114 protein-coding genes and 1 tRNA gene (1 of these 115 cut by a window edge) are annotated in these 110,875 nt (G+C 67.3%); 60 read left to right on the top strand and 55 right to left on the bottom strand.

What is annotated here, in order from left to right; translation table 11 throughout:
• Nucleotides 1–496, top strand: the 3' portion of a protein-coding gene (locus AC3A35_RS21055) for a carboxymuconolactone decarboxylase family protein (RefSeq protein ID WP_487438299.1). The gene continues 197 nt to the left of window position 1, outside the view; the window shows 496 of its 693 coding nt (coding positions 198–693); the start codon falls outside the window, past its left edge; its stop codon occupies nt 494–496.
• Here AC3A35_RS21055 and AC3A35_RS21050 read toward each other — a convergent pair whose 3' ends face one another.
• From AC3A35_RS21050 to AC3A35_RS21010, 9 genes are all read right to left on the bottom strand, one after another.
• A complete protein-coding gene (locus tag AC3A35_RS21050; RefSeq protein WP_487438298.1) occupies nt 497–1,135 on the bottom strand; it encodes a TetR/AcrR family transcriptional regulator in 639 nt (212 codons plus the stop codon). It lies immediately after the preceding gene.
• A 96-nt stretch (nt 1,136–1,231) separates the two neighbouring features.
• Entirely contained in the window at nt 1,232–2,683 is a 1,452-nt protein-coding gene (locus AC3A35_RS21045; protein ID WP_487438297.1) for a class I adenylate-forming enzyme family protein, read from the bottom strand.
• 73 nt (nt 2,684–2,756) lie between these two features.
• Nucleotides 2,757–3,554 (bottom strand): SDR family NAD(P)-dependent oxidoreductase, encoded by a 798-nt coding sequence (locus tag AC3A35_RS21040; RefSeq protein WP_487438296.1) that lies wholly within the window; start codon nt 3,552–3,554, stop codon nt 2,757–2,759.
• Nucleotides 3,555–3,592: 38 nt separating this feature from the next.
• Nucleotides 3,593–3,922, bottom strand: a complete 330-nt coding sequence (locus tag AC3A35_RS21035; protein WP_487438295.1) for an EthD family reductase — start codon at nt 3,920–3,922, stop codon at nt 3,593–3,595.
• A 21-nt stretch (nt 3,923–3,943) separates the two neighbouring features.
• Nucleotides 3,944–4,741 carry an enoyl-CoA hydratase/isomerase family protein gene (locus AC3A35_RS21030; protein WP_487438294.1) on the bottom strand — a complete coding sequence of 266 codons (798 nt, stop codon included), beginning with the start codon at nt 4,739–4,741 and terminating at the stop codon, nt 3,944–3,946.
• 130 nt (nt 4,742–4,871) lie between these two features.
• Nucleotides 4,872–6,074 (bottom strand): acetyl-CoA C-acyltransferase, encoded by a 1,203-nt coding sequence (locus AC3A35_RS21025; protein ID WP_487438293.1) that lies wholly within the window; start codon nt 6,072–6,074, stop codon nt 4,872–4,874.
• A gap of 1 nt (nt 6,075) precedes the next feature.
• Nucleotides 6,076–8,205 (bottom strand): 3-hydroxyacyl-CoA dehydrogenase NAD-binding domain-containing protein, encoded by a 2,130-nt coding sequence (locus AC3A35_RS21020; protein WP_487438292.1) that lies wholly within the window; start codon nt 8,203–8,205, stop codon nt 6,076–6,078.
• Nucleotides 8,202–9,254, bottom strand: coding sequence for an NADP-dependent oxidoreductase (locus AC3A35_RS21015; protein WP_487438291.1), 1,053 nt, complete (start codon nt 9,252–9,254; stop codon nt 8,202–8,204). The genes AC3A35_RS21020 and AC3A35_RS21015 overlap by 4 nt, the downstream gene beginning before the upstream one ends.
• Entirely contained in the window at nt 9,251–9,940 is a 690-nt protein-coding gene (locus AC3A35_RS21010; RefSeq protein WP_487438290.1) for a carboxymuconolactone decarboxylase family protein, read from the bottom strand. Before AC3A35_RS21010 ends, AC3A35_RS21015 begins: the two co-directional genes overlap by 4 nt.
• Before the next feature lie 463 nt (nt 9,941–10,403).
• On the opposite strand from AC3A35_RS21010, the gene AC3A35_RS21005 reads away from it, so the two are divergent.
• The 6 genes from AC3A35_RS21005 to AC3A35_RS20980 are packed head-to-tail and all read left to right on the top strand — an operon-like array spanning nt 10,404 to nt 16,744.
• A complete protein-coding gene (locus AC3A35_RS21005) occupies nt 10,404–11,504 on the top strand; it encodes a phosphotransferase family protein (RefSeq protein WP_487438289.1) in 1,101 nt (366 codons plus the stop codon).
• Nucleotides 11,505–11,559: 55 nt separating this feature from the next.
• The gene (locus AC3A35_RS21000; protein ID WP_487438288.1) at nt 11,560–12,759 is read left to right on the top strand and encodes an acyl-CoA dehydrogenase family protein; all 1,200 of its coding nucleotides are present in this window, start codon (nt 11,560–11,562) and stop codon (nt 12,757–12,759) included.
• Nucleotides 12,756–13,868 carry an acyl-CoA dehydrogenase family protein gene (locus AC3A35_RS20995; protein ID WP_487438286.1) on the top strand — a complete coding sequence of 371 codons (1,113 nt, stop codon included), beginning with the start codon at nt 12,756–12,758 and terminating at the stop codon, nt 13,866–13,868. The genes AC3A35_RS21000 and AC3A35_RS20995 overlap by 4 nt, the downstream gene beginning before the upstream one ends.
• On the top strand, nt 13,865–14,656 hold the full coding sequence (locus AC3A35_RS20990; RefSeq protein WP_487438284.1) for an SDR family NAD(P)-dependent oxidoreductase: 792 nt from the start codon (nt 13,865–13,867) through the stop codon (nt 14,654–14,656). Before AC3A35_RS20995 ends, AC3A35_RS20990 begins: the two co-directional genes overlap by 4 nt.
• A 29-nt stretch (nt 14,657–14,685) precedes the next feature.
• Nucleotides 14,686–15,483: an enoyl-CoA hydratase/isomerase family protein gene (locus AC3A35_RS20985; RefSeq protein WP_487438282.1), complete on the top strand. Its 798-nt coding sequence runs from the start codon at nt 14,686–14,688 to the stop codon at nt 15,481–15,483.
• Nucleotides 15,473–16,744, top strand: a complete 1,272-nt coding sequence (locus AC3A35_RS20980) for a multidrug effflux MFS transporter (RefSeq protein ID WP_487438281.1) — start codon at nt 15,473–15,475, stop codon at nt 16,742–16,744. The genes AC3A35_RS20985 and AC3A35_RS20980 overlap by 11 nt, the downstream gene beginning before the upstream one ends.
• Here AC3A35_RS20980 and AC3A35_RS20975 read toward each other — a convergent pair.
• From AC3A35_RS20975 to AC3A35_RS20965, 3 genes are read right to left on the bottom strand one after another with little or no spacing between them, the layout of a single operon-like run.
• On the bottom strand, nt 16,699–17,481 hold the full coding sequence (locus AC3A35_RS20975) for a DUF2889 domain-containing protein (RefSeq protein WP_487438279.1): 783 nt from the start codon (nt 17,479–17,481) through the stop codon (nt 16,699–16,701). The genes AC3A35_RS20980 and AC3A35_RS20975 overlap by 46 nt on opposite strands.
• Nucleotides 17,482–17,490: 9 nt before the next feature.
• A complete protein-coding gene (locus tag AC3A35_RS20970; RefSeq protein WP_487438278.1) occupies nt 17,491–18,639 on the bottom strand; it encodes a thiolase family protein in 1,149 nt (382 codons plus the stop codon).
• Entirely contained in the window at nt 18,632–19,084 is a 453-nt protein-coding gene (locus AC3A35_RS20965) for a Zn-ribbon domain-containing OB-fold protein (RefSeq protein ID WP_487438277.1), read from the bottom strand. The genes AC3A35_RS20970 and AC3A35_RS20965 overlap by 8 nt, the downstream gene beginning before the upstream one ends.
• A gap of 362 nt (nt 19,085–19,446) precedes the next feature.
• Here AC3A35_RS20965 and AC3A35_RS20960 point away from each other — a divergent pair, with 362 nt between their 5' ends.
• Genes AC3A35_RS20960 through AC3A35_RS20940 form a run of 5 tightly spaced genes read left to right on the top strand, consistent with a single transcriptional unit; the run spans nt 19,447 to nt 24,151 of the window.
• Nucleotides 19,447–20,640, top strand: coding sequence for an acetyl-CoA C-acyltransferase family protein (locus AC3A35_RS20960; RefSeq protein ID WP_487438275.1), 1,194 nt, complete (start codon nt 19,447–19,449; stop codon nt 20,638–20,640).
• A gap of 29 nt (nt 20,641–20,669) precedes the next feature.
• A complete protein-coding gene (locus AC3A35_RS20955) occupies nt 20,670–21,521 on the top strand; it encodes a 3-hydroxybutyryl-CoA dehydrogenase (RefSeq protein ID WP_487438361.1) in 852 nt (283 codons plus the stop codon).
• Between the two features lie 34 nt (nt 21,522–21,555).
• The gene (locus AC3A35_RS20950; RefSeq protein WP_487438273.1) at nt 21,556–22,737 is read left to right on the top strand and encodes an acyl-CoA dehydrogenase family protein; all 1,182 of its coding nucleotides are present in this window, start codon (nt 21,556–21,558) and stop codon (nt 22,735–22,737) included.
• Entirely contained in the window at nt 22,734–23,744 is a 1,011-nt protein-coding gene (locus AC3A35_RS20945) for a phosphotransferase family protein (RefSeq protein WP_487438272.1), read from the top strand. The genes AC3A35_RS20950 and AC3A35_RS20945 overlap by 4 nt, the downstream gene beginning before the upstream one ends.
• Nucleotides 23,744–24,151, top strand: a complete 408-nt coding sequence (locus tag AC3A35_RS20940; protein WP_487438271.1) for a DUF6285 domain-containing protein — start codon at nt 23,744–23,746, stop codon at nt 24,149–24,151. The genes AC3A35_RS20945 and AC3A35_RS20940 overlap by 1 nt, the downstream gene beginning before the upstream one ends.
• Nucleotides 24,152–24,904: 753 nt before the next feature.
• Here the strand turns inward: AC3A35_RS20940 and cls are convergent.
• Nucleotides 24,905–26,185 (bottom strand): cardiolipin synthase, encoded by a 1,281-nt coding sequence (cls, locus tag AC3A35_RS20935; protein ID WP_487438270.1) that lies wholly within the window; start codon nt 26,183–26,185, stop codon nt 24,905–24,907.
• A gap of 473 nt (nt 26,186–26,658) precedes the next feature.
• Between cls and AC3A35_RS20930 the strand changes: the two genes are divergently transcribed.
• Entirely contained in the window at nt 26,659–26,859 is a 201-nt protein-coding gene (locus tag AC3A35_RS20930) for a hypothetical protein (RefSeq protein WP_487438269.1), read from the top strand.
• Nucleotides 26,860–26,900: 41 nt separating this feature from the next.
• The gene (locus tag AC3A35_RS20925; protein ID WP_487438267.1) at nt 26,901–27,263 is read left to right on the top strand and encodes a hypothetical protein; all 363 of its coding nucleotides are present in this window, start codon (nt 26,901–26,903) and stop codon (nt 27,261–27,263) included.
• Here the strand turns inward: AC3A35_RS20925 and AC3A35_RS20920 are convergent.
• Together AC3A35_RS20920 and AC3A35_RS20915 are read right to left on the bottom strand one after the other, a co-directional pair.
• Nucleotides 27,260–27,499, bottom strand: coding sequence for a DUF2789 family protein (locus AC3A35_RS20920; RefSeq protein WP_487438265.1), 240 nt, complete (start codon nt 27,497–27,499; stop codon nt 27,260–27,262). The two genes, AC3A35_RS20925 and AC3A35_RS20920, sit on opposite strands and share 4 nt — an antisense overlap.
• A gap of 135 nt (nt 27,500–27,634) precedes the next feature.
• Entirely contained in the window at nt 27,635–28,948 is a 1,314-nt protein-coding gene (locus tag AC3A35_RS20915; RefSeq protein WP_487438264.1) for a cation:proton antiporter, read from the bottom strand.
• Nucleotides 28,949–29,252: 304 nt separating this feature from the next.
• On the opposite strand from AC3A35_RS20915, the gene AC3A35_RS20910 reads away from it, so the two are divergent.
• Nucleotides 29,253–29,837: an N-acetyltransferase family protein gene (locus AC3A35_RS20910; RefSeq protein WP_487438263.1), complete on the top strand. Its 585-nt coding sequence runs from the start codon at nt 29,253–29,255 to the stop codon at nt 29,835–29,837.
• A 29-nt stretch (nt 29,838–29,866) separates the two neighbouring features.
• Here AC3A35_RS20910 and AC3A35_RS20905 read toward each other — a convergent pair.
• The 6 genes from AC3A35_RS20905 to AC3A35_RS20880 all read right to left on the bottom strand — a co-directional run bounded on the left by AC3A35_RS20905 (nt 29,867) and on the right by AC3A35_RS20880 (nt 34,495).
• A tRNA-Arg gene (locus AC3A35_RS20905) sits at nt 29,867–29,943 on the bottom strand.
• A gap of 89 nt (nt 29,944–30,032) precedes the next feature.
• Nucleotides 30,033–31,262: a radical SAM family heme chaperone HemW gene (hemW, locus tag AC3A35_RS20900; RefSeq protein WP_487438262.1), complete on the bottom strand. Its 1,230-nt coding sequence runs from the start codon at nt 31,260–31,262 to the stop codon at nt 30,033–30,035.
• Nucleotides 31,259–31,870: an RdgB/HAM1 family non-canonical purine NTP pyrophosphatase gene (gene rdgB / locus AC3A35_RS20895; RefSeq protein ID WP_487438261.1), complete on the bottom strand. Its 612-nt coding sequence runs from the start codon at nt 31,868–31,870 to the stop codon at nt 31,259–31,261. The genes hemW and rdgB overlap by 4 nt, the downstream gene beginning before the upstream one ends.
• Before the next feature lie 2 nt (nt 31,871–31,872).
• Nucleotides 31,873–32,601 (bottom strand): ribonuclease PH, encoded by a 729-nt coding sequence (gene rph / locus AC3A35_RS20890; protein WP_487438260.1) that lies wholly within the window; start codon nt 32,599–32,601, stop codon nt 31,873–31,875.
• Nucleotides 32,602–32,618: 17 nt separating this feature from the next.
• The gene (locus AC3A35_RS20885; protein WP_487438258.1) at nt 32,619–33,536 is read right to left on the bottom strand and encodes a PP2C family protein-serine/threonine phosphatase; all 918 of its coding nucleotides are present in this window, start codon (nt 33,534–33,536) and stop codon (nt 32,619–32,621) included.
• Between the two features lie 11 nt (nt 33,537–33,547).
• Nucleotides 33,548–34,495, bottom strand: a complete 948-nt coding sequence (locus tag AC3A35_RS20880; RefSeq protein ID WP_487438256.1) for a serine/threonine protein kinase — start codon at nt 34,493–34,495, stop codon at nt 33,548–33,550.
• A 91-nt stretch (nt 34,496–34,586) separates the two neighbouring features.
• Here AC3A35_RS20880 and AC3A35_RS20875 point away from each other — a divergent pair, with 91 nt between their 5' ends.
• The 7 genes from AC3A35_RS20875 (at nt 34,587) to AC3A35_RS20845 (ending at nt 41,236) form a co-directional block, all read left to right on the top strand.
• Entirely contained in the window at nt 34,587–35,453 is an 867-nt protein-coding gene (locus AC3A35_RS20875; protein WP_487438255.1) for a YicC/YloC family endoribonuclease, read from the top strand.
• Between the two features lie 174 nt (nt 35,454–35,627).
• On the top strand, nt 35,628–36,242 hold the full coding sequence (gmk, locus tag AC3A35_RS20870; protein WP_487438253.1) for a guanylate kinase: 615 nt from the start codon (nt 35,628–35,630) through the stop codon (nt 36,240–36,242).
• A gap of 4 nt (nt 36,243–36,246) precedes the next feature.
• Nucleotides 36,247–36,462, top strand: coding sequence for a DNA-directed RNA polymerase subunit omega (gene rpoZ / locus AC3A35_RS20865; protein WP_487438252.1), 216 nt, complete (start codon nt 36,247–36,249; stop codon nt 36,460–36,462).
• Between the two features lie 25 nt (nt 36,463–36,487).
• On the top strand, nt 36,488–38,692 hold the full coding sequence (locus AC3A35_RS20860) for a RelA/SpoT family protein (RefSeq protein WP_487438250.1): 2,205 nt from the start codon (nt 36,488–36,490) through the stop codon (nt 38,690–38,692).
• An 80-nt stretch (nt 38,693–38,772) separates the two neighbouring features.
• Entirely contained in the window at nt 38,773–38,961 is a 189-nt protein-coding gene (locus tag AC3A35_RS20855) for a DUF3460 family protein (RefSeq protein ID WP_487438249.1), read from the top strand.
• A gap of 9 nt (nt 38,962–38,970) precedes the next feature.
• Complete coding sequence (locus tag AC3A35_RS20850; protein ID WP_487438248.1) at nt 38,971–39,738, top strand: class I SAM-dependent methyltransferase; 768 nt, start codon at nt 38,971–38,973, stop codon at nt 39,736–39,738.
• 4 nt (nt 39,739–39,742) lie between these two features.
• Entirely contained in the window at nt 39,743–41,236 is a 1,494-nt protein-coding gene (locus tag AC3A35_RS20845) for an exonuclease domain-containing protein (RefSeq protein ID WP_487438247.1), read from the top strand.
• A gap of 98 nt (nt 41,237–41,334) precedes the next feature.
• Here the strand turns inward: AC3A35_RS20845 and AC3A35_RS20840 are convergent, their stop codons facing one another.
• The gene (locus tag AC3A35_RS20840; RefSeq protein ID WP_487438246.1) at nt 41,335–42,027 is read right to left on the bottom strand and encodes a Crp/Fnr family transcriptional regulator; all 693 of its coding nucleotides are present in this window, start codon (nt 42,025–42,027) and stop codon (nt 41,335–41,337) included.
• Nucleotides 42,028–42,280: 253 nt separating this feature from the next.
• Here AC3A35_RS20840 and AC3A35_RS20835 point away from each other — a divergent pair, with 253 nt between their 5' ends.
• The 18 genes from AC3A35_RS20835 (at nt 42,281) to ccmI (ending at nt 58,763) form a co-directional block, all read left to right on the top strand.
• A complete protein-coding gene (locus tag AC3A35_RS20835; protein WP_487438245.1) occupies nt 42,281–44,197 on the top strand; it encodes a HAMP domain-containing protein in 1,917 nt (638 codons plus the stop codon).
• The gene (gene narL / locus AC3A35_RS20830; protein WP_487438244.1) at nt 44,194–44,838 is read left to right on the top strand and encodes a two-component system response regulator NarL; all 645 of its coding nucleotides are present in this window, start codon (nt 44,194–44,196) and stop codon (nt 44,836–44,838) included. Before AC3A35_RS20835 ends, narL begins: the two co-directional genes overlap by 4 nt.
• A gap of 288 nt (nt 44,839–45,126) precedes the next feature.
• The gene (gene napF, locus AC3A35_RS20825; protein ID WP_487438243.1) at nt 45,127–45,651 is read left to right on the top strand and encodes a ferredoxin-type protein NapF; all 525 of its coding nucleotides are present in this window, start codon (nt 45,127–45,129) and stop codon (nt 45,649–45,651) included.
• On the top strand, nt 45,648–45,902 hold the full coding sequence (locus AC3A35_RS20820) for a chaperone NapD (RefSeq protein WP_487438242.1): 255 nt from the start codon (nt 45,648–45,650) through the stop codon (nt 45,900–45,902). The genes napF and AC3A35_RS20820 overlap by 4 nt, the downstream gene beginning before the upstream one ends.
• A 2-nt stretch (nt 45,903–45,904) precedes the next feature.
• Nucleotides 45,905–48,451, top strand: a complete 2,547-nt coding sequence (gene napA / locus AC3A35_RS20815) for a nitrate reductase catalytic subunit NapA (protein WP_487438241.1) — start codon at nt 45,905–45,907, stop codon at nt 48,449–48,451.
• A gap of 74 nt (nt 48,452–48,525) precedes the next feature.
• On the top strand, nt 48,526–49,413 hold the full coding sequence (gene napG, locus AC3A35_RS20810) for a ferredoxin-type protein NapG (protein ID WP_487438240.1): 888 nt from the start codon (nt 48,526–48,528) through the stop codon (nt 49,411–49,413).
• Nucleotides 49,410–50,327: a quinol dehydrogenase ferredoxin subunit NapH gene (gene napH, locus AC3A35_RS20805; RefSeq protein ID WP_487438239.1), complete on the top strand. Its 918-nt coding sequence runs from the start codon at nt 49,410–49,412 to the stop codon at nt 50,325–50,327. Before napG ends, napH begins: the two co-directional genes overlap by 4 nt.
• Nucleotides 50,324–50,782: a nitrate reductase cytochrome c-type subunit gene (locus AC3A35_RS20800; protein WP_487438238.1), complete on the top strand. Its 459-nt coding sequence runs from the start codon at nt 50,324–50,326 to the stop codon at nt 50,780–50,782. The genes napH and AC3A35_RS20800 overlap by 4 nt, the downstream gene beginning before the upstream one ends.
• A 12-nt stretch (nt 50,783–50,794) precedes the next feature.
• On the top strand, nt 50,795–51,418 hold the full coding sequence (locus AC3A35_RS20795) for a NapC/NirT family cytochrome c (RefSeq protein ID WP_487438237.1): 624 nt from the start codon (nt 50,795–50,797) through the stop codon (nt 51,416–51,418).
• A 227-nt stretch (nt 51,419–51,645) separates the two neighbouring features.
• Nucleotides 51,646–52,275: a cytochrome c biogenesis heme-transporting ATPase CcmA gene (gene ccmA, locus AC3A35_RS20790; protein ID WP_487438360.1), complete on the top strand. Its 630-nt coding sequence runs from the start codon at nt 51,646–51,648 to the stop codon at nt 52,273–52,275.
• Entirely contained in the window at nt 52,269–52,937 is a 669-nt protein-coding gene (gene ccmB, locus AC3A35_RS20785; RefSeq protein ID WP_487438236.1) for a heme exporter protein CcmB, read from the top strand. The genes ccmA and ccmB overlap by 7 nt, the downstream gene beginning before the upstream one ends.
• 39 nt (nt 52,938–52,976) lie before the next feature.
• Nucleotides 52,977–53,741 (top strand): heme ABC transporter permease CcmC, encoded by a 765-nt coding sequence (gene ccmC / locus AC3A35_RS20780; protein ID WP_487438235.1) that lies wholly within the window; start codon nt 52,977–52,979, stop codon nt 53,739–53,741.
• The gene (ccmD, locus tag AC3A35_RS20775; RefSeq protein WP_487438234.1) at nt 53,741–53,956 is read left to right on the top strand and encodes a heme exporter protein CcmD; all 216 of its coding nucleotides are present in this window, start codon (nt 53,741–53,743) and stop codon (nt 53,954–53,956) included. Before ccmC ends, ccmD begins: the two co-directional genes overlap by 1 nt.
• Complete coding sequence (gene ccmE / locus AC3A35_RS20770; RefSeq protein ID WP_487438233.1) at nt 53,953–54,399, top strand: cytochrome c maturation protein CcmE; 447 nt, start codon at nt 53,953–53,955, stop codon at nt 54,397–54,399. Before ccmD ends, ccmE begins: the two co-directional genes overlap by 4 nt.
• Complete coding sequence (locus AC3A35_RS20765) at nt 54,396–56,369, top strand: heme lyase CcmF/NrfE family subunit (RefSeq protein ID WP_487438232.1); 1,974 nt, start codon at nt 54,396–54,398, stop codon at nt 56,367–56,369. Before ccmE ends, AC3A35_RS20765 begins: the two co-directional genes overlap by 4 nt.
• 9 nt (nt 56,370–56,378) lie before the next feature.
• Nucleotides 56,379–56,972, top strand: coding sequence for a DsbE family thiol:disulfide interchange protein (locus AC3A35_RS20760; protein WP_487438230.1), 594 nt, complete (start codon nt 56,379–56,381; stop codon nt 56,970–56,972).
• Nucleotides 56,962–57,513, top strand: coding sequence for a cytochrome c-type biogenesis protein (locus AC3A35_RS20755; RefSeq protein WP_487438229.1), 552 nt, complete (start codon nt 56,962–56,964; stop codon nt 57,511–57,513). Before AC3A35_RS20760 ends, AC3A35_RS20755 begins: the two co-directional genes overlap by 11 nt.
• A complete protein-coding gene (ccmI, locus tag AC3A35_RS20750; RefSeq protein ID WP_487438228.1) occupies nt 57,510–58,763 on the top strand; it encodes a c-type cytochrome biogenesis protein CcmI in 1,254 nt (417 codons plus the stop codon). Before AC3A35_RS20755 ends, ccmI begins: the two co-directional genes overlap by 4 nt.
• A gap of 62 nt (nt 58,764–58,825) precedes the next feature.
• Here ccmI and alr read toward each other — a convergent pair whose 3' ends face one another.
• On the bottom strand, nt 58,826–59,887 hold the full coding sequence (alr, locus tag AC3A35_RS20745) for an alanine racemase (RefSeq protein ID WP_487438227.1): 1,062 nt from the start codon (nt 59,885–59,887) through the stop codon (nt 58,826–58,828).
• Nucleotides 59,888–60,171: 284 nt separating this feature from the next.
• On the opposite strand from alr, the gene AC3A35_RS20740 reads away from it, so the two are divergent.
• The 5 genes from AC3A35_RS20740 to AC3A35_RS20720 are packed head-to-tail and all read left to right on the top strand — an operon-like array spanning nt 60,172 to nt 64,966.
• On the top strand, nt 60,172–61,506 hold the full coding sequence (locus AC3A35_RS20740; RefSeq protein WP_487438226.1) for an NAD(P)/FAD-dependent oxidoreductase: 1,335 nt from the start codon (nt 60,172–60,174) through the stop codon (nt 61,504–61,506).
• Nucleotides 61,503–62,537, top strand: a complete 1,035-nt coding sequence (locus AC3A35_RS20735) for a chorismate transformation FkbO/Hyg5 family protein (RefSeq protein ID WP_487438224.1) — start codon at nt 61,503–61,505, stop codon at nt 62,535–62,537. The genes AC3A35_RS20740 and AC3A35_RS20735 overlap by 4 nt, the downstream gene beginning before the upstream one ends.
• Nucleotides 62,534–63,376: a MipA/OmpV family protein gene (locus AC3A35_RS20730; protein WP_487438223.1), complete on the top strand. Its 843-nt coding sequence runs from the start codon at nt 62,534–62,536 to the stop codon at nt 63,374–63,376. The genes AC3A35_RS20735 and AC3A35_RS20730 overlap by 4 nt, the downstream gene beginning before the upstream one ends.
• A gap of 1 nt (nt 63,377) precedes the next feature.
• Nucleotides 63,378–64,202 carry a lysophospholipid acyltransferase family protein gene (locus tag AC3A35_RS20725; protein ID WP_487438222.1) on the top strand — a complete coding sequence of 275 codons (825 nt, stop codon included), beginning with the start codon at nt 63,378–63,380 and terminating at the stop codon, nt 64,200–64,202.
• Nucleotides 64,199–64,966 (top strand): glycosyltransferase family 2 protein, encoded by a 768-nt coding sequence (locus AC3A35_RS20720; protein WP_487438221.1) that lies wholly within the window; start codon nt 64,199–64,201, stop codon nt 64,964–64,966. The genes AC3A35_RS20725 and AC3A35_RS20720 overlap by 4 nt, the downstream gene beginning before the upstream one ends.
• A 24-nt stretch (nt 64,967–64,990) precedes the next feature.
• Here AC3A35_RS20720 and AC3A35_RS20715 read toward each other — a convergent pair whose 3' ends face one another.
• From AC3A35_RS20715 to AC3A35_RS20580, 28 genes are all read right to left on the bottom strand, one after another.
• Nucleotides 64,991–66,790, bottom strand: a complete 1,800-nt coding sequence (locus AC3A35_RS20715; RefSeq protein WP_487438220.1) for a GGDEF domain-containing protein — start codon at nt 66,788–66,790, stop codon at nt 64,991–64,993.
• A gap of 27 nt (nt 66,791–66,817) precedes the next feature.
• Nucleotides 66,818–68,122 carry a cation:proton antiporter gene (locus tag AC3A35_RS20710; protein WP_487438219.1) on the bottom strand — a complete coding sequence of 435 codons (1,305 nt, stop codon included), beginning with the start codon at nt 68,120–68,122 and terminating at the stop codon, nt 66,818–66,820.
• A 7-nt stretch (nt 68,123–68,129) separates the two neighbouring features.
• Complete coding sequence (gene fabG / locus AC3A35_RS20705; RefSeq protein WP_487438218.1) at nt 68,130–68,852, bottom strand: 3-oxoacyl-ACP reductase FabG; 723 nt, start codon at nt 68,850–68,852, stop codon at nt 68,130–68,132.
• 16 nt (nt 68,853–68,868) lie between these two features.
• Nucleotides 68,869–69,321, bottom strand: a complete 453-nt coding sequence (locus AC3A35_RS20700) for a hotdog family protein (protein WP_487438217.1) — start codon at nt 69,319–69,321, stop codon at nt 68,869–68,871.
• Entirely contained in the window at nt 69,318–70,121 is an 804-nt protein-coding gene (locus AC3A35_RS20695; protein WP_487438215.1) for a beta-ketoacyl synthase chain length factor, read from the bottom strand. Before AC3A35_RS20695 ends, AC3A35_RS20700 begins: the two co-directional genes overlap by 4 nt.
• Nucleotides 70,118–71,326, bottom strand: a complete 1,209-nt coding sequence (locus AC3A35_RS20690; protein ID WP_487438214.1) for a beta-ketoacyl-[acyl-carrier-protein] synthase family protein — start codon at nt 71,324–71,326, stop codon at nt 70,118–70,120. Before AC3A35_RS20690 ends, AC3A35_RS20695 begins: the two co-directional genes overlap by 4 nt.
• 49 nt (nt 71,327–71,375) lie before the next feature.
• Complete coding sequence (locus tag AC3A35_RS20685; protein WP_487438212.1) at nt 71,376–72,089, bottom strand: class I SAM-dependent methyltransferase; 714 nt, start codon at nt 72,087–72,089, stop codon at nt 71,376–71,378.
• Nucleotides 72,086–72,901, bottom strand: coding sequence for a polysaccharide deacetylase family protein (locus AC3A35_RS20680; RefSeq protein WP_487438211.1), 816 nt, complete (start codon nt 72,899–72,901; stop codon nt 72,086–72,088). Before AC3A35_RS20680 ends, AC3A35_RS20685 begins: the two co-directional genes overlap by 4 nt.
• A gap of 28 nt (nt 72,902–72,929) precedes the next feature.
• Complete coding sequence (locus AC3A35_RS20675; RefSeq protein WP_487438210.1) at nt 72,930–73,583, bottom strand: alpha/beta hydrolase; 654 nt, start codon at nt 73,581–73,583, stop codon at nt 72,930–72,932.
• 26 nt (nt 73,584–73,609) lie between these two features.
• On the bottom strand, nt 73,610–76,000 hold the full coding sequence (locus AC3A35_RS20670) for an MMPL family transporter (protein WP_487438209.1): 2,391 nt from the start codon (nt 75,998–76,000) through the stop codon (nt 73,610–73,612).
• Entirely contained in the window at nt 75,997–76,563 is a 567-nt protein-coding gene (locus tag AC3A35_RS20665) for a LolA-related protein (RefSeq protein ID WP_487438208.1), read from the bottom strand. Before AC3A35_RS20665 ends, AC3A35_RS20670 begins: the two co-directional genes overlap by 4 nt.
• The gene (locus AC3A35_RS20660) at nt 76,560–77,522 is read right to left on the bottom strand and encodes a lysophospholipid acyltransferase family protein (RefSeq protein WP_487438206.1); all 963 of its coding nucleotides are present in this window, start codon (nt 77,520–77,522) and stop codon (nt 76,560–76,562) included. The genes AC3A35_RS20665 and AC3A35_RS20660 overlap by 4 nt, the downstream gene beginning before the upstream one ends.
• Nucleotides 77,519–77,845 (bottom strand): ApeI family dehydratase, encoded by a 327-nt coding sequence (locus tag AC3A35_RS20655; protein WP_487438205.1) that lies wholly within the window; start codon nt 77,843–77,845, stop codon nt 77,519–77,521. The genes AC3A35_RS20660 and AC3A35_RS20655 overlap by 4 nt, the downstream gene beginning before the upstream one ends.
• Entirely contained in the window at nt 77,842–79,215 is a 1,374-nt protein-coding gene (locus AC3A35_RS20650; protein WP_487438204.1) for an AMP-binding protein, read from the bottom strand. The genes AC3A35_RS20655 and AC3A35_RS20650 overlap by 4 nt, the downstream gene beginning before the upstream one ends.
• 22 nt (nt 79,216–79,237) lie before the next feature.
• The gene (locus tag AC3A35_RS20645) at nt 79,238–79,897 is read right to left on the bottom strand and encodes a COG4648 family protein (RefSeq protein ID WP_487438202.1); all 660 of its coding nucleotides are present in this window, start codon (nt 79,895–79,897) and stop codon (nt 79,238–79,240) included.
• Nucleotides 79,897–80,181 (bottom strand): phosphopantetheine-binding protein, encoded by a 285-nt coding sequence (locus AC3A35_RS20640; RefSeq protein ID WP_487438200.1) that lies wholly within the window; start codon nt 80,179–80,181, stop codon nt 79,897–79,899. Before AC3A35_RS20640 ends, AC3A35_RS20645 begins: the two co-directional genes overlap by 1 nt.
• Before the next feature lie 199 nt (nt 80,182–80,380).
• Complete coding sequence (locus AC3A35_RS20635; RefSeq protein ID WP_487438199.1) at nt 80,381–82,015, bottom strand: B12-binding domain-containing radical SAM protein; 1,635 nt, start codon at nt 82,013–82,015, stop codon at nt 80,381–80,383.
• A gap of 364 nt (nt 82,016–82,379) precedes the next feature.
• Complete coding sequence (locus AC3A35_RS20630) at nt 82,380–83,939, bottom strand: beta-ketoacyl synthase N-terminal-like domain-containing protein (protein ID WP_487438197.1); 1,560 nt, start codon at nt 83,937–83,939, stop codon at nt 82,380–82,382.
• The gene (locus tag AC3A35_RS20625; RefSeq protein WP_487438196.1) at nt 83,936–84,202 is read right to left on the bottom strand and encodes an acyl carrier protein; all 267 of its coding nucleotides are present in this window, start codon (nt 84,200–84,202) and stop codon (nt 83,936–83,938) included. Before AC3A35_RS20625 ends, AC3A35_RS20630 begins: the two co-directional genes overlap by 4 nt.
• Before the next feature lie 9 nt (nt 84,203–84,211).
• Nucleotides 84,212–85,468 (bottom strand): ABC transporter permease, encoded by a 1,257-nt coding sequence (locus tag AC3A35_RS20620; RefSeq protein WP_487438195.1) that lies wholly within the window; start codon nt 85,466–85,468, stop codon nt 84,212–84,214.
• Nucleotides 85,469–85,519: 51 nt separating this feature from the next.
• The gene (locus AC3A35_RS20615; protein WP_487438194.1) at nt 85,520–86,011 is read right to left on the bottom strand and encodes an acyl-CoA thioesterase; all 492 of its coding nucleotides are present in this window, start codon (nt 86,009–86,011) and stop codon (nt 85,520–85,522) included.
• A 161-nt stretch (nt 86,012–86,172) separates the two neighbouring features.
• Nucleotides 86,173–86,325: a DUF3096 domain-containing protein gene (locus tag AC3A35_RS20610; RefSeq protein WP_487438193.1), complete on the bottom strand. Its 153-nt coding sequence runs from the start codon at nt 86,323–86,325 to the stop codon at nt 86,173–86,175.
• 179 nt (nt 86,326–86,504) lie between these two features.
• Nucleotides 86,505–87,428, bottom strand: a complete 924-nt coding sequence (locus AC3A35_RS20605; RefSeq protein ID WP_487438192.1) for an ABC transporter ATP-binding protein — start codon at nt 87,426–87,428, stop codon at nt 86,505–86,507.
• A 7-nt stretch (nt 87,429–87,435) separates the two neighbouring features.
• Nucleotides 87,436–88,446: a BtrH-related acyltransferase DarH gene (gene darH / locus AC3A35_RS20600; RefSeq protein WP_487438191.1), complete on the bottom strand. Its 1,011-nt coding sequence runs from the start codon at nt 88,444–88,446 to the stop codon at nt 87,436–87,438.
• A complete protein-coding gene (locus tag AC3A35_RS20595; protein ID WP_487438190.1) occupies nt 88,447–88,842 on the bottom strand; it encodes a DarG family dialkylresorcinol biosynthesis protein in 396 nt (131 codons plus the stop codon).
• A gap of 2 nt (nt 88,843–88,844) precedes the next feature.
• Nucleotides 88,845–89,999, bottom strand: coding sequence for a beta-ketoacyl-ACP synthase III (locus AC3A35_RS20590; RefSeq protein WP_487438189.1), 1,155 nt, complete (start codon nt 89,997–89,999; stop codon nt 88,845–88,847).
• Complete coding sequence (locus AC3A35_RS20585; RefSeq protein WP_487438188.1) at nt 89,983–90,933, bottom strand: dialkylresorcinol condensing enzyme; 951 nt, start codon at nt 90,931–90,933, stop codon at nt 89,983–89,985. The genes AC3A35_RS20590 and AC3A35_RS20585 overlap by 17 nt, the downstream gene beginning before the upstream one ends.
• Before the next feature lie 12 nt (nt 90,934–90,945).
• A complete protein-coding gene (locus AC3A35_RS20580) occupies nt 90,946–92,745 on the bottom strand; it encodes a serine hydrolase domain-containing protein (RefSeq protein ID WP_487438187.1) in 1,800 nt (599 codons plus the stop codon).
• Between the two features lie 234 nt (nt 92,746–92,979).
• Between AC3A35_RS20580 and AC3A35_RS20575 the strand changes: the two genes are divergently transcribed.
• Nucleotides 92,980–93,381: a TerB family tellurite resistance protein gene (locus AC3A35_RS20575; RefSeq protein ID WP_487438186.1), complete on the top strand. Its 402-nt coding sequence runs from the start codon at nt 92,980–92,982 to the stop codon at nt 93,379–93,381.
• A 51-nt stretch (nt 93,382–93,432) separates the two neighbouring features.
• On the opposite strand, the gene AC3A35_RS20570 is transcribed toward AC3A35_RS20575, so the two are convergent.
• The 4 genes from AC3A35_RS20570 to paaN all read right to left on the bottom strand — a co-directional run bounded on the left by AC3A35_RS20570 (nt 93,433) and on the right by paaN (nt 97,783).
• A complete protein-coding gene (locus AC3A35_RS20570; protein WP_487438185.1) occupies nt 93,433–94,407 on the bottom strand; it encodes an MBL fold metallo-hydrolase in 975 nt (324 codons plus the stop codon).
• Nucleotides 94,408–94,455: 48 nt separating this feature from the next.
• Entirely contained in the window at nt 94,456–94,836 is a 381-nt protein-coding gene (locus AC3A35_RS20565) for a cupin domain-containing protein (RefSeq protein ID WP_487438184.1), read from the bottom strand.
• Nucleotides 94,837–94,965: 129 nt separating this feature from the next.
• The gene (paaY, locus tag AC3A35_RS20560) at nt 94,966–95,571 is read right to left on the bottom strand and encodes a phenylacetic acid degradation protein PaaY (protein ID WP_487438183.1); all 606 of its coding nucleotides are present in this window, start codon (nt 95,569–95,571) and stop codon (nt 94,966–94,968) included.
• A 547-nt stretch (nt 95,572–96,118) separates the two neighbouring features.
• Entirely contained in the window at nt 96,119–97,783 is a 1,665-nt protein-coding gene (paaN, locus tag AC3A35_RS20555) for a phenylacetic acid degradation protein PaaN (RefSeq protein WP_487438182.1), read from the bottom strand.
• 224 nt (nt 97,784–98,007) lie between these two features.
• Here paaN and paaG point away from each other — a divergent pair, with 224 nt between their 5' ends.
• From paaG to AC3A35_RS20485, 14 genes are all read left to right on the top strand, one after another.
• The gene (gene paaG, locus AC3A35_RS20550; RefSeq protein WP_487438181.1) at nt 98,008–98,823 is read left to right on the top strand and encodes a 2-(1,2-epoxy-1,2-dihydrophenyl)acetyl-CoA isomerase PaaG; all 816 of its coding nucleotides are present in this window, start codon (nt 98,008–98,010) and stop codon (nt 98,821–98,823) included.
• A gap of 3 nt (nt 98,824–98,826) precedes the next feature.
• On the top strand, nt 98,827–100,353 hold the full coding sequence (gene paaH, locus AC3A35_RS20545) for a 3-hydroxyacyl-CoA dehydrogenase PaaH (protein ID WP_487438179.1): 1,527 nt from the start codon (nt 98,827–98,829) through the stop codon (nt 100,351–100,353).
• Entirely contained in the window at nt 100,346–100,810 is a 465-nt protein-coding gene (gene paaI, locus AC3A35_RS20540) for a hydroxyphenylacetyl-CoA thioesterase PaaI (RefSeq protein WP_487438178.1), read from the top strand. The genes paaH and paaI overlap by 8 nt, the downstream gene beginning before the upstream one ends.
• Nucleotides 100,811–100,855: 45 nt before the next feature.
• The gene (paaK, locus tag AC3A35_RS20535; protein ID WP_487438177.1) at nt 100,856–102,178 is read left to right on the top strand and encodes a phenylacetate--CoA ligase PaaK; all 1,323 of its coding nucleotides are present in this window, start codon (nt 100,856–100,858) and stop codon (nt 102,176–102,178) included.
• Between the two features lie 62 nt (nt 102,179–102,240).
• The gene (gene paaA, locus AC3A35_RS20530) at nt 102,241–103,236 is read left to right on the top strand and encodes a 1,2-phenylacetyl-CoA epoxidase subunit PaaA (protein WP_487438176.1); all 996 of its coding nucleotides are present in this window, start codon (nt 102,241–102,243) and stop codon (nt 103,234–103,236) included.
• Between the two features lie 175 nt (nt 103,237–103,411).
• Nucleotides 103,412–103,699 carry a 1,2-phenylacetyl-CoA epoxidase subunit PaaB gene (gene paaB / locus AC3A35_RS20525; RefSeq protein WP_487438175.1) on the top strand — a complete coding sequence of 96 codons (288 nt, stop codon included), beginning with the start codon at nt 103,412–103,414 and terminating at the stop codon, nt 103,697–103,699.
• Nucleotides 103,700–103,710: 11 nt separating this feature from the next.
• Entirely contained in the window at nt 103,711–104,481 is a 771-nt protein-coding gene (gene paaC / locus AC3A35_RS20520; RefSeq protein ID WP_487438174.1) for a 1,2-phenylacetyl-CoA epoxidase subunit PaaC, read from the top strand.
• A gap of 7 nt (nt 104,482–104,488) precedes the next feature.
• Entirely contained in the window at nt 104,489–104,980 is a 492-nt protein-coding gene (gene paaD, locus AC3A35_RS20515; RefSeq protein WP_487438172.1) for a 1,2-phenylacetyl-CoA epoxidase subunit PaaD, read from the top strand.
• A gap of 32 nt (nt 104,981–105,012) precedes the next feature.
• The gene (gene paaE, locus AC3A35_RS20510; protein WP_487438171.1) at nt 105,013–106,080 is read left to right on the top strand and encodes a 1,2-phenylacetyl-CoA epoxidase subunit PaaE; all 1,068 of its coding nucleotides are present in this window, start codon (nt 105,013–105,015) and stop codon (nt 106,078–106,080) included.
• 62 nt (nt 106,081–106,142) lie between these two features.
• Nucleotides 106,143–106,790, top strand: coding sequence for a TetR/AcrR family transcriptional regulator (locus tag AC3A35_RS20505; RefSeq protein ID WP_487438170.1), 648 nt, complete (start codon nt 106,143–106,145; stop codon nt 106,788–106,790).
• A 46-nt stretch (nt 106,791–106,836) separates the two neighbouring features.
• Complete coding sequence (gene pcaF / locus AC3A35_RS20500) at nt 106,837–108,042, top strand: 3-oxoadipyl-CoA thiolase (protein WP_487438169.1); 1,206 nt, start codon at nt 106,837–106,839, stop codon at nt 108,040–108,042.
• Between the two features lie 119 nt (nt 108,043–108,161).
• Nucleotides 108,162–109,310 (top strand): ABC transporter substrate-binding protein, encoded by a 1,149-nt coding sequence (locus tag AC3A35_RS20495; RefSeq protein ID WP_487438168.1) that lies wholly within the window; start codon nt 108,162–108,164, stop codon nt 109,308–109,310.
• Nucleotides 109,311–109,419: 109 nt separating this feature from the next.
• The gene (locus AC3A35_RS20490; protein ID WP_487438167.1) at nt 109,420–110,457 is read left to right on the top strand and encodes a branched-chain amino acid ABC transporter permease; all 1,038 of its coding nucleotides are present in this window, start codon (nt 109,420–109,422) and stop codon (nt 110,455–110,457) included.
• Nucleotides 110,454–110,875: ABC transporter permease subunit (locus tag AC3A35_RS20485; RefSeq protein WP_487438166.1), on the top strand; the 422-nt coding region annotated here is incomplete at its 3' end. The genes AC3A35_RS20490 and AC3A35_RS20485, both read left to right, overlap by 4 nt.

The raw sequence follows: 110,875 nt of genomic DNA, 5'->3' as shown, positions 1-110,875 counted from the left end.
GCGGGACCTGGGGCTCACCTTCGAGGAGGCGTCCGCGGCCGCGATCGTGCTCTGCAGCGTGCGCGGAGAGGGGGCGGCCCTGTCCTACCTCGCGGCGCTGGAAGCCGTGTTCCCGGGGCGTACCCAGGGCGATGAGGGGCTGGCGGCGATCGACGTGGCGCCGGGTGAGGCGGAGCGGAACTTCCTGGCGTACTTCGGCACCCTGCCGCCGTCGCTGGGGAAACTCGTCGAGCTGTTGCCGCTCGGTGCGGACGCCTATTACCTGATGCGCGAGGGGACCATCAACGGTACGCCGCTCGGACCGAAGTATTCCGAACTGCTGCTGGTGACCGTGCTGGTTGCCGATTACAGCCCGTGGGCGTCGGTGCACATCAAGGGTGCGCGAACCGCCGGGGCGAGCGAACCGGAGATCGCCGAGGCGATCGTGTGCGCGGTGACGACGAGCGGTCTGTCGGCGTGGGTATCGGGCGCAACCGCAATGGATGCGCCGGCCTGATCAGCTCTTGAGCAATCCGCCGAGGAAGATCTGGCACAGCGACTTGGCCATTTTTTCCGGCGGGGTCTCGGTCGCCATCGGCGGATACCACTTGTAGGCCCAGTTGCACATGCCCACGAAGGCGAGGGTGGTGAGCTTCGGATCGAATTCGCGGAACTGGCCCTTGGTGATACCGGTCTGGATGATCGCGGTGATCCGGGCGAAGTATTCGCGACGACGCTCCCGCATGTCTGCCCGCTGCTCGTCGGCCAGTTCGGCGTAGTGATCCATGAACGCACGCACGTAGCCGGGGTGATGGGCGATCTCGCGCAGCGTATAGACACAGGCCCGCTCGAGCAGCTCGGCGGGTTCGACGCCCACCTCCTGTGCGTCGGCCTCGAGACCGCCGATCAGAGCGTCGATATGCAGCTGGTGCATCTCGTACAGGATGTCGCCCTTGCTGGCGAAATAGTGATACAGCGTCGGCTTGCCCAGACCGACCTCGTCGGCCAGCATCTGCATGGACGTGCCGTGGTAGCCGACATGGTCGAAAAGCGTTGCGCAATGCTCGATGATCTCGAGGCGCTTCTCGTCATGTGCTGCCGTCGCTGTGCGGGCGCGCTTCCGTCTCACCGGTGTGGCCTTGGCTGGACTCGTCATAGTGTTTCCTAGCTTCCAAGTGAACTGCAAAAACGGGCCGACCACAGGTCAGCCCGCCCCGAACCGAAGCCCGCCTGCCGGCGTCTCTGACCTCGCCTAGCCCCGCTGCAGCTTCGATGCGACCAGTTGTGCCATGCGCTTTTTATCGACCTTGCCGGTCGTCGTAAACAGGAACTCTTCGACGACGACGAGATGCTCCGGCCATTTCTTTTTCGACAGCCCGATGCTTGCCACGTGTTCCTTGAGGTCATCCAGCGTTGGCTTCGGATGTCCGTCGCGAATCGAGCACACCGCGCACGCCTGCTCCCCAAGCCGTGCCTCGGGAACCGCGACCACCGATGCCATCGCGATCGCCGGGTGTCGCAGCAATGCCGCTTCGACCTCGGCGGGATCGATATTATATCCACCACGGATGATTTGGTCCTTGATTCGGCCTACAACCTTCAGGTATCCCTCCGTGTCGCACACGATCTCGTCCCCGGTCAGGAAGTAACCGTCCTCAGTGAGCTGGTGCTCTTGATCGCCGAGGCCGCGGCAATAGCCTATAAAGAGTGACGGTCCGCGTACCCCGGCCTGGCCACGTTCGCCCCGGGGTAGCATGCGCCGCGCGCTGTCGAAGGCCTCGTCACGGGTGCCGGGGAATGGTTTGCCGTCCGAATGGCATATACGTTCGGGCGGATCGTTGGGCCGAGTGGACGCATGCCCCATGCATTCGGACATGCCGAACATGCGCAACGCTGGAATGCCCAGGAGGTCTTTTGCTGCGCTGATCAGCTCGGGCGTCATCGAGCCGCCGCCGACCCCCAGCGCCTTGAGGGGGCTTGGGCGGGTCCACTTTCCGCTGCGCGCAAGTTCGACGAAGGAGACAAGGCCGGTCGGCACGGAGATGCCCCAACGGCATTCGTATCGATCGATGACCTTCAGCGCCTCCAGCGGATCCCAAGGATCGACAATGATCAGTGGATGGCCAAACGCGAGTGAAAAGTGGACGGTAAATGTGAAGCCCGGTGCGCTGCCCAATGGCATGAGGCCAAGTATCGGATCGCCGGGCACGAGACCGGCGACCTCTGCGCAGGCGCGTACCGCGTAGTTCATCGCGGTCGGCGAATGCATCACGCCCTTTGGCACGCCGGTGGTCCCCGAGGTAAAGCCGATCAGTGCGGTCCCTGCGTTGCGTTCGTCGGGTGCGCCGACGAGTGCGCGGTCGCGGACTGCAAGATGCAGGCCGGGCAGTCCGGGTACCGGCTCGCCGGTGCCGTCGTCGAAGAGCGCTACGTGCCCGAGGCGTTCGTCGAGCACCTGGCGCTCGGCTGTACCGAGATCGGGGGTGTAGGGGCACATCACTGCGCCGACCGCCGAGATGCCGAGGGCTGCGGCGAGAACGGGGGCGTTCTTGCGACCCTGCAGCATGACCCGATCGTGCGGGCGGACGCCACCCGCGAGCAGTGCGCGCATCGCCGCTTCGGCCATCGTGCGCATTTGCGCGCGGGTCCACTGGCGGCCGTCGGCGCCGACGATCGCCAGTGCCTGCGGGTCGGCGTCGGCCAACGCGGCGAACTGGTCCCACAGTGAAGCGTCGGTCCAGGTCAGGCCATCGGCCGAGAAGGTGTTGGGGGTCTGTTCAGGCAATGGACTGGCCTCCATCGACGATTAAGGTCTGGCCGGTGATGAAGCTGCCTGCACCGGAGGCAAGCAGCGCGACCGTGGCGACGATCTCGGCGGGCCTGGCGAAGCGGTGAAGGAGAATCCCGTCCAGGAGTTTCTGCTGCACGCTTTCGGTGAGCGTCTCGGTCATGCCGGTTTCCACCGAGCCCGGCGCCACTGCATTGACCCGTATGCCATGGTGGGCCCATTGGGCGGCCAGGTCGCTGGTGAGGTGCACGATCGCCGCTTTGCTGGTGGTGTAGGGAACCACCTGGCCGGCCTCGGGGGTGTAGGAGAGAAACGCACCGACCGAGGCGATATTGACCATGGCGCCGCCGCCGTGCGCGATCATGTGTTTCGCGGCGTGGCGGCAGGCGAGGAAGGTCCCGGTCAGATTCACGTCGATGACCTTCTGCCAGCCCGACAGCGGAATCTCCTCGGGCAGGCCCCACCAGGAGGCACCGGCGTTGTTGATCAGGATGTCGAGGCGGCCGAATTCCTGCACCGTGGCCGCCACCGCCGCCTCGACCTCTTCCTCCTTGGCGATGTCGCAGCGCAGGCCGATCGCCTTGCGCTCGAAGCGCCTGGCGATGTCCGCCGCGATCCCGGCGCACTCCTGCTCGTGGCGGGAGGCGAGTGCCACATCGCAGCCGAGGTCGGCCAGCGCCGCGGCCATGGCCTCGGCCAGTGCGCCCCGTCCGCCGGTGATCAACGCAACCTTGCCGTCGAGGCGGAATTGTCGGGCGATGAAGCCCGGAGAAAATGTCTCGCTCACTGTGTTGTCCTGCCCATTCTGGAGGGGTGAAGGAAACCCTAACTGCCAGGGAGGAGGTCGACCTCCTCCGTGATCAGCGCGATCCGCTTGCCTTTCATTCTGCCGACGTGGGCGACGGCTGCCTTCCACTCCGGCGAATCGAGGGCCGCATCGAGCGCCTCGCGGGTGGCGAAAGTCAGCACCGCATGGCCATCCCAGGCGGGTGCCCCGGGATGGTCGTAGTCGAACACCACCTCGCCATGCCGATAGGCCTGAAGGCCGGGCAGCTGCCTGCCGTAGCCGGCGTGCTCGCTGCGCCACCAGGTAGTGAATTGCTCCCGCGTCCATTCGGGCGGGCGTGTCGCCAGGATGACCAAGCTTGCTGACATGTGTTTATCCGCCTTTGCCGATTAACGACCGGTCCACTTCGGGGTGCGCTTTTCGAGGAAGGCGCGAACCCCTTCCTTGGCGTCCTCGGAGTGGTGTACGACGTTGCAGGTCATGGTCTCGAGCGTGATCAGGGTGTCGGTGTCGGCATCCAGGCCGCGGTTCACCGCCATCTTGGTCATCCACATGCAGAACGGGCTCTTGTCGATCAAGGGCGCGCAGAAATCCTGGATCAGCTGATCGAACTCCGCCTGCGGAGCCGCAGCGTTGATCAGGCCCCACTCGGCGCACTGGTCGCCGGTGAGCAGCTTGCCGGTGAGCATCAGCTCCTTCGAGCGGCGCATGCCGATCATGCGCGGCAGGCGGTAGATCGGGCCGGCACCACCGAACAGGGCGCGGCGGATGTGGAAGTCGCCGATCTTGGCCTCGGATGCAGCCAGCGCGAAGTCGCACGAGATCATCAGTTCAAAGCCACCGGCAACCGCGTAGCCTTCGACTGCGGCGATGGTGGGCTTCTTCATGTTGAAGATCTTGTCGTAGGTGCGGGCCGAATCGATCGCCAGCTGCAGCGACGAGGTGGTCTCCTGCAACACCGGACCGACCAGCTGATCCAGATCGGCACCCGAGCAGAAGGTGTTGGCGCGGCCGCGGAACACCACCGCGAGGGCCTCCTTGTCCTCGGCGGCGCGATCGACCGCCTTCTCGAGTTCCTTCAGCAGCTGCGGGCTGACGCAGTTGCGCTTGTGGGGGCGGTTGAGCCAAATGGTCGCAATGCCGTTGCCCGCAACCTCGTATTGAATGACGTCCTTTTCCATTTCCATGGTTGTCTCCGCTCCTGAGAAAATTTGCTGCCGAATCCGGACTTTGATTCCGTACTTCGATTAGCACCCGACCGGTCGGTCGGTTAGATGAAACATTATCACGCCACCGATATTTGTCAATGCCGCAATTTCAGAAAATTTCGAACAATCCGGCTGCGCCGATGCCGCCGCCGACGCACATCGTGACGACGCCATACTTCGCCTTGCGCCGGCGTCCCTCGAGCAGGATATGGCCGGTCATGCGCGCGCCCGACATGCCGTAGGGATGGCCGACAGCGATGGCCCCGCCCGAAACATTGAGCCGCTCGTCGGGAATCTCCAGCTGGTCGCGGCAGTAGAGCACCTGGGAGGCAAAAGCCTCGTTCAGTTCCCACAGATCGATGTCGTGGACTTTCAGCCCGGCCCTGGCCAGCAGCTTCGGTACGGCGAGCACCGGTCCGATCCCCATCTCCTCCGGTCCGCAGCCCGCCACCGCCATGCCGCAGTAGCGACCCAGCGGTGTGAGTCCGCGCCGGGCGGCCTCGGCGGCCTCCATCAGTACCAGCGCCGCCGCGCCATCGGACAACTGCGAGGCATTGCCGGCAGTGACGAAGCGGCCCTCCTTGAGCCTTTGCCCTTCCTTGAACACGGGCTGGAGGCTGGCGAGATCGTCGAGCGTGGTCTGGGGGCGGTTGCCCTCGTCCTGGGCGATCGTGACCGGGACGAAGTTGGTGCGGTTCGTCGCCTTGTCGAAGCGCGCCATGATGGTCTCGATCGGGATGATCTCGTCATCGAAGCGACCTTCGGCCTGGGCCTGGGCCGTCCGCTGTTGCGAGCGAAGGGCGTACTCGTCCTGCCGGTCCCGCGATACGCCATAGCGCTCCGAGACGATCTCGGCGGTTTCCAGCATCGACATGTACAGCGCGGGAACGCGCTGCTCCAGGGCGGGATCGATGATGCGGAACTGGTTGAACTTCTCGTTCTGCACCAGCGACACCGATTCGACGCCACCGGCCACGGTGACCTCCATGCCATCGACGATGATCTGCTTGGCTGCAGTTGCGATCGCCATCAGGCCGGAACCGCATTGACGGTCTACCGTCATTCCGGCCACGCTCACCGGCAGGCCGGCGCACAGGGCGGCCTGCCGGGCCACGTTGAATCCGGTGCTGCCCTGCTGCAGGGCGCAGCCGAGCACCACGTCGTCGACTGCGTCCGATTCGACGTGCGCTCGCTGCAGCGCGGCCTTGACCGCGTGTCCGGCCAGGGTCTGGCCCTGGGTGTTGTTGAAGGCGCCACGGTAGGCCTTGCCGACGGCCGTACGCGCGACGGAAACGATGACTGCATCACGCATGCTATGCGCTCCCTTGGGTTGAGGTTGGGGGGGTGTTGCAACTCGAGGTGGCGCTGCCGGCACCATCCCAGCCGCGGCCGGCAGCGGCCGCGGTTCGGAGCAGCTCGGCAGGCGCCCAGTTCTCGCCGTGGCGGCGGTAATGGCCGACCACGGATTCGTAAATGGAGGGGAGGCCGGTTTCCTCGGCCCAGCACATGGGCCCGCCACGCCAGGCCGGGAAGCCGTAGCCGTTCACGTAGACGACGTCGATGTCGCCGGCGCGCTGCGCCACGCCTTCCTCGAGGAGGCGCGCGCCTTCGTTGACCATGGCGCACAGCAGGCGGTCGAGGATCTCCTGATCGGTGAAGTCGCGGCGCTCGATGCCGAGCTCGGCCGCAACGTCCCGGATCAGCGCGTCGACTTCGGGGTCGGGGCTCGCCGCGCGGCCCTCGTAGCGGTAGTAGCCGCGTCCCGTCTTCTGGCCGAAACGGCCCTGCTCGCAGATGCGATCGGCGATCGGCGAGTAGCGCAGGTGCGGCGGCCGGCTCGTGTTCTCCTGCTGGCGGATGCGCCAGATCACGTCGAGGCCAGCCATGTCGCGCATGGCGAAGAGCCCCATGGGAAAGCCGAACTCGACCAGCACGCGGTCGATCTGCCACGGTGTGGCGCCTTCCTCGAGCATGAAGTCCGCTTCCCGCCCATAGGCGGCGAGGATGCGGTTGCCGATGAAGCCGTAGGCGTTGCCCGCCACCACCGCGATCTTGCGCAGGCTGCGGGCGACGCCCAGCGCGGTGGCGAGCGTGTCCGGCGCGGTCGCGCGGCCGCGCACGATTTCCAGCAGGCGCATGACGTTGGCCGGGCTGAAGAAGTGCAGGCCGACCACCTTGCCGGGGCGGGAGGTGGCTTCGGCGATGGCGTCGATGTCGAGCGTCGAGGTGTTGGTGGCGAGGATGGCCCCGGGCTTCGCCACCACATCGAGCTGGCGGAAGACGTCCTGTTTGACCGCCATGTCCTCGAACACCGCCTCCACGATCAGGTCGGCGTCGCGCAGATCGGCGTAGTTCGTCGAGCTCCGGATGCGCGCCAGCGCCGCGTCCGCCTTCGCCTGCGCCAGGCTGCCGCGGTTCACCGAAGCGGCGTAGTTGCGCGCGATCATGTCCATGCCGCGCGCCAGCGCCTGGTCCGAGGCGTCGACGAGCATCACCGCCAATCCGGCGTTGGCGAAGCTCATCGCGATCCCACCGCCCATGGTGCCGGCACCGACCACGCCGACTGCGCGGATGGGTGCGGGCGTGGCCGAGACATCCTTGAGCTTGGTGGCGGCGCGCTCGGCAAAGAAGAGGTGGATCAGCGCCCGGCTCTGCGGGCTGCGCTCGCATTTCTTGAAAGCCTCGCGCTCGCGCGCGAAGCCTTCGGCGAAGGAGAGGCGGCAGTCGGCCTCGATGCAATCGACGATCTGCCATGGGGCCACCTGGCCCTTCCAGCGGCGACGATGCTTGTCGCGGTAGTCGGAGAAGAGTTTCGGATCCGTGTTGCGGATCTTGTCCGTCGCCTCGGTCAGTCGCCGCGGCGGCAGGGTGCCGCTCACGACCTCGCGGGCGAGACCGAGCGCGCCTTGCAGCAGGTCGTCGTCGGCGAGGCGGTCGATGATGCCCCACGCGTGCGCCTGGCGGGCGGAGACCGGGTTGCCGGTGGTGCACACCTCGAGCGCCGCCTGCGGCCCGGCCAGGCGCGTCCACCACTGCGTGCCGCCGCCGCCGGGCATCAGGCCGAGCTTGACCTCGGGCTGGCCGACCTGGGCGTCGGCGGTGGCGATCCGCCACTGGCACGCAAGCGCAAGTTCGAGACCGCCGCCGAACGCGGTGCCGTGGATGGCGGCGATGATCGGCTTGGCGCTCGCCATCAGCGCGTCGATGATGGTGTATAGCGTCGGTTCGCCGTAGGGCTTGCCGAAGTCGTTGATGTCCGCGCCGGCGACGAAGGTGGCCCCGCCGCCGATGATGACCAGCGCCGCCACCTCGGGATCCGCCGCGCTGCGTTCGATGGCCGCCATCAGGCCGCTGCGCACGGCGTGGCTCAGGGCGTTGACCGGAGGATAGTTGACGGTGGCGACGGCGATGTCGCCCATGCGGGTATAGCTCACATCGTTCATGTCGAGGCGCCCTGGTTCGGATCGTCGATCTGCACCACCAGGCGCCCGTTGTGGGCGCCGGTGAACAGGCAATTGAAGGTGTCGGGAACGTGCTCGAAGCCGGTGCGCAAGTCGATGTCGTAGCGCAGGCGGTCTTCGCGGATCCAGCCGTCCAGCGCGCGCAGGGCGGCATCGACGCGCGCCGGCTGGCCGAGGATGTCGCTCACCAGAAAGCCCTGCAGCCGGGCGCTGTTGACCACGAGATTCCACAGGTTGGCGGGGCCGGGTGTCCGCTCGGTGGCGCCGTAGCGGGCGATCATCCCGCACAGCGCGACTCGGGCGTTCTTCCTGAGATGGTCCAGGGCGGCCGCGAGGAGCGGCCCGCCGACGTTCTCGAACACGACGTCGATGCCGTCCGGGAACGCCGCGGCGATGGCCTCGCGCACCGGCGCCGGACCCTTGTAGTCGATGCACTGGTCGTAGCCGTAGCGCAAGGTGGCCCGCGCGCATTTTTCGGCGCCGCCGGCGATGCCGACGACCCGCGACGCGCCCGCGATGTGCGCGATCTGGCCGGCTAGCGAGCCGACCGCGCCCGCGGCCCCGCTCACCAGGACACGGTCCCCGGGGCGCACGCCAGCCACCTCGAGCAAGCCGTAGTGTGCGGTGAGGCCGATGGTGCCGAGCACATGGGTGTACACCGGAAGGGGATGGCCGAAGCCGACCGGCAGCGGATGGAACCGGGCGGCCGGACCCGACACGTAGTCGCTCCAGGAGCCGAAGCCCCACACCAGCTCGCCCTCGCAGCGCGAAGCGTCGCGGGACGCCACCACTTCGCCGACGACCATCCCCCGGATCGGACCGCCCACCGCGATCGGCACCCCGTAGCCGGGGGCCGCGTCCATGAAATTGCGGATGGTCGGGTCCATGCAGAGCAGCTTCACGCGCACCACGAGCTCGCCTACGCCCGCGGTCGGTGCCGGCGTCACCGCCAATTCCAGATCGGACGGCGCCACGCGGCCATGGGGCCGCCGGCGCAGCAGCCACTGGCGGTTTTCGGCGGACCTGCTCATTGCTCGTTCAGGAGCACGCCGGCCGCCATCCAGGCGGCGATGCCGGCCGAGGGTACGGCGCACAGGATGGCCTCGGCCATCTCCTCGTCACTGGCGCCGACCGCACGCGCGGCACGGATGTGGGTGGCGGCCATCGGGCTGTAGTCCGAGGCGAGCACCGCGATCAGCATGAGCTCGGCCGACTTGCGGTCGAGCTGGTTGCAGTCGATCGTTCCGCGACGCATCAGGAAGTAGCCGTCCGCGCCCAGCGGCGCCAGACGCAGGAGGGTGACGAGCGCCGGCGGCACGGTGCCGAAATAGGCCTTGAAGTTGGCTTCGGCCTCGCCCGGCTCGGCGCGCACCAGGTCGGGTTCGGTCGCGGCCTCGGCGGGCACCGGATAGACCACGCGCAGCACGGCGTCGAAGGCGAGGGCAGCGCCTTCGCCGCGCAGGCTGCTGAGCAGGATGAGGCCGCTCGAGGCCTCGTTGAGCGTGATGCCCAGAGCGGCGGCGCGCGCGAGCTCGGTGTGTGCCAGATCCCGATAGCCGCGGTTGCACGCCGCAACCGCGGCGAGGAGGCATTTGAGCTTCGCGCTCAGGGCGCCGTCGGACTCGATGACCTCGCGGAACAGCGCGTACCCGGAGCGCGTGAAGGGTGCCAGCTGCTTGAGCAGCACCGACTGCAGCAGTGCATTCGACTCTGTCACCTTGAATCTCCCTTTGAGTTGGCGGGGCGTTTTGCGGAGCGCCCGGGTCGGACTCGCCGCAGGGCGAGCCGACCGCGAGCAGATGAAAATCGGTAACTGCAGCCTACCGACCGGGCGGTCGAGTGTCAAGATCCTGTCGCGCATCTTCGCTCCCATGGCCTTGCGTACTTGCGGGGCGGATGCTTTCGGCACGCGCACACTTGACAGCCGACCGGTCGGTCGATTACCTTTTATCGCAAGGTCGTTCGCGTTGTTGCATCTGGCATCGCGGCCGGCTGTTCGACCGAACGTTCGGACGTGGGGTGGCCCGTAGCCGCCGGTTTCCGACGTGCCGAAAGCAAACGCGGGTTTCCCTGGCTGGATGCGGGAAGCCTCGAGTCACCGAAATGGCCCCTCGGGGTGCGACAAATGGAAACATCTCATGGCTGAAACGACAGGCGACACTGGACAAGCGGAACGGAGCGTGGACGCTCCCGTTTACGGCGGTTCCCCGCAGGCCTACCTCGGCGAGGTCGGCGACATTCACCACTTCGCGCAGATCGACGAAGGGCGGCTTCACGACTACCTGCGTGAGCACTTGCCCGGGTTCCAGGGGCCACTCAAGGTGCAGCAGTTCCAGGGCGGCCAGTCGAACCTGACCTATCTGCTCGAGACGCCGAAGGCCAAGTACGTCCTGCGCCGCCAGCCGCCCGGGATCCTGCTGAAATCCGCCCATGCCGTGGACCGGGAGTTCCGCGTGCTCAGCGCGCTGGCGCGCGTGCCCGGTTTCCCGGTGCCCGAGCCGTTCGTGATGTGCGAGGACCGCGAGATCCTGGGCGGCATGTTCTATGTGATGCGGCACGTGCCGGGGCGGATCTTCTGGGATTGCCGGATGCCGGACCTGAGCCGGGAGGAGCGGGCGGCCGTGTTCGACTCCGCCAACGAGACCCTGGCGCGGCTTCATACGGTGGATTACGTGTCGCTGGGGCTCGCCGACTTCGGCCGGCCGGGCAGCTACTTCGAACGCCAGATCTCGCGCTGGTCGCGTCAATACGACCAGTCGCGGACCCAGGACATCCCCGAGATGGACATGCTCATGGGGTGGCTGCCGGCGTTCGTGCCGCCCGACGACGGGCGCTCGTCCATCATCCATGGGGACTACTCCTTCCACAACCTGCTGTTCCATCCGGTCGAACCGAGGGTCGTGGCGGTGGTGGACTGGGAGCTGTCGACCCTCGGCCATCCCCTCGGTGACCTGATGTACCACACCATGGAATGGTACCGCCCTGCGGGCGTCGACGCCCGCGGCACCTTGAGCGATGCGGATCTCGCCGCGCTCGGGATTCCCACCCTGGAGCGCTATATCGCGCGCTACTGCGAGCGCACCGGGCTGGTGGTCGACGACAAGCTCACCTTCTACCGCGCCTACAACCTGTTCCGCACCGCCGCGATCCTGCAGGGCATCGCGCACCGCCTGCAGGGGGGCAACGCGGCCTCGGCGAATGCGGCCGAGATCGCCGCGCATGTGCGCCCGCTGGCGCAGGCGGCGTGGCGCTTTGCCAAGGAGGGAGGCGCGGTGGGCTAGGTCGGACCAGCTCCGTCGACGCCTCCCCATTCCCGATCCGCCAACAGGAGAACGCATGAACGAACAGACAAGCGCAGCCCGCGCGCGCGCACAGACGCTGAGGTCGGCGATCCGGCGCTTCCATGACGAGCGGCTCCCGGCCGACCTCAAGCTCAAGTCAAAGCACCACCAGGTGCTGGACAAGGACGACTATGTGCACTGGATGCGGCTGCTGAACGACCAGGGCTGGGCCATCGGCCACTGGCCGAAGGAATACGGCGGCCAGGCGTGGTCGCTGCTGGAGCGCTTCGCCTTCGAGGACCAGTTCGCCCGCCTGGGCTGTCCGTGGATCATCCCCTTCGGCGTCAAGTATGTGGGCCCGGTAATTTACACCTTCGGCTCGCCGGCGCAGAAGGCGCGCTTCCTGCCGCGCATCGCCACCACCGAGGACTTCTGGGCGCAGGGCTATTCGGAGCCCGGTGCCGGTTCCGATCTCGCCGCGCTGCGCACCGAGGCGATCCGGGTAAGCAGCAGCGAGGGCGACCACTACGTCGTCAATGGCCAGAAGGTGTGGACCACCTACGCCCAGTGGGCCGACTGGATGTTCTGTCTGGTCAAGACCACCCGCGATGCGCAGGCGCAGAAGGCGATCTCCTTCCTGCTCGTCGATATGAAGAGCCCCGGCGTGACGGTGAAGCCGATCCCGACCATGGACGGCTACCGGCACGTAAACGAGGTGTGGCTGGACAACGTCCGCGTGCCGGTCGACAACTTGGTCGGGGCCGAAGGCGAAGGCTGGACCTACGCCAAGTTCCTGCTCAAGAACGAGCGCACCGCGGGGGCGATCGTCGGCATGGCGTGGCACGCGCTGGAGCGGCTGAAGGAGCTGGCGCGCGAGCAGGCTGCGGTTTCACCGGGGCGCTTGCAGGCTCGCATCGGCGAGCTCGAGCTGCGCTTTTTCGCGCTCGAGGAAGCCGCATACCAGGCCGTCGAGGCGATGATGCGCGGCACCGATCACGGCGCCGAGGCGTCGCTCATCAAGCTGCGCGGCGCCGAGCTCTACCAGCATATCGCCGAGGCCGCGATCGACACCCTGGGCTGCGCCGGGATCGCCTACGACCCGGCCGACGTGCATGCCGGGGACCGTCCGCCGCTGGGCCCCGACGACGCCGAAGGCATCGTCAAGGACCATCTCTACAACCGCGCGGCAACGATCTTCGGCGGCGCCTCGGAGATCCAGCGCAACATCGTCGCCAAGGGAGTGCTCGGCTTATGAACCTGGATTTCGATACCGCGGCCATGCTCGGCGACAGCGCCCGGCGCTATGCGGCCGACCACTACAGCCTCGCCCAGCGGCACGCGGTGCTGGCCGATCCGACCGGCTACAGCGGCCGCGCCTGGCAGGCCTACGCCGAGCTCGGCTGGCTCGCGCTGCGTCTGCCCGAGGCGCACGGCGGCATGGACGCCGATCCGCTCGTGGTCGGCGCGCTGATGGAGGTGGTCGGCAGCCGCCTGCTGATGGAGCCCGTCCTCGCCAGCGCGATCGTCGGCACCGAGTTGCTGCTGCAGCAGGCGAGCGCCGCGCAGCAGGACGCCTACCTGCCGGGCCTGGCCGACGGCTCGCTCAAGCTCGCCTTCGCCGACGCGGAACCCGGCGACGGCGCCGACCGGTGCGCGGTGCGCGGGGGGCGCCTCGTCGGCGCCAAGATCGCGGTCCTGCACGGCGACCTCGCCGACCGCCTGATCGTGTCGGCCATCGACGCCGATCGTGGCGGCAAGATGCGGCTCTATCTGGTCGACCCCGCTTCGTCCGGGGTGGAAGCGACGCGTTTCCGCCTCGTGGATGGCCGCGGCGCGGCGAACTTCCGCTTCGCGGGAACCGCCGTGGAGGCGCTCGACCCGGCGCGCGAGGGCTCGGCCGCGCAGGCGATCGCGGACGTGCACGAGCGCGCGACCGTGGCGAGCTGCGCCGAGGCGCTGGGCATCGTGCGCATGCTCGTCGCCGCGACCTGCGACTACCTGAAGATCCGCACCCAGTTCGGGCGGCCGATCGGCACCAACCAGGCGCTGCAGCATCGTGCGGTGGAGATGTTCCTGCTCCAGGAGGAGATCGCCGCACTGACCCTTGCCGCGCAGCGCGCCACGGCCCTGCCCGCGGCCGAGCGCGCGCGGGTGATCAGCGGCGCCAAGGCCTACATCTGCGGCGCGGCGCGCACGGTGGCGAACGAGGCGGTGCAGATGCACGGCGGAGTCGGGGTCACTGACGAACTCGATGTCAGCCACTACTTCCGCCGCCTGATGGTCAACGCGGCGCTGTTCGGTAACCGCGACCAACATTTCGCGCGCTTCCTCGGCGAGGCGACGCAGCGGGGGGAAACGGCATGAACGCGAAATCGACCGCGCGCCACGCGGCGCTGTTCGACGTCGCGGGCAAGACCGTGCTGGTCACCGGCGCGTTCAGCGGCCTGGGACGCGATTTCGCCCGCGCGCTCGGCGAGGCGGGTGCCACGCTCGCCCTGGCCGGGCGCCGGATCGAGCAGGGGCGGGCGCTCGCCCGCGAGTTCGAGGAGAACGGCATCCGCGCCCACGCGCTGGAGATGGACGTGACCCGCGCGGAGAGCGTGGAGGCGGCGCTGGCGGAGCTGGTCGCGACGCTGGGCGCGCCCGACGTCCTGATCAACAACGCCGGGGTGACGCTCACCAAGCCCCTGCTGGAGGTGGAAGAGCGCGAATGGACCGGCATCGTCGACGTCAATCTCAACGGCGCGTGGCGCGTCGCCCAGCGCACCTCACGCGCCATGCGCGACGCCGGCAAGGGCGGCAGCATCGTGAACATCGCCTCCATCCTGGGCTTGCGCGTGGCCCAGCAACTGCCGGCCTACGCCGCCTCGAAGGCGGCGCTGATCCAGCTCACGCGCGCGATGGCGCTCGAGCTCGCGCGCTACCGCATCCGCGTCAACGCGCTCGCGCCGGGCTATGTGGAGACGCCGCTCAACCGGGATTTCTTCGCGAGCGAACCCGGCATGGCGCTCATCAAGCGCATCCCGCAGCGGCGCCTGGGGCACAGCGACGAGCTGGTCGGCCCGCTGCTGCTGCTCGCCTCCGACGCCTCCAGCTACATGACCGGCGCGGTGATCGTGGTCGATGGCGGCCATACGGTAAACACCCTTTGAGCGGCCGTGGCCGACCCCTGGAGCTCCATGTGACGAAGAGTGCGATACTTGAGCGCGACGGCCCCATCGGCCGCATCGTGCTCAACCAGCCCGACGCGCTGAACGCGATCGGTCCCGCCATGGCGGCCGAGCTCGTCGCAATCACTGCCGAGCTCGAACGCGACGCCACCATCCGCTGCGTGATCGTGACCGGCAGCGGCGCGCATTTCATGGCCGGCGGCGACATCCGCCATTTCGCCGATCTGCTCGAACTGCCCGGCGCCGAACGCGATGCCGGCTTCAGCAAGCTGATCTCGGACGTCGGCGTGGCGGTGACCCGTTTGCGCACCATGCCGAAGCCGGTCATCGCCGCGGTGCGCGGTGCGGTAGCTGGCTTTGGCTGGTCGCTGATGTGCGCCTGCGATCTGGTGGTCGCGAGCGAGACGACGAGCTGCAAGCTCGCCTATGGCCAACTCGGCGCCTCGCCCGACGGCGGGGGCAGCTACACGCTGCCGCGCCTCATCGGCGCGCGGCGCGCGATGGAAGTGGCGCTCCTCGACGAGCGCATCGACGCAGCACGCGCCTTGCAACTCGGCCTGGTGAGCCGGGTCGTGCCCAATGACGCGCTGGAGGAGGCGGCGCTGACGCTGGCGCGGCGTCTGGCCCCCATGGCCACGGCGGCGCTCGGGCGCACCAAGCGCCTGCTCAATGCGTCCTACGAAAGCGATCTCGCGGGGCAGCTGGAGGCCGAGCGGCTCGCCTTCCTCGCCGGTGTCGAATCGGATGATTTCGCGGAGGGCGTGGCCGCGTTCCTCTCCAAGCGCAAGCCCGCATTCAATGGCCGATAGCGGCGGCATCGCCGCGGCGGAACCCGCAGCGGCGCGCATGGGGCGCGTCGAGTTCGTCGCCTTCGTGGCGGTCGGCTTCGCGCTCGGGGCGCTCGGCATCGACTCGATGCTGCCCGCCCTGCAGGCGATTCAAGACGACTTCGGGCTGGCGAGCGCCAACCTCAGCCAGGCGGTGATCGCCGCCTTCGTACTCGGTGTCGGGCTTCCGCAACTCGTCTTCGGGCTCCTCAGCGATCGCTACGGCAGGCGACCGGTGTTCTTCGGCGGCGTGCTGGCCTTCGTGGCCGGGAGCGTCCTGAGCGCGGCGGCGCCGAGCTTCGCCCTGCTGCTGGTTGCGCGTGTGGTGCAGGGCTTCGGCGCGGGCGCGATGCGGGTGGTGACCTTCTCCATCGTCCGCGACCGCTACAGCGGCGTGCACATGGCACGGGTCATGTCGGTGGCGATGTCCATCCTGTTGCTCGAGCCGATCGTGGCGCCGATGATCGGCCAGGCTTTGCTGATCTTCGGCTCGTGGCGCTGGATCGTCGCTGCCATGGCGCTGCTGGGCAGCGTGGCGCTGGTGTGGTCCTTCCTGCGTCTGGACGAATCCCTGCCGCTTGCGCGCCGGCGGTCGATGGCCCCGCGCGCGGTGCTCGCTGCCTACCGGATGGTGTTCGCCACGCCGGCGGCGTTCGGCGGCATGGTCGCGTTCGGCCTGGTGATGGGCGCCCACATGGGATTCCTCGCCTCGGCGCAGGGCATTTTCCAGGTGACCTTCGACGCCGGGCTGCGCTTCACCCCGTTCCTCGCCCTGGTGTCGCTGGCGACGGCCGTGGCCGCCTTTCTCAATGCCTTCCTGGTGCGTCGTTTCGCGAGCGCCGCCCTCGTTCGTGCCGCGCTCCTCGCCTGCCTCGCCGTCAATGTCGTCGTCCTGGCGGTGGCGACGGCGGGCGCGCTGACCCTGCCGCTGTTCGTCGTGATCCAGTCGTGCAACATGTTCGCGTTCGGCTTGCTGCTGCCCAACCTGACCGCGATGATCATCAGCCCGCTCGGCAGCATCGCCGGCACCGCCTCGTCGCTGTTCGGGTTCGTGTCCACGCTGATCGCGGCGGTGGTCGGGTTCGCGGTCGGGCAGCTTTTCGACGGCACGGTCCGGCCGGTCGCCGGCGCCTACATCGTGGTCAGTGCCTGTGCACTGGTGATCCTCACGCGCTACGGGGGGAAGGGCGACGAGGATCAGGGCCTGGTCGTCGCCAGCCCCAGCATGTCCGCCTCGCCGTGATCGTAACGGCGCCGAGCCCGCGGGGTCGGCAGCGCCACTTCGCTGCGGCCCGGCTGGAAGGTGTGGCATACCGGGCCCTGGTGGAGCTCGGCGGCATTGGCGAGGTGTTCGATGGTGATGCGCCGTCCGTTCGACGCGAACGCGATCCGGCGCAGCACGAGTGCGTGTTCCGCCTCCTCGATCGAGCGCTGCTCCGTCCACGCCCGGAATCCGTAGTGGATCGTGCGCCCGGCGTACGGGGCGGGCGCAGTGATGCGCTCGTCCTCGAGGTTCCACCACAGGACCTCTTCACCGTTGCGGTAGAGGGTGGCCCGCTGCGCGTCCGCGGGCGCACCCGCCTCGAGCGCATCGAGTCGCCGCACCGTCCCGTGGTAGCGCATATCCTCGCGCCCGCCATGGGCGTGCGCCACCAGCAGGCTCGCCAGATCGAACAGGTGGGTGCACTGCATGCGGACGTCGACGAACGCGGCGACCTCCGACGAGCGCGCCACCAGCGGCCTGCCGATGAGCTGGCGCAGCGGTTCGACGGCGCCGGCGCAGGTCGTCCACGGCGGGCGCGGGGCCGCGATGCGCAGGTCGCGCACGGACACCCCGTCGTGCACCAGGGTGACGCCGAAATGATGGAATTCGTCCTCGAGCCAGCCGACGACCGTTTGCCCGTCCCAGATCCGCAGATCGATCTGGCGGCGAAAAATCCCCTCGAACGGGATGTCGGCCATCTGGCCGCGCCATGGCATGCGGATCTCCTAGCGCTGCAGGATGGTGACCCCGCTGACGCCGGGGGCCCCATACACGTGGGTATAGCCGAACCGCGGATCGCCCGGCACCTGGCGGCGTCCGGCCTCCTGGCGCAACTGGGTGCAGATCTCGATCACCTGGCGCAGCCCCGAGGCGCCAATCGGCTCGCCGTTGGCGAGGCAGCCGCCGTCGGTGTTGATCGGCAGGCGGCCGCCGATCTCGGTGTCGCCGTTGCGCAGCAGGTGCTCCTGCTCGCCGTGCGCGCAGAAGCCGTTCTCCGCCATGTGGATGATCTCGCTGCCCGAGTCGGTGTCCTGGATCTGCAGCACGTCGATGTCGCGGGGGCCGACCCCGGCCTGCTCGAAGGCGGCACGCGCGGCGGTCACGGTCGGCGAGGGCGCCTGCTCGGCCGCCAGGGCGGGGCTGAACACCTCGAACGAGCCGTGATGGCGGGTGCGTACCGTCGCCGCCTTGACGATGACCGGTTTGGGCTGGAAGCGCTTCGCGATCGCCGCCGGACACAGCACCAGGGCCGCGCCGCCCTCGGCCGGGTTGCAGAACATGTACTGGCGCAGCGGCAGGTTCACCGGGGCCGAGTTTGCGATCTCGTCGAAGGACATCTCGCGCTGGCGCCAGGCCTTGGGGTTCAGCGCGCCGTTGCGGAACGCGCGCTGGGCGACGCGGACCAGCGCATCCTCGCTGATGCCGTGCTCGTGCAGGTAGCGCCGGGTCTTCAGGGCGAAGAACTGGGTGGTGAGCATCAGGCCGGTCTCGCCGTACCAGTCGGGCAGCCCCCAATCGCGCGGATGCGGGTTGAAGGCGCCGCGCGGGTGCTTGTCGAAGCCGACCGCGACCGCGATCTCGGCCATCCCGGAGCGGATCGCCGCGACCGCGCTCGCCAGCGCGCTACCGCCGGTAGCGCAGCCGTTGGCGACATTGATGAAGGGCAGGCCGGTGAGGCCGAGATCGTTGCACAAGGCATCCGCGTTGCCGGCGTCGTGGCTGCCGCCGTAGGCGACGCCGACCGCGTCCCAGGCGACGCCAGCGTCCTGCAGCGCGGCGCGCAGCGCGTGGGCGCCTTGCGCACGGCCGGACACTCCGTCGTGACGGCCGAAGGGGTGCAGGCCGATACCAATGATCGCAACATCGTCAGCCATGTTCGGCTCCTTGTTCGGCCGGGCGTGCCGGCTGGAAGGCAAAGGTGAAGGTCTGCGCGCCGTCCGCGCCCATGCGGTAGGGGATCAGGGTGAGCTCCAGCGCCATGCCGATGCGCAGGGCCTCGGGATCGGCGACGGTGAGGCGCGATTCGATCTTGATGCCGCAGTCCATCTCGACATAGCCGACGCCGTAGGGCTTGAAGGTCTCGGCGGTTTCGCCGCTGTCGTAGGGCGCCTTGGGCAGGAAGGCCTGGATCGTCCACGACCACAGTGTGCCGTGCCGCCCCAGTTCGCGCGCTTTCATGTGCGGCGACAGGCAGCGCGTGCAGCCGGCAGCGGCGGGGAAATACGCTTCGCCGCAATCGCTGCATTCGCTGCCGAGCAGTTGCGGTACGTCGTCCTCGAAGCGAAGCAACTCGGGACAGGCCAGAACAGGGTGGGACATGGTGGGCTCCCTGGGGTGGTTGCATTGGGGTGGGGGAGGGCAGGATCTTCCCGACGACCGGGCACCCGGCGACTGCCGCATGGCAGCAAGACGCGCCTAGGTTGGCCAAATATATCGACCGCCCGGTCGGGTTGTCAACGGAAATCCGATGCTGTTGCGACCACCGAGCGACGAAGCCGGTACGCGGGGCGTCGTAGCGAGTTCGTCCCGGACGCTTGTCGGCGGCAGAAATCTATCCTATGATTACTGAAACTCGACCGACCGGTCGGGCTAGATGTGATGCAGTCGAGGTTTCATCCCAGGGCGGATCGCGTGCATGGACGCAGCGCTTCGTTCGAACTGACAGGTGAGGTAATCCAAAGATGCTGGAACGTGAAGTCGTGGTTGTAGGTGCCGCCCGCACGCCCATCGGGACCTTCGGCGGCAGTCTGAAGGACGTGCCGCTCGCGCAGCTCGCAACCGTAGCGGTCAAGGCTGCGGTGGAACGGTCGAGGGTGCCGCCCGAAGCGGTCGGGCATCTGGTGATGGGCAACGTCATTCCGACCGAGCCGCGCGATGCCTACCTCGGACGGGTGGCGGCCATCGATGCGGGGCTGCCGAAAGAGGTGCCCGCGTTCAACGTCAACCGCCTGTGCGGCTCGGGCCTGCAGGCCATCGTGTCGGCGGCGCAGGCGATCAGGCTGGGCGACTGCGATGTTGCGGTCGGCGCCGGCGCGGAGGCGATGAGCCGCGGACCCTACACCGTGCCGAACCTGCGCTGGGGCGCGCGCATGCTCGATGCACGGCTGGTGGACTACATGAACGGCATCCTCCACGACCCGTGGGAGCAGGTCCACATGGGGATTACCGCCGAGAATGTCGCCGAGCGCTACGGCATCACGCGCCGCATGCAGGACGAGCTGGCGGTGGAGAGCCAGCGCCGCGCGGCGCACGCGATTGCAAGCGGGTACTTCCGCGACCAGATCGTGCAGGTGGAGCTCAGGACCAGGAGCGGCACGGTGTCTTTCGACACCGACGAACACGTGCGCCCCGGAGCCACCGTCGAGGCGCTGTCGGCGATGAAGCCGGCGTTCAGGAAGGAGGGCGGCACGGTCACCGCGGGCAATGCCTCCGGCCTGAATGACGGCGCCGCCGCGGTGGTGCTGGCCGATGCACGGCGCGCGGCCGCTCTCGGCCTGAAACCGCTTGCACGACTGGTCGGCTATGCGCACGCAGGGGTCGACCCGCTGTACATGGGCATCGGTCCGGTGCCCGCCACCCGGCTGGTGCTCGAACGGACCGGGCTGAAGGTCGACGACCTCGACGTCATCGAGGCCAACGAGGCGTTCGCCGCCCAGGCCTGCGCGGTCGCGCAGGAACTGGGACTGGACCCGGCCCGGGTGAACCCGAACGGCTCGGGCATTTCACTGGGCCATCCGGTCGGCGCCACCGGCGTGATCATCACCGTCAAGGCGATTCACGAACTCCACCGCGTCGGCGGCCGCTACGCCCTGGTCACCATGTGCATCGGTGGGGGGCAGGGGATCGCCGCCGTGTTCGAACGGATCGAGGCATGAACCCGATGACTGCAAGCGACACAGGCACCATGACGATCGGCACGGTGGGGGTGGTGGGTGCGGGCACCATGGGCAGCGGCATTGCCCAGGTGTGTGCCGCGGCAGGGATGCAGGTCGTCCTAGTGGACGTTTCCCGGGGCGCGCTGGACAAGGGCGTAGACAGCATCGCCCTCAGTCTCGACCGGGTGATCCGCAAGGGCCAGCTTGCGGCTGAGGAGAAGCAGGCCATCCTGTCGCGGATCCGCACGACCACGGACCCCGCCGACCTCGCGCCTGCCGAGCTCGTCATCGAGGCCGCAACCGAGAACGACGCGCTCAAGCTGCGCATCCTCGGTGACATCGACAAGGTCGTCGGGCCGCACGCGATCATCGCCACCAACACCTCGTCGCTTTCGATCACGCGGCTGGCCGCGGCGACCGGGCGTCCGGACCGCTTCATCGGCACGCACTTCTTCAATCCGGTGCCGGTGATGGCGCTGGTGGAGCTGATCCGCGGTCTGCAGACCTCGGACGCCACCCTCGAGACCGTGCGCGCCTTTGTCGACCGCATCGGCAAGACCTCGATCGTGGCCCGCAACAGCCCCGGCTTCGCGGTGAACCGCATCCTGTGCCCGATGATCAACGAGGCCGTCTTCGCCGTGCAGGAAGGGCTCGCCAGCGCGGAGGACATCGACGAGGGCATGAAGCTCGGCTGCAACCACCCGATCGGCCCGCTCGCGCTCGTCGACATGATCGGGCTCGACACGATGCTGGCGGTAATGGAGATGTTCTATGCCGGCTTCAACGATCCGAAGTATCGGCCCGCGCCACTGCTGAAGGAAATGGTGGATGCGGGCCTCCTCGGCCGCAAGAGCGGGCGCGGTTTCTACCGCTATGAGTGAACACGGGACAGCGATTCGACGGAGCCAACTGAACATGAATTTCGACATCCCCGCCGAACTGGCGGAACTGCAGGAGCGGGTGCGCCGCTTCGTGGCCGAGGAGATCATTCCGCTCGAGAAGGATCCGCGCCAGACGCCGCACGGACCGAGCGAGGATTTCCGCAACGAACTGGTCGGCAAGGCCAGGGCCGCAGGCCTGCTGTCGGCCCACGTATCGAAGGAGTACGGTGGGCTGGGCCTCGATCATCGCGCCAAGGCGGTGTTCTTCGAGGAGGCCGGGTATTCGCTGCTCGGACCGGTCGCGCTCAACATCGCCGCGCCGGACGAAGGCAACATGCACCTGCTCGAGGCGGTCGCGCGCCCCGAGCACAAGGAACGCTGGCTGCGACCGCTCGCTGCCGGCGAGGTGCGCTCCTGTTTCTGCATGACCGAGCCGCATCCGGGTGCCGGGTCCGATCCGTCCATGCTCCAGACCACCGCGGTGCGGGACGGCGACCATTACGTCATCAACGGCCGCAAGTGGTTCACCACCGGTGCGGACGGCGCGGCCTTCGCCATCATCATGGCGAAGCTCGAGGACGGCCGGGCGACGATGTTTCTCGCCGACACCGACCGCCCCGGGTTCACGGTCGAGAGCAGCATGGACACGCTGGACACCTGTTTTCCCGGGGGCCACGGGGTCGTCCGCCTGGAGAACCTGCGCGTACCGGCCGACGACATCTTGGGCGAGCTCGGCGAGGGCTTCAAGTACGCCCAGGTGCGCCTGTCCCCGGCGCGCCTCACCCACTGCATGCGCTGGCTCGGCGCGGCGCGCCGGGCCCACGACATCGCCACCGATTATGCGCGCTGGCGCCACGCCTTCGGCAAGGCGCTCGGCAGCCACGAGGGGGTCGGCTTCATGCTCGCCGACAACGAGATGGACATCCACTCGGCACGGCTCGCGATCTGGCACACCGCCTGGGTGCTGGACCAGGGGCATCTCGCCATCCATGACTCGAGCATGTCGAAGGTGCTGGTCTCGGAAGCCTGCTGGCGGGTGGTCGACCGCTGTGTGCAGATCCTCGGCGGGCGGGGGGTGACGCGGGAGGCGGTGGTCGCGCGCATCTTCGCCGACATGCGCGCCTTCCGCATCTACGACGGTCCGTCGGAAGTGCACCGCTGGAGCATCGCAAAGCGCGTGATCAAGGGCATCCGGCCGGAGGGCCGTGCATCATGAACGATTCCATGCGTACCGCGCTGGAGGGTTTCCTGCAGCGCATGACCGGCGCCGGGCGCGTCACGATCGGCGAAGCGAAGCTGCTTTCCGGGGGGTCGATCCAGGAGAACTGGGCGATACACGCCGATCTCACAAACGCGGGGGGCGCGCCGCAGCTCGACCTTGTGGTGCGCACCGACGCGCCCTCGGGGGTGAATTCGAGCCACAGCCGCAGCGCGGAATTCGCGCTCCTCAAGGCCGCGTTCGCTGCCGGCGTCACCGTCCCCGAGCCGCTGTGGCTGTGCGAGGACGCGAGCCTCATCGGCCGCCAGTTCTTCGTCATGCGCCGCGCAAACGGGGTCGCTGCCTCCCACCTGGTGGTGAAGGACAGCCGTTTCGGTGGCGACCGCGCGCGGCTCCTCGAGCGGCTGGGCAGCGAGCTCGCGCGCATCCACAGCATCCGGCCGCCGCGCACCGACCTCGCGTTTTTGCCCGCGCTCGCAGGCTCGCCCGCGCTGGACCAGATCCGGCGTCTGCGCGACTTCCTCGACGCCCACGACTCGCCGCACCCCGCGCTGGAGTGGGGGCTGCGCTGGCTCGAGCGCCATGCCCCGGCGACCGAGGTTGTCGTGCTCTGTCATCGGGATTTTCGCACCGGCAACTACATGGTCGACGAGAACGGGCTCACTGCGGTCCTCGACTGGGAGTTTGCCGGCTGGGGCGATCCGCTCGAGGACATCGGATGGTTCTGCGCCAAGTGCTGGCGCTTCGGCCAGGCCGGCGAGGCGGGCGGCATCGGTGCCCGCGAGGATTTCTATCGAGGCTACGAGCACGAGTCGGGCACGCACCTCGACCGTTCGCTGGTGCGCTACTGGGAGGTGATGGCCCATCTCAACTGGGCCGCCATCGCGATCCAGCAGGCACAGCGCCACGTCTCGGGCGAGGAGACCTCACTGATGCTCGCCCTGACCGGCCACATCGTGCCGGAACTGGAATATGAAATCCTTGCAATGACGGAGAGAGACTGATGCGCGACTTTCCTACCGGGAATCAACTGCTGGAAACGGCCCGCACGCTGCTGCGGGAAAGCCTGCTGCCCGCATTGCCGGCGGAGAAACGCCATGAGGCGCTGATGGTCGCCAACGCCATGGCGATCGCGATGCGCCAGCTGGAAAACGGCGACGAGCCCGATCGCCAGGAGTTGAAGGCGTTGACCGGGCTCGTGCTGGAGGGCGCGGCGCCCGAGGTCGCTGCCGACCGTGGCGTCCGCGCGCAACTCAGGGCACTGAACCGCTGGCTGTGCAGATCGATCCGGGGCGGCGATGCGGACACCGGCGCGTTTCGCGACGCGGTCAGAGCCCATCTGCTGGAGATCGCCCGGCGACGGGTCCAGGAGAGCAATCCCAAGTACATGGGCAAGGGCACACCCCGGTGAGGCGGCGCGCTTGGGCGCGGTTCGACGTCGCGCCTGAAGATGGCGCAGCGCCGACCTGACCCGTCATGCGCGTCGCCTGATCCTTCCCTGCCGTGACATGCCTTGTCTCCCCCGGTGGCAAATTCTGCCTTCCTGCGCTGTCGCCGGGCTTTGTCCGGTTCATCGACCTGAGGTTGATGAACCGGGTTTTTCTGCGTGTTTGTGTGATCGAGACCGTGCTCGATGGGCAAACTGAAGAGCGCTTGAATATTGCGCTGCAGACGCAATCCCGGAGTCCTGCTCAGGGTTCGGCAAGCTCGTAGCTCGTGCTGCGGCCCCCGGGTGTCGACTTTACAGTGCCCCCGCGACAGCAACTCGCCGATGTCGCGCAGGGCCGTATCCGAAGAGCACTTGGCGACCGCCGCCCACTTGCCGGTCGTGAGCTTGCCCTCGAAGCGGTCGAGCAAGCGGTAGAGCACCCTGATCTGGCGCGCGTTCATCGGCAAACCGGCGAAGCGTTGCCAGAAGCGCGCCCTGGCGAGGACGGCATCGAGGGTGACCTGGCTGGGCCCGATCGATCGCCAGGTGCAGGGTGGCGAGGAACCACGCGAGCCGGTCGGTGACATCCAGAGTCCATTTCTGGGTTCGTTCGAGAATCTCGCGATAGCTCTTGCGGTCGCGCTGAATCTGCGCCGACAGGCTCGAGTGCGGCCAGGAACCGCCGTCTGTGCATTCGACAATCCTGCCATTCGAACGACTGCTCCAATCCGATAGCTACAACTGTGCGCCGATGAGCGACGCTGCATGCTCCAGAAACTTCTCGGAAAGCGGCCGCTGCTGCCACTCGTGCAGGCTGATCTGGCGCGAGCGCGACAGATCGGCATTGAACACTTCGACTTGCTGGCGAGCGAAATCGGCCGCGTAAATGTTCAGATTGGCTTCGTCGTTGAGGCGAAAGGAGCGGTTGTCGAAATTGGTCGACCCGACCGACACCATCAGGCTGTCGATTATCAACACCTTGCAGTGATACATCGTCGGCTGGTACTCGTGAATCTCGGCGCCGGCGGCAAGCAGGTCTCCCCATCGGGCGCGCGAGGCGCTCTGGACGATTTCCGCGTCGCTGTGCTCGCCGGGCACGATGATCTGCACTTTGACCCCACGCTTTAGCGCGTCTACGAGCGCCTGAGTGCTCAGCTTGTCGGGGACGAAATAGGCACTCGACAAGTGGATCGAATGTTGCGCCGACGTAATCGCCAGCAGGTACATCAGATGCATGCTCTCGCTGCCGCCGGAGGGCGAACTGCTGAACATCTGGGCGGCGTCGCTCCCTGCTGCTGGCAGCTCCGGGAAGTAGTTGTCGCCATGCAGGACGGCGCCGGTGGCCTTGATCCAGTTGTCGAGAAATACTGCCTGCATTTGTGCCACGACCGGACCCTCGGCCCTGAAGTGGGTGTCGCGCCAGTGCTGCGGATCCTGGGCGTCGCCCGTCCACACCCCGGCGATGCCGACCCCGCCGGTGAAGCCCACCTTACCGTCGACAACGAGCACCTTGCGATGGGTACGGTTGTTCATGCGCGCCAGGGAGTACCAGGCCGGCTTGTGAAACTTGCGCACTTCGACCCCGGCCGCCTCCATGGCAGCGAGATGCGTCGGGTCCATCTTGTTGCTGCCGACCCAGTCGAGCAGCACGTGCACCTTTACGCCGGCGCGGGCCCGCTCGGCCAGCGCGTCGGCGAACTCTTTCCCGATTGCGTCCGACCAGTAAATGTAGCTCTCGAATGTGACGGTCCTTTTCGCGTCGCGAATGGACGCGAGCATGGCGGGAAAAATTCGGTCGCCATTCAACAAGACTTCGAAACGGTTGCCCTGCAGGATGGCCGGTCCGAGCAGTACACCCATCGCGCGCGCAAAGGCCGGATCGGCGGCCGCATAAAGGCGCTCGACGCTTTGCTCAATTTTCTTCTCGCCAGTGGCGAAGTTCAGCGCCAGGATGCCCATAAACAGCGTCAGGACAATGGCGATGACAAGCCCCGGCACGGAGAATATTGCCTTCATCCAACGATTGCCGATTGCATGAGTGTGGCTCCGTGGCACTTTGCCTCTATCAGAGGTCTCGATCTTCGACATGGGCCCGGCAAGTGTCTGTGCGCTGTCGCGCATTCCGGCGGGACTTCTGCAAGGATGCATGGGCCGGCCCACGTGCTTCCACCTGCTCCACCATTTGCAAGTCGAAGCGCAACTTTGCGCTCACGTCTGGAGCGCCACGAGGTGGCAGCGCGATGGTTCTTGCGAACGTCCACTGTCCGGCTTGCTTCCGACGTCGATTTCGCCGATCTCGACGAGCATTCCTCAACAAGCGTTGCCCGGCCTGTTCGGGGTTGTCCTGGATAGCGACAGTGTCGCAAGCCAGGGGCCTTCGTTGGTCATCGCACAGACTCGATATGCCTGAGGGCATACGGTGCAACGCGTGGCCTCGTCACGAGGCATGACACTTCCCAGACTGACAACTACCACCAAGGAAACCCGACATGTCAAATCCATGGCTGAAGAAGAACCCGTTCATGAGCATGTGGCTGAGCATGGCAAACCGGATGGCCGGCCAGGCGACCGCGCAGGCCAAGCGCCAGGTCAGTGCTGCGGTAACCAAGGCCACCAACGACAACCTGAAGGCCCTGATCGGCGGGATAGCGCCGGCATCGCCCAAGGCCAAACCAAAAAGACGTCGTTGATTTCCCCAATGCCTTGGCCCCGTTGCACCACGACCCGGTCAGTGATTCCGGCGGCGAGCATTCGGTTCGGACTCTGGGGCTACGTGGCGATGGATGCCCCGGTCAAGGTCTCGGTCCTGAAGCTGCACAACGAACCGGGCCGACCGCGAAAGCTTTCCGCGACCGGCTACGTCGAGTGGGTCCTGGGTGATCGGCCGAAATTGGCCATGGATGTCGTGACCGACACCGCTCCCGGCAGCGGTGCGCTTACGGCACGAAACGCGTTCAATGCCGAATTTGCGGAGCATCTCGCAATTCTTGACGTCGATGACCCCACACGACTCCTCTCCGCTGACAGGCCGAAATTTCTCGGGCGCAACGGTACGCCGAGCAAGCCGGCGGCCACGCTGGTTTCTTCCGTCTAGTGAGGGCGGTGCAGCCTCATGTTCAGTTCGTCGGCGGCGTCGGCCCAGTCGGCATCGTTGAGCAGAGATTCGCACAGAAAGCTTGCCTGCGATGGCGTCCAGAACGGTGCCTCGTGAAATCGCTGGCCATCGGGCAGTGGTCCATGGGTTTCGATGAAACGGGCAATGGAGGCCTCGTCATTCGGCTCGCCGAGTTGGGCGAAGAGGTTGCTCAGGTCGTGCACGGGTCGTTCCATGGTGTCTTGCTCCTTATGTGGACGGCAACCGATGTCGCTGTCGCCGATTGTTGGACTGTCCATTGGATTCATCGTGCGCCGGCTCTCGGGCCTGGAGCCAACTTGGGCGAAGGCGCGTTGGTCCTCCGCAGCACGTCACAGCTGGCTCCGTTTGCGGTGCCTCACCCGATGGGCATAGAGGCGCATCAGCGGGGTCACCGACATGCCGTGCACGACGATCGACACCGTGACCGCGGTCAGGGTGAGTGCGGTGAGCTCACGCGCGAGGGCTGCCGGCAAGCCGTGGTTGATCGCGAACAGGAGGTAATACACCGAACCGATTCCGCGGATTCCAAACCACGAGATCAGGATGTGCTGGTCACGCGATACCCGTGTGCCGAGCAGACCGACCCACACCGACAGGGGGCGTACCGCGACCAGAAGCAGAATCACCAGCATGGCTGCGTCGAGGCTGAAGTCGGTGTGTGATAGCAGCGCCCCCACCAGCATCACCACCGCGACCTCCGCGACGCGCTCGAGTTGGGTGTTGAAACCCTCCAGCGCCAGCACGAACTCGTCACGCGGATTATCGGTGGCGGCCGAGTCGTGGGCGCCGATGTTGCCTGTCGCATCCGCTGGGGTTGCAACCGGCGCAATGGGGGGCAGCGCCTGCACCCGCTGCAAGGCCAGGCCGGCGGCGAACACAGCGAGAAAGCCATATGCATGACTCAGTATGGCTACTCCATAGGCGAGTGCGATCAGGCCGAGCACCAGAAACTCGTCAAACCCGATCGCGGCCTTGTGACGACTGCGCAGATAGACCACCAGCCGCCCGACCAACGCGCCGAGGGCGCCACCGATTACCAGGCCGCCAACGATCGCCCACAGCAGGTCCACCATGATCCAGCGCCAGCCGTAAGTGCCGAGATCATGCAGGCCGAGCAGCCCGAGGCCCAGCATCACGAACGGAAAGGCCGCACCATCGTTGAGCCCGCCCTCGCCCGTGAGGCTGAAACGCAAGCGGTCGCGATCGCTCGACTCGAGCACCTGCACGTCGGAGGAAAGCACCGGGTCGGTGGGCGCGAGAATCGCACCGAGCAGGATCGCGGCACCGAGCGAAAGCCCCAGGCCGAACACCCCGATTGCGGCTACCAGCGCAACGGTGATCGTCATCGACACCAACGCAAGCCTCAACGGCAGACGCCACCCCCGGTGCGACAAGGGCAGGCCAAGTTTGAGGCCGACGCCGAACAGCGATATCACCACCGCAGCTTCGGCGATCCGTTCCAGCACAACCGGGTGGGCGAGCAGATCCGGCCGCACCAGACCCAGCCCGTCACCGCCCAGAGCGTAACCCGCGGCGAGATACAGCATGGCGGTGGTGAGCGGCAGCGGTTTCAGCGATGTACCCGCCAGGGTAGTCGTGATCAGCAGCGCCCCGATGATGATCAACCAGATTGCGAAGGACATTGGGTAGCGCCTCTGGCCGATGGTCATCCGTGATGGATACGGCCGTGATCCCGAAATGCGCCGACCGAAGGGCACGTGATGCAAGTATAGGTTGTCGTGCCGCCGGCAACCGTGCGCCAGCAAGCATAGGGCAGGGCCTTCGCCTGTGCGCCGGTCTGGACCCACTCGCACTTGGCACCCGACACATGGCGGCAACAGCGGGAGGGCATGATGGCGTTTTCTTCTCACGCCACGACGCATGCTTCCCTGGTCCCCGCCTCCTTCAGCCGGTTGTCTGACCAGATCATGGACCACGGCTGAGGGAATGGTGCTGAAGCTCCGTCCGGTCTGTCCTGGGGACTCCGCTCTAGCCGTGCAGTTTGTGGAGTCGCTCTCCTACGGTGCGCGGTACTTCCGCTTCGGCTGTGGGGACTTCCACTTGGACGAGCCCCAGGCGCGTTGTCTGTGTTCGCCCAATTGGGCCGAATGTGCGGACTTCGTCGTTGTTGTAGTCACTGACGGCCTCGAGCAGGAGATTGCGTCGGCGCGTTACTGCATCGACGGCGACGGGCAGGGATGTGAATTCGCGCTTGCCGTGGCGGATGCCTGGCAAGGTCGCGGATTGGGCTTGACGTTGATGCATGCCCTGACTGACTGTGCTTTCCGAAACGGACTGACGCACATGTATGGGCGTGTTCTGGCGAGCAATGCGAGGATGATTGCGTTCGCGCGCAGATTGGGATTCTGCGTCGGATCGATGGACGCGACGCATGCCGTCTGCCGTGTCGAGTTGGCGCTCGACTCAAGCTCGATGGCCGCGTTGCGTGAGGCTATCGATTCGGCTGAAAATCATGGACTAAACGTGAGCCAAGTTTGCGCCATGGGCGGGCCAAAAAGAAAAATGGGTTAGGTCGATGTGACCTAACCCATTGAAAAACATGGCGCGCCCGAGACGATTCGAACGTCCGACCCCTGCCTTCGGAGGGCAGTACTCTATCCAGCTGAGCTACGGGCGCAGTGCAGATCGGCCAGATCGGCCGGAATGCGAAGGCCGCAAGGATATACCGCTTCGACGGTGAAGTCCATGCGTTGAATGGGCATGGGTTCAGTCGCGCAGGAAGCCCTGCAGCAGGTCATTGAGGAAGCGTCGCCCGTGTTCAGTGGGCTTCAGGATGCCGTTAGCGGTGTCGAGCAGGCCACGGTCGCGGGCGTGGATGAGTTCGGGCTCGATGGTGGCGAGCGGCAGGCCGGTGCGTTCGGCGAACAGGGTGTGGGGGACGCCGTCGGTGAGGCGCAGCGCGTTCATCATGAACTCGAAGGGCAGTTCGTCACTGCCGACTTCGCGCCGTTCCTGGATGAAGTCTCCTCTGGCGGCGCCTTCGAGGTAGCGGCCGGGGTGTTTGTGGCGCATCTCGCGCACGATGCCTTGGTGGCTGGAGAGCTTGCCGTGCGCACCGGGGCCGAGGCCGAGGTAGTCGCCGAAGGTCCAGTAGTTGAGGTTGTGGCGGCACTCCTGGCCGGGTTGGGCGAAAGCGGAGGTTTCGTAGTGGCGGAACCCGGCCGCGGCCAGGCGGGCCTCGATCGCGTCCTGCATGTCGGCCGAGAGGTCGTCGTCGGGAAGCGCTGGCGGGCTGTGGGCGAAGGGGGTGTTGGGTTCGAGGGTGAGGTGGTAGCAGGACAGGTGGCTGACGCCGGTGGCGAGTGCGGTGTCGAGGTCGGCGAGGGCGCCCGGTAGCGTCTGTTCGGGCAGCGCGTACATCAGGTCGAGGTTGATGCGTTCGAAGTGTTGGTGGGCGATGTCGATTGCGCGGCGCGCCTCCCGGCTGTCGTGGATGCGGCCGAGGCGGGCGAGCATGGCGTCGTCGAAGCTCTGCACGCCGATCGACAGGCGATTGACGCCGGCGGCGCGGAAATCGCGGAAGCGTCCGGCTTCCACGGTGCCGGGGTTGGCTTCGAGGGTGATTTCGGCCATCGGGTCGAGTGGCAGGCGCATGCGCAGCGCGGTAAGCAGGTCGTCGAGAATGGCGGCCGTCATCAGGCTGGGGGTGCCGCCGCCGATGAAGATGCTGTGCACGCGGCGGCCCCACACCTGCGGCAGCGCGGCTTCGAGGTCGGCAATGACCGCATCCAGCCAGGCCTGCTGGGGCAGGCTGCCGTCGGCACTGCGTGCGGTGTGCGAGTTGAAGTCGCAATAGGGGCACTTCTTCACGCACCACGGGAAATGGACGTACAGCGCCAACGGCGGCGGGGCTGCGAGCTGCGCCCTGGCGATGGGCAGGTCTGCCGCGCGGCGGGCGGGCGCCGGCTGGAGCGGGATGATGCGGCGTTCGCTCACTGCGGATCGGAGGCGAGCGGGTAGATGCTGAGGCGGTCGAGCAGATGACGCATCGCGGCGCCACGGTGGCTGAGGGTATTCTTGAGTGCGGCGTCGAGTTCGGCGGCGCTCTGCTCGAGGTCGGGCAGCCAGAACAGTGGGTCGTAGCCGAAGCCGCCTTCGCCGCGCGGCGCCTCGAGGATGGTGCCGTGCCATTCGCCGTCGGCGATCAACGGACGCGGGTCGTCGGCGTGACGCACCAGCACCACGACCGAGTAGAAATAGGCACTGCGATCGCTGGCGCCGGCGAGCCGGTCGAGCAGCAGCAGGTTGTTGCGCGCGTCGGACTTCGGCTCACCGGCAAAACGGGCCGAGTTGACGCCCGGTGCCCCGCCCAGCGCGGTGACGCACAGGCCGGAGTCGTCGGCGACCGCCGGCAGGCCGGTTGCCGCCGACGCATGGCGGGCCTTGGCCAGCGCGTTCTCGATGAAGGTGGGATGGGGCTCGTCGGCCTCGGATACGCCGAGCGCCGATTGGGGGACGACTTCGATACCGAGCGGTGCGAGCAGGCCCTGCATTTCGGCGGCCTTCTTGGCGTTGTTGCTGGCGAGAACGAGACGTTGGCTCATGTTCAACTCCCGAATGAACCCTTGAGTGCGGCCTGCTGCAGCTCGACCAGACGGCGGATGCCGACGTCGGCGAGATCGAGCAGGGCGTTGAGTTCGGTGCGGGTGAAGGTTTTGCCTTCGGCCGTGCCCTGGACTTCGATCAGGCCGCCGGAGCCGGTCATGACCACGTTCATGTCGGTGTCGCAGTCCGAATCTTCATCGTAGTCGAGATCGAGCACGGCCACGCCGTTGTGGATGCCGACCGACACGGCGGCCACGAAGTCGGTCATCGGGTTGGCGGCGAGCTTGCCCGCGGCCACGAGCTTGTCGAGCGCATCGCGCACCGCGACGCAGGCGCCGGTGATAGCGGCGGTGCGGGTGCCGCCGTCGGCCTGCAGCACGTCGCAGTCGATGATGATCTGGCGCTCGCCCAGTGCGCCGAGATCGACCACCGCGCGCAGGCTGCGCCCGATCAGGCGCTGGATCTCCTGGGTGCGCCCGCTCTGCTTGCCTCTGGCCGCCTCGCGCCCGCTGCGGGTGTGGGTGGCGCGCGGCAGCATGCCGTACTCGGCGGTCAGCCAGCCCTGGCCCTTGCCGCGCAGGAAGCCCGGCACCGTTTCCTCGACGCTCGCGGTGCACAGCACCCGGGTGTCGCCGAACTCGACCAGCACCGATCCTTCGGCGTGGCGGGTGTAGCCGCGGGTCAGGCGGACGGGGCGGAGTTGATCGGGTTGGCGCTGGCTGGGTCGCATCGGGGGTCCTGTAGGGGTTACTTGCTGAATTTCTTGATCGCCGAGTTGATCTCGGCGATGGCACGTTCGATTTCGTCGTCGGTGAGGTCGACGATACTGGCCGGCGGGCGGACGCGCTGGAAGGCATCCATCTGGGTGGTGAAGTCGTTGAGTGCCATGGTCTGGGTCGAGATCGCGTCGACGACGGCCGCACCCAGGTCGTCGTGCCAGCACATGGCGATCATCGACAGGTTGTCGCAGGTGGCACCGGCGAGCTCTTCGGCGCGATCCATGACCTTCGGCACGGCTTCCATCAGGTTGGTTCCGCTCACGTCCTGCACGATGCCCTGGTTGCCGACCGGGCCCCATACGCCATCCGAGCACAGGGTGAGGATGTCGCCGTCCTGCAGCAGCATGCGGCGCGAAAACTCGATCTGCGGTGCATGGGTGCCACCCAGGCAGGAGTAGATGCGGTTGCGCCCCGGATGGGTGGCGGCGCTCTTGGCGTCGAGCAGGCCCTGATCCATCATCAGCTGTACGCGCGAATGATCGCGGGTCTGGGTGTGGATCCGGCCATGGCGCAACAGGTAGAGGCGTGAATCGCCGGCGTGCGCCCAGTGCGCATAGCCGTCCTGCACCACGCAGGCCACGATGGTGGTGCGCGGCGCGTCGGACAGATTCTTGTCGAGCGCGTAGTCGAGGATGGCGTGATGCGCACTCGACAGCGCGCGCGACAGGAACAGCGCCGGATCGGGCAGCAGGGGCTGGGCCTCGCGCTGGAAGAACTGGGTGATGTATTGCACCGCGATGTGGGCGGCGATCTCGCCGTGCAGGTGGCCGCCCATGCCGTCGGCGAGCACCATCAGCAGGGCGTCGCGCGAATACGAGTAGGCGATGCGGTCCTGGTTGGTCTTGCGCTTGCCGATCCGGCTTTCCTGGAAGATGGTGAATCTCACGACGTGCTCCCTCAGCTCTTGCCGATGAAGGATTTGAGCCGGGAACCCAGGTCGGTGAACCAGGTTGCCGGCATGGCTTCGCCTGCTTGCTTCTGCATCAACGCCTTCTGCAGCGTATAGACGCTCTGCGGACGCCCCAGCGGGTCGAGCTGAAGACACCACTCGACCAGCTCCAACAACTGAACAGAATACTTTCCGGCATGTGTTTTTGATATGGGCTGCAGGGCATCGCGCTTGACCCGCTCGTCCGAGCGCAGCGGCGCGGTGCCGACGATACAGGCGTACATGCTGGCGCCGACGCTGTAGATGTCGCTCCACGGGCCCAGCGCTTCGCGGTTTCCGAACTGCTCCGGCGAGGCGAAGCCGGGGGTGTACATCGGCTTGAGCATGGGCTGCTCCAGCGCCAGCGTCTGCCGGGCGGCGCCGAAGTCGAGCAGCACCGGCGTGCTGTCGGCGCGCAGATAGATGTTCGACGGCTTGATGTCCAGGTGCAGCAACTTGTGCGCGTGCACTTCGCGCAAGCCGTTGAGCATGCGGGTGAACACACCGCGGATGAAGCGCTCGCGCACCTCGCCCCGATGCTTCTGGATGTAGTCGTGCAGGGTACGGCCACGCTCGAACTGCATGACCATGTAGACCGTATTGTTGGCGCGGAAGAAGTTGAGCACCCGCACCACGTTCGGATGCATCAGCTTGGCCAGCGAGCGCCCTTCCTCGAAGAAGCACTTCATGCCATAGCGAAAGGCCGGCTGGTTTTCGTCCGGCACCAGGGGCTCGATCTGGCCTTCCTTGCGCAGGGCGAGCGAGTTCGGCAGGTACTCCTTGATTGCGACCGGTGTACCGTCGGCATCGTAGGCGAGGTACACGATCGAGAAGCCACCGAGCGAAAGCTGGCGCTCGATCTTGTAATGATCGAGCTGAAAGCCGGCAGGGAGTGCGCAGTTTGCTTGAGGCGGCATCTTTGGGGGCGCTAAGATTCGGCTTTCCACAGCCTTATCCTGACAGGGCCCTGCAGTGTAATCGATCACGACAGGTTCCCGGAGACCCCCCATGATTCACAGCATGACCGGTTTTGCGGCCCAGACCCGCGATCTTGGCCCCGTAAGTCTTCATCTCGAGCTGCGCAGCGTCAACTCCCGCTATCTCGACCTCGGTTTCCGCATCGTCGAAGACCTGCGTCAGGCCGAGCCGATGATCCGCGAACAGCTGTCCGCCCGCCTGACCCGCGGCAAGGTCGAGTGCCGGCTGAACCTGCAGACCAACACCGCGGCACCGCGCAATCTGGCGCTCAACAATGGGCTGCTGGTCCAGCTGGCGACCGCACAGGTCGCCGTGCAGCGCCAGTTTCCGGATGCCAAGGCGCTGTCGGTGGGTGAACTGCTGCGCTGGCCCGGCATGCTCGCCGACGACGGCGTGACCTTCGAGCAGATGCAGCCGGTGATTGCCGAACTCGCACGCAGCGCGCTCGACGAACTCATCGCCACCCGCCGCCGCGAAGGCGAGAAGCTTGCGGAGATGATTCGCGAACGCATCGTGCGCATGCGCGAACTGGTCGCCCTCGCCACCCCGCGCATGCCCGCCATCGTGCTCGAGTACCAGGACAAGCTCACCCAGCGTCTGCGCGACGCGGTGGCCAGCCTCGACGAAGACCGCGTCCGCCAGGAAGTGGCGCTGTACGCCCAGCGCATCGATGTCGCCGAGGAGCTGACCCGGCTCACCACCCACCTCGACGAGCTCGATCGCATCCTCAAGGCCGGGGGTTCCGCCGGAAAGCGGCTCGACTTCCTGATGCAGGAGCTCAACCGCGAAGCCAACACCCTGGCGTCGAAATCGCCCGCGACCGATATCACCGCGGTGGCGATGGAGATGAAGGTGTTGATCGAGCAGATCAGGGAGCAGGTGCAAAACCTCGAATAGTCGCTCGTGCGGTCCGCGTGATGTCCATCCAGGCCGCGCCCTCCAGCCTGACTGCGAGCGCGTGCGTGATCGGCGGGGCGAGATTCGACGGGCGCGTGCGGCCGGCCGGCGCGTTACAATCGGAAACCATGCTGCCGCTGCGTCCGCGGCTGGCCGAGTTTGCGAGAGTACGACATGCCTGGAAATCTGTTCATCGTTACCGCCCCCTCCGGCGCCGGCAAGACCACGCTGGTGCGCGGTCTGCTCGCGCGCGACCCGCAGGTGCAGCTGTCCATTTCCTTCACCACCCGGGCGCCGCGTCCGGGCGAGGAGGAGGGGCGTGAGTACCATTTTGTGGACGTGCCCACTTTTCGCGCCCTGCGCGACCGTGGCGAGTTTCTCGAATGGGCCGAGGTCCATGGAAACTATTACGCCACCTCGAAGGTCTGGCTGAAAGAGCAGATCTCCGCGGGGCGGGATACGCTGCTGGAGATCGACTGGCAGGGCGCGCAGCAGGTGCGCAAGGTGTTTCCCAATGCGGTGGGGGTATTCATCCTGCCGCCCTCGCTCGACGAGCTCGAAAGCCGCCTGCGCGGACGCGGTACCGATAGTGACGATGTCATCAATCGTCGGCTGCTTGGCGCGCGCGGCGAGATGCGCCACGTGGCCGAGTTTGACTACGTTATAATTAACAACGAGTTGCAAGTCGCGCTCGAAGATCTGGTTGGCGTCGTGCGCGCTGCGCGCCTGCGTTATGCCAACCAGCACCAGCGACATCCACAGTATTTTGAGTTCCTCGAACAGGATTGAATCCATGGCCCGCATCACCGTTGAAGATTGCATCAAGAGAATCCCGAACCGCTTCCAGCTCACCCTGGTGGCGACCTACCGTGCGCGCCAGCTGACCGTAGGCGGCACGCCGCAGATCGAAATCGATCCGCACGACCGTGACAAGGCGACTGTGATCGCGTTGCGCGAGATCGCTGCGGGCAAGGTCGGTCTGGAAATGCTCAACCGCGGTCAGGCCTGATTCGCGCGCGGGGCGAGTTCGCACCATGGAAACCGACCTCGCGCCTGCCGCCCCGCCGCAACCTTTCCGTCCGCCTTCGTCGAGCGTGCTCGCGCTCGACTTCGAGCAGCTCAAGGGCAAACTCGCCACCTATCTGAAGCCCGAAGATGTGGGCAGGGTGGAGGCGGCCTATCATTTTTCGGCGGATGCCCACGAGGGCCAGTTCCGCATCAGCGGCGACCCCTACATCTCGCACCCGGTGGCGGTCGCCTCGATCGTCGCCGACTGGCATCTCGACCCCCAGGCCCTGATTGCGGCCCTCCTCCACGATGTGATGGAGGACACCCATATCTCCAAGGCGGAGATCGCCGAGCGCTTCGGCAAGACCGCCGCCGAGCTGGTCGATGGACTGTCGAAGCTCGACCGGATCGAGTTCCGCTCGCAGGAAGAGGCGCAGGCCGAGAACTTCCGCAAGATGCTGCTGGCGATGGCGAGCGATCTGCGGGTGATCCTGATCAAGCTCGCCGACCGTCTGCACAACATGCGCACGCTCGATTCGATGCGCCCGGCCAAGCGCCGCCGCATCGCCAGCGAAACGCTCGAGATTTACGCCCCAATCGCCAACCGGCTGGGGCTGAACACGATCTATCGGGAGTTGCAGGAGCTGTCCTTCGAGCACAAGTACCCGATGCGCTTCCGGGTCCTGGCCAAGGCCATCCGTGCGGCGCGCGGCAACCGCCGAGAGGTGGTGGGCAAGGTGTTGGCCAACATCGAGGAACGCCTGCCGCAGTGGGGCATCACCGCCGACGTGTACGGGCGCGAGAAGCACCTGTACAGCATCTACCGCAAGATGATGGAAAAGCGCCTGTCGTTCTCGCAGGTGCTCGACATCTACGGTTTTCGCGTCATCGTGCGCGACGTGCCCTCGTGCTACCTGGCGCTGGGGGCGCTGCACTCGATGTACAAGCCGGTACCGGGCAAGTTCAAGGACTACCTCGCGATTCCGCGTGCCAATGGCTACCAGAGCCTGCACACCACGTTGATCGGCCCCTTCGGGACGCCGGTCGAGGTGCAGATCCGCACCCGCGAGATGCACCACATCGCCGAATCCGGCGTGGCCTCGCACTGGCTGTACAAGGAAGACGAGAAGACCCTCACCGAGCTGCAGCAGAAGACGCATTCCTGGCTGCAGTCGCTGCTCGAGCTGCAATCGACCTCGGGCGGCGCGACCGAATTCCTCGAGCACGTCAAGATCGACCTGTTCCCCGGCGAAGTGTATGTGTTTTCGCCCAAGGGCAAGATCTTTAACCTGCCGCGCGGCTCGACCCCGGTGGACTTCGCCTACGCGGTGCATACCGACGTCGGCAACCGCTGCGTGGCCTGTCGCATCAACGCCGACCTGATGCCGCTGCGCTCCGAGCTGCGCAACGGCGACCAGGTCGAGATCATCACCGCCGCCCATGCCAGCCCCAACCCGGCCTGGCTGGCCTATGTGCGCACCGGCAAGGCGCGGGCGCAGATCCGTCATTTCCTCAAGAACGCGCAGCAGGATGAGTCGGTGTCGCTCGGCGAGCGTCTGCTCAACCAGGCCTTGCGCCCGCACGGACTCACCCTCGGGCAGATTTCCACTTTCGCCTGGGACCGCTTCCTGCGCGACCGCGGGGTGCGCAGCAAGAAGGAGATTTTTGCCGACATCGGCCTGGGCAAGCGCCTGCCGGTGATCGTGGCGCGTCGTCTGTCGCAGGCGCAGGACCAGGAGTCCGGGCGCCCCGACGTGATCAAGCCCAAGCCCGCCGGCGCGATCCAGATCCGCGGCAGCGAGGGCATCGCGGTACAGCTGGCGCGCTGCTGCCAGCCGATTCCGGGCGATCCGATCATCGGCACCATCCGCAAGGGCCAGGGGCTGGAGGTCCATCTGCACGACTGCCCGGTGGTGGGCAAGCTGCGCGGCGACCGCGGGCGCTGGGTGGATGTGGAATGGGAGCCGGGCGAGGAGCGTCTGTTCGACGTCACCATCCGGGTCCTGACCAAGAACGCACGCGGCGTGCTGGCACGGGTGGCGAGCGCGATCGCCGAGGAAGACTGCAACATCCAGAGCGTCAACATGGATAGCGAACAGGGCGCCTACACCGCGCTCAACCTGACCGTACAGGTGCACGACCGCATGCATCTTGCCCGCGTCATGCGCGGCGTGCGGCGGGTGCCCGAGGTCGTGCGCATCGGCCGGGTCAAGGCCGACGGCCGGGCCTGAGGCCGTCGGCCATGCGCCGCAGGCGACCGGGCGGGTCCGACCTGCTAGAATCCGCTCCCACTACGAGGGAGAAACCGGCCATGGCCATCTACGAGTCCGAACACACCAAATTCATGCGCGAGTGGATGAAGCAGCATCCCGAGGAGGTCGCCGAGCAGAAGAAGGGCCGCGCCCTGTGGTGGGACAAGCCGCAGGCACTCGACACGCTCAAGCGTGACGAGCAGTCGAAAGTGCCGGTCAAACCCTACTACTACGACATCAATCACTGAACCGAGCGGATGACCGAGCCTGCCCGAAGCGCCAGTCCGCTCCAGACCGATCCCCAGCTGCGTCGCTATTTCACCACCGAGGAAGAACGTCGGGTCACGACCCGCCGCCTGTTCGACAGCGCCGCATCGGGCTATGACCGGGCGGAGAACATCACCGCCCTCGGTACCGGTCCCAGGTACCGGCGCCGGGCGCTGCAGCGCAGTGGCCTGGCCGCCGGCATGACGGTGCTCGATGTGGCTGCCGGCACCGGTCTGGTCGCGCGCGAGGCGCATCGCATCATCGGCGGCGGTGGCCGGTTGATGGCGCTCGATCCGTCGCCCGGCATGCTCGACGAGTTGCGCAAGAAGCTCGCCGTGGAAACCATCGAGGCCTATGCCGAATCGATTCCGCTGCCGGCCGATCACGTCGATTTCGTGTCCATGGGCTACGCCCTGCGGCACGTCGCCGATCTCGAGCAGGCTTTCGGCGAGTACCTGCGGGTGCTGCGTCCCGGCGGCCACGCCTGCATCATGGAAATCACCCGCCCGCGCAGTGCTTTCGGACGCCTCGCCATGCGCGGCTACATCCGCGGGGTCGTGCCGCTGCTGTCGCGCGTCGCGCGCTGCAGTCCGGATGTGTCGATGCTGTGGGAGTACTACTGGGACACCATCCAGGCCGCGGTCGAGCCGGAGCGGGTGCTCGAGGCGATGCGCCGTGCCGGCTTCGAGGACGTGCGCTGCATGCTCACGCTCGGCGTGTTCCGCGAGTATGTCGGACGCAAGCCCGGCGCCGCCTGATCGCATGAGCCTGCCGGCGCGGCTTGCCTTTGTCGACCTGGAGACGACCGGCGCCCAGCCGCTGCGCGACGGCATCACCGAGATCGCCATCATCCGTGTGGAGCATGGCCGGGTGGTGGAACGCTGGGACAGCCTGGTCAATCCCGGACGGACGATCCCGCCCACCATCCAGCACTTTATCGGCATCACCGACGAGATGGTGGCCGATGCCCCGGCTTTTGGCGAGCTGGCCGACAGGGTGGAGGCGCTGCTCGATGGTTGCGTATTCGTCGCCCACAATGCCCGCTTCGACTACGGTTTCATCAAGAACGCCTTTGCCGGGCTCGGACGCAGCCTCGACGCGCCGGTGCTGTGCACCATCAAGCTGTCGCGCGCGCTCTATCCCGAGCACCACCGTCACGGGCTCGACGCGCTGATCGAGCGCCACGCGCTGGTGTGCGCGGCCCGTCACCGCGCGATGGGCGATGCCGACGCGCTGTGGCAGTTCACGCGCTTGCTCGAGCAGGCCTTTGCTCCCGACGTGCTGGCCCAGGCGGTGGTCCGCGCGATGAAGGCGCCGTCGCGCCCGCCCGGCCTCCCGGAGGGGGCGATCGAGGGGGTGCCGGACGCGCCCGGGGTCTATCTGTTCTTTGCCAGCGAAGCTGCGCCGGACGGCGGAGGGCCCGATCTGCCGATCCATATCGGCAAGAGCGGCAGCCTGCGGACCCGGGTGATGGAGCACCTTTCCGCCGCCGGCCGCGGCGGCAAGGAAGCCGCACTCGTCCGCCAGGTGAAGCGGGTCGACTGGATCGAAACCGCCGGAGAGCTCGGTGCGCACTTGCTCGAGGCGGAACTGCTCAAAACCCGTCAGCCGCTGCACAACCGCCTGCTGCAGGCGAGCGAGGAGACCTTTGCGCTGCGTCTGGTGCCGGGCCGCCGGCGCCCGCCGGTGCTCGAACGGGTGCGGATCGCCGCGACCGACCCGCGTCTATGGGAAGGCCTGTATGGCGCCTTTCGCAGTCGCAAGGAGGCCGACAGCCTGTTGCGCGAACTGGCCCAGCTGTACCAGCTCTGCCCGCGCCGGCTCGGTATCGAGCCCGCCAGCGTCGGCCCCTGCACGGCCTACCGGAGCAAGCGTTGTGCGGGCGTGTGTGCCGGCCGCGAATCGCCGGCAGCCCATGACGCCCGGCTGGCCGGCGCGCTCGGCTCGGCGCAGCTCAAGCCGTGGCCGTGGGCGGGCGCGGTGGTGGTGGCGGAGCAGCACGCGGCAAGCGGCCGCGAGGCCTTGCACGTGCTCGACCACTGGTGCCATCTGGGAACGGTGGAGCGCAGGGACGAGGTGGCCGCGGTGCTGGCGGGGACGCATTGCCGGTTCGAACTGGATACCTATCGCATCCTCAGCCGTTGGTTCGCGAGCCCGGGCAAGCTCAGCCAGGTCGAGCCGCTCCAGAAGGCTGTCGGACTCGAGCGATCGTCACGAGCCGAGTGGGAAAGCGAGGACAGATTCGGCCGTTCTTGAGGCGCATGGTCATTCCATGCAACGAAAAAACGGGCGGATATGGACCGCTTCTCCCACTGGCGCAGTAGATCAGCCTCAAGGCCGACCGCCTCCTATTCTCACCCCGCCGCGCAACTGCGCAGCATCGACAGCTTGTCGAGCATCAGGCCGCGCCGGCCCTGGGGGCGGATCATGCCGTCGCGGGTGAAGCGCGACAGCACCCGTGACAGCGTCTCCGGGGTCAGGTTGAGCTGGGCGGCGATGTTCTGCTTGTTGGTTTCGAGCTGCACTTCGCAGCGCTCGGCGCTGGGCGGGGCGAGGCGGCTCAGATAGTGGGCCACGCGCTGGGTGCTGGTGCCCTGCAGGCAGAGTTGCAGGTTTTCGATCAGTTCGTACATGGCCGAGGACAGGCGCAGCGTCATCGCATTGGCAAAGGCAGAGGATTCGGTCATCGCCGTGCGCAGCGCGTGGCTGCGAATCAGCAGCAGGGTGCTGTCGCGGGTGACCTGGGCGGTAAATAGCTGCGGGCGGCCGAGCAGGGCAGCCTCTTCGCCGAACATTGCGCCGGCGCTGGCGATCTGTATGATCTTTTCGGTGCCGGTTGCCGAGATCAGCGAGCATTTGACCTCGCCTTCAAGCACCACCCACATGTGCTCGGCCCGCTCACGGCAGTGGGTGACGATTTCGCCACGGCTGAAGTTGAGGACGCGACCATCGTCGATCAGCCCGTGCAGCCCGTGGTGACCAAGGAGGTCGAAGGGCGTGGTCTGGATCAAGGTCGCAAAAATCGGGGTGACGGGTTCGACAGTCATTGTGCAGGCTCCTGGCGGCGGACCTTCTGGTTGCCACTCCTTGCGTAGTGTAGGCCGATCGGCGGCCGACCCTGAGCGCTGCGGATCGGGCCGGACGCCGCTTCCATACCTCCAAGGAGGTATGGGTCTGAAGCGCCAGGTCATTGTTAACTAAGGACATGATGTTCAGTTGGCGAGTGGCGGGGGTACGCCTCCACTCCTTGGGGGTATCCCCAGATTCATGCCTGTTGGGTCGGATTTGACGAGTGAAAACATGAAAAACCGCGTGATTGACGCAATGGCGCGTCGCTCCATCCTGCTGCTGGTCGGTCTGGCCATGGTGACCTTGACGCTGATCGGCCTCGCCGGCATGAGTGCTTCGGTGGTGGTGGCCGAGACCGTGCAGGGCAGTGCGAGCGCGATCAACGTGGCCGGCAGCCTGCGCCGGCTGACCCATCGCATCGCCAGCCTGGTGGCTGCCGATGTGCTGGACGGGAAAGCGTCCACCCAGCGGGTTGCCGAGGCGGTCCGCATGTTCGAAGAGCAACTCGTCAACCCGGCGCTCCTGCGGGTGCTCGAGCGCACCCCCGACGGTCTGTTCGCGGCAACCTACCGCGGTGCCGAAGCGAGCTGGCTGCTGAGCCTGAAACCGCTGGTCGAGGCGGTCAGCAGCGATGGACCACCACCCTCGCGTGAAGGCATCGCCGCGCTGCTGGTCCAGGTCGATGCCTACGTCGAGCAACTCAATACCCTGGTTGCGGTCCTCGAGCACGATACCGAGGCCCGCATTCAGGACCTGCGCCAGATCCTGGCGATCGCCATCGGCCTGACCCTGGTCGTCGTGGTACTGGCGCTGGTCGCGCTGCATCGCTCGCTGCATCGTCCGCTCAACGATCTGCTGCGCAGTGCCAACCGTATTGCCGCAGGCGATTTCGAGGCCCAGGTGGCATACACCGGGCGTAACGAACTCGGCCAGGTGGGGGCGGCCTTCAATCTGATGGCAACCGAGCTGTCGAAGCTGTATCGCGACCTGGAGAACCGGGTCGCCGCCAAGACGGCCGAATTGCAGCGCAGCAACCGGGCGCTGGAGTTGCTCTACCATGCCATTGCCCGCCTCTACCAGACGCCGGCGGCGGCCGAGGCCTACGAGGCCACCCTGCGCGACATCGAACAGGTGGCCGGGCTCAAGGGCAGCCTGGCGTGCATCGAGCCCCGCCACGATGGCCCCGCCACGGTGATTGCGAGCACTTTCGGCCCATGTTCGGAGCGGGCGAGTGCCCGCCAGGCGGCGGATCTGGCCTGCGCCCAGTGCCGTGGCGACGCGGAGCCCTGGGTGTATCAGCCCGAAGGCGAACATGACCTGCTGCGCGTTCCACTGCGCGATACCGAGCGCCATTACGGCATGCTGCGTCTGCTGCTCGATCGCGGCCAGCGCCTCGAAGACTGGCAGCGCCAGCTGGTCGATGCCCTGTCGCGCCACATCGGCATGGCGCTCGGGGCCGCCCGGCGCAGCGAACAGGAGCGCTTGCTCGCGCTGCAGGAAGAGCGTTCGGTGATCGCCCGCGAGCTGCACGATTCGCTGGCCCAGGCCTTGTCCTACATGAAGATCCAGGTCAGCCTGCTGCAGCCGCTGATCGGCGATCCGGCGCGCAGCGCGGAGGCACTGGCTACCTTGGCCGACCTGCGCGAAGGCGTCAATGCGGCTTATCGCCAGCTGCGCGAACTGCTGGTTTCATTCCGCCTCAAGATGACCGGCAACTTCCCCGACCTGCTACAGACCGCAGTCGAGGAGTATGCGAGCAAGGGCAAGCTCGAGCTCGCGCTCGAGACCCGCCTGGCTGACTGCCCGCTCAGCCCCAACCAGGAGGTGCATGTGCTGCATATCATCCGCGAGGCCTTGTCGAACATGGTGCGCCATGCACAGGCCACGCATGCCTGGTTGCGGCTCCATTGCGATCCGGGCGGCGAATTGACCGTGATCGTCGACGATGATGGCCTCGGCCTGGGCGATCTGCCCGCCGATGCACGCAATCACCATGGGCTCGCGATCATGCGCGAACGGGCACGCAGCCTGGGCGGGGTGATTGAATTTGGTCCGCGTCCCGGTGGGGGCACGCGAGTGGCGCTGCGCTTTCCGGCGGGCGCACGCATCGTGAGCGCCGAGCCGATTGCGTTCGGGGGGGTGGCATGAACGATCGTCAGAGCGTGATCATCGTCGACGACCATCCGCTGTTCCGCAAAGGCCTGGCCCAGTTGCTGCAGACCATCCCCGCCTTCCATCTGGTCGGCGAGGCCGCGGGCGGGGTCGAGGGCCTGGCGCTGGTGTGCCGCCTGCAGCCCGACCTGCTGCTGCTCGATCTGAACATGAAGGACATGGATGGCATCGAGGTGCTGCGCGGGATTCGGGGTGCGCGGCTCGATACCCGGGTGGTGATGGTGACCGTGTCCGACAACGGCGAGGATCTGGTGGCCGCGCTGCGCGCCGGGGCCGATGGCTACCTGCTCAAGGACATGGAGCCGGAGGCGATGGTCGAGGCCCTGCGCGAGGTGGCGACCGGGCGCATCGCCATCTCCGAGGAGCTCACCCACCTGATGGCGTCCGCGCTGCGCGGCTCGGCCCAGCCCCAGTCGCCGTCTGCAGCCGGGCTCACCGAGCAGGAAGTGCGCATCCTCGAACGTATCGCCGGCGGCCTGTCGAACAAGCTGATCGGACGCGAGCTCGACATCGCCGAGGGCACGGTCAAGGTCCACGTGAAGCACATCCTGCGCAAGCTCGGGCTGCGCTCGCGGGTCGAGGCTGCGGTGTGGGCGGTGGGGCATCTGCGCGCCTGAGCGCAGCGCAATCCTCCCGGCCCGTGACGTTTTCGCAGGGCCGCTCGGTCGGCCGCAGGCGCCCGCATCACCTCCTGCGGCGGGTTGAAACCCGCCCTGCCGCGGCTGTGCCCGGGACGGGTGACTCGGATAACAGTAGGGTGCCTTCGTTCTGCGCCCCGGTGACAACAGGGCCCTTTCGCCCCTTCAATCCGTTCAGCTGAGAGCCATTCGCGTCTTGATGTCCATCAATGACGTGGTTCCCGGCGGGGTTTCCAATGACCACATTCGCTTAAAGGAAAAGGTCTCGTGGAAGCCGTCACATTGTCGCGCCGCAGTTTCCTGCGTGGCCGGATCCGCACCGTAGCACCCGCGCAACGTCCGCCCTGGGCGCTGGCCGAAGCCGCTTTCGTCGACCGCTGCACGCGTTGCAATGCCTGCATCGAAGCGTGTCCGACGGCCATCCTGGTACCGGGGGAGGGAGGCTATCCGGTCGTGGATTTCAGCCATGGTGAATGCACTTTCTGCGCCGACTGCGTGACCCGCTGCGAACCGGCTGCACTGGGGCGCGCGTCCGCCGCCGATGAGGCGTGGCCGATTCGCGCATGGGTTGGTGAATCCTGTCTGGCGGCGAACGGGGTCGAGTGCCGCGTGTGCGGCGAGAGCTGCCCGACCGGCGCGATCCTCTTCCGGCCGCGCGCGGGCGGGGCGGCCCTGCCGGAATTGAGGCTGGAGAGCTGCAATGGTTGTGGTGCCTGTTTCGCCCCCTGCCCGGTACGGGCGATCGCGGTGAAGGCAGGGGAGATGGATATGGCGTCGAAGGAGAGGACATGAACATCGCAAGCCTGGTGGTACGGGCCAAGCCCGAAGATTTCACCGAGGTACAGGCTTTTCTGGCGCAGGTGCCCGGCGTCGAAGTGCAGGGCGCGTCGCTCGAGACCGGCCGCATCGTCCTCACCGTCGAGGATGGCGAGGGCTGGTCGGTCACGGAATCGATACTGAAGGTGAATCTCGGCCCCAGGGTTCAGGGGGTGACGCTCGCCTACGAATATACGGACGAAGGTCTCAAAAACCTGGAGGCATGAAAATGAACATGGACAGACGCGCATTCATCAAGGCCAACGCGGTTGCAGCCGCTGCGGCGACGGCCGGGATCAGCATTCCGGTAGTGGCTCAGGCGCAGCCGGCAAATGGCGATGGCACCAAGGTACGCTGGGACAAGGCGGCGTGCCGCTTCTGTGGCACCGGCTGCTCGGTGCTGGTCGGGGTGCAGAACGGCCGCGTGGTGGCGACCCAGGGCGACCCGGATTCGCCGGTCAATCGGGGGCTGAACTGCATCAAGGGCTACTTCCTGTCCAAGATCATGTACGGCGAGGATCGCCTGACCAAGCCGTTGCTGCGGATGAAGAACGGCAAGTACGACAAGAACGGCGAGTTTGCGCCGATCACGTGGGACCAGGCCTTCGACATCATGGCCGAGAAGTGGAAGGCGTCGATGAAGACCCACGGCGCGGACTCGATCGCGATGTTCGGCTCCGGCCAGTGGACCGTATGGGAAGGCTATGCCGCGGCCAAGCTGTACAAGGCCGGCTTCCGCACCAACAACCTCGACCCCAATGCGCGCCACTGCATGGCCTCGGCCGTGGCCGGCTTCATGCGCACCTTCGGCATCGACGAGCCGATGGGCTGCTATGACGACATCGAGAACGCGGACACCTTCGTGCTGTGGGGCTCGAACATGGCCGAGATGCATCCCATCCTGTGGAGCCGCATCACCGACCGCCGCCTGACCCACCAGGGGAGCGAAGTTCACGTGTTGTCGACGTTCGAGCACCGCTCCTACGAGCTCGCCGACAACGCGATGATCTTCGTGCCCAACACCGACCTGGCGATCCTCAACTACATCTGCAACTACATCATCCAGACCAAGCGGGTGAACACCGAGTTCGTCACCCGCAACGTCAAGTTCAAGCTCGGCGAGACCGATATCGGCTTCGGCCTGCGCCCCAACCACGTGCTCGAAGCCAAGGCCACCAACAACGGCTATCCGGGGGCGGACGGCAAGCCCAAGGGCAATACCGCTGCGGCCACGGACATCAGCTTCGACGACTTCGCCAAGTATGTGTCCGAGTACACCGCGGAGAAGGTGTCCAAGCTGTCGGGCGTGCCGGTCGACAACCTCAAGCGCATGGCCGAGGCCTATGCCGACCCTCAGCGCAAGGTGGTGTCGTTCTGGACCATGGGCTTTAACCAGCACACCCGCGGCACCTGGGTGAACAACATGATCTACAACGTCCACCTGCTGGTGGGCAAGATCAGCGAGCCGGGCAACAGTCCGTTCTCGCTCACCGGGCAGCCCTCGGCCTGCGGCACCGCGCGCGAAGTGGGCACTTTTGCCCACCGCCTGCCGGCCGACATGGTGGTGATGAACCCGGTGCACCGCGCGATCGCCGAAGACGTCTGGAAGCTGCCCGAAGGCACGATACCGGCCAAGGTCGGGCTCCACGCGGTGGCCCAGAGCCGCGCGCTGAAGGACGGCAAGGTCAAGTGCTACTGGACCTCGACCACCAACAACATGCAGGCCGGGCCCAACATCAACGACGAGATCTACCCGGGCTGGCGCAATCCGGAGACCTTCGTGGTGGTGTCGGATGTGTACCCGACCGTGTCGGCGCTGTCGGCCGACCTGATCCTGCCCTCGGCGATGTGGACCGAGAAGGAGGGCGCCTATGGCAATGCCGAGCGCCGCACCCAGTTCTGGCGTCAGCAGGTGGCCCCGCCGGGCGAGGCGAAGTCCGATCTGTGGCAGTACATCGAGTTCTCGAAGCGCTTCAAGGTCGAGGACGTGTGGCCGGCCGAGCTGATCGCGAAGAAACCGGAGTACAAGGGCAAGACCCTGTACGACGTGCTCTACGCCAACGGCCAGGTCAACAAGTTTCCGCTCGCCGACATCGACAAGGCCAATGGGCACGCGATCAAGGGCTACACCAACGACGAGTCGAAGGAGCTCGGCTACTACCTGCAGAAAGGTCTGTTCGAGGAATATGCCATCTTCGGCCGTGGTCATGGCCACGATCTCGCCGACTTCGACGCCTATCACAAGGCCCGCGGCCTGCGCTGGCCGGTGGTCGACGGCAAGGAGACGCTGTGGCGCTTCCGCGAGGGCTACGACGCCTATGTCAAGGTCGGCGAGGGGGTCAAGTTCTACGGTCACAAGGACAACAAGGCGGTGATCTTTGCGCTGCCGTATCAGGATCCTCCGGAAATGCCGGACAAGGATTACGACATGTGGTTGTGCACCGGCCGTGTGCTCGAGCACTGGCACACCGGCTCGATGACCCGGCGCGTGCCCGAACTGCATCGCGCGGTGCCGGAGGCGCAGGTCTTCATGCATCCGGACGATGCGCAGAAGCGCGGTCTGCAGCGCGGCATGGCGGTGAAGGTCGCATCGCGCCGGGGTGAGATGGTCGCCCGGCTCGAGACCCGCGGGCGCAACAAGCCGCCGGTCGGCCTGATCTTCGTGCCCTTCTTCGATGAAGGCCGCCTGGTCAACAAGCTCACGCTCGATGCCACCTGCCCGATCTCGAAGGAAACCGACTTCAAGAAGTGCGCGGTGAAGGTGATCAAGGCCTGAGACCACGAGGCGTGTGGCGTTGCGCCTTGTTCCGGCGACGTGCCGGGGCGGGGCGCAGCGAGCCCGCGACAATCATGAGCGACCTCCAGGATACGACCGATCGTCCGTCTGCCGGTGCGGGCCCTGCCGTGCAGGGGCCGGCCAGCTCACGCCGCCGCTTCCTCAAGGATGCGGCCGGGTTGGCGGGCGGGGCCGGCCTGCTCGCGCTCGGTGCCGGGCTGTATGCGCGGCAGGCGTCGGCCTTGCCGGCGACCGCGCTGCGTCCGCCCGGCGCGCTGGCCGAGGCGGACTTCCTCGCGGCCTGCGTGCGCTGCGGGCTGTGTGTGCGCGACTGTCCGTACGACACGCTGAAACTGGCCCGCCTCGGCGACGGGGTGGCCACGGGCACGCCGTACTTCGAGGCGCGCAGCATTCCGTGCGAGATGTGCGAGGACATTCCGTGTGTGGTGGCCTGTCCGACCGGGGCGCTCGATCGCGGGCTCACCGACATCGGTGCCGCACGCATGGGCCTGGCGGTGCTGATCGATCAGGAAACCTGTCTGAACTTCCTCGGCCTGCGTTGCGACGTCTGTTACCGGGTGTGCCCGGTCATCGACCAGGCGATCACGCTCGAGCGTGTCCACAATCCACGTTCCGACCGCCATGCGATGCTGTTGCCGACGGTGCACTCGGAGCACTGCACGGGTTGCGGCAAGTGCGAGAAGTCGTGCGTGCTCCCGGGCGCGGCGGCGATCAAGGTGCTGCCGGCGAAGCTCGCGCAGGGCTCGAAGGCCGAGCATTACCGGCGTGGCTGGGAGGAGAAGGATGCAGCCGGCGGGTCGCTGATCGGCGATCAGGTCGAACTCCCGGTGCGCGGCCTCGAGGACAAGGCCTTCGGCGATACCCGGGTGGGGCCGGGCGAAGGCCCGACCCCGGTGCCGGCGCAGGCGCCGGCCGGCATCGATTCGGGGTGGAAGCCGTGAGCGCGCAGACCACCGGTGGCGTTCCGCCGGGCAGCATCCGCGGCGCCGCACGGCGCGGGGTGGTGGCGCGCCCCGGGCTGGAAGCGATCGAGAGCAAGGGCTGGTGGCGGGCGCACAAGTGGCTGCTACTGCGGCGCGCGTCGCAACTGGGCATTCTGGCCCTGTTCCTGCTCGGGCCGTGGTTCGGCTGGTGGGTGGTCAAGGGCAATCTCGCCTCCAGCCTGACCCTGGGCGTGCTGCCGCTCACCGACCCCTTCCTGATCGCGCAACAGCTTGCCGCCGGGCACTGGCCGTATCGCGAGACCCTGGTCGGTGGCGGCATCGTGCTGGCGTTCTACCTGCTGTTCGGTGGCCGCCTGTTCTGTTCCTGGGTGTGCCCGGTCAATCTGGTCACCGATGCTGCGGCCTGGTTGCGGCGCCGACTCGGATTGCGCGGCGGCAAGGCGCCGGCGGGCAAGACCCGCTACTGGCTGCTCGGTTTCGTGCTGGTCATTGCCGCGGCTACCGGTTCGCTCGCCTGGGAGTGGGTGAATCCGGTGTCGATGTTCCACCGCGGGCTGATCTTCGGATTCGGTCTGTCATGGGGCATCGTCGGCGGCGTTTTTTTCTACGATCTGCTGATTGCCCCGCGCGGCTGGTGCGGCCACCTGTGCCCGCAGGGGGCGCTCTACGGTCTGATCGGCCGCAGCGCGCTGCTCCGGGTTTCGGCCCATCGGCGCAGCGCCTGCAACGATTGCATGGACTGCTTTGCAGTCTGTCCCGAACCTCAGGTCATTCGCCCTGCGCTCAAGCGTGCCGGGCAGGACCATCCGCTGATCCTCGATGGCGACTGCACGGCCTGCGGGCGCTGCATCGATGTCTGTGGCAAGGACGTTTTCCGTATTTCGACACGATTTGACAGGAGCGAGTCATGACCAAGAAGACCCGACACTTTGCACTCGCGCTGCTGGCCGTTCTGGGCCTGAGCGCCGCCGCCTTGCCCGCTGGAGCGCAGTCCGTCACCAGCATCCGCGGTGCGGATGTTGCTGCCCCGGAAGTACCCGCCGGCAGCTACAAGGTGATTCCCGACCAGGCGCCGATCGAGCGCGACTACGTGCAGCAGCCGCCGCTGATTCCGCACAAGGTCGAGGGTTACGAGGTCAGCAAGAACTTCAACCGCTGCATGGACTGTCACGCCTGGAGTCGATACAAGGAGGCCGGCGCGACCAAGGTCAGCCTGACCCATTTCAAGGACCGTGACGGCGGCGAACTGTCCAACGTCTCGCCGCGGCGCTACTTCTGCATGCAGTGCCATGTACCGCAGATGGATACCAAACCGCTGGTGGGCAACAGCTTCCAGCGTGCCGAAGGCCTGCGCCAGGCCAAATGAACGGGGACGACCATGACCGACAATAACAAGGGATTGCGGCGCAGGCTGCGCAACGCCGGCTGGGGGGCGATCGTGCTGCTGTTCGCGGCCGGCATCGTATTCTGGGGGGGCTTCAACTGGGGTCTCGAGGCGACCAACAGCGAGAAGTTCTGCATTTCCTGCCACGAGATGCAGGAGAACGTATTCAAGGAGTACCGCAACACCATCCACTACCAGAACCGCACCGGGGTGCGTGCCACCTGCCCGGACTGCCATGTGCCCAAGGAATGGGGCCCGAAGATGATCCGCAAGATCAAGGCCTCGCGCGAGGTGTACGGCAAGGTCATGGGCACGATCGACACGCCGGAGAAGTTCGCCGCCGAGCGTCCACGCCTGGCGCAGAACGAGTGGCGCCGGATGAAGGCCAACAATTCGCAGGAATGCCGCAACTGCCACAATTACGAGTATTTCGACTACTCGGTGCAGGGCCGGCGCTCCAACAAGGCGCATCAGTCCGGTCTGGCCGAAGGCAAGACCTGCATCGACTGCCACAAGGGTATCGCCCACTCGCTGCCACCGGTCGACCAGAGCATCGGCGCCGACAAGGGCGGGGTGACGCCCGAGGTGTTCCACCCGACGCCGCCGAAGGCGGAGTAAGCCGGGCTGCACTGCGGCCAGGGGCCTGACCCGGCGGGTTGCCGGGCCAGGCCCCTGGCCATTTCCGGCAAGGCCACCGCTGTGCGTCCTCATGATCTCGAACGCTTCCGCGCCCCGCTGGACGAATCGCGGTAGTGGACGTCGTGCACCGCGACCCCCATCTGTCCGAGCCCCGGATCGGTCCGCGGGATGGCGTGCGCCCCCGCGCTGTGGTTCAATCGCGCACCATGCTCGAGATTGAAGATCTTGCCTGTCTGAAAGGCGACCGAATGTTGTTTCGTGGCCTCGCCTTGCGTCTGATGCCAGGTGAGTTGCTGCGCATCGCCGGCCCCAACGGTGTGGGCAAGACCAGCCTGCTGCGGCTGGCGACCGGGCTCGCGCTGGCCGAGGCCGGCGAGGTGCGCTGGCATGCCCGGGCCATTGGCCGCGACCGCGAGGCGTTTCACCGCGAACTGCTCTATCTGGGCCATGCGCCGGCGCTCAACGATCTGCTGACGCCGCTGGAGAACCTGCGCTTTGCCTGTGCGGCCGCTGGCGACGACGAAGTGGACGAGGAGCTGTGCATGCAGGCGCTGGTGCGCATCGGCCTGGCGAACCAGCTCGATCTGCCGGCACGCGTGCTGTCGCAGGGGCAGCGCCGGCGGGTGGGGCTGGCGCGGCTCTTTCTGTCGTCGCAACGGCGGCTGTGGGTGCTCGACGAGCCCTTTACCGCGCTCGACGTGGCCGCAGTGGCAGACCTCGCGGTCACCCTGTCGGATCACTGTGCCGCCGGTGGCATGGTGATGCTCACCACCCACCAGGATGCCCCTTTCGCGGTTCCGCCGCGGGTGCTCGATGTCGGGGCCTACGCGTGCTGAGTACCTTTTTTGCGGTGCTGCGCCGTGACCTGCTGCTGGCCTGGCGCAGCCGTGCCGATGTGCTGGTGACGCTGGCGTTCTTCGTCATCGTGGTCTGCCTGTTCCCGTTCGGGGTCGGCGCCGAGCCCAACCAGTTGCGTGCCATTGCCCCCGGGGTGCTGTGGGTCGCGGCGCTGCTGGCCTGCCTGCTGTCGCTGCACCGCCTGTTTGCGCAGGACTACGCCGATGGAACCCTGGAGCAGCTGCTGTTGTCTAGCGAGCCGGCTGTGTTGTGGGTGCTGGCGAAGGTGCTGGCGTTCTGGCTGACCACCGGCTTGCCGGTGGTGGCGGTGGCCCCCGGTCTGGCCTTGCTGCTTGACCTCGAACAAGGTGCACTGCCGGTGCTTGCGTTAAGTTTGGCCTTGGGCACCCCCATCCTTGCGCTGCTCGGTGCAGTGGGTGCGGCGCTGACCCTGGGCTTGCGTGGTGGCGGGATGTTGCTGGCGCTGCTGATCCTGCCGCTGTTCGTCCCGGTGCTGATTTTCGGGGCCGGGGCGGTGGAAGCCGAGGCCTCGGGGGCAGGTGCGCTGGCGCATCTGCTGCTGCTCGGTGGCGGCCTGGCGGGCGCGTTGGCGCTGGCACCGCTGGCCTGTGCCGCTGCGTTGCGCATTTCGACGGATTGATCTGACATGGCCGATGGCCCGAACGAAGAAAAGAATCGCATGAACTCCAAGCCACGCGGCCCCAGCCTGCTCCGTTTTGCCGCACCGCAGATGTTTTACCCACTGGCCGGCCGGCTGGCGCCCTGGTTTGCCGCTGCGGCGGGCGTCCTCACCGTGGTCGGGCTGTGGCTGAGCTTTGCGGTGGCGCCCACCGACGCGACCCAGGGCGAGGTGTACCGGGTGATTTTCATCCACGTGCCGGCGGCCTGGATGTCGATGTTCATCTACCTGGTCATGGCTTTCTGGGCCGCGGTCGGGCTGGTGATGAACACCCGGCTGTCCTTCGTCATGAGCCAGGCGCTGGCGCCCACCGGCGCGATGTTCTGTTTCGTCGCGTTATGGACCGGTGCCCTGTGGGGCAAGCCGACTTGGGGCGCATACTGGGTGTGGGACGCGCGTCTCACCTCACAACTGCTGCTGCTGTTTCTCTACTTCGGCTTCATCGCCCTGACCCGTGCGATCGAGGATCCGCGCCGCGCCGACCGTGCCGGCGCGATCATCGCGCTGGTGGGGGCGGTCAACGTGCCGATCATCTATTTCTCGGTGAAGTGGTGGAACACCCTGCATCAGGGCGCCTCGGTGAGCTTGACCAAGGCGCCGGCGATGGCCGCCACGATGCTCGCCGGCATGCTGGTGATGGCGTTCGCAGCCTGGGCCTATACCCTCGCGGTGACGCTGTGGCGGGTGCGGCCGATGATACTGGAGCGCGAGCGCCATACCGAATGGGTGGGTGCAGTGCTCGATCGGGAAGGGAGGCGCGGCTGATGCAATGGGACTCGTGGTCGGCATTCTGGAATATGGGCGGCTCCGGCGCGTTCGTATGGGGCAGTTACGGCGTGACCTTTGCACTGATCGCGCTGGAACTTGTACTGGTAATGCAGCGTCGGAAGGACACCGTGAAGCGGTTGCTGCGCTGGCGCCGTGCGGTGGGCAAGGATGGTTCGGGGCGCGCAATGGCCCCCATGGAGTCTGAACAATGAAATCCCGTAGCAAACGTCTGATCCTGGTCGGCGGTGGCGTCGTGCTGCTGGTCGCGGCCGTGGCGCTGGTCCTGTCCGCGTTTCAGCAGAATCTGGTGTTCTTTCACACCCCGACCGAGGTGCTCGCGGGCAAGGCGCCGAGCGGGAAGACCTTTCGCATCGGCGGCTTGGTCGAGGACGGATCGATCCAGCGCGAGGCCGATGGTCTGACCGTACGCTTTGCGATCACCGACACGGCGAAGGTGATTCCGGTGAGTTATCGCGGCACCTTGCCCGATTTGTTCAAGGAAGGAAAAGGGGCGGTGGTGCAAGGCACGCTCGGCCCGGACGGGCAGTTCCGTGCCACCGAGGTGCTCGCCAAACATGATGAAAACTACATGCCGCCCGAGGCTGCCCACGCCGTGGAGCAGGCCCAGAAGGCTGGCGCAACGGTGAGCCAATGATCCCCGAACTCGGTCACTTCGCCCTCGTGATGGCCTTCGTCCTTGCCCTGGTGCAGGCGCTCGTGCCCATGATCGGGGCCGCACGCAACAATCCGTCGATGATGGCGGTTGCACGGCCGGCCGCCCAGGGCCAGTTCTTCTTCATCATCTTTGCCTACGGCTGTCTGACCTGGGCGTTCATCACCAGCGACTTCTCGGTCCAGCTGGCCGCCACCAACTCGCACAGCGACACCCCGCTGATGTACCGGATCACCGGCGTGTGGGGCAACCACGAAGGTTCGCTGCTGCTGTGGGCGCTGTCGCTGTCGTTGTGGACGGTGGCGGTCACGGTGTTCTCGCGCCATCTGCCGGAAGCCTTCATGGCGCGGGTGATCGGGGTGCTGGGCTGGGTCAGCCTCGGCTTCATCGCCTTCATGCTGGTCACCTCCAACCCGTTCGACCGGCTGCTGCCGGGTGCGCCCGAGGGCCGCGACCTGAATCCGCTGCTGCAGGATCCGGGCATGATCATTCACCCGCCGCTGCTGTACATGGGCTACGTCGGGTTCTCGGTGGCCTTCGCCTTCGCCATTGCGGCGCTGCTCACCGGCCGCCTCGATGCGGCGTGGGCGCGCTGGTCGCGGCCGTGGACCACGGTGGCGTGGGTGTTTCTCACCGCCGGGATCGCGGTCGGTTCGGCGTGGGCCTACTATGAACTCGGCTGGGGTGGTTGGTGGTTCTGGGATCCGGTCGAGAACGCCTCGTTCATGCCGTGGCTGCTCGGCACCGCGCTGATCCATTCGCTGGCCGTGACCGAAAAACGCGGCGCGTTCCGCAGCTGGACCGTGCTGCTCGCGATCGGCGCGTTCTCGCTGTCGCTGATGGGCACCTTCCTCGTCCGTTCCGGGGTGATCACCAGCGTGCATGCCTTCGCCACCGATCCGGCGCGCGGCCTGTTCATCCTGGCGCTGCTGGTGCTGGTGATCGGGGTGTCGCTGCTGCTCTACGCCTGGCGCGCGCCGCGGCTCACCGGCGGTGGCAGCTTCGGTCTGGTCTCGCGCGAGGCCACCCTGCTCGGCAATAACGTGCTGTTCGCCGTGGTGTCGGCGTCGGTGCTGCTGGGCACGCTGTATCCGCTGTTCCTCGACGCGCTCAACCTCGGCAAGATTTCGGTCGGCCCGCCCTACTTCGAGGCGGTGTTCGTGCCGTTGATGACGCCGGTGGTGGTGCTGATGATGTTCGGCCCCTTCCTGCGCTGGAAGAACGACGATTTCGGCGCTGCCGTGCGCAAGCTCGCACCGGCGGCGGTGGCCAGTGTGCTCAGCGGCTTCGCAATCGCGTTCGCAATCGATCACGTCACCTGGCGCACCGTGCTCGGCCTGACCCTGGCCGCCTGGGTGATGCTGGCCAGCCTGCAACTTCTTGCCGGGCGGCTGCGCGAGCGCGCGGGGGCGTCGGTGTCGAGCCGGCTGTCGATGATTCCGGCGGCGTGGTGGGGCATGTGGCTGGCGCACTTCGGGATCGGCATCTTCATCATCGGCGTCACCCTGGTGGGCAGTATCGACTCCAATCTCGATCTGCGCATGAAGGATGGCGACCGGGCCGAGTTTGCCGGGTACACGGTGGGCTTGCGAAGCGTGGTCGATGTGGCCGGCCCCAACTACGATGCCGCCCGCGCCACCATCGACGTCAGCCGCGACGGCACGCCGGTCGCCACCCTGCAGCCGGAAAAGCGGGTGTACCGTGCGATGGGCATGCCGATGACCGAGGCTGCGCTCGATATCGGGGTGTTCCGCGACGTCTATGTGTCACTCGGCGAGCAATTGCCCGAGGGAGACTGGATCGTCAGCCTGCACTACAAGCCCTTCATCAGCTGGGTGTGGGCAGGGTGCATTTTCATGGTGCTGGGCGGCATTCTCGCCGCCGCAGACCGTCGCTATCGCCGTCTGGCCGAGCGCACCGCAGCCGCGGGCGCGATGCAGCAGGCCATCTGAGTATCGTTCATGAAAGCAAAGTTTCTGGTTCCGCTCGTTCTTTTCCTGCTGCTGGTCGGTTTTCTCGGTTTCGGCCTCAGCCTCAACCCGCGTGAGGTGCCGTCGCCACTGATCGACAAGGCGGCGCCGGCCTTCCGCCTGGCGCGGCTCGACCAGCCGGCGCAGACCTTCACGCTCGACGAGATGCGCGGCAAGGTGTGGCTGCTCAATGTCTGGGCGTCGTGGTGCGTGGCCTGTCGCCAGGAGCATCCGGTGCTGGTCGAGCTTGCGCGGCGCGACATCGTGCCGATCGTCGGCCTCAACTACAAGGAAGTGCGCGGCGATGGCGGGCTAGATGCGCGCGCGATGGCGCTCGAGGCAGAAACCGGCCTCGCGATCGAGCGTGCCCGTGGCTGGCTGAAGACGCACGGCGATCCATACCAGTTGTCGGTGCTCGACATCGACGGCCGGGTGGGGATCGATTTCGGGGTCTATGGCGTGCCCGAGACCTTTCTCATCGATCGCGATGGCCGTATCCGCTACAAGCACATCGGTCCGGTGACCCCGGACAACCTGCAAAAGGTGCTGATCCCGAAGATCGAGGAACTCAAGCGTGCGAGCTGACCACCCCATACTCCCCCGCTACCTGCTGGGGCCCCTGTTCGCGGCCTGTCTGGCGCTGATGCTGCCGGTTGCGGGGCACGCGGCGACCGAGCCGGGCACTGCGACGCCGGTGGTTGCCGATCCGGCGCTCGAAGCGGAAGTGCTCGAACTGTCGCACAAGCTGCGTTGCCTGGTGTGCCAGAACCAGTCGATTGCCGAGTCCAATGCGCCGCTCGCCATCGATCTGCGCAATCAGGTACGCGAGCAGCTTGCCGCGGGCAAGGACAAGGATGACGTGCTCGATTATCTGGTCGAGCGCTACGGCGACTTCGTGCTCTATCAGCCGCCGCTCAAGGCCACCACCCTGGTGTTGTGGGGTGGCCCCGCGCTGCTGCTGTTTGCCGGGGCGGGCTGGCTGGTCTTTCGCCTGCGTCGGCGTACGGCCGAAGCCGCCGCCGAGAGCCATCTGACCGCTGCCGAGCGCGCCCGCGCCGAAGCACTGCTGGCGGGCGATCAGCCCGTCGCCGCGGACACACCGTCCGCCGAGGAGTCCCGTTCGTGATCACCTTTCTTGTTGTTGCCGGCCTGTTGGTGGCCGGCGCGCTGCTCCTTGTGTTGCCGCCGCTGCTGGGTCGGGGCCGGATCGCCCGCACGACGCCCGCTTCCGCTGATGCCCAGCAGGCCGCGAGTGCGCTGAGCGTGCTGCGCGAGCAACTGGCAGATCTCGATGCCGACCGTGCCGCGGGCCGCGTCGACGACCAGGCGTATGCGCTCGGGCGCGAGGAACTCGAACGCCGCGCGCTCGACGAGGGGCAGGTGATGGCCGCGTCGGTACAGGCTCGCCCGGCGCGCGGCTGGGCCGTGGCGGTCGGCCTCGGCGTGCCCGTGCTAGCAGTCATGGGCTATCTGGCGGTCGGCACCCCCGACGCACTGGATCCGCAGAAGGTCGCCGGCCAGCAGGGGTTCACCGCAGCGCAGGTGCAGGAGATGGTCGGGAGCCTGGTTGCCCGTCTCGAGAAGGAGCCTGACAACGTCGAGGGCTGGGCCATGCTCGCCCGCTCCTGGCTGGTGCTGGAGAACTACCCGGAGGCGTCCAAGGCCTATGCCCGCCTCGCGGAGCTGGTCCCGGACAATGCCGACGTGATTGCCGACTGGGCCGATGTGGTCGCCGCCCAGCACGGTTCCCTCCTCGGCGAGGCCGAGGGGCTGGTCGCCCGCGCGCTCGCGCTCGATCCCGATCACACCAAGGCCCTCGCGCTCGCGGGCACCGCGGCCTATCAGCGTGGCGATTACGCCGCGGCGTCCGCGCATTGGGAGCGCATCCTGGCGCGGGTGCCGCCGGGCCAGGATATCGCCCGTACCCTGCTCGAGAGCATCAACGAAGCACGTGGCAAGGGCGGGCTGCCCTTGTTGGCGGAGGCGCCGGCAACAGCGGCTCCGGCGCAGCCGATCACGCCCCCGTCGGCAGCAGGCGCCAGCCTGAAACTGGCCGGGCGGCTCGAGGTCGCGGCGGCACTGCGCGACCGGGTGGGCGCGGACGACACCGTGTTCGTATTCGTGCGCAGCGGCACCGGCGGGCCGCCGATCGCGGCGCTGCGCTTCAAGGGCAACGAGGTACCGCTCGATTTCAGTTTCGACGGTGTGCCGCAGATGACCGGCGATGCACCCTTGCCGGCACAGCTCGCGGTGGCGGTGCGGGTCTCGAAGTCGGGCGACGTGATGGCGCGACCGGGCGATCTCGAGGGCCGTGTGGACGGCCTCGCGCCCGATGCAACAGGGGTCGTTCTGAGCATCGACCGGGTGCGCGAATAAGCCGCCCGACGCATTCCTGACCGACGTCACCTGCTGCCGGGCGTCGGTCGGGTGCGCGGGCTTCAGCCCCGATACTCGAACCGTACCCGCTTCACATTGCACAGCAGTTCGTAGGAAATCGTGCCGACCGCTGCCGCGATCCGGTTGATCGGGATCTGCCTGCCCCACAGTTCCACCGGGCTACCGATTCCGCTGCCGGGCAGATCGGTCAGATCCACCGTGAGCATGTCCATCGACACCCGCCCGATCAGAGGCGCGCGCTGCCCGTCGACGGCGACCGGCGTGCCTTCGGGCGCCGTGCGCGGGTAGCCATCGGCGTAGCCCATTGCCACCAGACCGATCCGGGTCGGGCGTCCGGCGACGAAACGGGCGCCATAGCCCAGTGGCGCGCCCGGCGCGATGTCACGCACGGCCATGATCCGGCTTTCAAGACTCATCACCGGCTGCAGGCCGTGGCCCTCTCCCGGCATCGGGTCGGCGCCGTAGAGCAGGATGCCGGGCCGGGCCCAGTCGCGGTGCGACTGCTGCCAGCCCAGGATCGCACTCGAGTTGGCGAGACTGCGTGCGCCGGGAAGGTCGCGGGTGACCGCGTCGAAGATCCGGATCTGCTCCGCAGTGGCGATGACCTCGGGCTCGTCGGCGCGGGCGAAATGGGTCATCAGTGTGCATTCGGCGACCTTGCCGCTGTCGTGCAGCCGCTGCCAGGCGGCGCGGGCCGCAGCGGGCAGGAAGCCGGCGCGGTTCATTCCGGTGTTCAGCTTGAGCCACACATGCACGGGTTGCGCCAGCGCCCGGCGTTCGATCATGTCGATCTGGGCGTCGTGGTGCACCACGGTCCACAGGGCATGGCGAACGACCTCGTCCAGTTCCTCGGGCTCGAACACACCCTCGAGGAGCAGGATCGGCCGGGTGATGCCGGCGGCGCGCAGTTCGAGCGCTTCGTCAACAAACGCCACCGCGAAGCCATCCGCTTCGGTGTCGAGTGCCCGTGCGCAGGCCACCGCGCCATGCCCGTAGGCATTGGCCTTGATCACGGCGAGGGCACGTCCGCCATGACGCTCGCGGGCAAGCCGGTAGTTGTGGCGGAGGGCGTCGAGGTCGATCAGGGCACGGGCGGGGCGCATGGGCGGGACCGAGGGTCGAAAGTCCGAAATGGTGCCCCTTAATCGGGGGGGGCGCAATCGGCGGACGAGACCCGGTTTCGTCCGTGGTGTGGCGAGCGGTACCGTCGCAGGGGGCGGCGATGGCGGCCACGGCGAGCGCCCGGCGGCGGCAATCGACCCGGCTTTGACGCCACGCAATTCCGTTGCCCGGACGGCTACGGTATAGTCCGCAGCTTGAGGCAGCCCCCCGCCGCGCGGGCTGCGCCATGGCGCCCGTGCTTTTGTCCCCCGATGGTGATCCTGCCGTGAATACTAGTGCTATTTCGTCGCCCTCCCGGGTGTGTGACGTCCTCGTGATCGGTGGCGGTCCTGCCGGTGCGACCGTGGCTGCGCTGCTCGCCGAAAAGGGGCATCGCGTTACCGTGCTGGAGAAGGCGCGCCATCCGCGCTTTCACATCGGCGAGTCGCTGTTGCCCGCCAACCTGCCCCTGTTCGAGAAACTTGGGGTCGCCGACGAGATTCGCGACATCGGGATCCGCAAGTATTCGGCCGAGTTCGTGTCGCCGCAGCACGAGGGCCAGCAGCGCTTCGACTTCGCCGACGCGTGGGACAAGTCCATGCCCTACGCCTATCAGGTGCGGCGTTCCGAGTTCGACCATATCCTGATCCGCAATGCGGCACGCAAGGGCGCCGGGGTGATCGAGGGGTGCCGGGTGAAGGACGTCGATTTCCATGCCGACGGCGTCACCGTGAATGCCGAATACGACGACGGCCGGAGCGAACGCTGGCAGGCCGCGTTCGTGATCGATGCTTCGGGACGTGACACCTTCATCGCCAACCGCATGCGCGCCAAGCACCGCAACCCCAAGCACAACAGCTCGGCGATGTATGCGCACTTTTCCGGTGCGCGACGTCACGAGGGCTGTGCCGAAGGCAACATCACCATCTACTGGTTCGAGCACGGCTGGTTCTGGTTCATTCCCCTGTCCGACGGGGCGACCAGCGTGGGCGCGGTGACCTGGCCGTATTACATGAAGCAGCGGGACGGCCGTTCGATGGAGGCCTTCCTCGACGACACCATCGCGATGTGCCCGCCGTTGGTCGAGCGCCTCCGGGATGCGCACCGGGTGTCGCCGGTGGAAGCGACCGGCAACTTCTCCTACACCACCGACCATACCCACGGGCCGCGCTACGTGCTGCTGGGCGACGCCTTTGCCTTCATCGACCCGGTGTTCTCGTCGGGGGTCATGCTGGCGATGCAGAGCGCCTTCTTCGGCGCCGAGGCGGTCGATACCTGCTTGCGCGAGCCCGCCCGCACGCAGACCGCGATGGCCCGTTTCGACAAGAGTATCCGCCACGGCCCCAAGGAATTCTCCTGGTTCATCTACCGCATGACCAGTCCGACCATGCGCGACCTGTTCATGGGGCCGCGCAACCGGTTGCGGATGAAGGAGGCGCTGCTGTCGCTGCTCGCGGGCGACATTTACGGCAAAACGCCGATCTGGTCCTCGTTGTTGGCGTTCAAGGCGGTGTACTACCTCTCGGCGCTGCGCCATCTGCCGCGCACCTGGGCCGCTCAGCGCCGCCGCCGGCGCAACATCCAGCCGGTCGACGATGCCGGGATGGCGGCGCACGGATGAGGGCAGCGGGACCGTTGCAGTTGTTGTGGCCGCTCGCGCTCGATGGCGGACTCCCCGCAACAGTGGACCCGGCGCGGATCCTGGGCGAGCTCCGTTTCGGCGCGGCCGGGGGGGCGGACGACGATCCGCCGTGTCTGCGGGTGCGGGTGCCGACCCTGTCGCCGGCGCGGCCGTGGCGGGCGCTGTGGGTGGCAGACCGCCCGCTTGCCTCGGGGACGCACGGTTGCGTTCGCTACCGTTACAGCGATGAGCTGATGTTCGGTACGGTCGCGGTGGACGAGTCCGGCTTCCGTTCCTCCGATGGCGTCAGCGCGCTGCAGCAGGCGGCCGCGCACGCCTACCGCGAGCTGTTCGCTGCGCTCGGCAAGGCCGGGTTTCCCGCCTTGCTGCGGGTGTGGAACTACCTGCCCCGAATCAACGAGATCGAGAACGGCGTCGAGCGCTATCGCCAGTTCAACATCGGGCGCCAGGATGCGTTCGCGGCCTGCGGGCGCGAGCTGACCGGCCGGGTGCCGGCGGCCAGTGCGCTCGGGGTCGATGGCGGCGCGCTGGAGATCGGTTTCTTTGCCACCCGCAGCGCGCTCGAAGCGGTGGAAAACCCGCGCCAGGTCAGCGCCTATCATTATCCTGCCGACTACGGCCCGCGCAGTCCGACGTTCTCGCGTGCCGCGGTGGCCTGCCTGGCCGGCCAGGAGCTGTTGTTCATCTCCGGTACCGCGAGCATCGTCGGCCATCGCACCCTGCATCCCGCGGACGTCGCCGCGCAGACGCGCGAAACCCTGGTCAACATCGGGAGTGTACTCAACGAGGCGAATCGGGTGGCGACGGCGTGCGGTGCCACCGTGGCCGATCTCTGCTGCCTGGTCTATGTCCGCCGCGCGCAGGATCTGCCCGCGGTCCGCGCCGAGGTGTGCGCCGCGCTCGGCGATGATGCGGGGGTCTGCTATGTTCAGGCCGATGTCTGCCGCGCCGACCTGCTGGTCGAAATCGAAGCCAGTGGCGGACACCCGGTTCAAGGATCATCGACATGAAAACACATTCGCTTGCTCGCGCCACTGCGGCCGCGCTCCTTGCGGCGGCATCCGCGCTGCCTGTGCATGGCGCCGAGGAGAAGCCGCTGTGGGAGCTTGGCCTCGGCGTCGGTGCGGTGGCCTTTCCCGACTACCGGGGCTCCGACCATCAGCGCGTACATGGCCTGCCGGTGCCTTACTTCGTGTATCGCGGCGAGTTCTTCAAGGCCGACCGCGACGGCATCCGCAGCATCTTCTTCGACAGCGACCGGGTTCAGCTCAATATCAGTCTGGCCGCGTCGCTGCCGGTGGACAGCGACGGAAACGGTGCGCGCCGCGGCATGCCCGACCTCGACCCCACGGTGGAGATCGGCCCCTCGCTCGAGTTCAATCTGTGGCGTTCGAGCTCACGCCAGGCCCGGGTCGACCTGCGGCTGCCGGTGCGTGCGGCGTACACGGTCAGGGGCGCGGTCAAGCACGTCGGCGTGACCTTCACCCCGTTCATCAACCTCGATCTCGACCCCTTCGGTCATTCGGGCTGGAACCTGGGGATGATGGCGGGGCCGATCTACGCCAATACCCGCCAACATCGGTATTTCTACGACGTCGAGCCCGAGTTCGCGCTCCCCGGACGCCCGGCCTTCAAGGCCTCGGGCGGCTATTCGGGCACCCAGTTCATCGCGGCGCTCTCCAAACGCTTCGACCGCTATTGGGTCGGCAGCTTCGTGCGCTACGACATCTTGCGCGGCGCGGCCTTTGCCGACAGTCCGCTGGTCGAGCGCCACCATGCCTGGGCAGCCGGGGTGGCGATCGCCTGGGTGATCGGCGAATCGTCGCAAAAAGTCATGGTGGACGACTGATTTGACTACGTCGACGCCACCACGTCGGTTTCCGGCGATTTATGAGTATTTCTGTCTGTATGCCGGGCTGGGCGCGCTCGGAGTGCTGTGCCTGGGCTGGTCCCTGGTCGCTGCCGTGCTCCATCCGTTCATGCCCGAAGGGCGGGGGCGGACACTCGGGCGACGCGCGATCACCGCCATATTCCGCCTCTACCTGCGGCTGCTCGGTGCACTCGGTGCATGTCATTTCGATATTTCGGCGCTCGATGAACTGCGCGACCAGGGGCCGATGATCCTCGCCCCCAATCATCCCTGCCTGCTCGATGCGGTGATGGTGATCGCCCGTCTGCCCAATGTGGCTTGCATCATGAAAGCGGCGTTGATGAAGAATCCCTTTCTGGGGGGCGGCAGCCGGCTGGCGCGCTACATTCCCAATGCCCGTCCGCTGCAGATGGTCTATGCCGCGTGCGACGAACTGGCCGATGGCAGTCAGTTGCTGATGTTTCCGGAGGGCACCCGGACCGTGCGTTACCCGGTCAATGAGATCATGCCGACCATGGCCCTGATCGCGCGCCGCGCCAAGGTGCCGGTCCAGGTCATCATCATCGAGACCGACTCGGCCTATCTGTCCAAGGGCTGGCCGCTGTTTCGCCGCCCGCCGATGCCTATCCGTTACCGCGTCCGCCTCGGTCCGCGCCTGACGCCGCCCACGGACGCGGCGTCTTTCAGCGCCGAACTCGAAGCCTGTTTCGGCGAAGAGCTCGCGCGTGCCGAACTCGTACCGCCCCCGTCCACCGCCGTCGCAACCCAGGCCGCGTCGGCCGCCGGAGTTCCTTCTCCTCCATGACCAGTCCGCCGTCCTCCACCCATGTGGTGCTGATCCCGAGCTACAACCCCGGATCCAAGGTGTACGACACCGTGCTGGGCGCGCGTGCGCAGTGGAACCCGGTGTGGGTCGTCGTCGATGGCAGTACCGACGGCTCGACCGCGCAGCTGCAGGCCATGGCCGCGGCGGATGAAGGCTTGCAGGTCTTCGTCCTTCCGGAAAACCGTGGCAAGGGCGCTGCGGTGCTGCACGGGCTGGACGAGGCCGCACGGCGCGGTTTCACCCATGTGCTGACGATGGACTCGGACGGTCAGCATCCGGTGGACCTGATTCCGCACTTCATGGCGGCGTCCATGGCCGAGCCGGCGTGCATGGTGCTCGGCAGGCCGGTATTCGATGCCAGCGCGCCGCTGCTCCGGGTGCGCGGGCGCAAGCTGTCCAATGCCTGGGCCAATCTCGAGACCCTGTGGATAGGCATCGGTGACTCGCTGTACGGCTTCCGGGTGTACCCGGTCCAGGCCCTGCGCGAGGTGATGGAGAAGCACACCTGGATGCGGCGTTTCGACTTCGATCCGGAAGCGGTTGTGCGGCTTGCCTGGCGCGGGGTGCGGCCGATCAACATCGATGCCCCGGTCAAGTACTTCCGTGCTGACGAGGGCGGGGTATCGCACTTCAACTACGTGCGCGACAACCTGTTGCTGTCGTGGATGCATACCCGTTTGTTTGCGGGCTTCCTGCGCCGCCTGCCGGTGCTGGTCTGGCGCCGCCTGCGTGGATCGGACTGAATCCGCGGAGGGTGTCCGGTAGCATCATGCCGCTTCCATCACCGTGTCGCCGGCAATGCACAGGCGATTGCGGCCCTCGGCCTTGGCCGCGTACAGCGCCTGATCGGCGCGGTGAAGGATGGCTTCGAGGGGCTCGCCGGGGCGGGCCAGGCAGGCACCGATGCTGACCGTGATTCCGGTTTCCTCGGGCAGTTCGATGTCACTCTCGACGCCGGCGCGAATGCGCTCTCCCAGTCCCGCGAGGATGTCGTGGTCGCACGGTGACAGCAGGACCAGAAACTCGTCGCCGCCCCAGCGGGCGACGCAGTCGTAGGGCCGGATGCTGCTCGAGAGCAGACGTCCCACTGCGGTCAGTGCTTCATCGCCGACCGCATGGCCCAGATAGTCGTTGATCTCCTTGAACAGGTCGATATCGATCCAGATCAGGCCGAAGCTGTGGTGTTCGCGCTGGGCGCGGCTGATCTCCTCGGCAAGGCGTGCGCCGAGTCCACGGCGATTGAGCAGGCCGGTCAACGCGTCCACGCTGGCGAGCCGGTGCAGGGCCTCGGTGCGCTCGGCCACGCGGGCTTCCAGATCCCGGGTGTGGCTGCCGACCGATTCGGACATGGCGTCGAAACGGGCGATCAGGCGACCGATTTCGCCCGCCCCGCGGGGCAGAGCGACCGGGGTGAGGTCACCGTCGCGCACCCGCAGCATGGCGGTTTCCAGCGCAGCCACCGGGTTGAGCACGAGGCGGTTGAGCACGTAGTTGAACAGCAGCAACGCCACCAGCAGGGTCGAGGCGAAGATGATCAGCACGCTCGCGAAACTGTGCACCGGCATCAGTACGGCGAGGTCGAGCAGGGTGATCTCGTACCAGTCGATTTCCGGCAGGTAGGCGATGCCGGCCAGGTAACGCTTGCCTTCGACGGTGACGAAGCGGCTCGCGACCCGGGCATCGCCGGTGGCGCCGCGTGCGTCGCCCGCCAGTTCCGCCATCGCCGCGCGCAGGTGTTCGCGGTCGACGTCCTTGTCCAGCAAGCGGTCGATGGTGTTCTTCTCGCCTTCGCGTTTGACGATGCTGGCGAAATCGATGTAGCGCGGATCGCGGTACAGCTGGATGGCACCGTTGTGGTCCACGAACAGCGTGGTGATGCCGGGCTGGGCGACGCGGACCACGTCGCGGATGAAGCGGTCGAGCTCGAGGCCGGTGCCGACCACGCCGAGGATCCGGTCGCCGTCGCGGATCAGCACGTCGATCCACAGCTTGGTGACGCCCAACTCCACGTCGGGGTTTACGTTGAGATGGAAGTCGCGGCCCTGGCGGATGATCTGGTAGAACCAGTTATCGGCCGGATTGTCCGCTTTCAGGTGGTAACGCAGCGGGCGTCCGGCGAACTCGTCCTTCGAATTGTTGTGGTAGTAGGCGCCCGAATCCTTGAGCGCAACGAAATAGCTGCCGTCCTGGAAGTTGCGCCGGAAGCTCTCCATCTCGGCGATTGCCTCGCGTTCGCGCGCAGGGTCATCGGGTTTCAGCGCCCAGCGCCGGATCACCTGCGAGTTGGCCATCTGCTTCGACAGCGCGATCTCGCGGCTCAGCGGCTGCAGCAGCCGTGCGCTGTCGTAGCGCACCTGGGTTTCGGCCAGGCGTACGCCCCATTGTTCGATGATGCCTTCGGCAATGCGCTGGAAGGCGAACCACGCCGCGGTCGAGGCGAGCAGGATCAGGGCGGCGGTGAGAATCAGGAAGCGCGGCTTCAGATTCATGGTCGAAGACAGGGTCCGGATGGTGGCGTTGGGGGCGATCACGGTAGCACGACAATGCGCCACGGCGCTGTGGCGCATTGCTCGGGCGACTCGTCATTTCGACCCTCACTCCCGCACCGCCGACGGCAGCGGATGGCCGATTTTCGGCAGCCACCGGCGCAGGCTGGGGGTGGTCACCACGGTGCTGAAGATGGCCATGATCACCAGCATGGTGAACACCTGCTGCGAGATCACGCCGAGATCGTAGCCGACGTTGATCACCACCAGTTCCATCAGCGCGCGGGTGTTCATCATCACGCCGAGGATGCCCGCCTCGTGATGGCCGAGGCCGCAGCGCCGGGCGGCGAGGTAGGAGCCGCCGAACTTGCCGATGGTGGCGAGTGCGACCACCAGCGCGCACCAGCCCCAGTCGGCAAGGCTGTCGAGACTGCCGATGTCGGTGCGCAGGCCGGTGTAGGTGAAGAAGATCGGCAGGAAGAACACGGTGACGAAGTGGCCGACGCGGGTGTTCCAGGCGTCGCGCAGGCCGTGCTCGTCGTGCAGGATCACCCCCATCAGGAAGCCGCCGAAGATCGCAAAGATACCCAGCTGGTAGGTGGTCATGCCGGCGCCGAAGATCAGTGCCAGGATGATCCCCAGCAGATTGGGCGGCAGGCGTCCGCGGCCCGGCCGGGCGCGCCGCACAAGCCCCTTGGCCAGCGGGCGCACCACCACCCAGCTGAACACGAAGAAGACCAGCACCAGGGCGACTTTGCTCAGGAAGGCGAGCGGATCGAGCTGCGACACGGCCAGCGTGGAGACCAGCGCGAGCAGCATCCAGCCGACCACGTCGTTGATCGCCGCGGCGCTGATCGCGATCACGCCGAGTGCGGTGCGGGTGAGCTGGAACTCGATCATGATGCGGCCGAGGATGGGCAGGGCGGTGATCGAAAACGCGGTGGCGATGAACAGCCCCGAGCTCAGCCGGTCCACCCCCGCGGGCAGCAGCGGCGTGGCCAGCCAGCCAAAGCCGAACCCCAGCACGAAGGGCAGCAGGAGTCCCGCACCGGCCACCCACACCACGGTGTTGCGGTGTTTGCGTTCGCTCAGGTGGCCGAAGTCGAACTCCAGCCCGATCTGGAACATCAGCAGCAACAGTCCGATCTGCGACAGGATCTGCATCGGCTCCGACGGGGCACTGCGAAACACCAGGTCGAACAGCTCCGGCGCCAGCCAGCCGAACAGCGAGGGGCCGAGCACGATGCCGGTGACAATCTCGCCGACTGCCGACGATTGCCCCAGCCGGAGCGCGAGCTCGCCCCCGGCGCGCGCGGCGAGGACGATCAGCGCCAGTTGCAGCAGGGTGAAGAACAGCAGCGCTTCGGTCTGGTGCACGCTGGCTGCGGTCAGCGATTGCACCGCCGTGCTCATCGTGCGCTCACCGCATGCCGCCGTTGATCGAGATCACCTGGCCGGTGATATAGGCCGCCTCCCTCGAGGCGAGGAAGCCGACCAGGTCGGCCACCTCCTCGGCGCGTCCGGCGCGCTTCATCGGCACCAGGCGAGCGATCGCCTCGGCGTCGAAACTGCCCTCGCTCATGGCGGTGCCGATGATGCCCGGCGCCACCGCATTGACGGTGATACCGCGGCTGGCCAGTTCGAGCGCGAGCGATTTGGTGGCCGCGTGCAGCGCGCCCTTGGCCGCGGCGTAATTGACCTGCCCGCGGTTGCCGGCCAGCGCGGCGACCGAGGTGATGTTGATGATCCGGCCCCAGCGGGTGCGGATCATCGGCAGGGTCAGCGGCTGGGTCAGGTTGAAGAAGCCGTTGAGGCTGACGTCGATCACGCCGTGCCATTGCTGTGCCGACATGCCCGGGAACACGGCGTCGTCGTGGATCCCGGCGTTGTTCACCAGGACCTGGACCGGGCCGTCGGGGAGGATGGCGTCGACCGCGGTCGCGGTTGCACCGGCATCGGTGAGGTCGAAGGCGATCGCCGCGGCGGCGCCGCCTGCGGCGCGGATCGATGCGGCCACTTCTTCGGCGGCGTCGAGCCGGCGGTTGGCGTGTACCAGCACGGCGTAGCCGTCGGCGGCAAGGCGGTGGCAGATGGCGCGGCCGATGCCGCCGCTGCCACCACTGACGAGGGCGCGTAGGGTCATGATGAATGGTCCTGGATCAGGGAGGAGGGGGCGTGCCTGCGAGTACCACCGCGGCCCGTCCGCGCACCAGCGGGCGTTCGCCGGCGGCGATGGTGAACGCGTAGAGCAGGGTGCGTTCGTCGGCCGAAAGGCGTTCGGCGGCAATCGTCAGCGGCTCGACGATGTCGTCGAGGCGCTCGACCAGGCATTCGACACTGCGCGCGCTGCCGAGAAACCCGGGGGCGGTCGGGGCGCCGTCGCCGGCGAGCAGCGCGCCGTGCACCGCCATCGCCTGGGCCGCGTACTCGATGCCGTTCAGTGCGCCGAGCCGGCCGCCGGCACGCAAGGGATGGTCGGCGCTGCGGTGGCTCAGGGTGGTGCACCGGATGTGCTCCGCATCCCACGACTCGACCGCATCGAGCAAACACATGCTGCCCTGGTGCGGAATGTGTGCGGCAATCCAGGCGCGGTCGGGCAGCGCCGGCCTCACTGGCGCAGTTCCACTGCCAGTCGGGCGTCGTCGAGGTAGTCGAGCACCACCCGGCCGCTGCGGCCCTGGGCCAGCAGCGTGAGCAGGGGCAGGCTGCGGGCGGTGGGAATCCCGCGCCGCACGGTGTCGAGCGCGGCATCGGCCAGGGGGTCGGAGGCCGCCACGGTGAGGCCCTCGAGGTGCACGCGCGCGCTGGCAGTGGTGTGCGGGTCGAGCAGCAGGGCCACGCCGAAGGCGTCGTACAGTTTGCGGGTGGCGGCCAGCGGCTCGGGGTAGGGATGGTCGTATACCACCAGCAGCACCGGCTGCTGCAGGCTGTGGGTGAGGGCCAGGGCTTCGATCAGGCCGGCGGCGAAACTGCCGTCATAGGCCGAGATGATGGTCGAGGTCGCCATCGCCCCGCTGGCGATGCCCCAGTAGCCGGATGCGGCGTTATTGACCGAATTGTGGAAGCGGGTTGGCGAGATCAGCCGGTCGGCGCCGGCCAGGGCCTCGCAGATCGCATGGCAGTTGGCTCCGTCGCCCCCGGCGGACGCGAACACCGTCGCCAGTTGTCCGACCTCTGCGCCGGCGGCGTCTACCGCCTGCAGGCCGACGCTGACGGCGAGTTTGACCACCGCGCCGACGCGGCGCCGTTCGGCCGGCGGCAGCAGGCTGGGGCTGGGGATGCGGGTGGCTGCCGGCGTCCACGGGGTGTCGCCGGCCAGCACGGCACGGGCGGCCGGCCAGTCGTCGAAGCCGGGACCGATCAATCCGACCGCGCGGATCGCGGCCGACAGCGGGATACGGCTGGTCGTCATGGCGCCACTCCGTGACCGGATCGCGCGAATACGAGGCTGCAATTGGTGCCGCCAAAGCCGAGCGAATTCGACAGCACGTGGCGCAGCGGGGCGCGTTGCGACCGGATGCGATAATCGATGTCGATGGCCGGATCCAGGGTTCGGGTGCCCGCGCTGCCGGGAATCAGGCCGTCGTTCAGGGCCAGCGCACAGAACACCGCCTCCAGTCCGCCGGCGGCGCCCAGGGCGTGGCCGGTGGCACCCTTGGTCGAGCTCGATGCGGGGGAGTGGCCGAACAAGGTCTTGACCGCGAGGCCCTCGGCGCTGTCGTTGCCGCGCGTGCCGGTGCCGTGCAGGTTGATGTAGTCGATCTGCGCCGGGCTCAAGCCGGCGCCGGCGAGGGCCTGTTCCATTGCCATCCGCGCGCCCAGCCCCTGCGGATGAGGGGAGGACATGTGATGGGCATCGCTGGATTCGCCGTAGCCCGCGAGCAGGATCGCAGCGTCCGGGATCGCGGCCGGCGGCCGTTCGAGCAGGGCAAAGGCTGCCGCTTCGCCGATCGAGATGCCGCTGCGCTCCGGATCGTACGGCCGGCAGGGCTCGGGCGCGACCAGTTCGAGGGAGTTGAAGCCGTACAAGGTGGTCAGGCACAGCGAATCGACGCCGCCGACGATGGCCGCGTCGATCAGGCCGGTTTCGAGCAGGCGGGCCGCACTGGCAAAAACTTTGGCGCTCGAGGAGCAGGCGGTCGAAATGACCCAGGCTGGCCCGCTCGCCCCGATCGCATGGCGCACGAACTCGGCGACCGAGAAAATGTTGTGGCTGCCGCGATAGTGGAAGTCCGCCGGCAATGCGCCACTGGCCGGATCGCGATGGCGATAGGCCAGTTCGGTTTCGAGGATGCCCGAAGTACTGGTGCCGAGGAGTACCGCGACCCGTTGCGCGCCGTAACGGTGCACAGCATCGATCGCCGCATCGATGAAGCCGTCCTGCATCAGGCCGAGCAAGGCCAGACGGTTGTTGCGGCAGTCATAATCGATGAGTGCCGGCGACAGCACGACGTCCTCCAGCTCGGGTACCCGTCCGATCCAGGTGTCGAGGGCGACGGTTTCGAAATCGCAACGGCGCAACCCGCTGCGGCAGTCGGCGAGTGCCGCGCGGGTGGCGGTCAGCCCGGTGCCGATGCAGCTGGTCGCGGTGTAGCAGGATATGAGCAGGGGGTTCAACGCACCGATCCGAAGGAATATGAACGGATTCTAACAAACTGGCCCGGACTCACGCGTTTAACCGCGCCAGCAGCAGGGTGTTGGCGAATGGCGTGCCGGCATCCATCGCCTGCGGCCTGACGCGAAAGCCCAGTTGCTCGAGCGCGCGCTGCCATTCCGCCGCCGGCCGGCAATGGAGCGTGCCGAGGCGGTGGCCGCGCACCGCGGTCACCATGCGGTCGACCCAGTTGCACAGCACGAAGGGCAGGCCGGCGGCGGCGTCGCCGACGCGCATGATCAGGGTGCCATCGGGGGCGAGCGCGTCGCGTGCGCGCAGGAGCACGACGTCCTGCGCGGCAGGTTCGATGTAGTGCAGCGAATCGAGGATGACCACGACGTTCACTGCGCCCAGCGCGGCATCACGGATGTCGCCCTGTTCGACCATGGCGCCGGGCGGCAACGCCGGGCGGGCGCGATCGACGTCCTTCGGCATCAGTTCGATGCCGCGATAGGCCTCGAGCCGCGGAGCGGGCGGCCACTCCGGCGGCCAGTCGCCGGCCTCGTGCAGCCGGGCGGCGGCGGTGAGCCAGTTCGACAGCAGACCCTGGCCGCAGCCAAGATCGACGATCCGCGCCGTGGGCGGGAAGGCGCCGTCGGCGAGCAGGCTGAAGAATACCGGGTCGCGGCCGAGTTTGCCGCGGGCGAAGTGCCAGGCGAAATGCCCGGCCCGGCGATAAGGAACGGTGGCGGCATCGAGCAGCCGCTTGCGGAAGGACGAATTCATTGCAGCGCTTGGCGAAGGGTGACGGGTTGGAGGCCGGCGGCGCGGAGCGCGTCGAGCAGCGCGGGCAGGACATCGAGGATCACCGGTCGGCCGTCCGGACTGCGCGCGGCATGGCCGTCGTGGAGCAGCAGGATGTCGCCGGCGGCGAGCTTGCCGGTGAGGCGGGCGAGCACCTTGTCCGGGTTGCCCTCGCGGGTGTCGAAGCCGCGTCGCGTCCAGCTTGCCAGGTGCAGCCCGAGGCGGGCCAGCTCCGGTTCGAGGAAGGGGTTGCGCAGGCCGGCGGGGGCACGAAAAAAATGCGGCGTACTGCCGGCCAGCGCGCCAAGTACGGTCTGCGCCTGCTCGAGGTCGCGGCGGATGCGGGTCGGACCGAACAGCGAAAAATGGTGGCGATGACCGTGCGAGTGGTTCTCCACGGTGTGCCCGCGGCGCACGATCTCGGCGACCAGCGCGGGGTGCGCAGCGGCCCGTTCGCCGATGCAGAAGAAGCTCGCGCGCGCGTGGTAGCGATCGAGCAGATCGAGCACGGCCGGGGTCACCGCCGGCTCCGGGCCGTCGTCGATGGTGAGGGCGACTTCCCGGCGTATGGTGGCGGCTGACGGCAGCCGGGTGAGATTGGGCCCGAGCAGCCGGCTGCGCGGCCACAGCCCCGCTGCGGTGAGCGCGACATGGCTGGCGAGGATCGCGGCCAGGCCCCATGGCCAGCTCTGCGGCCACACCAGCCAGGCGGCGAGCGCACCCGGGTGGATGACCGAGGCGGCGGCGATCAGGGGGGAGGGCCGCCACGGGCGGCCGATGGGCGGCGTCTTCATGATGGCGCGATTGTACCCGGGAGGAGACTTACTCCTGCGATCTGCTGCAGTCCAGATAGCGCTGCCACAGGCGCAGCCAGGTCGGCCAGTCGTGTCCGCCGTCGATGACGACGGCCTCGTCGAGCACGGCCGCCATCATCGCGTGCGCACCGGCAAAGCGATCGTCGCGACCGTAGCCTAGCCACACCGGCGGGGTCCGCCGCCGGCCGCAGCGCTGCAGCGCACGCCAGCCACTACGTTCGTCATTGGCTGCGTAATCGCCGTCCGCCAGCCAGGCGGCAAGTCCGCCGGCCTGCTCGATCACGCGGGTGATGCTGCGGTTGCCCGGGTAGGGCGCGATCAGGACCAGACCGTCGCTGCCCCCGGGATGACGGTCGGCGTGCATCAATGCAGAGATGCCGCCGATCGAGATGCCGCCGGTCAGAATGCGCTGGTAACCGGCGCTGCGTGCACCGGCGAGGATTTCGTCCTCGAGGCGCGCACTGAGGCTGCCGTCGCACACGGCGGCGAGATCGCTTTCGACCAGGATCAGATCGACGGCCCGGCCGCTTGCCTGCAGCGCGGTGTCGAACCCGGCCGCGAGGAAATCGTCCGGTTTGTCGTAGGCGCCGGCGAGCAGCACCAGCACCTCGGGCGCGATCGCGCCGGGGGTCGCGTGCAGGGCAAGGGTGTTGAGTGCCATGGGCGGGAGGGCGGCCGTGCGGCGGTTCAGCGCGCAGGCTGGGGAAGCCGGGCGCGGCGGCTGAGCATGGCCGCGAACACCAGCGCGAGCACCGCGCCGGGGCCGACGGTGATGCCGATCGCCTGCAACACCGGGACCTCGGAAAAGGCCAGCAGGCCGAATCCGGCGACCGTGGTGAGGTTGGCGAACAGCAGCGAGGCCAGCGTCAGCGGGGTGGGCGGGGCGGAGTCGTTTTCGCCCTGGTCGAAGAACAGGGCATAGTTCGAGCCGACCGCAACGATCAGCAGCAATCCGACCAGATGGAGCAGGATCAATTGCTTGCCGGCCAGGGTCAGGGCCGCGACCACGACCAGGATGGCCGCGGCCAGCGGCAGCGCGATGCGCACCACCCGCATCGGCCGGCGCAGAAATACCAGCAGCAGCACGAGGATGGCGAGAACGCCGCCGAGCGAGAGCTGGATCGCCTCGCTCAGATAGCCACCATACAGCGCGTCGGATTCGTGTTTGAGGTCTAGGAACAGGGGGGGCTCGTCGCCGGCGGGCGGCGGTGCGGCGGCAAGTGCGGCGCGGACTGCGCCGGCGTCGATCAGGTGGGCCTGACGGCCGTCGAAGGGCGCGCGCAGGGGCAGCAGGGCGCGGACGCCGTGGGCCGTTTCGAGCAGCATCGCATCGACTGCGAGGGCGAGCGAGGTGCCCTCCATCGACGCCCGGGTGAGCGCGGGGCGCCGGCGTGCGGCATCGACGTCGTCGAGGAAGGGGACGAGCCGGCGGGCGCTCAGCGGCAAACCGGCGCTCGCATCCTGCAATCGGCTGGCGAGCGCTTCACGCGCCGGCAGGCTGGCGAGCCGTGTCTGCTGGGTGGCCCGGCTGGGCAGATAGCGGGCAGGACTGTCCCAGCCGGCGATGTGGCCGGCCGCCTGCAAGCGGTCGAGCGCAGGCGCGAGAGCTTCGGCGGACTGCAGTGCGGCCTCGGTATCGGCGCCGTCGACCACGATCAGGTAGCGCACGTCGGGGGCGCCGAGCTCGCTGCGCAGGCGCATGTCGAGTGCCTGGTCGGCAGCAGACACCGGGCTCAGCGCGAGCAGTTCGCTGTTCCAGATCGCGTGGCGCTGGATCGTGATCAGCGCCAGACTGCTGAGCGCCAGCGTGATCACCAGCCAGCGCAGGCGGGTGGACGCCGCGACCAGGCGGCCGAGGCGGCGCCCGAGCGGGGTCACGTCACGCAGCCTGAAATCGGCCGGCAGCATCGACGGCAGCAGGAAGCGGGTCACCAGTGCGGCGGTGACGAGGCCGGCGAGCGAATACAGCCCCAACTGCGCGAGGCCGGGAAAGCCCGAAGCCAGCAGCGCGACGAAACCGCAGGCCGAGGTCAGCAGGCCGAGACGGATCGTCGGCCAGAACGTCTCGAGACCAGCATCGGCTCCGTCCTTGCCGCGACCGCGCTGCACGAACAGATAGATCGAATAGTCGACCGCCTCGCCGATCAGCGTCGTGCCGAAACCGAGGGTGAGCCCGTGCACCACGCCGAACCCGAGGCTCACGGCGGTGATGCCGGCCAGGGCGCCGGTCACCACCGGCAGCAGCCCGAGCAGGAGGACCGGCAGCGAGCGGTAGATGATCAGCAGCAGACTGATGATGAGTACGCTGCCGATGGCGGCAATGCGGGTGACTTCGGACTTGATGGTGTCCCGCGACTGTACCGAGAACACGCCCGGGCCGGTCATGCCGAGCGCGAGACGGGGGCCCCCGGGGAGGTCGGCGCGGGCCTCGTCGAAGGCGCTGCGGATCGCGTTCATCGCCGTTTCCTGGGCGTCGATGTCGGCGCCGGAGGCCCGGGTAAGGGCCAGCAGGAGCGCGGTCTGGCCGTCGCGCGACACCCACACGTCGCCGTCGAGCCCCGGCTGTGCAGCGGTTTCGAGCCCGTTCAGCAGGGTGATCAGCTCCCCGGTGGGGTCGCGGGTGACCAGCGGTTTGGCGAGCAGTCCGGCAGGGGAGGCGAGCAGGTTCAGGGTGTCCTGCAGGGCGCTCCGCAAGCCGTCCATGCTGAAGCGCTCGGCGTTCACCCCCGGGCTCAGCGCGTAACGGTTGTCGAACAGCCAACGCCGGTCGGCATCGAGATGAACCGGCTCGCCATTGTTGACCGCGGCGAAGCGGGTGTCCGCGCGCAGGCGCGCGGCGACGCGGCGCGAGACCTGTGCGCGGTCGGCCGCGCTGCCGCCGGACAGTCCGATCAGGGTCAGGCGCGACACCATGCCGTCGCGCAGCTGGTCGACCAGCAACTGCTGCTCGGGGGTCGGGCTGCGGGGCAAGAACACCGACATGTCGGCGGTGAAGCTGGCGCGGCTGACGATGGCGGCAAGGACGCCGACCATGACCAGCCACAGGGCGAAGGCGATAAGGCGTCGTCGCGCCATCATCGGCGGGGCGGCTCGATGCGCATCACCGAACGGTCGCCGTCGGTCTGGAAGATCTCGACGCCGCGCACCTCGCCCTGGCTGCCACTGACCCGGATGCGCAGCACTACCTTGGCCACCGCCTGATCCGAGGGCAGCAGGTCGAGCGTCCACTGCGCGGCAGTGCCGGCCAGCGACAGTGCATAGGTGCGCTCGAGCGCGGCGCGATCGCCTGCCAGGGTGGCGCGGATGCTGTCGATCAAGGCGGCGGCTTCGGGGTAATCGCGCAGGCGCAGCGTATGGGTCTTGCCTTCGCGACTGAGGGTGAGGGTGTCGCCATCGAGCACCATGGATTCGCGCAGCGGTGTCTCGGTGTGGCGTTCGAGCCGTGCCGGGGCGATATAGACCAGTTCGCCGGTGGCCGTCAGTGGCTGGTCGAGGATGGCGAGGTAGCGGGTTTCGACGAAGCGCACCGTGCCGCCGGCATTGCCGGCCAGGGTCCGCATCAGCTGGGCGAGATCCCAGCCCGCGGCGTGGGCGGATCCGGTGAGGAGCGCAACCAGCAGGAGCAGGCAGCGGCCGGTCATGATTTGGATGTGTCTCCGTTCGAGCCGAAATCGTTCCAGAAATCGAAGAAGTTGAACCAGTTCGACGGGGCCTCGCGGCAGCAGCGCTCGAGCGCCGCCGCATAGGCCTGCATCGCGGCACGGATGGCGGCTTCGCGCTGATCGCGCCGCACCCTGCTGAAATCGGCGATCGGCTCGAAGCGGATGGTATAGCGGTTGTCGCCGAGATAGAGACCGGCCATGAAGATGATCCGGGCGCCGAGCATCGCGGCCATGCGGAAGGGACCGACCGGCAGCGCGGCCGGGCTGCCGAGCAGGGGTACCGGCAGCCGGGGCTCGTTGCCCAGGCTGCGGTCGGCGAGCACGCCGACGATTGCGCCCTCGGCCAGCCGGGCATGGACCTTGAGCATCGCGTCGAGTCGGCCGAGCGCGATCACTTCGGGGCGGGCGGCGGGATTGAGCGCCGCGAGCATGGCGTTGATCTTGCGCGCATTGTCCTCGTACATCGCGAGCACGATGTCCATCTTCGGCTGGGTCCGGCCGACGGCGCGGATCGCCTCGAAGCTGCCGATATGTGCGCCGAACAACAGCGCGCCGCGTCCGCCGGCCAGTTGGTCGTGGATCAGTTCGCCACCTTCGACGCGGATGTCGAACAGGTCGAAGCGGTCCTTGTACAGGTAAACGCGGTCGTGGATGGTGGCGGCGAAACTGAACACATGGCGGTAGCCATCGGCGAGCCGCACCGGACGTCCCAGGGCGCGCGACAGATAGGCGCGCGACGCGCGTCGCGCGGCCGGTGAGAACACCAGAAAGTAGGCCGCGACCAGGTGCAGTATCAGACGCCCGGCCGGTCGTCCGAGGCGCAGCGAAACCCAGCCCATCAGGCGCAGCATGGCCATGTTGCTGCGTTCGGGACGGCGCGCCCATTCGGCCGCCGACGGGCGGCTGGCGTGCCGTTCCGGCGTCGACCGCACGCTCATGCAGCGCCCTGGCGGAGCGACGGGCGCGGCGTGAGCGTGCCGCTGGCCACCGGCTGGCCGGCGGTGTCGATGCTGAAGGCGATCGCGCCGCTGGCGGTGGGCGTCTTCCAGCTCAGCCACAGGGGCTCGCCGGGGCCGGCCGCGCGCATGAACTTGACGCTGCCGAGCTGCCAGCACGGGTGGTCGAGGCCGAACGCTGCGGCAATTGCGCGCGCGGCGGCGTCGACCAGAACCACGCCGGGAACGATGGGGCGGCCCGGGAAATGGCCGGCGAATGCCGGGTGGTCGGCGGCGACCTCCAGCGCGCAACGGCCGGCGCTCACCTGCCCGTCCCTCCGGCGTCGGCCGCCTTGTGCGCGAAATGGGCCTGCAGCAGCGCCTCGCAGGTTTCGCGCGGCAGCTTGCCGGTGGCGTTGCGTGGCAGCGCGTCGAGGAAGATCAGCGGGCGCGGCATGAAGGCGGTGTCGATGCGCTCGCGCAGGGCGGCGCGAAGTTCGACCTCGGTGAGGCCGGGGGCGACGACGAAGGCGACCAACCGGGTGACGTGGCCGTCGCGTTCGCCGTCGGGCAGGTGAAAGCCGCCGTCGCGCACTCCGGGGATGCCGAGCAGTTGCTGGTTGAGGTGGCCGAGTGAGGTGCGCTTGCCGGCGATGTTGATCAGGTCGGCGTGGCGCCCCTTGAGCAGGAAGCGTCGTGCGTCGACCTGCTCGATCACGTCCGACATCGGCACCGCGACCTCGATGTGGCCGCCGTCGGCCCACGTCTGCCCATCACGCGTGTCGAGCCGGATGCCGGGAAACAGCGTCCATTCGGTGGTGAGGGCGCTCCGCCGGGTGGCAATCTGGCCGGTTTCGGTACTGCCGTAGATCTCCAGCAGCGGGGCGCCCAGGCGTGCCTCGGCTTCGCGCGCGAGTTCCGTCGGGAGTGGTGCGGTCGCCGACACGACCAGTTCCACCGGGCTCAGCGCGACACCTTCGTCGAACAACGTACGCAGGTGGAAGGGGGTGGTGATCAGGGCCGCCGGTGCCGGCGTGCGTGCCAGGGTGGCGGCGATGTCGGCCGGATAGAATGGGCGTCCGGCGTCGAATGCCACGCCGCTTTGCCACGCCACCAGCACGGTGGATTCGAAGCCGTACATGTGTTGCGGCGGCACGGTGCCGACCAGCGTGGCCGGCCGCGTGTGGTCGAGCCCGAGCGCGATGCCCTCCGCGCACACGTTGGTCACCAGACGGCCCCAGGTCTTGCGGTGCGGAACCGGGGCGCCGGTGGAGCCGGAGGTAAACACCCAGGCCACCAGTTGCGCGGGATCGAGTCGGGGCACCGGTGGCATCGCGGCGGGGAGCTCGTCGGCCCGGCACAGCGCGGGAAAGGCCACCGCAGGCAGCGAAAACCGGGTGCTGTCGCCGTCGGTCAGTACCTGGCAATCGGGGGCGAAGGCGGCAAGATGGCGCAGAGTGTCGGGGGTGTAGGTCGAGGGCAGCAGGCTGACCCTGCCCGATACCATGCTGGCGGCGAGACCGACCGCGAAGTGATAGCGATCGGTGCACACGTTGAGGACATGGCCGGTGGCCGGCAGCATGGCCCCGACCCGTTCGATATCGGCGAGGAAGCGGCGCAGGCTGATCGCCTCGCCGTGGCGGCGGGCGATGACGGCATCGGGGTCGGTATGGGAAACGAGCGGCAGACGGGACACGGGGTGCAAGGTCGGAAAGCGGTCAGGCAGCGGGCGGCGTCGCGTCGCGCGAGACATGGAGGAAGGCGCGCACCGAGTCGACGAGGCCGGCGCGCAGCGACGGCGGCAGCAGTACCAGACGGACGGCGAATTCGATGACGAACATCGTCCCGACCAGGATCGGCGTCAGCACATTGACCAGCAGCGACCAGACGTCCATCGGGCCGCCAAAGAACAGGGCGACCGATGAGACCGCCACCGCCACGAAGAAAATCGTCCATGCCAGGGTGGCGCCGCGGGTGTAGCGCACCAGTGGCGGTGCGAGGCGGTCACCGTGGATGACGCGGGCGAAACGGGTGATCATCGGCTCTGCGCCGGCAACGAGGGTGCGGCCAAAGCCGATGGCGAGCAGCGAGAACATGCCGAAGTGCTGGATGAAATAGACCCACTCGAAGCGCGACTCGACCAGCGGCCAGCCCAGCCACAACAGTCCGGCAATACCCGCCCACAACAGCAACGGCCACCCACGGCGGCGTTCGCGGACGGCCATGCCGAGTGCGATCGTCATGTAGGGCACGACCGCAACCAGTGCGCCGAACGTGCTGGGTTCGTTCGGTGCGGTGGTCAGGTGAGCGAGCAGCAGATAGGCGCCAAACGCGACGGCCAGCAGCAGGACGCGGCCGAGGCGCACGGGCCGCATCATCACGTCACCCGGTTGGCGGCGATGTAGTCGGACAGGCTGCGCAGCGAAGAAAAGATCTTGAGGTTGTCCTCGTTGTCGGCGCGCAGCGAGAAGCCGAAGCGTTTGGAGACCACCAGTGCGACCTCCAGGATATCGATCGAATCGAGCCCGAGGCCTTCGCCATACAGCGGCGCGTCCGGTTCGATTTCGCCAGCCGGCGTCTCGAGATTCAGTGCGGAAACGATCAACTCCGCGACTTCATGCAGCAGCGCAGCATCGGCGGAGGAGGGGGTGGCTTCGGTCATCTTGGGTACACATCACGGAAACAATCGGTCCACGAACCGGCCTGTGCGAATCAAAACAGCAGGCCGGTCCCGGGCGTAAAGGCGGAATGTTAACTGCCGTCATCCGCCGATGGTGAATTTTCGCTGTTTTGCGTGCTCAGGAACAGGACATTTACCTCTATTACCGGTTGTTTCAGTTCGTTCGCGCGGTGCTGTCGTCTCAGACCGCCGAGGCCGCCTGCACGATCTCTATCGTCCTGCCGGCCGCGGGTGGGGGCTGCAGCTTCGGCTTGCGCGACACCTTGACCGGCGACATCGCCGCAATCGCGTCGGCCTGCAGTTCCGGGCTGAGGAAGGGGGTCAGCCCCTTCGGCTGGCGCGGATGCGGGGCAAAGGTTTGCGCGGCGGCCTCGATCTGGGCCTTGTTGGCACTGAAATAGCGTGCGGCCTGGACCACGCGCGGCAGGTTTCGCAGCAGGTGCCACAGGCTCCAGCGGTGCTGCCACAGCTTCTTGCCGAAGCGGCGGCGGTAGGCCTTGCTGTCGTAGTAGCGGCGTACGTGCCAGTTGTAGAGCGCGTCCATCTGCTCGCGCGATTCGAAACCGCTGGGTTTGAACACGAAGTTCAGGCAGTTCATCAGCCGCCAGTCTTCCTCGAACTCGCCCTCCTTGCCCGACACGCATTCGTCCCAGATCGGCGCACCGTACATCGGGCTGAACTTGGTCATGTTCATCTCGTCGAGGTCGAGGTCGAGGATGAAGTCGCTGGTGGCCTTCAGCGTCTCCGGAGTCTCGCCGGGCAGACCGAAGATGAACAGGCCCTTGGCGCGCAGCCCGGCAGCGTGGATCTGCTCGACGGTCTTCCTCACCGCGTCCAGCGTCACCCCGGTTTTGTGCCGCTCCATCATGCCCGGGTCGGCCGACTCGATCCCCATCGACACCATCAGCGCGCCGGCGCGTTTCAACAGCGCGAGCATCTCGTCCGAGGTGTGGCCGGTGCGGATCGCGCAGTTGAAATCCACCCCCAGCGGCTTGGCGATCAGCAACTCGCACAGTTCGTGAATGCGCTTCTTGTGCGCAGTGAACAGGTCGTCGTAGATGTTGATGTGATGCACGCCGAAGGTGTCGCGCAGGTGGCGGATGTGGTCATGCACATACTGCGGCGAGTTGTACTTGTACAGGCGCTCGTACACCGTGCGGTCGCAGAACGAACAGGTGTAGGGGCAACCGCGCGAGGTGATCATGGTCGCGCCCCAGCGCTTCTCGTAGGAGAACAGCGGCAAGTGGTAGCCGTGGGGGAAGCCGGCGAGCTTCTCGTAGGCGGGGAAGGGCAGCTCGTCGAGGTCGAGGATGCGCGCGCGGCGCTCGTTGATCACCGCATGGCCGCCGCCGTCGCGATAGATGATGTTGGCCACGTCCTTGTCGGCCAGGCCGTTGGCGACATCGAGGATGGCGCCCTCGCCCTCGCCGATGCACAGGTAGTCGATCTCGGGAAAGTGGTCGAGCAGCGGCGCGCCGACCGACGACGCATGCACGTTGCCGATGAAGATCTTGACGTGGGGCAGCTTGAGCTTGATGTACGCGGCCATGTCCACCGCGTCCATGAAGCCCGAGGTGGTGGCGGAAAAGCCGACCAGTTCGGGCTTGGTGGCGATGACCTGCTCCGCGTTGGCCTCCAGCGAGGGGGGCGCGTAAGGCCCCATGCAGTCGTGCAGCTGGGTCGGGTGGCCGTGCTTCTCCAGCCACGAGGCCAGCTGCAGGATGCCGATCGGCGCCATGCGGTTGGCCAGGACGGTGAAATCGGGCTGTCCGGGGACAAAGTTGAACCCGGCGGGATGAACGAGGGTTACACGCATGGTCGGGACCTCTCTGCAGGTTGGCGACGAAGCTTCTTGTGGGTGAGGCTGTTTTGCCGCGATTGTGCGGCATTTCCGTGCTGCCGGTAAGGGCTTCATTGTCCCGCGGTGGAAGCAGGTCCGGGGATACATCGGCATGTTGTGCATGCGGGGTGTCGATGCCGATTGCGAGGTTCGGCGAGGTGTGCCTCGCCGGCCGGGTGTGGTCGGCTGAAGCCGACCCTACGGCAAGCGCAAACCACCTTGCCGCACGGCAGGAGCGAGTGTCGCAGGGCGGACTTCAGTCCGCCGCTGGTGGCGATGCGGGCGCCTGCGGCCGACCGAGCGGCGCGGCGAGGGCGATCGCGCGCCGAGGTGGACACACTCAGGTGGACAGGCTGCGCCACTCGCAGCGGTGAAGGTCGCGGCCCGGTTCGACCATGCCGAGCAGCACCCGGTCGTGGCGGCCGCTCGCCAGCCAGGCGCGGGCGAGGGCGGTCATCCGTTGCCACTGCAGTTCGCCGTCGCCGGTCAGCGGCAGGTAGCTGGCCGTTGCCAGGTCGGGCAGGCGTTTGTGCAGTGGCAGGGCGGCGAGCATGGCCTGGGTGGCGAGAAAGTCGAACGGCATCGGATCCTCGTTGCGCAGGCAGAGATCCTCGAGCACGCGGTGGAAGGCGGCGCGCGGGCCGCTGCGCGAGGCGAACAGCACTGCGGTGGAGCACGCCGGGGCGCGGTCGCCTGGACCGGCTTCGATGCAGGCGTCGACCCCGGCGAGACAGAGTTCGGCCAGGGTGCCGGCGCGGCGGACGGGGGCGCCGAGTGCGGTGCGGGCGCGGCAGGTCAGTTCGGTGCCGTCGAGTTCGAGCTCGATGTGCGCGGTTTCGATAACACTCCCGGGCGCGCGCTGCGTGGTGCTGCCGGTGGAGGGGGCGCGACTGACGACCACGGCGGCGATGCTGCCGCCGAAGCCGATCAGATTAAGCAGTGCATGGCGCGGGGCGGCCGGGGTGTCGTCCGCGGTCGCCAGCAGCAGGCCGAGTTCGGCGAGACCGCTGGCGCCCAGGGTGTGGCCGAGCCCAGCCTTGAAATCGGTCCGTGGCGGCAGCGCGGCACCGAACACGGCTTCGAGCGCGCAGGCCTCGGCCGCGGCGGTGGCGTCGAGCCCGCCGGCATGGGGTTTGAGCAGGTCGATGGCGGCCGGCTGCAGGCCGGCGTCGGCCAGTGCCGACCGGATCACCGTCGCGATCACGCTGCCGTCCGGGGACGGGCCGGTCGGCGAGTGGCCGTCGATGCCGAGGCGGCAGGCGGCAATGTGCCAGCCCGGACCCGGAGTGGCGGTCAGCAGCACGCCGGCCACGGCTTCGCCGAGTACCAGTCCGGCTGCACCGGGGGCAGTCGCGAGCAGGCCGAGGCCGGCGAAGCCCGCCACCGTGGTGTCGTTGGCGAGCTCGATGCCGAGCACGACGGCGCGTTCGATCGCGCCGCTGCGGATCAGCGTCGCCGCGGCGTCGACCGCGGCCAGGGCGGAGGTGCAGGTGGTGGAAAACGTCCATGGCGTGGCGGCAATGCCCAGCCAGTCGGCCACCTGCTGCGCAAAGGCGGCCGCATCCGCGGGCAGGGCGACGCTTTCGTGGGTACGCACGGCCGCTTCCAGTACCCCCATCTGCAGCGAGGAGGAGGCCAAGAACAGCGGCGTTGCTGCCCACTCGGCTGCCGGAAGGGCGGCCGCGAGCGCCGCACCGACGCGACCGATCGCGTCGCGGGCGCGTGCTTCGCGGTCGTCGGCGGCGAGCGCCATGGCGAACCACGGCCAGCTTTGTCCGAGCACCGTGCGCTCGCCAGCCGGGCGTGATCGGCCCGCGCGCCAGGTCGCGGCGGCCTCGCTCAGCGTCGGGCCGAGCGCCGAACAGTGGCCGACGGCGGCGATGCGGACCGCCCGCGTCATGCGCGGGCGGCGAGGAAGGACTCGAGGTGCGTCGCCAGGTTGGCGACGCTGGACAGGATGCGCCGGGTTTCCTTGCTGTCGGTCAGGCGCAGGCCGTAGTTTTTCTGCAGCGCCATCGAGACCTGCAGCGCGTCGAGCGAATCGAGCGCCAGCGCCGCCTCGGGGCCGAACAGGATCTCGTCGTCGGTGATCGCGGCCGGGTCGCAGTCCTTGTCGCAGGAGTCGACGATCAGGGTCTTGAGCGCAAGTTTCAGGTCGTTCATCGTGGCTTGTCAGCGGGCGGTGCGCAGTGCGCGGCGGTTTAGCAGGATGGCGACGGCCAGCGCCGCGAGGGCGAAGGATACCAGCGCCGCGGCCGGGGGCAGGATGTCGACGGCGATCCCATCGCGCAGCATCACGCGGTGGAAGCCATCCAGCGCCCAGGCCATCGGCGAGACCTGGGTCAGCGGCTGCATCGTCGCCGGCATCACGAACCTGGGCACCATGATGCCGCCGATCGCCCCCATCAGAATGTTGCCGACCCCGCCGATCACGGTGGCCTGCTCCGCGGTGCGCGCCATGCTGGCGATCAGCAGGGCCCACGCCACCGCGGCCAGGCTCACCGCGGCGGCCACCAGCCACAGCGCGAACAGGGAGGCCGCCGATGCCGGCAGCACCAGGGCCTCGCCACCGGCCAGTGGCACCAGATGCTGGCCGACCAGCACCATGACCACCGCCTGGACCTGGTTGACGACGAAGAAGGGCAGCAGCTTGCCGGCCAGGATCAGACCGAAGGAGACCTGTTGCGTGGCCAGGCGCTGCAGCGTGCCGTGCTGGCGTTCGGCGATGAACACCGCCGAGATCGGCACCACCACGAAGAACATCGAGAAGATCAGCCAGGCGGGCACGTTCTGCTGCACCGACGAGGGCAGTGTCGGAGGGGCATCATTGCCGCCGTCGATGGCCTTGCCCCTGACCGCTTCGGTCAGAACCTGTGGCGGCGGTGCGTTCGACGCCAGCTCGCGCAGCTCCGGAATCATCAGCGTGCGGCCGATGCGCGCGAGCAGGCCGGTGAGCTGCAGTCGCGTCAGCTCGGCCTCGACCTGTTGGCGGAAACCGTTGCGCACGGCGAGCGGCACCGTGGGGTCGGTCAGCATGCGCAGCGTCGCGCCGGTGCCGGCGGGGTCGGGCGCGGTGGTCGCCAGTTGCGCCGCGAAGCCTGCGGGAATCACCAGCACGAAGGCGATGCGCCCGCTGGCGACCGCCTTGCGCGCAAGCGTCTCGTTTTCCAGTGTGCCGAACTCACGCAGCAGGTCGACGGCGGCGAGTTGTTGTTCGAGCGCCTGCGAGGCCTCGCTGCGGTCGAGATCGACGATCGCGTAGCCGAGGTCGGCAGGGAGGCCGGGGACGAAGGCGTCGCGCAGTGCGAGCGACATCACCAGGATGAAGATGGCCGGCATCAGGAACAGCGCCGCCAGCCCGTGGCGATCGCGCACCAGGGCGAGGGTTTCCTTGCGCCACAGTGCGGCGAGCCGGATCAGGGTGTTCAAATGGGCCCTTCGAACGAGATGGTGGCGTGGATCCGCTTCAACCTGCGGAACTCAGTCCTTTGCGTCCTGGCCATGGGTTTCGGCAAATCGCCGCTCGAGCTCCAGACGCAGGGCCTTGCGCGCCGCGGCGGCTTCGAAGCGTTTCTTTTCCTTGGGGCTGAACGGGCGCAGCTGCGGCACCGCGACCGGCTTGCCGTCGTCGTCCACGGCCACCATGGTGAAGAAGCAGCTGTTGGCGTGGCGGATTTCCTGGGTGCGGATGTTCTCCGCCACGACCTTGATTCCGACTTCCATCGACGACTTGCCGGTGTAATTGACGCTGGCGAGGAAGGTGACGAGCTCGCCGACCATGATCGGCTGGCGGAACATCACCTGGTCTACGGACAGGGTCACCACGTAGCGTGCCGCATAGCGGCTCGCGCACGCATAGGCGACCTGGTCCAGCAAGCGGAGGACGGCGCCGCCGTGCACCTTGCCCGAGAAGTTCGCCATGTCGGGCGTCATCAGTACGGTCATCGTGAGTTGGTGGGCGGGCAGATCCATGGGGGCGGTCATCCTGCAGGGCTGGTCGGGAGCAATGCCCGGTGCACGGGATGCCGTACGCCGGGGGCTCCAGCGTACATCAGGGAGGCGTTCTTGTCTGTCGCCGGTGTGCCCGCGCTGCCCTCCTGCACCGGCAACAGGCGACGCGATGCTTGCGACTGCTACAGACGCAGATTGCCGGTACCGAAAATCCCGATCAGTCCGATGATGATCAGATAGATGGCGACGATGTAGTTCAGCAGTCGGGGAACGACCAGAATAAGAATCCCTGCGATCAGGGCGACGAGGGGGCCTATGGACAGATTGAGCATCATGAGCGTTCCTTTGGAGTCGGGGAAAAAGGCGGGCGCATCCGGCTTCGTACTTGGGGTGGATAGCGGATGGGCGGCTCAGGTTCCCGCCATTGTGGTCTTCAACGAGAGGTCGTTTCGGTTCGGTCGCGCACAGAGCGTGCGGTCTTCCGACTGGTCGCCGTTGCGGCCACGGCGGACTTTCAGTCGCGCAGCGAGCGCTGGGTCAGACGCATGAATACCTGTTCCAGGTTCTGTGCGCCCAGCGCCAGGCCGAGCGGCGCGCAGTCGGCGGCCGCGAGTTCGGCGAGCACGGCGGAGAGTCCGTCCGCGGCGAACGGGTGCAGGCGCACGGTGCCGTTGGCGTTGTCGTAACCCGCGTAGCGGCCTGCCCATGCGGTGGCGAGCGTGGCGGGCAGGGGCTGGCCCAGGCGCAGCGTGAGCGCTGGCGCCTCGTCCCTGAGCACGTCGGCGAGGCGGCCTTCCACCAGCACGGTGCCATGGTCGATGATCGCGATGCGGTCGCACAGGGCCTCGACCTCTTCCATGTAGTGGCTGGTGTAGATCACCGTCTTGCCCGCCTCGCGCAGACCGCGGATGGCTTCGAGCAGGAAATGGCGCGACTGCGGGTCGACGCCGACGGTGGGCTCGTCGAGGAGCAGTACGGCGGGATCGCCGAGCAGGCCGATGGCGAGGTTCAGGCGCCGGCGCAAACCTCCGGAGAGTTCGCCGGCGAGTTGCCTGGCGACCCCTTCGAGGCGGGCGAAGCGGATTGCCGCGGCGCTGCGTTCGGCCTGAAGACGGCGGTCCAGGCCCTGCACCCCGGCGAAGAAGGCGAGGTTTTCGGCCACCGTGAGCATGGGGTAGAAGGCGTAGTCCTGCGGCACCAGGGCGATGGCATTGGGCTGTAGTTTGCGGAAATCGGCCAGCGACTGGCCGTCGATCGTGATCCACCCGTGCTGCGCCGCGAGCAGGCCGGCGAGCAGTGAAATCAGCGTGGTCTTGCCGGCACCGTTGGGGCCGAGCAGACCGAACAGGCTGCCGCGTTCGATCTGCAGGCTGACGCCGGCCAGGGCCGGCGGCGGGTCGGGATGGTAGCGATGGACGAGGTCGTGGACGACGATCATCGTGGCGTCAGCGGATCGCGCCCTCGAGCCTGCCGAAGAAGTCCTGCTCGCGTCCGGCCTGGCCGCGCAGCAGTCCTGCGAGGCGTGCGGCGTCGAAGGGATCGCGGTCGCGGATCATGCGCGCCGCGGCAAGTGCGAACTCGCGCCAGCCGTCGCCGATCTCGACCAGTTCGGCGGCGAGTTCGCCCAGTGCCGGACGGCCGCAACGTCCGCCCGCCTCTTCGAGAAAGGACGCGTACATGTAGCGGAAGCCGCCGCCGCCGGTGCCGATCTCTTCCTGCATCCGCACCAGGTGGCCGACGAACAGCCTGGACTGCGCCACCTTGTCGCCGGCCGGCAGACGCTCGACCGCGCGTGCCACGCGCTCGATGCCGCGCACGCCGATCAGGGGCACCGGGGCGCGCAGCATGATGCGCACGGTCTTGCGGATCGCGGCCGGGATGACCTTGTGCCAGTCGGGCTCGGTGGGGCGGTTGGCGGGGTAGTAGAGCAGACCCTTGGGTGCAAGCACGCCGCGGGCGAAGCGGGCGCGGGCGAGGTCGGCGGCAGCGCAGCGCACCGGCTCCTCGAACACCGGGTCCGACAGCAGGTAGTCACCCCTGGCGCCGTCGCGGCCGTAGGCGAGCACGTTGTGGGCGTTGAAGTGAAAACGCAGGTTCTCGGGGAAATAGGGCAGCCAGAACACCGAGGTCTGCAGGCCGACCACCTTGCCGGCGTCGAGCAGCGCATCGAGCCGCGCCTTGCCCTTGGCCACGGTGCGGAACGTCTCGGTGCGCATGCTCAGCCCCAGCGGCTTCTGCAAGCCGCGGATGATGGCGCGCGGCGGCATGCGGTAAGCCACCAGCGGCAGGCCGCCGAGCTTGATGAAGGGCAGGTAGGCGAAGGACAGCGCCGACGCCAGCCCGAGTGCCATCGGTTCGGACAGCGGCAGGCCGTAGTGGCGCACGATGGCCGACATTACGCCGCTCTCGCAATGCGAGGCGTGCTGGTGATGGAAGGGCGTTCCGCTGTGCTGCATTCAATCCACCCGCTTGAGTTGGTCGACGGCGATGCCCAGCGCGTCGGCATAGCGCGCGAGCAGCGCCGGGCGCAGGCGGGCGAACACTGCCGGGCGCAGGTGGCGCCGCACGCGCCAGGCCCAGATGCCGCTGACCTGCGCCAGCAGGGTGAGGTCCATGCGCGCTTTGTACATATGGTATTCGAGCGCCGAAGCCGTGCCCGCTTCGACGCGGCTGCGCGCGTCGGCGGCCAGCCGCTCGAGTTCTTCCACCGCCTGCAGGGTCACGATTTCCTCGGCTTCCCAGCCGCGCGAGGGCACGATGCCGATGCGGCCGTCGGCGCCGCGCGCATACATCGCCTTGCGGTGGCCGCCGAGGGTGGCATTGCCTTCTTGCGGGACTTCGTTGGCGTCCATCGTCAGACCACGGTCAGGTGCATGAAGCCGCTGGAGAAGCGGCCGCTTTCGGGGACGAAGCAGAGCATGCGTTCGCCGCTGCGCAGGCGGCCGCTGGCGAGCAACTCGTCGATCATGATGTAGATCGACGCGGCGCCGGTGTTGCCCTTGGTCGTCAGATTGGTGAACCAGCGCGCGGCCGGGATCGGCAGGCCGAGGCCGGCGAGGCAGTCGGCGATCGGCTGCCGGAAGTAGTGCGAGGACATGTGGGGCAGGAACCAGTCGATGGCGTCGGCACGCAGCCGGCGCCGCGCGATCAGTGCCCGCAGCGGGGCCTCGAGCGTGCTCGCCACCACGGTGTCGTTGAGCAGGCGCACGTCCTGCTTGATGGCGAAGATCGACTGTTCGCCCCAGGCTTGTGGCGCGTGTCGGGTCCACCCCTGCAGCCGGCCGTGCTGATCCATTTCGCCGCCGGCATACATGCACGCCGGCTGGGTGTGGGCCTGGGACGACAGTTCGATCCAGTCGATGCGCAGCGAACGGCCACTGCTGCGGGGCACCGCTTCGAGCAGGAAGGCGCCCGCGCCGTCGGACAGCATCCAGCGCAGGAAGTCCTTCTCGAACGCGATCTCGGGACGGGCTTCCAGGGTGGCGATGCGCGCTTCGCTCTCTGCTGCGAAATTGCTCGCGCGCATGATCGCCGACGCCAGGTCGGAGCCGGTGGCGACCGCATTGCGGCGGTCGCCGGCGAGCACCGACAGCCAGGCGTATTTCAGGGCGGTCAGACCGGCCAGGCAGATCCCGGCCGTGGATACGACTTCGCATGCCGGATTGCCGAGTTCGCCATGCACCATCACGCCGTGGTTGGGCATCAGCTGGTCGGGGAGCGAGGTACCGGTGGCGAGGCATTCGATCCGGTCGAGCGCGAAACCGTCGCCGGCCAGCCCGCGAACGGCCTCGGCGGTGAGGCTGGCATTGCTGTGGGTGGCCTCGCCGGTGGTCGGGTCGATGGCATAGTGCCGTTGCTCGATGCCGTTGTTGCGCAGCACGATCCGCCGCGCGCGCGACGGCCGCCCGCCGATGCGGCCGAGCACGTCCTCGATAGCCTCGTTGCCGACCGGGGCATTGGGCAGGCAGGTGGCAGTGGCGGTAATGAATACGTTACGGGGTTCGGTCATGGTCGGTCATGCGCGTATCGCCCGCGCCCGATGGCTGCTCGTAGCGCACACGCAGGGTTTCGAGGCGACGCCGGAGCAGGGGGGCGAGGGTGCGCTGGAGCACAAGGCTCAAGGGTACCACTGTAATAATCAGGGCCACGAGGTAGACCGCGAACAGCGCGAGCGCCGGCACCCGGCGCCGTTGCCCGGCGGTGCCGAACAGGCGCACGAAGCCCGACCATGCGCGAAAGGCGCGTTGTCCGGCACGCTCACTGATGACCAGGCGCGGATTCACCCTGACCGCGCGCAGCCCGGTCAGCATCGGTGCCCCGTTGCGCTCCTCGTCGCGCGCGAGGGCGGCGACCAGGGCATGGCCGAAGCGGGCGGCGGCGGCGGTTTCGTCTGCCGTCACTCCCGCCGCAGGCAGGCCGAAGCAGCGGTCGCGGCGGCCGGTGAACATCCAGCGCGGGGTGGTGATGAAGGTCGCCAGCGGGTGGGCATTGTCGGTGAACGCGACATGGTCGGTGAGATGGCCGCCGGCGGTGCGCACCAGATCGGCGAGCTTGTCGTAGGCGGTCATCCACATGTTGCGGCAGGCGACCACGCTCACCACCGGGGTGCCGGCGAGCAGGCGCCTGCCTTCGGCGCTTTGCAGGAAGGCGGTGACCGGTTGCGACGGCGACAGGTACCAGACCTGCCAGGCAAGGATCACCAGATCGAAGCTCGCATCCGGGGCGATGCTCAACGGCTGGTTGGGGCGGGGGTCGAGCCGCACCGATTCCGGAAACACATCGAGGAAGCGGAAGAAGGGCCACGGAAACGGAAACGCCCGTTGCGGGCGCAGGGTTTCCACCTCGAGCCGGATGCCGGCTTCCGTCAGCGGGCGGGTCATGGCGCTGACGATGGCGGACAACTGGCCGCTCTGCGAGTAGTGGACGACGAGGACGCGCTTCACGCTCGTGGCTGCTCAGTTGGTCTTCTGGCGCAGCTCGAGACCCGAGAACAGCAGCACCCTGTCCTCGTCCGTGCCGGCAGCCACGATGGTTTCGCCCTTGCCGGTCCCGAGTCCGGACACCAGCATCTCGGTCTCCGAGATCGGGGTCAGGCCGATGCGCAACACGAAACCCGGAAGTTGCGAAAAGCTGCATTCGCCCACCAGCATGCCGTCTTCCAGGCGCAGGGTGAGACGGTCCGGCGCAATGCCGAGCGCCTTGCCCGCGATCTCGTAGTCACCGACATACTCGAGCAGCCTGCCCGGCACCGGCGACGGCGTCAGCCGCTCGCCGACGAGCATGGTGTCTTCGCCGAAATGGCCGATCAGCACGTTGCGTTCGGCCACCTGGGCCATCGATACGCGGATGCCGTCGAAGGCGCTGACCTGTACCGGGATCAGGCCGAACAGCTTGTAGCGCAGGCCGAACTGGCCCGCGGCGCGCGGCCTGAGCTGCAGGGTGTGGCCCATCACCGTGGCGTCGAGCGCGTTGCTGCCGGGGCGCACCTTGACCAGCCCGACCATCGAGTCGTACCAGGCGGAATAGCCCTCGAGCTGGGTCTGGGGCAGCGCCACGTCGATGTTCGCCCCGGGCGCCATGTCCGGCTGACGGATACCGGTCTTGACCTCGAGCGCGAGCTTGAGCACTTCGGTGGCCACCGTCTTGACCACGCCCTGGGAGGTCGCGGAGTTCGACGCAACGATCACGCCGAGCTTATGGTCGGGCAGGATCACCATCATGCTGTGCGAATCGAGCAGGGTGCCGCCGTGACTGGCGACGGTGCCGGCGTCGCGGATCTCGATGCCCGACAGCAACCACCCGAGTCCGACGCGAAAGCCCATGTCGAGCGGCACATGCTCGTTCTGCGGGCGCAGCATCTCGGCAAGGCTATCCGCGCGCAGCAACTGCCGTCCGCCTGCGCGACCGTCGGCAAAGACCCAGCGCATGAAGCGGCTCATGTCATCGACGTTGGAGATCAGCCCGCCCGAAGGCAGGTCGCGCAGCGCGAGGGGCGCGATTTCCTCGTGCCGGTTATAGACCTTGAGCGCCGGGCGGGCTTCGAACCTGGTCTTGTCCATCCCCAGCGGGGTCAGTAGCGCGCGTGTCAGATGTTCCGAGAACGGCACCCCGACGGTATGCTCGATCGCCGCCCCGAGCAGGGTTACCGCCAGATTCGAATAGGCGAAGATGAACTCCGGCGGGTAGGCGACGTATTCGTTGCGCACCGCTTCGACCAGATCGGTGAACGGCGCCGGCGCGGCGACGGTCAGCATGCCGTTGAGGTAGTTGGCGGGCAGCCCGGAGTGGTGGTCCATGATGTTGCGCGGGGTGACCGGCGCCGTGCTCGCGAAGCGCGTGCGTACCGAGAACGAGGGCAGGGCGTCGGTCAGCGGGCGATCGATATCGATCAGGCCCTGGTCGGCAAGCTGCATCGCGGCGGTCGCGGTGAACACCTTGGCGATCGAGCCGAGACGGTAGGGTGTCTGTGCGCTCGCGGGAACACCGCGCGCCACGTCCTCGAAACCGAAGCCTTCCGCCCACACCAGCTGCTGGTCGTCGACCAGCGCAATGGACAGGCCGGTGACCTTGTTGTCGGCCATTTCCTGTTCGATCAGCCAGCGCCCATGCTCGCGCGCAAAGCGATAGTCGCCGGGGACCAGTTCGAGCGGGCGCTGGGGCACGGTGGTGCACGCGGTGACCGCGAGCAGGGTCACCAGCGCGACGAGGCGCCGGGCTTGGACGCGGACAAGCAGAACAGGGGCTGATACGGGCATGGCAAGTCGGAAGCAGGAGGTAGGGCAGGCCGAAGCTTAGCGGCGGTGGCCAGTATCTGCTGTGCACTCGTCGACGCCGGGCGGAAAATGACATCGGACGTGCTGATGAATCCGGCTGCGGATTATACGGTAGAACCAGCGTTGCGCCGTCAACCCGCAGATTCGTCCGCTAGGGTGCAACCACGAGCACTACATTGCTGTCACAGCTCCACTTTTCAACGGAGTCTGTCATCCATGAGCATTCCCCTGAGCGCACAACGCCAAACCGCTGCAACGCTCGTTGCCCTTATCCTGATCGCCGACGGCGAGCTCGCCAACCGCGAGCTCGCCGCGCTCGACCGGCACAACATTGCCGAATTGATCGGGGTGCCACGGGACGTGCTGATTCAGGCGGTCATCGATCGTTGTCGCGCGCTGCTGATGCGTGGCGCGAGCAGCGAGGCGGTGCGGGTCCTCGATCTCGAACAGGTGGAGCAGATGCTCGACCGGGTGACCGATCCGGCCCTGCAGTCCCTGGTGTGCCGGGCGATGCTGGTGTTGTCGAAGGCGGATGGCCGCATCACGGCGCCCGAGCAAACGCTGCTGCGCCACGCGCTGAGCCGCTGGAACCTGTCTCTGGGCGAGCTGTCGGCCTGATCGGCCGGCCACCGCCCCCGGCGCATCGGGGGCGGGCCGGCAGGGCGGAATTCAGCGGATCGGTCCGTATTCGATCGGAATCCACTCGTAGCTGCGCTTGCCCTCACGCCGGACGTGGCCGATGCCGGGGAAAGGCAGATGCATCCCGGCGACCAGCAGTTTGTCCTTCACTGCGCGGTTGAGTAGCTTCTGGCGGGTGGCGACGGCCAGTTTGCGGTCAATGTCGAACTCGATTGCGACTTCGGGCTTTTCGAACTGGACCGCCGCGTTGTGGATGATGTCGCCCCACACCAGCAACTGCTGGCCGGCGGATTCGATCATGAAGGCGCTGTGCCCGGGCGTGTGGCCCGGTGCAGCGCTTACCCTGAAGCCGGGAATCAGTTCGGCACCGTCGGTGAAGGTGGAAAAGCGGCCGGCGGACTGGTAAGGGGCGAGCGCGGCCTGCGCCATCTGGAAGAAGGGGCGGGAGGCTTCGTCTGCCTGGGCCAGGGCTTCGGCCGGCAGCCAGAAGTCGGCATCGGCTTTGGCTACATGCACGCTGGCATTGGGGAAGGCGGTCTTGCCGTCGGCATTGAGCAGGCCGTTGACGTGATCGCCGTGCAGGTGGGTCAGCAACACCATGTCGACTTTCGCCGGATCATAGCCGGCGGCGCGCAGGTGATCGGGCACGAAGCCGAGCGCAGGGCCGAAGGCCTTGGCCGCGCCGGTGTCGATCAAGACCAGCTTGGAGCCGGTGTTGATCAGGTAGACGTTGACCGCGGTCTGCATCGTCGGCCCGGTGGCGAAGTGTCGCGCCAGCAGACGCTGGATGTCGCGCTGGCTCGCGTTCTTCAGCAGCTTGGGGTCGAGGTCGACGTAGCCGTCGTACAGTGCGGTGACTTCGAACTGACCCACCATCATGCGGTAGAAACCGGGTGCCTGGGTCTTGACCTGGGGCGCTTCGGCATGGGCCGTGGTGGTGGCGAGCAACGGGGCGGTGGCGAGGGCGGCAGCAATCAGCCAGTGACCAAGGGGTGGGACACGCATCAGCAGACTCCGGTGACCAAAAGCCCGGACTCTAATGCAGTTTTCAGCTCATGCGCATGACACGTTGCCGGGCAGGCGACGGATGTGGACGGCAAGCCACACGGTTTCCGGACCGGTCGACTCGACCCGGTGCCGACAGCGGGCCGGAATCGTCACCCAGTCGCCGGGACGCATGATCATCTTCCGACCGTCGTCGAAGGCGAGTTCCGCCGCCCCGCTGACCAGCATCACCCATTCGTCGTCGGGCTGGTCGTACCAGAAGCCGGGCGGGCTGGCGTGGCCGTGCGAGACGATGCGTTCGATGCAGGTGGTGTCCGACTGCAGCAGCGGGAGAAAGCTCTCGGTCGGGCCGCTGCGCGGGCAGTCGGCGAACAGGTTCCCTGTATCCGGCAGATGGCTCGGGTTCGAAACGGTGGAGGCAGTACTCATCGGGATGCTCAATGCAGTGGCGGTGGACGGTGACAGAGTTCAGCCTATCCCTAAGACCGGGCCGCAGCCAGTGCAGATCGCACACTGGCGCAGACCGGCTCTACACCGACATGCGCACCGTGTCTGCGTTCAGCTCGCCTTTTTGGCGTCGACCAGCGGCACCACGCCCGGAAACGCGAAGCGCTGACGTCCGGCCTCCATCTCGGTGAGCGGCGCGCATGGTCTGAGAGTGGCGAGGCTGCGCACGGTGAGGTCCTGATAGCAGCGGGTGCCGTCGATTTTCCAGTTGATTTCCTGCTCGGAGAGATCGCGCACGATCCTGGCGGGCATGCCGGCGACGAGCTTGCGCGGCGGGATCTCCATGCCGGCCTTGATGAAGGCGCAGGCGGCGACGATGGTCGATTCGCCGATGGTGGCGTTGTCCATGATCACGGCGTTCATGCCGATCAGGGCGTTGCGGCCGACGCGGCAGCCGTGCAGCACCGCGCCGTGACCGACGTGGCCATCGACCTCGATCACCGTGTCGGCGCCGGGAAAACCATGCATCACGCAGGTGTCCTGGATGTTGCTGCCTTCCTCGAGCACGATGCGGCCGAAGTCGCCGCGTAGCGAGGCGAGCGGGGCGACATAGCAACGTGCGCCGACGATGACGTCGCCGATCAGCACGGCATCGGGGTGAACGTAGGCGGTGGGGTGGATGACGGGCTTGAGTCCGTCGATTTCGTAACAGGGCATGGGGTGTCTCCTCGTGTGGCTATTGTTGCCGTTTCGACGGCGCCTGGATGTTGCGGGGGCTCAAGGGCGGATCGTAGGGCGGACTTCAGTCGGCCGCCCTTTCTGCGAGTTCCATGATGCTGTGTCTGTTCAGACCGCTGGTTCTCAATGGCCCGTGCCTGCGACGGGTCGGGGGCGGGTTGGCGGCGCCTGCTGTCGTGGCCTTCGGCTGCCCTCGCTGCGGACGTCCGCGGGGGCGGCGATGCAAACTCGGTCGCGATGCTCCCTCAGACATGCATCGCCTTGTTTCCCCCGCGAACGCCCTCCGCTCGGCACGACAGAAGTTGCCGCCACCCCGCCCCCGACCCGTCGCGGTGAAGGTGGCGAGGTGTTTCGGAAACGGGCGGTTGCCATAGGCGCTGCTATCCGGGCCAGGCACCTGTTCCCGGCACAGCCGCCGTAGGGCGGACTTCAGTCCGCCGCAGGAGGTGACGCGGGCACCCGCACCAGGCATTAGCCCTGTAGCCGACTGAGCGGCCCCACGAAAACCCGCGGGCCTCCGACCGCTTTACTCCACGTGATAGCGCCGCTGCACCACGCGGAAGCGGTTGGCGACGAAGGCGCTGTCGGAGTAGCTCGCGTTGGCTGCCGGGTTCATGCCCACGCCGTGGTAGTCGGAGAAGGCCGCCGACTGGTTTACGAACACGCCGCCGGTGAGGTTGATCGACAGCGCCACGCCGGCGCGCAGGGTGGCGTCGGTCATCGCGTCGATGACTTCCGGCTTGCTCGAGTACAGGCCGACGGTCAGCGCGCCATGTTCCTTGACAATGCGCTCGGACAGCGCGACCGCGGCGGCGCCGTCGGCGACCTTGACCACGAAGGCGATCGGACCGAAACGCTCTTCCATATAACTCTTCTCGTCGGCGGCGTCGCAGGTCAGCAGCATCGGGGTACGGACTTCGGCCTGGGGGAAGTCGGCGTGCTCGATCTTCTTCGAGGCGAGCACGACCTTGCCGTATTCACCTGCTTCGGCGATGCGCTGCAGGGTGGCATCGGACTGGATCGCGCCGAGCACCGCGGTGGCCACCGCCGGGTCGGCCAGGAACTTGTCGATCGCGATGCCGAGGTCGGCGGCGACTTCATCGAAGCTCTTGTGGCCCTGGTCGGTATCGATGCCGTCGGCCGGCACCAGGATGGCCTGGGTGGTGGTGCACATCTGGCCCGAGTACAGGCACAGGGTGAAGGCGAGGTTGCGCAGCATCGCCTTGTAGCTGGCGGTGGATTCGATGACGACGTTGTTCACGCCGGCAAGCTCGGCATAGACCTGAGCCTGCTTCGCGTTGTCGATCAGCCACTGGCCGAACACGTTGCTGCCGGTGAAGTCGATCGACTTCACCGCCGGGTGGGTGGCCAGCGCCTGGGTGGCGGCGCGCTTGTCGACCACCGCGAGGCTCACCAGGTTGGGGTCGAGGCCTGCTTCGGCCAGCACTTCGCGCGCGATCTTCACCGTCATCGCGGCGGGCAGGATCGCGTTGCTGTGAGCCTTGACGATCACCGGGTTGCCGGTGGCGAGGGTGGCGAACAGGCCGGGGTAGGTGTTCCAGGTCGGGAAGGTGCCGCAGCCGACCACCAGGCCGACGCCGCGGCCGACGATCTCGTAGTGCTTCTTCATCTTCAGCGGCGGGTTCTTGCCCTGCGGCTTTTCCCAGAGGGTCTCGGCCGGCACCCGGCTCATCTCGTCCCAGGCGTAGGCGACGGCTTCGAGGCCGCGGTCCTGAGCGTGCGGGCCGCCGGCCTGAAAGGCCATCATCCAGCCCTGGCCGGTGGTCATCATCACCGCGTGGGCGATCTCGAAGCTGCGCTTGTTCAGGCGATCGAGGATCTCGAGGCAGACGCCCACGCGGGCTGCCGCGCCAGCCCTGCGCCAGCCGTCCATCGCGGCCTGCGCGCCGGCGACCAGGACCTCGGGATCGCACACCGGGTAGCGCACGTTCAGGTCGATGCCGTAGGGCGAGCGTTCGGTGGCGGCCCAGCCGGTTTGGCCCGGTTGGTCGAGGACGAAGTCCTTGCCGAGGCAGGCTTCGAAGGCGGCCTTTCCGTCGTCGGCGGCGGTTTCGCCGTAAACGCGGGGGCTCGGCATTTCGGCGTAGGGTGTCCAGTAGCCGCGCCCGTGAATGGCGGCAATGGCGGCGTCCAGGGTGGCTTTGTGCTTCTCGAATAGCGGGTGGGTCATGCCTTGTCTCCTGATTGGTCGGGTCTGGCAGGGGTGCCGACCGGTGAATTCTGGTGGTGCCGTGGAGCAGAAAAAGATCAAGTGAAAAATGCTTGTCTTTTGATCTGGATCAAGATTACTATTGATTGACCGGTCGGTCAAACAACGAAGAGCAGCGATCGACCCGGCCCCGAACAAGGATGCAGCGTGCCTCAGCACGGTGCTGAATACAAGGAGGAGACACGATGAGTGCAGCAGCCGGATCCAGCGAAACCATCCGTTTTGAAGTCGATGCGGGCGTCGCCACGCTGACCCTGAACCGCCCCGACCGCCTGAACAGTTTCAATGACCAGATGCACGGCGAAGTGCGTGCCGCGCTGGCGCAGGTCAAGGCCGGTCGCGCCGACGGGTCGGTGCGGGTGCTGGTGATCACCGGTGCCGGGCGTGGCTTCTGTGCCGGGCAGGATCTGTCCGACCGTTCGGTGGCCGCCGGTGGCGAAGCGCCGGACCTGGGCGCTTCGGTGGAGAAGAACTACAAACCGCTGGTCACCACGTTGCGCAATCTCGATCTTCCGGTGATCTGCGCGGTCAATGGCGTGGCTGCCGGCGCCGGGGCCAACCTCGCGCTGGCCTGCGACATGGTGTTCGCGGCACGCTCGGCGAGTTTCATCCAGGCCTTTTGCAAGCTCGGCCTGATCCCCGATACCGGTGGCACCTGGATTCTGCCGCGCCTGCTCGGTCCGGCGCGTGCGATGGGTCTGGCGCTGCTCGGCGACAAGGTGTCGGCGGAGCAGGCCGAAGCCTGGGGGCTGATCTGGAAGTGCGTGGACGACGAGGCCCTGCTGCCCACGGTGCAGGCGCTCGCGGCGCAGATGGCCAAGGGCCCGACCTTCGGCTTTGCCCAGACCAAGAAGGCGATCTGGGCTAGTTCCACCAACGATTTCGATACCCAGCTCGGGCTCGAGCGCGACATGATGCGCGAGTGCGGACGGTCCAACGACTACCGCGAGGGCGTCGCCGCCTTCATGGAAAAGCGCGCGCCGCAGTTCAAGGGGAACTGAGTCGTGGCGCTCGACAAGAAGGTCAGGGTCTTGGTGATCGGTGCCGGCGCAATGGGCGCGGGTATCGCCCACGTTGCGGCGCTGGTGGGCCATCCGGTGTATCTGTATGACACCCAGGCGGAAGCGATCGACCGGGGCCTTGCCGGCATCGCGAAAGACCTCGACTTCCTGGTGTCGAAAGGCAAGCTGAGCGCGGCCGAGCGCGAGGCGACCATGGCGCGCCTGACTGCGATCACCGACCTGACGAACGCTGCCGATGCGGGGCTGGCGATCGAGGCCATCGTCGAGAAGCTCGAAATCAAGCAGCAGCTTTTCCTGCAGCTCGAGCGCCTGCTCGGCGCCGAAGCGATCCTCGCGTCGAACACCTCCTCGCTGTCGATCACCGCGATGGCGGCGCCGCTGGCGCGTCCCGAGCGCCTGGCCGGTCTGCACTTCTTCAATCCCGCGCCGCGGATGAAGCTGGTCGAGATCGTGTCCGGCCTCGCCACCGATCCGGCGATCGCGGCCACGCTGTACGACACTGCCAGAGCTTGGGGCAAGGTCGCGGTGCATGCGAAATCCACCCCCGGCTTCATCGTCAACCGCGTCGCCCGGCCGTTCTACGCCGAAGCCTTGCGGGTGGCGAACGAGCAGGCGGCCGAACCGGCCACCATCGACGCCGCGCTGCGCGAAGCCTGTGGCTTTCCGATGGGGCCGTTCGAACTGATGGACCTGATCGGCCACGACGTGAACGCTGCGGTGACGCGCTCGGTGTTCGACGCCTATTTCGGTGACAAGCGCTTCACCCCCAGCCTGATCCAGCACGACCTGGTGCTGGCCGGGCGGCTCGGGCGCAAGAGCGGTCGCGGTTTTTACGACTATGCCGCCGGGGCGGTCAGGCCCGATGCGCAGACCGAAGCGCCAGCCGCCGCCGAGCGCAGTGTCACCGCGGTGGGCAGTCTCGGTGTGGCCGAGCCTCTCATCGCCCGCCTCGAAGCGGCCGGCGTCGCGGTGAGCCGCAGCGCGGCGCCCGCCGGTGCGGTCGGCTGGCTCGAAATCGGCGGCGCGCGCCTGATGCTGGCCGACGGCCGCACCGCGACCCGGCGTGCGGCCGAGGACGGCATCGCCACCCTGGTGCTGCTCGACCTGTGCCTCGACTACGCGGTCACCCCGCGCCTGGTACTGGCGCGTGCCGACCGCTGCGGCCATGGCGCCTGGAACGCGGTGGTCGGCACGCTACAGCGCACCGGCGTGGCGGTTTCGCGGATCGACGACGTCGCCGGCCTGATCGGGCTGCGCACGGTGGCGATGCTCGCCAACGAAGCGGCCGACGCGGTGCTGCAGGGGATCGGCAGCGCAGCCGACGTCGATCTGGCGATGCGGTTCGGCACCAACTACCCGAAGGGGCCACTGGCCTGGGCCGATCAGATCGGCGTGGGCTTCGTCGCCCGCGTGCTGGCCAATCTGCACGACCACTACGGCGAGGAGCGCTATCGCGTGTCGCCGCTGATCCAGCGCAAGAACTACAACGGAGGCAGTTTCCATGAGTGAAGCCCAGTACCGCGACCTCACCGCCGGCCACGATCCGCAGCTGCTGGCCGAGAAGGTGCGCGACGGCATGTTCGAGCGCGACCAGGCCGCACGCAGCCTTGCCATGGCCTTCGTCGAGGTCGGACCGGGCCGGTCGACGATCACGATGAAGGTGCGTGAGGACATGCTCAACGGCTTTCGCATCTGCCACGGTGGCTTCATCACCACCCTGGCCGACACCGCGTTCGCCTATGCCTGCAACAGCGGCAACGAGCAGACCGTGGCGTCCGGGATCAGCGTGGACTTCATGGCCCCGGGACGCCCGGGTGACATGCTGACCGCCGCGGCACAGGAAGTGTTTGCCGCCGGGCGCACCGGGGTCTATGACATCACCGTGACCAATCAGAACGGCGAGCTGATCGCGGTGATGCGTGGCAAGTCGTACCGGATCAAGGGCCGGCCGGTGATCGAGCTCTGAAGAACAGCAAGACTGAAGCGGATACAGAGGAAAGAGGAGACAGACATGCCGGTGAACACCTATTCGCCCCCCGAGCTCGAGCCGATCGAGAAGGCCAGCATCGACGAGCTGCGTGCGCTGCAGCTCGAGCGGCTGCAGTGGAGCGTGCGCCACGCCTATGAGAACGTGCCGCACTACCGCAACAAGTTCGACGACAAGGGCGTCCATCCCGACGACCTGAAATCCCTCGAGGATCTGGCGAAGTTCCCCTTCACCACCAAGCACGACCTGCGCGACAACTATCCCTTCGGCATGTTCGCGGTGCCGATCGAGAAGGTCGCGCGGGTGCATGCCTCGTCGGGTACCACCGGCAAGCCCACGGTCGTGGGCTACACCCTGAAGGACATCGATACCTGGGCCAACGTGGTGGCGCGCTCGATCCGCGCCTCGGGCGGACGTCCCGGCGACATGGTCCATGTGTCCTACGGCTACGGGCTGTTTACCGGCGGCATGGGCGCGCACTATGGTGCCGAGCGCCTGGGCTGTACGGTGATCCCGATGTCGGGCGGGCAGACCGAGAAGCAGGTCCAGATCATCCAGGACTTCAAGCCCAAGATCATCATGGTGACGCCGTCCTACATGCTGACCATCCTCGACGAGATGGAGGCGCAGGGCATCGATCCGAAGAGCACCTCGCTCGAGATCGGCATCTTCGGCGCCGAACCGTGGACCCCGGCGATGCGGCTGGCGGTCGAGGCCCGCGCCGGCATCGACGCGGTGGACATCTACGGTCTGTCCGAAGTCATGGGCCCCGGCGTGGCCAACGAATGCGTCGAGACCAAGGACGGCCCGACGATCTGGGAAGACCACTTCTACCCCGAGATCATCAACCCGGAAACCGGCGAGGTGGTGGCCGACGGCGAGGAGGGCGAACTGGTGTTCACCTCGCTGTCCAAGGAAGCGATGCCGGTGATCCGCTACCGCACCCGCGACCTCACCCGCCTGTTGCCGCCCACCGCGCGCAGCATGCGGCGGATGGCCAAGATCACCGGCCGTTCCGACGACATGCTGATCATCCGCGGTGTAAACGTGTTCCCGACCCAGATCGAGGAACTGATCTGCAAGATGCCCAAACTGGCGCCGCAGTATCTGCTCGAAGTGGACAAGAACGGCCACATGGACACGCTGACGGTGAAGGTGGAAGTCAACGCCGAAGCCAATGTCGGTCGTCATCCGGAACAGAAGGAGGCGTTGGCGAAGGAGCTCACGCACTCGATCAAGAGCCTGATCGGCGTGTCCTGCAAGGTGATGGTCGGCGAGCCGTTCTCGATCGAGCGCGTCACCGTCGGCAAGGCCAAGCGCGTCATCGACCGTCGCCCCAAAGAATAACGAACCTCCCGCGGCGGGCGATCCCGCGTCGCCGCGAGTGTATCCCCCACGAGGAGTCCACCATGTACACACAGTCACTCAGCGTTCCGGACGGCGAGGCCAAGGGCCCGCGCAAGGTCGAGAACCCCGAATACCTGGCCGAGTTCAACGCCAGGATCGACGGCGGCGGCTTCATCGAGGCCAAGGACTGGATGCCCGAGGCCTACCGCAAGACCCTGGTCCGCCAGATCAGCCAGCACGCCCACTCCGAGATCGTCGGCATGCTGCCCGAAGGCAACTGGATCACCCGCGCGCCCAGCCTCAAGCGCAAGGCCATCCTGCTGGCCAAGGTGCAGGACGAGGGCGGTCACGGTCTCTACCTGTATGCCGCGGCCGAAACGCTCGGCGTGTCGCGCGACGAACTGACCGAAGCGCTGCTGTCGGGCAAGGCCAAGTACAGCTCGATCTTCAATTACCCGACCCTGACCTGGGCCGACATCGGCGTGATCGGCTGGCTGGTCGACGGCGCCGCGATCATGAACCAGATTCCGCTGTGCAAGTGCAGCTACGGCCCCTATGCGCGTGCCATGGTCCGGGTGTGCAAGGAGGAGTCCTTCCACCAGCGCCAGGGCTACGACCTGCTGCTGCAGATGATGAAGGGCACGGAAGAGCAGCGCGCGATGGTGCAGGACGCGGTCGATCGCTGGTGGCTGCCGTCGATCATGATGTTCGGCCCGCACGACCGTGACAGCATCCACACCGAGACCGCGCGCTGGGGCATCAAGCGCATCTCCAACGACGACCTGCGGCAGAAGTTCGTCGACGCCACGGTGAAGCAGGCCGAGGTGCTCGGCATCTCGCTGCCCGACCCCGAGCTGAAGTGGAACGCCGAACGCGGCCACTACGACTTTTCCGCGATCGACTGGGACGAGTTCTGGAGCGTGGTCGGCGGCCACGGTCAGTGCAATGTCGATCGTCTGGCCGCGCGCAACAAGGCTTGGAACGACGGGGCCTGGGTCCGCGAAGCGGCGCTGGAACATGCGAGGAAGCGGGCGGCAAGGGAAAAGCAGGCCGCGTGAGAGCGTTTTCTCCCTCCCCTTCAAGGGGAGGGTTGGGGTGGGGATGGGGTTTGCGGGCGCTGAATAAGAACCCATCCCCATCCTGTCCTTCCCCTTGAAGGGGAAGGGACCTGCTAGCAACGGTGCCTGCCATCGTGAAATCAGCGCCGCCATCGGCGGCAAGGAGACAAGGAACATGGAACGTAAAGAATGGCCGCTGTGGGAAGTCTTCATCCGCAGCCGTAACGGCCTCGACCACAAGCACTGCGGCAGCGTGCACGCCCCCGACGCGACGATGGCGCTGCAGATGGCGCGCGACGTCTATACCCGCCGCCTCGAAGGCGTGTCGATCTGGGTGGTGAAGGCCGCCGACATCGTGGCGTCCGACCCCGACGCCAAGCCCGAACTGTTCGATCCGGCCGAAGACAAGATCTACCGCCACCCGACCTTCTATCAGCTGCCCGAAGAAGTTAACCACATGTGATGGGGGCCGACATGAGCCAACAGAACACCGCCACGGCGGAACATATCGAATACGTGATGCGCCTCGGCGACAACGCCCTGATCCTCGGTCAGCGCCTGTCCGAGTGGTGTGGTCACGCCCCGGTGCTCGAGGAAGATCTCGCACTCGCCAACATCGCGCTCGACCTCGTCGGCCAGGCCCGTTTGCTGCTGACCCACGCCGGCAGGCTCGAAGGGTGCGGCCGCGACGAAGACCAGATCGCCTTCCTGCGCGTCGAACGCGACTACCGCAACATCACCATGATGGAAGTGCCGAACGAGGACTTCGGTCGCAGCACGGTGCGCAACTTCCTGTTCAGCGCCTTCCAGGTGCTGCTGTGGGAGAAGCTGGTGCAGTCGTCCGACCGCGAACTCGCGGCGATCGCCGCCAAGAGCCTGAAGGAGGCGCGCTACCACCTGAATCACTCGGCCGAGTGGGTGATCCGGCTCGGCGACGGCACTGCGGTGTCGCACGACAAGACCCAGGCGGCGCTCGACTACCTGTGGCCCTACACCGCCGAACTGTTCGCCGCCAACCCGACCGACGAGGCGGTGTCCGCCGCCGCCATCGGCCCGGCCTGGGGTGAACTGGAAGCGGCGTGGGAAGCGATGGTGCTGCCGGTGCTGGCCGAGGCCACGCTGGTGGTGCCGTCACGTACGCCGTTCAGGAGCTATGGCAAGTTCGGCCGCCACTCCGAGCACATGGGCCATTTGCTGGCGACCATGCAGTACATGCAGCGTACCTACCCGGGTGCGCAGTGGTAAGCGTGCCATGCTGACCGAAGCCCAGGCCTGGACCCTGCTCGACACCGTGCCCGACCCCGAAGTGCCGGCGGTGTCGGTGGTCGAGCTCGGCATCATCCGCGAGCTGCGCTGCCGCGAGGACGGGATCACCGTGGTGGTGACCCCGACCTACTCCGGCTGCCCCGCCACCGAGGTCATCGGGCTCGCGATCCGCGACACGCTGGAGGCCGCGGGCGCCGGCCGGGTCGACCTCGAAACCCGGCTGGATCCGGCGTGGACCAGCGACTGGATCGGCGAGGCGGCGCGCGAGAAGCTGCGTGCCTACGGCATCGTGCCTCCCACCGGGAAGGCGGCCGTCGGCGGTCCCCAGCCGATCCGCTTCGTGAAGAGAACGCTGACCTGTCCGCGCTGTGGCTCCAACGATACCGAGCGCCTGTCCGAATTCGGTTCGACCGCATGCAAGGCCACCTGGCGCTGCAAGAGCTGCCTCGAACCCTTTGAGTATTTCAAACCGATCTGATCCGCCCCAATAACGGACACCGGAGACACCGAATGACGCCGAGATTCCACCCCCTGAAGGTCGCCGAAGTGCGGAACGAAACCGCCGATGCGGTCAGCCTGCGCTTCGAGGTGCCGGCCGAGCTGGCCGAGGACTACCGCTTCGTCCAGGGTCAGCACCTGACCCTCAAGTGCGCAGTGAACGGCGAGGAGTTGCGCCGTTCGTACTCGATCTGTGCCGGCGTCGATGATGGCGAGCTGCGGGTCGCGATCAAGAAGATCGGCGGCGGCCGCTTCTCGACCTGGGCCAACGACGCGATCAAGGCCGGCGACGTGCTCGAGGTCATGACCCCCGAGGGTCTGTTCCATACCGGGCTCGATCCGGCCAACGCGAAGCATTACGTCGCCTTCGCCGCCGGCAGCGGGATCACCCCGATCCTGTCGCTGATCAAGACCACGCTCAAGGCCGAGCCGCACAGCCGGTTCACGCTGATCTACGGCAATCGCCGCCAGAGCAGCGTGATCTTCGCCGAGGCCCTGGAGGACCTGAAGGACCGTTACATGACGCGGTTCACGCTGTACCACGTGTTCTCGCGCGAGGAGCAGGACGTGGCGCTGTTCAACGGTCGCCTCGACCGCGCCCGCGTCGCCAGCTTCCTCGACACCCTGATTCCGGCCGACACCATCGATGCCGCCTTCATCTGCGGTCCCGGGGCGATGATCGACGAGGCCGAGGCTGGCCTGCTCGCCGCCGGGGTGGCTCCGGAACGCATTCATCTCGAACGCTTCGGCGTGCCCGACAGCGCGCCGGTGCACCATGTCGAAGCCGGCGACGCGCCGCAGGCCCGGATCACCATCATCGCCGACGGGCTCAAGCGCGAGATGGACTTCCGTGCCGAAGACCCGTCCATCCTCGACGTGGGCTTGCGCGCCGGCTTGGACCTGCCGTACTCGTGCAAGGGTGGGGTATGCTGCACCTGCCGCGCAAAGGTCCTCGAAGGCAAGGTCCGCATGGACAAGAACTACACCCTCGAGCAACCCGATATTGACGCAGGCTTCGTGCTCACCTGCCAGGCCCATCCGCTGACCGAGCGGGTGGTCATCAGCTTCGACGATCGTTAACGGACGATTTCCCGATTCAGTGCGGGTGAGCGGACTCATACGCACGAAAACGGAACCGGATCATGGCCAGGGGCAAGTCACCCACCTTCGAGCTGCAGCGCGGCGCCATCCTTCAGGAGGCGGCGCGGCTGTTTGCCGACAAGGGCTTCCATAACGCATCCATGGCCGAGCTGGCCAAGGCGTGCAAGGTGTCGAAGCCGCTGCTGTACCACTATTACCGCGACAAGGAGCACATCCTGTTCGATATCGCCGACAGCTACATGGACCAGCTGCTCGCGATCGTCGCCGGGGTGGAAGCACAGGACCTGGAGCCCGAACCGCAGCTGGCCGCACTGGTGATGCGCTTCATGGAGGAGTACCAGCATTCGCAGAGCCAGCACGTGGTGCTGGTGCAGGACGTGAAGTTCCTGCAGGCGGCGCAGGAAGAGTACGTGGTGGGCAAGCAGCGCAAGGTGGTGGCAGCCTTCGCCGCAGCGATCGAGCGCGTCGAACCGGGCCTGAAGGCGCGCAATCTCGACAAGCCGGTGGCGATGATCCTGTTCGGCATGATCAACTGGACCTTCACCTGGCTGCGGGCCGACGGCCACTTCACCTACGCCGACATGGCGCCGGTGGTGACCGCGATCCTGCTCAACGGGGTGAAAGGGCTGCTCACGGGCGGCGCCAATCTGGCCGCGGCGGCTCCGGAACAAGTGACGATGTCCCGCTGAGGGGCAAGACGAAAACGACAGAGAACCGAGAACAGGAGAACAGAAAGTGACCGAAGCCTATATCTGCGATGGCATCCGTACCCCGATCGGCCGTTACGCCGGCGCCTTGTCCGGCGTGCGTACCGACGACCTCGCCGCGCTGCCGATCAAGGCCCTGATCGCGCGCAATCCCGCGCTGGATTGGGCGGCGATCGAGGACATCTACTATGGCTGTGCCAACCAGGCCGGCGAGGACAACCGCGACGTCGCCCGCATGGCCGGCCTGCTTGCCGGTTTGCCGATAGCCGTGCCCGGCTCCACCATCAACCGGCTGTGCGGATCCGGCATGGATGCGGTGGGCACCGCGGCGCGCGCGATCAAGGCCGGCGAGGCCGCGCTGATGATCGCGGGCGGGGTCGAGAGCATGAGTCGCGCGCCCTTCGTCATCGGCAAGGCCGAGTCCGCGTTTTCGCGCTCGGCGAAGATCGAGGACACCACCATCGGCTGGCGCTTCGTCAATCCGCTGATGAAGGCCAAGTACGGTATCGATTCGATGCCCGAAACCGCGGAGAACGTCGCCACCGATTTCAACGTGAGCCGTGCCGACCAGGATGCCTTCGCGCTGCGAAGTCAGCAGCGCTACGCGGCCGCGGCCGCGCGCGGCTTCTTCGACGGTGAGCTGTGCCCGGTCGAGATCCCGCGCAAGAAGGGCGAACCGCTGATCGTCGCCGCCGACGAACACCCACGTCCCGACACCTCCCTCGAGGCCCTCGCCCGCCTGAAGGGCGTGGTGCGGCCCGATGGCTCGGTCACCGCGGGCAATGCCTCCGGCACCAACGACGGCTCGGTGGCACTGTTGATCGCCTCGGCCGAGGCTGCCGCGAAGCACGGCCTGAAGCCGCGGGCGCGCATCGTTGCCATGGCCACCGCCGGGGTCGAGCCGCGCATCATGGGCATCGGCCCGGCGCCGGCCTCGCGCAAGGTGGTGGCGCAGGCCGGTCTCGAACTCGCGCAGATGGACGTGATCGAGCTCAACGAAGCCTTCGCCGCGCAGGGGCTCGCGGTCACCCGCCAACTCGGCCTCGCCGACGACGATCCGCGCGTGAACCCCAATGGTGGCGCTATTGCGCTCGGGCATCCGCTGGGGGCATCCGGCGCGCGTCTGGTGCTTACCGCGCTGCGCCAGCTGGAGGCGAGCGGCGGGCGCTACGGGCTGTGCACCATGTGCATCGGCGTGGGGCAGGGCATTGCGATGATCATAGAAAGGGTTTGACCGTGTTGTGCGTCACAATTCGTCATGTTCAAACGCGTTAGTAATGTGATAATTTTCGGCGCACGGTAACCGGGTACCTCAAGCCCGGTTACTCATATAAACGAAGAGGAGGAGACACCATGAAAATGAACAACACTCTGCTGGCCGCCATCGGCCTCGCATTCGCCGCCACCGCCGCCCAGGCCGACATCAACGTTGGCGTGATCGTGTCGGCGACCGGCCCCGCCGCGTCGCTCGGCATTCCGGAAAAGAACACCTTCGCGCTGATGCCGACCACCATCGGCGGCGAGAAGGTGAACTACATCGTGCTCGACGACGCGTCGGACACCACCACCGCGGTCAAGAACATCCGCAAGCTCATTACCGAAGACAAGGTCGACGTGATCATCGGCTCGACCATCACCCCGAACTCGCTGGCGATGATCGACGTCGCCGCCGAAGCGAAAACGCCGATGATCTCGATGGCCGCCTCGGCCCGCATCGTCGAGCCGGTCGACGACAAGAAGCGCTGGGTGTTCAAGACGCCGCAGAACGATGCCCAGATGTCGACCGCGATCATCGAACACATGACCAACAGCGGGATCAAGACCGTCGGCTTCATCGGCTTCGCCGATGCTTACGGGGAAGGCTGGTACGAGCAGTTCAAGTCGGTGGCCGAGGCGCGCAAGCTGCAGATCGTCGCCAACGAGCGCTTCAACCGCAACGACACCTCGGTGACTGGCCAGGTTCTGAAGGTCATGGCTGCACGTCCGGATGCGGTGCTGGTCGCCGGTTCGGGCACCCCGGCCGCGCTGCCGCAGAAGACGCTCAAGGAGCGTGGCTACGCCGGCAAGCTGTACCAGACCCACGGTGTGGCCAACAACGATTTCCTGCGCGTGTGCGGCAAGGACTGTGAAGGCACCTTCCTGCCCGCCGGACCGGTGCTGGTTGCGGCGCAACTGCCCGACAGCAACCCGGTCAAGAAGCCGGCGCTGGAGTACATCGCCAAGTATGAGGCCACTCATGGCAAGGGCTCGGTGTCCACCTTCGGCGCCCATGCGTGGGATGCCGGCCTGTTGATGGCTGCTGCCGCACCGGAAGCGCTGAAGAAGGCCAAGCCGGGCAGCGCCGAGTTTCGCGCGGCGATGCGGGACGCGCTCGAGGGCATCAAGGAACTGCCCGCTGCACATGGCATCTTCAGCATGAGCCCGACCGACCACCTCGGGTTCGACCAGCGTGCGCGGGTCATGGTGCAGATCCAGGGCGGTGCCTGGAAACTCGTGAAGTAATGCGCTGAACCGACACGGGGGCGTTCTGCCCCCGTGCTTCAGATCAACAGAGAATCGAGTCAGGAAAGCACACCGGCCGTGCAGGTGCGACGGTGGGGCGGGGGTCGTCATGGATTTTCAGATAGCGCTGTTGCTGGGACAGGACGGCATCACCAACGGGGCGATCTATGCCCTGCTGGCGCTGGCCCTGGTGCTGGTGTTCGCGGTCACGCGGGTGATCTTCATTCCGCAGGGCGAGTTCGTCGCCTTCGGTGCGTTGACGCTGGCGATGATGCAGTCGGGCGTGCTGCCGGCCACGGTGTGGCTGCTGGTGGGCATGGGCGTGGTTGTCGCGCTGCTCGACGGCGGTGCGGCACTGAAGGCGGGGCAGACGAGGAAGCTCGTCGGCGTGGCCGGATGGAATCTCGCCTATCCGCTCGGGCTGGCGGCACTGCTCGCCGCGCTGCCGCTGACCGAGCTCCCGATGCTCGCGCAGGTGCTGCTGGCGCTGGCGATCGTGGTGCCGATGGGGCCGCTGATGTACCGCCTGGTGTACCAGCCGATCGCCGCCGCGCCGGTGCTGATCCTGCTGATCGTGTCGGTCGCGGTGCACGTGGGCATGGTCGGCCTGGGCCTGCTGTTCTTCGGTGCCGAGGGCCAGCGCACGCCGCCATTTTCCGATGCGCGCTTCGAAGTCGGCCCGCTGCTGGTGTCGGGGCAGACGCTGTGGGTGATCTTCGCCTCGCTCGCGCTGATCGTGGCGCTGTATATGTTCTTCGAGCGCACGATCTACGGCAAGGCGCTGCGCGCCACCGCGATCAACCGCGCCGGTGCGCGTCTGATGGGGATCTCGCCCGCGCTCGCCGGCAAGCTCACCTTCCTGCTCGCCGCCTTCATCGGTGCGCTGTCGGGGGTGCTGATCGCGCCGATCACCACCATCTATTACGACACCGGCTTCCTGATCGGACTGAAGGGCTTCGTGGCCGCCATCATCGGCGGGCTCGCGAGCTACCCGATCGCCGCGGTCGGCGCGGTCATGGTCGGGCTGCTCGAAGCCTTCTCCTCGTTCTGGGCCAGTGCCTACAAGGAAGTGATCGTATTCACGCTGATCATCCCCGTGCTGCTGTGGCGTTCGCTGACCAGCCGCCATGTGGAGGAGGAAGAATGAACGCCAACACCTTCCTGTCACCACGAGCCCTCCTCGCCGCCTTCCTCGGCCTGTTGCTGATCGCCCCGCTGGTGATGCCGCCGTTCTACGTGACGCTGCTCAACTACATCGGTCTTTACGCCATGGTCGCGCTCGGCCTGGTGCTGCTGACCGGGGTGGGCGGGCTGACCAGCTTCGGCCAGGCCGCCTTCGTCGGGCTCGGGGCCTACACCACCGGCGTGCTCACCACCGCCACCGAGCTGCCCGGCTATCTGGCCTGGCTCGGCGGTTCGCCCTGGCTCGCGCTGGTGGTCGGGCTCGTCTTTACCGCCACGGTGGCGATCGTGCTCGGCTCGCTCACCCTGAAGCTCTCCGGCCACTTCCTGCCGCTGGGCACGATCGCGTGGGGGATCTCGCTCTACTTCCTGTTCGGCACCAT

The sequence above is a fragment of the Azoarcus sp. Soil_N_20 genome (assembly GCF_057656155.1).
Note: the sequence above shows the minus strand (reverse complement) of the source record. Positions and strands in the feature narration are given on the sequence as shown.

What these genes read in the sequence shown, in the direction of transcription:
- paaC (WP_487438174.1), top strand. Translation starts at nt 103,711, where the DNA reads ATGAGCCAACAGAACACCGCCACGGCGGAACATATCGAATACGTGATG.
- AC3A35_RS20940 (WP_487438271.1), top strand. Translation starts at nt 23,744, where the DNA reads ATGCGCGACTTTCCTACCGGGAATCAACTGCTGGAAACGGCCCGCACG.
- AC3A35_RS21020 (WP_487438292.1), bottom strand. Translation starts at nt 8,205, where the DNA reads ATGAACGATGTGAGCTATACCCGCATGGGCGACATCGCCGTCGCCACC.
- AC3A35_RS20970 (WP_487438278.1), bottom strand. Translation starts at nt 18,639, where the DNA reads ATGGCTGACGATGTTGCGATCATTGGTATCGGCCTGCACCCCTTCGGC.
- AC3A35_RS20590 (WP_487438189.1), bottom strand. Translation starts at nt 89,999, where the DNA reads ATGACCGAACCCCGTAACGTATTCATTACCGCCACTGCCACCTGCCTG.
- AC3A35_RS21035 (WP_487438295.1), bottom strand. Translation starts at nt 3,922, where the DNA reads ATGTCAGCAAGCTTGGTCATCCTGGCGACACGCCCGCCCGAATGGACG.
- AC3A35_RS20625 (WP_487438196.1), bottom strand. Translation starts at nt 84,202, where the DNA reads ATGAACGACCTGAAACTTGCGCTCAAGACCCTGATCGTCGACTCCTGC.
- AC3A35_RS20495 (WP_487438168.1), top strand. Translation starts at nt 108,162, where the DNA reads ATGAAAATGAACAACACTCTGCTGGCCGCCATCGGCCTCGCATTCGCC.
- paaB (WP_487438175.1), top strand. Translation starts at nt 103,412, where the DNA reads ATGGAACGTAAAGAATGGCCGCTGTGGGAAGTCTTCATCCGCAGCCGT.
- AC3A35_RS20910 (WP_487438263.1), top strand. Translation starts at nt 29,253, where the DNA reads ATGGTGCTGAAGCTCCGTCCGGTCTGTCCTGGGGACTCCGCTCTAGCC.
- paaK (WP_487438177.1), top strand. Translation starts at nt 100,856, where the DNA reads ATGCCGGTGAACACCTATTCGCCCCCCGAGCTCGAGCCGATCGAGAAG.
- AC3A35_RS20660 (WP_487438206.1), bottom strand. Translation starts at nt 77,522, where the DNA reads ATGAGCGTGCGGTCGACGCCGGAACGGCACGCCAGCCGCCCGTCGGCG.
- AC3A35_RS20845 (WP_487438247.1), top strand. Translation starts at nt 39,743, where the DNA reads ATGAGCCTGCCGGCGCGGCTTGCCTTTGTCGACCTGGAGACGACCGGC.
- AC3A35_RS20665 (WP_487438208.1), bottom strand. Translation starts at nt 76,563, where the DNA reads ATGACCGGCCGCTGCCTGCTCCTGCTGGTTGCGCTCCTCACCGGATCC.
- AC3A35_RS20800 (WP_487438238.1), top strand. Translation starts at nt 50,324, where the DNA reads ATGACCAAGAAGACCCGACACTTTGCACTCGCGCTGCTGGCCGTTCTG.
- AC3A35_RS20995 (WP_487438286.1), top strand. Translation starts at nt 12,756, where the DNA reads ATGAACCTGGATTTCGATACCGCGGCCATGCTCGGCGACAGCGCCCGG.
- fabG (WP_487438218.1), bottom strand. Translation starts at nt 68,852, where the DNA reads ATGACCCTACGCGCCCTCGTCAGTGGTGGCAGCGGCGGCATCGGCCGC.
- AC3A35_RS20820 (WP_487438242.1), top strand. Translation starts at nt 45,648, where the DNA reads ATGAACATCGCAAGCCTGGTGGTACGGGCCAAGCCCGAAGATTTCACC.
- AC3A35_RS20975 (WP_487438279.1), bottom strand. Translation starts at nt 17,481, where the DNA reads ATGCCATGGCGCGGCCAGATGGCCGACATCCCGTTCGAGGGGATTTTT.
- paaD (WP_487438172.1), top strand. Translation starts at nt 104,489, where the DNA reads ATGCTGACCGAAGCCCAGGCCTGGACCCTGCTCGACACCGTGCCCGAC.
- gmk (WP_487438253.1), top strand. Translation starts at nt 35,628, where the DNA reads ATGCCTGGAAATCTGTTCATCGTTACCGCCCCCTCCGGCGCCGGCAAG.
- ccmA (WP_487438360.1), top strand. Translation starts at nt 51,646, where the DNA reads ATGCTCGAGATTGAAGATCTTGCCTGTCTGAAAGGCGACCGAATGTTG.
- rdgB (WP_487438261.1), bottom strand. Translation starts at nt 31,870, where the DNA reads ATGAGCCAACGTCTCGTTCTCGCCAGCAACAACGCCAAGAAGGCCGCC.
- AC3A35_RS20595 (WP_487438190.1), bottom strand. Translation starts at nt 88,842, where the DNA reads ATGGACGCCAACGAAGTCCCGCAAGAAGGCAATGCCACCCTCGGCGGC.
- AC3A35_RS20875 (WP_487438255.1), top strand. Translation starts at nt 34,587, where the DNA reads ATGATTCACAGCATGACCGGTTTTGCGGCCCAGACCCGCGATCTTGGC.
- AC3A35_RS20645 (WP_487438202.1), bottom strand. Translation starts at nt 79,897, where the DNA reads ATGATGCGGCCCGTGCGCCTCGGCCGCGTCCTGCTGCTGGCCGTCGCG.
- paaG (WP_487438181.1), top strand. Translation starts at nt 98,008, where the DNA reads ATGAGTGCAGCAGCCGGATCCAGCGAAACCATCCGTTTTGAAGTCGAT.
- AC3A35_RS20695 (WP_487438215.1), bottom strand. Translation starts at nt 70,121, where the DNA reads ATGACGACCAGCCGTATCCCGCTGTCGGCCGCGATCCGCGCGGTCGGA.
- AC3A35_RS20670 (WP_487438209.1), bottom strand. Translation starts at nt 76,000, where the DNA reads ATGATGGCGCGACGACGCCTTATCGCCTTCGCCCTGTGGCTGGTCATG.
- ccmE (WP_487438233.1), top strand. Translation starts at nt 53,953, where the DNA reads ATGAAATCCCGTAGCAAACGTCTGATCCTGGTCGGCGGTGGCGTCGTG.
- AC3A35_RS20835 (WP_487438245.1), top strand. Translation starts at nt 42,281, where the DNA reads ATGAAAAACCGCGTGATTGACGCAATGGCGCGTCGCTCCATCCTGCTG.
- paaE (WP_487438171.1), top strand. Translation starts at nt 105,013, where the DNA reads ATGACGCCGAGATTCCACCCCCTGAAGGTCGCCGAAGTGCGGAACGAA.
- paaA (WP_487438176.1), top strand. Translation starts at nt 102,241, where the DNA reads ATGTACACACAGTCACTCAGCGTTCCGGACGGCGAGGCCAAGGGCCCG.
- alr (WP_487438227.1), bottom strand. Translation starts at nt 59,887, where the DNA reads ATGCGCCCCGCCCGTGCCCTGATCGACCTCGACGCCCTCCGCCACAAC.
- AC3A35_RS20765 (WP_487438232.1), top strand. Translation starts at nt 54,396, where the DNA reads ATGATCCCCGAACTCGGTCACTTCGCCCTCGTGATGGCCTTCGTCCTT.
- AC3A35_RS20930 (WP_487438269.1), top strand. Translation starts at nt 26,659, where the DNA reads ATGTCAAATCCATGGCTGAAGAAGAACCCGTTCATGAGCATGTGGCTG.
- AC3A35_RS20990 (WP_487438284.1), top strand. Translation starts at nt 13,865, where the DNA reads ATGAACGCGAAATCGACCGCGCGCCACGCGGCGCTGTTCGACGTCGCG.
- AC3A35_RS20795 (WP_487438237.1), top strand. Translation starts at nt 50,795, where the DNA reads ATGACCGACAATAACAAGGGATTGCGGCGCAGGCTGCGCAACGCCGGC.
- AC3A35_RS20920 (WP_487438265.1), bottom strand. Translation starts at nt 27,499, where the DNA reads ATGGAACGACCCGTGCACGACCTGAGCAACCTCTTCGCCCAACTCGGC.
- cls (WP_487438270.1), bottom strand. Translation starts at nt 26,185, where the DNA reads ATGAAGGCAATATTCTCCGTGCCGGGGCTTGTCATCGCCATTGTCCTG.
- AC3A35_RS20675 (WP_487438210.1), bottom strand. Translation starts at nt 73,583, where the DNA reads ATGGCACTCAACACCCTTGCCCTGCACGCGACCCCCGGCGCGATCGCG.
- ccmD (WP_487438234.1), top strand. Translation starts at nt 53,741, where the DNA reads ATGCAATGGGACTCGTGGTCGGCATTCTGGAATATGGGCGGCTCCGGC.
- paaN (WP_487438182.1), bottom strand. Translation starts at nt 97,783, where the DNA reads ATGACCCACCCGCTATTCGAGAAGCACAAAGCCACCCTGGACGCCGCC.
- AC3A35_RS20945 (WP_487438272.1), top strand. Translation starts at nt 22,734, where the DNA reads ATGAACGATTCCATGCGTACCGCGCTGGAGGGTTTCCTGCAGCGCATG.
- AC3A35_RS20580 (WP_487438187.1), bottom strand. Translation starts at nt 92,745, where the DNA reads ATGCCCGTATCAGCCCCTGTTCTGCTTGTCCGCGTCCAAGCCCGGCGC.
- AC3A35_RS20685 (WP_487438212.1), bottom strand. Translation starts at nt 72,089, where the DNA reads ATGAATTCGTCCTTCCGCAAGCGGCTGCTCGATGCCGCCACCGTTCCT.
- AC3A35_RS20635 (WP_487438199.1), bottom strand. Translation starts at nt 82,015, where the DNA reads ATGCGTGTAACCCTCGTTCATCCCGCCGGGTTCAACTTTGTCCCCGGA.
- AC3A35_RS21050 (WP_487438298.1), bottom strand. Translation starts at nt 1,135, where the DNA reads ATGACGAGTCCAGCCAAGGCCACACCGGTGAGACGGAAGCGCGCCCGC.
- AC3A35_RS20950 (WP_487438273.1), top strand. Translation starts at nt 21,556, where the DNA reads ATGAATTTCGACATCCCCGCCGAACTGGCGGAACTGCAGGAGCGGGTG.
- AC3A35_RS20490 (WP_487438167.1), top strand. Translation starts at nt 109,420, where the DNA reads ATGGATTTTCAGATAGCGCTGTTGCTGGGACAGGACGGCATCACCAAC.
- AC3A35_RS20715 (WP_487438220.1), bottom strand. Translation starts at nt 66,790, where the DNA reads ATGCGCCACAGCGCCGTGGCGCATTGTCGTGCTACCGTGATCGCCCCC.
- AC3A35_RS20965 (WP_487438277.1), bottom strand. Translation starts at nt 19,084, where the DNA reads ATGTCCCACCCTGTTCTGGCCTGTCCCGAGTTGCTTCGCTTCGAGGAC.
- AC3A35_RS20570 (WP_487438185.1), bottom strand. Translation starts at nt 94,407, where the DNA reads ATGCGTGTCCCACCCCTTGGTCACTGGCTGATTGCTGCCGCCCTCGCC.
- AC3A35_RS20730 (WP_487438223.1), top strand. Translation starts at nt 62,534, where the DNA reads ATGAAAACACATTCGCTTGCTCGCGCCACTGCGGCCGCGCTCCTTGCG.
- AC3A35_RS21015 (WP_487438291.1), bottom strand. Translation starts at nt 9,254, where the DNA reads ATGAGCAGGTCCGCCGAAAACCGCCAGTGGCTGCTGCGCCGGCGGCCC.
- AC3A35_RS21030 (WP_487438294.1), bottom strand. Translation starts at nt 4,741, where the DNA reads ATGGAAATGGAAAAGGACGTCATTCAATACGAGGTTGCGGGCAACGGC.
- AC3A35_RS20565 (WP_487438184.1), bottom strand. Translation starts at nt 94,836, where the DNA reads ATGAGTACTGCCTCCACCGTTTCGAACCCGAGCCATCTGCCGGATACA.
- rph (WP_487438260.1), bottom strand. Translation starts at nt 32,601, where the DNA reads ATGCGACCCAGCCAGCGCCAACCCGATCAACTCCGCCCCGTCCGCCTG.
- rpoZ (WP_487438252.1), top strand. Translation starts at nt 36,247, where the DNA reads ATGGCCCGCATCACCGTTGAAGATTGCATCAAGAGAATCCCGAACCGC.
- AC3A35_RS20575 (WP_487438186.1), top strand. Translation starts at nt 92,980, where the DNA reads ATGAGCATTCCCCTGAGCGCACAACGCCAAACCGCTGCAACGCTCGTT.
- ccmC (WP_487438235.1), top strand. Translation starts at nt 52,977, where the DNA reads ATGAACTCCAAGCCACGCGGCCCCAGCCTGCTCCGTTTTGCCGCACCG.
- paaY (WP_487438183.1), bottom strand. Translation starts at nt 95,571, where the DNA reads ATGCCCTGTTACGAAATCGACGGACTCAAGCCCGTCATCCACCCCACC.
- AC3A35_RS20915 (WP_487438264.1), bottom strand. Translation starts at nt 28,948, where the DNA reads ATGTCCTTCGCAATCTGGTTGATCATCATCGGGGCGCTGCTGATCACG.
- AC3A35_RS20850 (WP_487438248.1), top strand. Translation starts at nt 38,971, where the DNA reads ATGACCGAGCCTGCCCGAAGCGCCAGTCCGCTCCAGACCGATCCCCAG.
- darH (WP_487438191.1), bottom strand. Translation starts at nt 88,446, where the DNA reads ATGCAGCACAGCGGAACGCCCTTCCATCACCAGCACGCCTCGCATTGC.
- AC3A35_RS20710 (WP_487438219.1), bottom strand. Translation starts at nt 68,122, where the DNA reads ATGAGCACGGCGGTGCAATCGCTGACCGCAGCCAGCGTGCACCAGACC.
- AC3A35_RS20860 (WP_487438250.1), top strand. Translation starts at nt 36,488, where the DNA reads ATGGAAACCGACCTCGCGCCTGCCGCCCCGCCGCAACCTTTCCGTCCG.
- AC3A35_RS20980 (WP_487438281.1), top strand. Translation starts at nt 15,473, where the DNA reads ATGGCCGATAGCGGCGGCATCGCCGCGGCGGAACCCGCAGCGGCGCGC.
- AC3A35_RS20955 (WP_487438361.1), top strand. Translation starts at nt 20,670, where the DNA reads ATGACGATCGGCACGGTGGGGGTGGTGGGTGCGGGCACCATGGGCAGC.
- narL (WP_487438244.1), top strand. Translation starts at nt 44,194, where the DNA reads ATGAACGATCGTCAGAGCGTGATCATCGTCGACGACCATCCGCTGTTC.
- AC3A35_RS20720 (WP_487438221.1), top strand. Translation starts at nt 64,199, where the DNA reads ATGACCAGTCCGCCGTCCTCCACCCATGTGGTGCTGATCCCGAGCTAC.
- AC3A35_RS20880 (WP_487438256.1), bottom strand. Translation starts at nt 34,495, where the DNA reads ATGCCGCCTCAAGCAAACTGCGCACTCCCTGCCGGCTTTCAGCTCGAT.
- AC3A35_RS20735 (WP_487438224.1), top strand. Translation starts at nt 61,503, where the DNA reads ATGAGGGCAGCGGGACCGTTGCAGTTGTTGTGGCCGCTCGCGCTCGAT.
- AC3A35_RS21000 (WP_487438288.1), top strand. Translation starts at nt 11,560, where the DNA reads ATGAACGAACAGACAAGCGCAGCCCGCGCGCGCGCACAGACGCTGAGG.
- paaI (WP_487438178.1), top strand. Translation starts at nt 100,346, where the DNA reads ATGAGTGAAGCCCAGTACCGCGACCTCACCGCCGGCCACGATCCGCAG.
- napG (WP_487438240.1), top strand. Translation starts at nt 48,526, where the DNA reads ATGAGCGACCTCCAGGATACGACCGATCGTCCGTCTGCCGGTGCGGGC.
- AC3A35_RS20640 (WP_487438200.1), bottom strand. Translation starts at nt 80,181, where the DNA reads ATGACCGAAGCCACCCCCTCCTCCGCCGATGCTGCGCTGCTGCATGAA.
- AC3A35_RS20960 (WP_487438275.1), top strand. Translation starts at nt 19,447, where the DNA reads ATGCTGGAACGTGAAGTCGTGGTTGTAGGTGCCGCCCGCACGCCCATC.
- AC3A35_RS20505 (WP_487438170.1), top strand. Translation starts at nt 106,143, where the DNA reads ATGGCCAGGGGCAAGTCACCCACCTTCGAGCTGCAGCGCGGCGCCATC.
- AC3A35_RS20855 (WP_487438249.1), top strand. Translation starts at nt 38,773, where the DNA reads ATGGCCATCTACGAGTCCGAACACACCAAATTCATGCGCGAGTGGATG.
- AC3A35_RS20840 (WP_487438246.1), bottom strand. Translation starts at nt 42,027, where the DNA reads ATGACTGTCGAACCCGTCACCCCGATTTTTGCGACCTTGATCCAGACC.
- napA (WP_487438241.1), top strand. Translation starts at nt 45,905, where the DNA reads ATGAACATGGACAGACGCGCATTCATCAAGGCCAACGCGGTTGCAGCC.
- AC3A35_RS20760 (WP_487438230.1), top strand. Translation starts at nt 56,379, where the DNA reads ATGAAAGCAAAGTTTCTGGTTCCGCTCGTTCTTTTCCTGCTGCTGGTC.
- AC3A35_RS21025 (WP_487438293.1), bottom strand. Translation starts at nt 6,074, where the DNA reads ATGCGTGATGCAGTCATCGTTTCCGTCGCGCGTACGGCCGTCGGCAAG.
- AC3A35_RS20630 (WP_487438197.1), bottom strand. Translation starts at nt 83,939, where the DNA reads ATGACGCGGGCGGTCCGCATCGCCGCCGTCGGCCACTGTTCGGCGCTC.
- AC3A35_RS20680 (WP_487438211.1), bottom strand. Translation starts at nt 72,901, where the DNA reads ATGAAGACGCCGCCCATCGGCCGCCCGTGGCGGCCCTCCCCCCTGATC.
- AC3A35_RS20615 (WP_487438194.1), bottom strand. Translation starts at nt 86,011, where the DNA reads ATGGATCTGCCCGCCCACCAACTCACGATGACCGTACTGATGACGCCC.
- AC3A35_RS20605 (WP_487438192.1), bottom strand. Translation starts at nt 87,428, where the DNA reads ATGATCGTCGTCCACGACCTCGTCCATCGCTACCATCCCGACCCGCCG.
- AC3A35_RS20610 (WP_487438193.1), bottom strand. Translation starts at nt 86,325, where the DNA reads ATGATGCTCAATCTGTCCATAGGCCCCCTCGTCGCCCTGATCGCAGGG.